This window comes from Hymenobacter miniatus, from assembly GCF_016427455.1.
Taxonomy (GTDB): Bacteria; Bacteroidota; Bacteroidia; order Cytophagales; family Hymenobacteraceae; genus Hymenobacter; species Hymenobacter armeniacus.
The window spans coordinates 115344-227512 of sequence record NZ_JAELXR010000003.1; the positions used below are offsets into that span (position 1 = coordinate 115344).

The 112169-nt window shown below is 61.2% G+C and carries 110 protein-coding genes and 4 tRNA genes; 93 read left to right on the plus strand and 21 right to left on the minus strand.

Annotated elements, in window-relative coordinates:
* Positions 1–261 precede the first annotated feature (261 nt).
* Both JAO73_RS05750 and JAO73_RS05755 read left to right on the plus strand, forming a co-directional pair.
* On the plus strand, positions 262–1044 hold the full coding sequence (locus JAO73_RS05750) for a rhamnogalacturonan acetylesterase (protein ID WP_198976188.1): 783 nt from the start codon (positions 262–264) through the stop codon (positions 1042–1044).
* Between the two features lie 111 nt (positions 1045–1155).
* Positions 1156–1602 carry a hypothetical protein gene (locus JAO73_RS05755; protein WP_198976189.1) on the plus strand — a complete coding sequence of 149 codons (447 nt, stop codon included), beginning with the start codon at positions 1156–1158 and terminating at the stop codon, positions 1600–1602.
* A gap of 9 nt (positions 1603–1611) precedes the next feature.
* On the opposite strand, the gene JAO73_RS05760 is transcribed toward JAO73_RS05755, so the two are convergent.
* Complete coding sequence (locus JAO73_RS05760) at positions 1612–2088, minus strand: carboxypeptidase-like regulatory domain-containing protein (protein WP_198976190.1); 477 nt, start codon at positions 2086–2088, stop codon at positions 1612–1614.
* 210 nt (positions 2089–2298) lie between these two features.
* Here JAO73_RS05760 and JAO73_RS05765 point away from each other — a divergent pair, with 210 nt between their 5' ends.
* Positions 2299–3879, plus strand: coding sequence for a pectate lyase (locus JAO73_RS05765; protein ID WP_198976191.1), 1581 nt, complete (start codon positions 2299–2301; stop codon positions 3877–3879).
* On the opposite strand, the gene JAO73_RS05770 is transcribed toward JAO73_RS05765, so the two are convergent.
* Entirely contained in the window at positions 3876–4244 is a 369-nt protein-coding gene (locus JAO73_RS05770; RefSeq protein ID WP_198976192.1) for a glyoxalase superfamily protein, read from the minus strand. The two genes, JAO73_RS05765 and JAO73_RS05770, sit on opposite strands and share 4 nt — an antisense overlap.
* 144 nt (positions 4245–4388) lie before the next feature.
* On the opposite strand from JAO73_RS05770, the gene JAO73_RS05775 reads away from it, so the two are divergent.
* Positions 4389–5879 carry an amidase gene (locus JAO73_RS05775; RefSeq protein ID WP_198976193.1) on the plus strand — a complete coding sequence of 497 codons (1491 nt, stop codon included), beginning with the start codon at positions 4389–4391 and terminating at the stop codon, positions 5877–5879.
* Between the two features lie 18 nt (positions 5880–5897).
* Here the strand turns inward: JAO73_RS05775 and JAO73_RS05780 are convergent, their stop codons facing one another.
* The 5 genes from JAO73_RS05780 to JAO73_RS05800 all read right to left on the minus strand — a co-directional run bounded on the left by JAO73_RS05780 (position 5898) and on the right by JAO73_RS05800 (position 13776).
* The gene (locus tag JAO73_RS05780) at positions 5898–6395 is read right to left on the minus strand and encodes a DUF421 domain-containing protein (RefSeq protein WP_198976194.1); all 498 of its coding nucleotides are present in this window, start codon (positions 6393–6395) and stop codon (positions 5898–5900) included.
* The gene (locus JAO73_RS05785) at positions 6379–6936 is read right to left on the minus strand and encodes an inorganic diphosphatase (protein WP_198976195.1); all 558 of its coding nucleotides are present in this window, start codon (positions 6934–6936) and stop codon (positions 6379–6381) included. Before JAO73_RS05785 ends, JAO73_RS05780 begins: the two co-directional genes overlap by 17 nt.
* A gap of 143 nt (positions 6937–7079) precedes the next feature.
* Positions 7080–9905 (minus strand): M36 family metallopeptidase, encoded by a 2826-nt coding sequence (locus tag JAO73_RS05790; protein WP_198976196.1) that lies wholly within the window; start codon positions 9903–9905, stop codon positions 7080–7082.
* A 43-nt stretch (positions 9906–9948) separates the two neighbouring features.
* A complete protein-coding gene (locus tag JAO73_RS05795) occupies positions 9949–12708 on the minus strand; it encodes an NIDO-like domain-containing protein (protein WP_198976197.1) in 2760 nt (919 codons plus the stop codon).
* 264 nt (positions 12709–12972) lie between these two features.
* Complete coding sequence (locus JAO73_RS05800) at positions 12973–13776, minus strand: S1/P1 nuclease (protein WP_198976198.1); 804 nt, start codon at positions 13774–13776, stop codon at positions 12973–12975.
* Positions 13777–13974: 198 nt separating this feature from the next.
* Between JAO73_RS05800 and JAO73_RS05805 the strand changes: the two genes are divergently transcribed.
* The 3 genes from JAO73_RS05805 (at position 13975) to JAO73_RS05815 (ending at position 17625) form a co-directional block, all read left to right on the plus strand.
* A complete protein-coding gene (locus JAO73_RS05805; protein ID WP_198976199.1) occupies positions 13975–14397 on the plus strand; it encodes a hypothetical protein in 423 nt (140 codons plus the stop codon).
* A 39-nt stretch (positions 14398–14436) separates the two neighbouring features.
* A complete protein-coding gene (locus JAO73_RS05810) occupies positions 14437–15414 on the plus strand; it encodes a glycoside hydrolase family 43 protein (RefSeq protein ID WP_198976200.1) in 978 nt (325 codons plus the stop codon).
* A gap of 78 nt (positions 15415–15492) precedes the next feature.
* Positions 15493–17625 carry a matrixin family metalloprotease gene (locus JAO73_RS05815; RefSeq protein WP_198976201.1) on the plus strand — a complete coding sequence of 711 codons (2133 nt, stop codon included), beginning with the start codon at positions 15493–15495 and terminating at the stop codon, positions 17623–17625.
* A 28-nt stretch (positions 17626–17653) separates the two neighbouring features.
* Here the strand turns inward: JAO73_RS05815 and JAO73_RS05820 are convergent, their stop codons facing one another.
* Together JAO73_RS05820 and JAO73_RS05825 are read right to left on the minus strand one after the other, a co-directional pair.
* A complete protein-coding gene (locus JAO73_RS05820; RefSeq protein ID WP_233168719.1) occupies positions 17654–18184 on the minus strand; it encodes a GNAT family N-acetyltransferase in 531 nt (176 codons plus the stop codon).
* A gap of 109 nt (positions 18185–18293) precedes the next feature.
* Positions 18294–18524, minus strand: a complete 231-nt coding sequence (locus JAO73_RS05825; RefSeq protein ID WP_190925624.1) for a hypothetical protein — start codon at positions 18522–18524, stop codon at positions 18294–18296.
* A gap of 115 nt (positions 18525–18639) precedes the next feature.
* On the opposite strand from JAO73_RS05825, the gene JAO73_RS05830 reads away from it, so the two are divergent.
* The 6 genes from JAO73_RS05830 to nadD all read left to right on the plus strand — a co-directional run bounded on the left by JAO73_RS05830 (position 18640) and on the right by nadD (position 22947).
* Positions 18640–19407, plus strand: a complete 768-nt coding sequence (locus JAO73_RS05830; protein WP_198976202.1) for a glycosyltransferase family 2 protein — start codon at positions 18640–18642, stop codon at positions 19405–19407.
* Positions 19404–20441, plus strand: coding sequence for a glycosyltransferase family 9 protein (locus JAO73_RS05835; RefSeq protein WP_198976203.1), 1038 nt, complete (start codon positions 19404–19406; stop codon positions 20439–20441). Before JAO73_RS05830 ends, JAO73_RS05835 begins: the two co-directional genes overlap by 4 nt.
* Before the next feature lie 290 nt (positions 20442–20731).
* Entirely contained in the window at positions 20732–21376 is a 645-nt protein-coding gene (locus tag JAO73_RS05840) for a sigma-70 family RNA polymerase sigma factor (protein ID WP_196290985.1), read from the plus strand.
* Positions 21377–21452: 76 nt separating this feature from the next.
* On the plus strand, positions 21453–21752 hold the full coding sequence (locus tag JAO73_RS05845) for a hypothetical protein (protein ID WP_198976204.1): 300 nt from the start codon (positions 21453–21455) through the stop codon (positions 21750–21752).
* Positions 21753–21781: 29 nt separating this feature from the next.
* A complete protein-coding gene (gene gmk, locus JAO73_RS05850; protein ID WP_190925634.1) occupies positions 21782–22366 on the plus strand; it encodes a guanylate kinase in 585 nt (194 codons plus the stop codon).
* An 11-nt stretch (positions 22367–22377) separates the two neighbouring features.
* Positions 22378–22947: a nicotinate (nicotinamide) nucleotide adenylyltransferase gene (gene nadD / locus JAO73_RS05855; RefSeq protein WP_198976205.1), complete on the plus strand. Its 570-nt coding sequence runs from the start codon at positions 22378–22380 to the stop codon at positions 22945–22947.
* A gap of 111 nt (positions 22948–23058) precedes the next feature.
* On the opposite strand, the gene frr is transcribed toward nadD, so the two are convergent.
* The 3 genes from frr to JAO73_RS05870 form a co-directional block, all read right to left on the minus strand.
* Positions 23059–23622 carry a ribosome recycling factor gene (gene frr, locus JAO73_RS05860; protein WP_190925638.1) on the minus strand — a complete coding sequence of 188 codons (564 nt, stop codon included), beginning with the start codon at positions 23620–23622 and terminating at the stop codon, positions 23059–23061.
* Between the two features lie 98 nt (positions 23623–23720).
* Positions 23721–24521: a UMP kinase gene (pyrH, locus tag JAO73_RS05865; protein WP_190925640.1), complete on the minus strand. Its 801-nt coding sequence runs from the start codon at positions 24519–24521 to the stop codon at positions 23721–23723.
* 37 nt (positions 24522–24558) lie between these two features.
* Positions 24559–25062, minus strand: coding sequence for an acyl-CoA carboxylase biotin carboxyl carrier protein subunit (locus tag JAO73_RS05870; protein ID WP_198976206.1), 504 nt, complete (start codon positions 25060–25062; stop codon positions 24559–24561).
* Positions 25063–25159: 97 nt separating this feature from the next.
* On the opposite strand from JAO73_RS05870, the gene JAO73_RS05875 reads away from it, so the two are divergent.
* The 53 genes from JAO73_RS05875 to JAO73_RS06135 all read left to right on the plus strand — a co-directional run bounded on the left by JAO73_RS05875 (position 25160) and on the right by JAO73_RS06135 (position 65770).
* Positions 25160–27748, plus strand: a complete 2589-nt coding sequence (locus JAO73_RS05875; RefSeq protein WP_198976207.1) for a M1 family aminopeptidase — start codon at positions 25160–25162, stop codon at positions 27746–27748.
* Between the two features lie 171 nt (positions 27749–27919).
* Positions 27920–27999, plus strand: a tRNA-Tyr gene (locus tag JAO73_RS05880).
* A 19-nt stretch (positions 28000–28018) separates the two neighbouring features.
* Positions 28019–28091 (plus strand) — tRNA-Gly (locus JAO73_RS05885).
* Positions 28092–28107: 16 nt separating this feature from the next.
* Positions 28108–28179 (plus strand) — tRNA-Thr (locus JAO73_RS05890).
* 169 nt (positions 28180–28348) lie between these two features.
* Entirely contained in the window at positions 28349–29539 is a 1191-nt protein-coding gene (gene tuf, locus JAO73_RS05895; protein ID WP_196286000.1) for an elongation factor Tu, read from the plus strand.
* 148 nt (positions 29540–29687) lie between these two features.
* Positions 29688–29758, plus strand: a tRNA-Trp gene (locus tag JAO73_RS05900).
* A 64-nt stretch (positions 29759–29822) separates the two neighbouring features.
* Complete coding sequence (gene secE / locus JAO73_RS05905; protein ID WP_190925649.1) at positions 29823–30017, plus strand: preprotein translocase subunit SecE; 195 nt, start codon at positions 29823–29825, stop codon at positions 30015–30017.
* 13 nt (positions 30018–30030) lie between these two features.
* Entirely contained in the window at positions 30031–30597 is a 567-nt protein-coding gene (nusG, locus tag JAO73_RS05910) for a transcription termination/antitermination protein NusG (protein ID WP_196290995.1), read from the plus strand.
* A 119-nt stretch (positions 30598–30716) separates the two neighbouring features.
* Positions 30717–31160, plus strand: coding sequence for a 50S ribosomal protein L11 (gene rplK / locus JAO73_RS05915; protein ID WP_190925651.1), 444 nt, complete (start codon positions 30717–30719; stop codon positions 31158–31160).
* Positions 31161–31180: 20 nt separating this feature from the next.
* Positions 31181–31879, plus strand: a complete 699-nt coding sequence (rplA, locus tag JAO73_RS05920; protein ID WP_046245264.1) for a 50S ribosomal protein L1 — start codon at positions 31181–31183, stop codon at positions 31877–31879.
* 15 nt (positions 31880–31894) lie between these two features.
* A complete protein-coding gene (gene rplJ, locus JAO73_RS05925) occupies positions 31895–32443 on the plus strand; it encodes a 50S ribosomal protein L10 (RefSeq protein ID WP_190925655.1) in 549 nt (182 codons plus the stop codon).
* A gap of 67 nt (positions 32444–32510) precedes the next feature.
* Entirely contained in the window at positions 32511–32891 is a 381-nt protein-coding gene (rplL, locus tag JAO73_RS05930; protein WP_196290998.1) for a 50S ribosomal protein L7/L12, read from the plus strand.
* 291 nt (positions 32892–33182) lie between these two features.
* Positions 33183–37028 (plus strand): DNA-directed RNA polymerase subunit beta, encoded by a 3846-nt coding sequence (gene rpoB / locus JAO73_RS05935; protein ID WP_410504962.1) that lies wholly within the window; start codon positions 33183–33185, stop codon positions 37026–37028.
* Positions 37029–37419: 391 nt separating this feature from the next.
* The gene (gene rpoC / locus JAO73_RS05940; protein WP_198976209.1) at positions 37420–41772 is read left to right on the plus strand and encodes a DNA-directed RNA polymerase subunit beta'; all 4353 of its coding nucleotides are present in this window, start codon (positions 37420–37422) and stop codon (positions 41770–41772) included.
* 109 nt (positions 41773–41881) lie between these two features.
* Positions 41882–42121: a hypothetical protein gene (locus tag JAO73_RS05945; protein WP_198976210.1), complete on the plus strand. Its 240-nt coding sequence runs from the start codon at positions 41882–41884 to the stop codon at positions 42119–42121.
* Between the two features lie 38 nt (positions 42122–42159).
* Positions 42160–42483, plus strand: coding sequence for a DUF3467 domain-containing protein (locus JAO73_RS05950; RefSeq protein ID WP_046245258.1), 324 nt, complete (start codon positions 42160–42162; stop codon positions 42481–42483).
* A gap of 183 nt (positions 42484–42666) precedes the next feature.
* A complete protein-coding gene (gene rpsL / locus JAO73_RS05955; protein ID WP_190925666.1) occupies positions 42667–43095 on the plus strand; it encodes a 30S ribosomal protein S12 in 429 nt (142 codons plus the stop codon).
* Positions 43096–43193: 98 nt separating this feature from the next.
* A complete protein-coding gene (gene rpsG / locus JAO73_RS05960) occupies positions 43194–43661 on the plus strand; it encodes a 30S ribosomal protein S7 (protein WP_190925668.1) in 468 nt (155 codons plus the stop codon).
* A gap of 103 nt (positions 43662–43764) precedes the next feature.
* Positions 43765–45903, plus strand: coding sequence for an elongation factor G (gene fusA / locus JAO73_RS05965; RefSeq protein WP_190925670.1), 2139 nt, complete (start codon positions 43765–43767; stop codon positions 45901–45903).
* 38 nt (positions 45904–45941) lie between these two features.
* On the plus strand, positions 45942–46247 hold the full coding sequence (gene rpsJ / locus JAO73_RS05970) for a 30S ribosomal protein S10 (protein WP_190925673.1): 306 nt from the start codon (positions 45942–45944) through the stop codon (positions 46245–46247).
* A 95-nt stretch (positions 46248–46342) separates the two neighbouring features.
* Positions 46343–47617, plus strand: a complete 1275-nt coding sequence (locus JAO73_RS05975) for an O-antigen ligase family protein (RefSeq protein WP_198976211.1) — start codon at positions 46343–46345, stop codon at positions 47615–47617.
* 149 nt (positions 47618–47766) lie between these two features.
* The gene (gene rplC, locus JAO73_RS05980; protein WP_190925677.1) at positions 47767–48387 is read left to right on the plus strand and encodes a 50S ribosomal protein L3; all 621 of its coding nucleotides are present in this window, start codon (positions 47767–47769) and stop codon (positions 48385–48387) included.
* Positions 48388–48396: 9 nt separating this feature from the next.
* Positions 48397–49035, plus strand: a complete 639-nt coding sequence (gene rplD / locus JAO73_RS05985) for a 50S ribosomal protein L4 (protein WP_198976212.1) — start codon at positions 48397–48399, stop codon at positions 49033–49035.
* On the plus strand, positions 49035–49322 hold the full coding sequence (rplW, locus tag JAO73_RS05990) for a 50S ribosomal protein L23 (protein ID WP_190925681.1): 288 nt from the start codon (positions 49035–49037) through the stop codon (positions 49320–49322). The genes rplD and rplW overlap by 1 nt, the downstream gene beginning before the upstream one ends.
* A gap of 51 nt (positions 49323–49373) precedes the next feature.
* Positions 49374–50201 (plus strand): 50S ribosomal protein L2, encoded by an 828-nt coding sequence (gene rplB, locus JAO73_RS05995; protein ID WP_190925683.1) that lies wholly within the window; start codon positions 49374–49376, stop codon positions 50199–50201.
* 3 nt (positions 50202–50204) lie between these two features.
* Entirely contained in the window at positions 50205–50483 is a 279-nt protein-coding gene (rpsS, locus tag JAO73_RS06000; RefSeq protein WP_190925685.1) for a 30S ribosomal protein S19, read from the plus strand.
* On the plus strand, positions 50467–50898 hold the full coding sequence (rplV, locus tag JAO73_RS06005) for a 50S ribosomal protein L22 (protein ID WP_502213694.1): 432 nt from the start codon (positions 50467–50469) through the stop codon (positions 50896–50898). The genes rpsS and rplV overlap by 17 nt, the downstream gene beginning before the upstream one ends.
* Positions 50899–50904: 6 nt before the next feature.
* Entirely contained in the window at positions 50905–51783 is an 879-nt protein-coding gene (rpsC, locus tag JAO73_RS06010) for a 30S ribosomal protein S3 (protein ID WP_198976213.1), read from the plus strand.
* A 107-nt stretch (positions 51784–51890) separates the two neighbouring features.
* Positions 51891–52316 (plus strand): 50S ribosomal protein L16, encoded by a 426-nt coding sequence (rplP, locus tag JAO73_RS06015; protein ID WP_046246580.1) that lies wholly within the window; start codon positions 51891–51893, stop codon positions 52314–52316.
* Positions 52317–52319: 3 nt separating this feature from the next.
* A complete protein-coding gene (rpmC, locus tag JAO73_RS06020) occupies positions 52320–52535 on the plus strand; it encodes a 50S ribosomal protein L29 (protein ID WP_198976214.1) in 216 nt (71 codons plus the stop codon).
* Between the two features lie 3 nt (positions 52536–52538).
* Positions 52539–52835: a 30S ribosomal protein S17 gene (rpsQ, locus tag JAO73_RS06025; RefSeq protein WP_198976215.1), complete on the plus strand. Its 297-nt coding sequence runs from the start codon at positions 52539–52541 to the stop codon at positions 52833–52835.
* Between the two features lie 9 nt (positions 52836–52844).
* A complete protein-coding gene (rplN, locus tag JAO73_RS06030) occupies positions 52845–53213 on the plus strand; it encodes a 50S ribosomal protein L14 (RefSeq protein ID WP_190925695.1) in 369 nt (122 codons plus the stop codon).
* A 3-nt stretch (positions 53214–53216) separates the two neighbouring features.
* Positions 53217–53561, plus strand: a complete 345-nt coding sequence (gene rplX / locus JAO73_RS06035) for a 50S ribosomal protein L24 (RefSeq protein ID WP_190925698.1) — start codon at positions 53217–53219, stop codon at positions 53559–53561.
* A gap of 15 nt (positions 53562–53576) precedes the next feature.
* A complete protein-coding gene (rplE, locus tag JAO73_RS06040) occupies positions 53577–54131 on the plus strand; it encodes a 50S ribosomal protein L5 (protein WP_190925700.1) in 555 nt (184 codons plus the stop codon).
* A gap of 12 nt (positions 54132–54143) precedes the next feature.
* Complete coding sequence (rpsN, locus tag JAO73_RS06045; RefSeq protein WP_035567891.1) at positions 54144–54413, plus strand: 30S ribosomal protein S14; 270 nt, start codon at positions 54144–54146, stop codon at positions 54411–54413.
* Positions 54414–54779: 366 nt separating this feature from the next.
* Positions 54780–55178 carry a 30S ribosomal protein S8 gene (rpsH, locus tag JAO73_RS06050; RefSeq protein WP_190925702.1) on the plus strand — a complete coding sequence of 133 codons (399 nt, stop codon included), beginning with the start codon at positions 54780–54782 and terminating at the stop codon, positions 55176–55178.
* Between the two features lie 27 nt (positions 55179–55205).
* Complete coding sequence (gene rplF / locus JAO73_RS06055) at positions 55206–55760, plus strand: 50S ribosomal protein L6 (RefSeq protein WP_190925704.1); 555 nt, start codon at positions 55206–55208, stop codon at positions 55758–55760.
* A gap of 9 nt (positions 55761–55769) precedes the next feature.
* Entirely contained in the window at positions 55770–56120 is a 351-nt protein-coding gene (rplR, locus tag JAO73_RS06060; protein WP_046246591.1) for a 50S ribosomal protein L18, read from the plus strand.
* A 90-nt stretch (positions 56121–56210) separates the two neighbouring features.
* Complete coding sequence (gene rpsE / locus JAO73_RS06065) at positions 56211–56702, plus strand: 30S ribosomal protein S5 (protein WP_035567955.1); 492 nt, start codon at positions 56211–56213, stop codon at positions 56700–56702.
* A gap of 5 nt (positions 56703–56707) precedes the next feature.
* Positions 56708–56887 carry a 50S ribosomal protein L30 gene (gene rpmD, locus JAO73_RS06070; RefSeq protein ID WP_190925707.1) on the plus strand — a complete coding sequence of 60 codons (180 nt, stop codon included), beginning with the start codon at positions 56708–56710 and terminating at the stop codon, positions 56885–56887.
* 13 nt (positions 56888–56900) lie between these two features.
* Entirely contained in the window at positions 56901–57353 is a 453-nt protein-coding gene (rplO, locus tag JAO73_RS06075) for a 50S ribosomal protein L15 (protein ID WP_190925709.1), read from the plus strand.
* 15 nt (positions 57354–57368) lie between these two features.
* Positions 57369–58688: a preprotein translocase subunit SecY gene (gene secY / locus JAO73_RS06080; protein ID WP_190925713.1), complete on the plus strand. Its 1320-nt coding sequence runs from the start codon at positions 57369–57371 to the stop codon at positions 58686–58688.
* 6 nt (positions 58689–58694) lie between these two features.
* Positions 58695–59474 carry a type I methionyl aminopeptidase gene (gene map, locus JAO73_RS06085; protein WP_190925717.1) on the plus strand — a complete coding sequence of 260 codons (780 nt, stop codon included), beginning with the start codon at positions 58695–58697 and terminating at the stop codon, positions 59472–59474.
* 5 nt (positions 59475–59479) lie between these two features.
* Positions 59480–59698, plus strand: coding sequence for a translation initiation factor IF-1 (infA, locus tag JAO73_RS06090; RefSeq protein WP_035567874.1), 219 nt, complete (start codon positions 59480–59482; stop codon positions 59696–59698).
* A gap of 21 nt (positions 59699–59719) precedes the next feature.
* Positions 59720–59836 carry a 50S ribosomal protein L36 gene (gene rpmJ, locus JAO73_RS06095; RefSeq protein ID WP_046246595.1) on the plus strand — a complete coding sequence of 39 codons (117 nt, stop codon included), beginning with the start codon at positions 59720–59722 and terminating at the stop codon, positions 59834–59836.
* Positions 59837–59935: 99 nt separating this feature from the next.
* Entirely contained in the window at positions 59936–60313 is a 378-nt protein-coding gene (gene rpsM, locus JAO73_RS06100; protein ID WP_190925729.1) for a 30S ribosomal protein S13, read from the plus strand.
* 87 nt (positions 60314–60400) lie between these two features.
* A complete protein-coding gene (rpsK, locus tag JAO73_RS06105) occupies positions 60401–60793 on the plus strand; it encodes a 30S ribosomal protein S11 (RefSeq protein ID WP_035567868.1) in 393 nt (130 codons plus the stop codon).
* 27 nt (positions 60794–60820) lie between these two features.
* A complete protein-coding gene (rpsD, locus tag JAO73_RS06110) occupies positions 60821–61426 on the plus strand; it encodes a 30S ribosomal protein S4 (protein WP_190925741.1) in 606 nt (201 codons plus the stop codon).
* A 171-nt stretch (positions 61427–61597) separates the two neighbouring features.
* Entirely contained in the window at positions 61598–62587 is a 990-nt protein-coding gene (locus JAO73_RS06115) for a DNA-directed RNA polymerase subunit alpha (RefSeq protein ID WP_190925743.1), read from the plus strand.
* Between the two features lie 179 nt (positions 62588–62766).
* Positions 62767–63366 (plus strand): 50S ribosomal protein L17, encoded by a 600-nt coding sequence (rplQ, locus tag JAO73_RS06120; protein ID WP_198976216.1) that lies wholly within the window; start codon positions 62767–62769, stop codon positions 63364–63366.
* 199 nt (positions 63367–63565) lie between these two features.
* On the plus strand, positions 63566–64837 hold the full coding sequence (eno, locus tag JAO73_RS06125; RefSeq protein ID WP_198976217.1) for a phosphopyruvate hydratase: 1272 nt from the start codon (positions 63566–63568) through the stop codon (positions 64835–64837).
* A gap of 74 nt (positions 64838–64911) precedes the next feature.
* Positions 64912–65226, plus strand: coding sequence for an FtsB family cell division protein (locus JAO73_RS06130; protein WP_198976218.1), 315 nt, complete (start codon positions 64912–64914; stop codon positions 65224–65226).
* Positions 65227–65308: 82 nt separating this feature from the next.
* A complete protein-coding gene (locus JAO73_RS06135; RefSeq protein WP_198976219.1) occupies positions 65309–65770 on the plus strand; it encodes a hypothetical protein in 462 nt (153 codons plus the stop codon).
* A gap of 96 nt (positions 65771–65866) precedes the next feature.
* Here JAO73_RS06135 and JAO73_RS06140 read toward each other — a convergent pair whose 3' ends face one another.
* A complete protein-coding gene (locus tag JAO73_RS06140) occupies positions 65867–67219 on the minus strand; it encodes an O-antigen ligase family protein (protein WP_198976220.1) in 1353 nt (450 codons plus the stop codon).
* A gap of 44 nt (positions 67220–67263) precedes the next feature.
* On the minus strand, positions 67264–69135 hold the full coding sequence (gene hscA / locus JAO73_RS06145; RefSeq protein ID WP_198976221.1) for a Fe-S protein assembly chaperone HscA: 1872 nt from the start codon (positions 69133–69135) through the stop codon (positions 67264–67266).
* 310 nt (positions 69136–69445) lie between these two features.
* On the opposite strand from hscA, the gene JAO73_RS06150 reads away from it, so the two are divergent.
* The 8 genes from JAO73_RS06150 to JAO73_RS06185 all read left to right on the plus strand — a co-directional run bounded on the left by JAO73_RS06150 (position 69446) and on the right by JAO73_RS06185 (position 80606).
* Positions 69446–71620, plus strand: coding sequence for a DUF4331 domain-containing protein (locus JAO73_RS06150; protein ID WP_198976222.1), 2175 nt, complete (start codon positions 69446–69448; stop codon positions 71618–71620).
* A gap of 116 nt (positions 71621–71736) precedes the next feature.
* A complete protein-coding gene (locus JAO73_RS06155; protein ID WP_198976223.1) occupies positions 71737–73065 on the plus strand; it encodes a tetratricopeptide repeat protein in 1329 nt (442 codons plus the stop codon).
* Between the two features lies 1 nt (position 73066).
* Positions 73067–73762, plus strand: a complete 696-nt coding sequence (locus tag JAO73_RS06160) for a HupE/UreJ family protein (protein WP_198976224.1) — start codon at positions 73067–73069, stop codon at positions 73760–73762.
* A gap of 51 nt (positions 73763–73813) precedes the next feature.
* Complete coding sequence (locus JAO73_RS06165; RefSeq protein WP_198976225.1) at positions 73814–74209, plus strand: hypothetical protein; 396 nt, start codon at positions 73814–73816, stop codon at positions 74207–74209.
* 150 nt (positions 74210–74359) lie between these two features.
* Complete coding sequence (locus tag JAO73_RS06170) at positions 74360–76693, plus strand: TonB-dependent receptor (protein ID WP_198976226.1); 2334 nt, start codon at positions 74360–74362, stop codon at positions 76691–76693.
* 105 nt (positions 76694–76798) lie between these two features.
* Positions 76799–77665, plus strand: a complete 867-nt coding sequence (locus tag JAO73_RS06175; protein ID WP_198976227.1) for a murein L,D-transpeptidase catalytic domain family protein — start codon at positions 76799–76801, stop codon at positions 77663–77665.
* A gap of 152 nt (positions 77666–77817) precedes the next feature.
* Positions 77818–78657 carry a murein L,D-transpeptidase catalytic domain family protein gene (locus tag JAO73_RS06180; protein ID WP_198976228.1) on the plus strand — a complete coding sequence of 280 codons (840 nt, stop codon included), beginning with the start codon at positions 77818–77820 and terminating at the stop codon, positions 78655–78657.
* A gap of 83 nt (positions 78658–78740) precedes the next feature.
* Positions 78741–80606, plus strand: coding sequence for a hypothetical protein (locus tag JAO73_RS06185; RefSeq protein ID WP_198976229.1), 1866 nt, complete (start codon positions 78741–78743; stop codon positions 80604–80606).
* 17 nt (positions 80607–80623) lie between these two features.
* Here JAO73_RS06185 and JAO73_RS06190 read toward each other — a convergent pair whose 3' ends face one another.
* From JAO73_RS06190 to JAO73_RS06200, 3 genes are all read right to left on the minus strand, one after another.
* A complete protein-coding gene (locus tag JAO73_RS06190) occupies positions 80624–81688 on the minus strand; it encodes an Ldh family oxidoreductase (RefSeq protein WP_198976230.1) in 1065 nt (354 codons plus the stop codon).
* Positions 81689–81799: 111 nt separating this feature from the next.
* Positions 81800–82753: a Ppx/GppA phosphatase family protein gene (locus JAO73_RS06195; protein WP_198976231.1), complete on the minus strand. Its 954-nt coding sequence runs from the start codon at positions 82751–82753 to the stop codon at positions 81800–81802.
* A gap of 85 nt (positions 82754–82838) precedes the next feature.
* The gene (locus JAO73_RS06200) at positions 82839–83723 is read right to left on the minus strand and encodes a class I SAM-dependent methyltransferase (RefSeq protein ID WP_198976232.1); all 885 of its coding nucleotides are present in this window, start codon (positions 83721–83723) and stop codon (positions 82839–82841) included.
* Positions 83724–83844: 121 nt separating this feature from the next.
* On the opposite strand from JAO73_RS06200, the gene JAO73_RS06205 reads away from it, so the two are divergent.
* From JAO73_RS06205 to dapF, 3 genes are all read left to right on the plus strand, one after another.
* On the plus strand, positions 83845–84333 hold the full coding sequence (locus JAO73_RS06205; protein WP_198976233.1) for a DinB family protein: 489 nt from the start codon (positions 83845–83847) through the stop codon (positions 84331–84333).
* Positions 84334–84493: 160 nt separating this feature from the next.
* Complete coding sequence (locus tag JAO73_RS06210; protein WP_198976234.1) at positions 84494–86332, plus strand: peptidoglycan D,D-transpeptidase FtsI family protein; 1839 nt, start codon at positions 84494–84496, stop codon at positions 86330–86332.
* 152 nt (positions 86333–86484) lie between these two features.
* Entirely contained in the window at positions 86485–87285 is an 801-nt protein-coding gene (dapF, locus tag JAO73_RS06215) for a diaminopimelate epimerase (RefSeq protein ID WP_198976235.1), read from the plus strand.
* A gap of 14 nt (positions 87286–87299) precedes the next feature.
* Here dapF and JAO73_RS06220 read toward each other — a convergent pair whose 3' ends face one another.
* Positions 87300–88028 carry an MOSC domain-containing protein gene (locus JAO73_RS06220; RefSeq protein WP_198976236.1) on the minus strand — a complete coding sequence of 243 codons (729 nt, stop codon included), beginning with the start codon at positions 88026–88028 and terminating at the stop codon, positions 87300–87302.
* Between the two features lie 189 nt (positions 88029–88217).
* Between JAO73_RS06220 and JAO73_RS06225 the strand changes: the two genes are divergently transcribed.
* The 16 genes from JAO73_RS06225 (at position 88218) to amaB (ending at position 109120) form a co-directional block, all read left to right on the plus strand.
* Positions 88218–88751, plus strand: a complete 534-nt coding sequence (locus JAO73_RS06225) for a GNAT family N-acetyltransferase (protein ID WP_198976237.1) — start codon at positions 88218–88220, stop codon at positions 88749–88751.
* A gap of 174 nt (positions 88752–88925) precedes the next feature.
* The gene (locus JAO73_RS06230; protein WP_198976238.1) at positions 88926–90227 is read left to right on the plus strand and encodes a glycosyltransferase family 1 protein; all 1302 of its coding nucleotides are present in this window, start codon (positions 88926–88928) and stop codon (positions 90225–90227) included.
* Between the two features lie 59 nt (positions 90228–90286).
* Positions 90287–91465: a UDP-galactopyranose mutase gene (glf, locus tag JAO73_RS06235; protein ID WP_190925792.1), complete on the plus strand. Its 1179-nt coding sequence runs from the start codon at positions 90287–90289 to the stop codon at positions 91463–91465.
* Between the two features lie 121 nt (positions 91466–91586).
* The gene (locus JAO73_RS06240; protein WP_198976239.1) at positions 91587–92969 is read left to right on the plus strand and encodes a family 1 glycosylhydrolase; all 1383 of its coding nucleotides are present in this window, start codon (positions 91587–91589) and stop codon (positions 92967–92969) included.
* Positions 92959–93858 (plus strand): SDR family oxidoreductase, encoded by a 900-nt coding sequence (locus JAO73_RS06245; RefSeq protein WP_198976240.1) that lies wholly within the window; start codon positions 92959–92961, stop codon positions 93856–93858. Before JAO73_RS06240 ends, JAO73_RS06245 begins: the two co-directional genes overlap by 11 nt.
* 190 nt (positions 93859–94048) lie before the next feature.
* The gene (gene secA / locus JAO73_RS06250; RefSeq protein WP_198976241.1) at positions 94049–97450 is read left to right on the plus strand and encodes a preprotein translocase subunit SecA; all 3402 of its coding nucleotides are present in this window, start codon (positions 94049–94051) and stop codon (positions 97448–97450) included.
* Between the two features lie 131 nt (positions 97451–97581).
* Positions 97582–99336, plus strand: a complete 1755-nt coding sequence (locus JAO73_RS06255; RefSeq protein ID WP_198976242.1) for a T9SS type A sorting domain-containing protein — start codon at positions 97582–97584, stop codon at positions 99334–99336.
* 33 nt (positions 99337–99369) lie between these two features.
* Positions 99370–100038 carry a deoxyribose-phosphate aldolase gene (gene deoC, locus JAO73_RS06260; protein ID WP_190925798.1) on the plus strand — a complete coding sequence of 223 codons (669 nt, stop codon included), beginning with the start codon at positions 99370–99372 and terminating at the stop codon, positions 100036–100038.
* On the plus strand, positions 100019–100585 hold the full coding sequence (locus tag JAO73_RS06265) for a hypothetical protein (protein ID WP_198976243.1): 567 nt from the start codon (positions 100019–100021) through the stop codon (positions 100583–100585). Before deoC ends, JAO73_RS06265 begins: the two co-directional genes overlap by 20 nt.
* Positions 100586–100733: 148 nt before the next feature.
* Positions 100734–101930, plus strand: a complete 1197-nt coding sequence (locus JAO73_RS06270; RefSeq protein ID WP_198976244.1) for a M20 metallopeptidase family protein — start codon at positions 100734–100736, stop codon at positions 101928–101930.
* Positions 101931–101966: 36 nt separating this feature from the next.
* Positions 101967–102773, plus strand: a complete 807-nt coding sequence (locus tag JAO73_RS06275; protein ID WP_198976245.1) for a hypothetical protein — start codon at positions 101967–101969, stop codon at positions 102771–102773.
* Between the two features lie 246 nt (positions 102774–103019).
* Entirely contained in the window at positions 103020–103559 is a 540-nt protein-coding gene (locus JAO73_RS06280; protein ID WP_190925807.1) for an Hsp20/alpha crystallin family protein, read from the plus strand.
* Between the two features lie 243 nt (positions 103560–103802).
* Positions 103803–105296 (plus strand): S1C family serine protease, encoded by a 1494-nt coding sequence (locus JAO73_RS06285; protein WP_233168721.1) that lies wholly within the window; start codon positions 103803–103805, stop codon positions 105294–105296.
* A 304-nt stretch (positions 105297–105600) separates the two neighbouring features.
* Positions 105601–106791, plus strand: coding sequence for an AAA family ATPase (locus tag JAO73_RS06290; RefSeq protein ID WP_198976246.1), 1191 nt, complete (start codon positions 105601–105603; stop codon positions 106789–106791).
* A gap of 157 nt (positions 106792–106948) precedes the next feature.
* On the plus strand, positions 106949–107410 hold the full coding sequence (locus JAO73_RS06295; protein ID WP_198976247.1) for a hypothetical protein: 462 nt from the start codon (positions 106949–106951) through the stop codon (positions 107408–107410).
* Between the two features lie 105 nt (positions 107411–107515).
* Positions 107516–109120: an L-piperidine-6-carboxylate dehydrogenase gene (amaB, locus tag JAO73_RS06300; RefSeq protein WP_198976248.1), complete on the plus strand. Its 1605-nt coding sequence runs from the start codon at positions 107516–107518 to the stop codon at positions 109118–109120.
* Positions 109121–109198: 78 nt separating this feature from the next.
* Here the strand turns inward: amaB and JAO73_RS06305 are convergent, their stop codons facing one another.
* Genes JAO73_RS06305 through JAO73_RS06315 form a run of 3 tightly spaced genes read right to left on the minus strand, consistent with a single transcriptional unit; the run spans position 109199 to position 112104 of the window.
* Positions 109199–109939 carry a glycosyltransferase family 2 protein gene (locus tag JAO73_RS06305; RefSeq protein WP_198976249.1) on the minus strand — a complete coding sequence of 247 codons (741 nt, stop codon included), beginning with the start codon at positions 109937–109939 and terminating at the stop codon, positions 109199–109201.
* Complete coding sequence (locus JAO73_RS06310; RefSeq protein WP_198976250.1) at positions 109936–111015, minus strand: NAD-dependent epimerase/dehydratase family protein; 1080 nt, start codon at positions 111013–111015, stop codon at positions 109936–109938. Before JAO73_RS06310 ends, JAO73_RS06305 begins: the two co-directional genes overlap by 4 nt.
* An 18-nt stretch (positions 111016–111033) precedes the next feature.
* Positions 111034–112104, minus strand: a complete 1071-nt coding sequence (locus JAO73_RS06315; RefSeq protein ID WP_198976251.1) for an NAD-dependent epimerase/dehydratase family protein — start codon at positions 112102–112104, stop codon at positions 111034–111036.
* Positions 112105–112169: the final 65 nt, after the last annotated feature.

The following is a 112169-nucleotide window of genomic DNA, read 5'->3' on the forward strand; positions in this document are numbered from 1 at the left end:
AGAGCAAGCAGCGAACAGCCGAGCCGCCGCTGTTTTTTCTTTTTAACTGCTGCGGGTGTGGGCGCCAAATGGTGACCCAACGCTTCGCCGATGGGTCGATGGCCTCATTGCTACACAGAAGTGCGAGGTTGAGGAGAATAAAGTCCTCCTTACGCAGCCGCAGTAGCAATGGCTGCCTGCCCGGGCTTAGCGCCAAGGTGCGGTAAGTGCCGAAATTTTGCCGCAACTTCCGGCCGCCCAACTGCTAACTTATTTTGCGTTATGGTCAACCGTTTGTTTGCTGGTGCCGCGGTGCTGGCGCTGTGCCTGCTGAGTGCCTTTGCGCCGGCGCCCGGCAAGATTACCGTCTACCTCATCGGCGACTCCACCATGTCGGTGAAAGAAGTGAAGAATTACCCCGAAACCGGCTGGGGCATGCCCTTCGCTACTTTTTTCGACGAAACCGTGACGGTGGACAACCGTGCCCAAAACGGCCGCAGCACCAAAAGCTTCCTGGCCGAAAACCGCTGGCAGCCCGTGGCCAGCGGTTTGAAAGAAGGCGACTACGTGTTCATCCAGTTTGGGCACAACGACGAGGTGCCCACCAAGAAATCATACACCCCCGAAGCCGATTTCAAGGCCAACCTAGTGCGTTTTGTGGCCGAAACGCGGGCCCGGAAAGCCCAGCCGGTGCTCATCACGCCGGTGGCGCGGCGCAAGTTCGACGCCGCGGGCCAGGTGGAGGGCACGCACACTGTGTACTCCGAAATTGTGCGGGCCACGGCCCGCGAGCAGCAGGTGCCCCTCATCGACCTCGACCGCGAAAGCCAGGCCTTGCTGCAGCAGTTTGGCGTGGAGAACTCGCGCCTGCTCTTCAACCAGCTGCTGCCCGGCGAGCACCCCAACTACCCCGACGGCAAAGAGGACAACACTCACTTCAACGAGCTGGGGGCCCGCAAAATGGCCCAACTCGTGCTGGCCGACATCCGGGCCCTGCGGCTGGAGTTGGCGGGGCGCATTGTGCAGCGCGCGGCGGCGAAAAACGTGGACCCGCAGGCGCGCTAGCCGGCGGCGGAGCGCTGCCCATCGCGCAGTGGGAGGCACCATTCTTATTTTGGGGGCCGAGGCGTATCTTCCAGTGTTCGGGTTCCGCTTTTGCCCAACGCTCCATGTGCCATGCTGCCTCCTGACGCCACATTGCCCGCGCTCGATTATTTGCAGTACCAATTCCGGTCCGATTTGCAGGTGCTGGTGGGGCGGTGGCTGCGCCAGCCCACCGAGGCGGAGCTGCACGCCGGCTACCACCGCTTGCTAGACGTGGCCGAAGCCGTGGGCGCCCGCCTCTGGCTGATAGATACCCGCCGTCGCGACCACGCCAGCCAGCAAAGCACCCCCTGGATGATGGAACACTTTCTGCCCCTGCTGCCGCCGCGGCTAGGCGGCCCCGTGCACTTGGCTTATCTATTTATGCCCACGCACCTGCACGAGCTCGAACACGATGCCGCCGTGCCGCCGCTCACGTACTTCGACGGTCGCCCATACCACGTGGGGCGGTTCACGGAAGAGCAGGCCGCCATGGGGTGGCTGGCGGCGTGCCAAGCGCAGCAGGCACATCTGCAGTAAGCGCGGCGCTTATTTGAGGTTGGTGCTGCGGTGGTTGAGGCGCATCACCTGGCCCGCTTTTTTGCCGTGCTTGCGGAAGCGGGCATCGGGAGCAGGCGCCAGCACCAGGCGCGGCAGGGTGCAGTCGTCGAGGGCCACGTGCTGCAGGGTGTAGCCGGCAGCTTCCACGTCCAGTATCTGGCCCTCATACACGGGGTCGGAGAGCTGGAAACGGCCCAGCGCATCGGTCACGTAGGTTTGGTGCGTGCCCTTGATGAGCAGGGTAGCGCCCACCAGGGGCTGGCCGTTGGGGTCGAACACCTGGCCGGTGATGGGCGCACACATCAGGCGGGCCGGGCGGGCGGCACTGCGGTCGGGCCGGTTCGAAAGGGCAATGCGCTCGGGAGCGTTGCCCGCGGCCGACGGCCGGGAATCGGCGCTTTGCGCAAGTGCCGGCCGCACGCCGCACACCGTAATAACCGCCCAGGCGAGGAGAAAAAGGCGCATAGAAAACGGAATGGGTGGAAAGGAAGGAAACAAAACGCCGCGTGAGCAAAGCCAACGCATGGCTCTAACACGCAACACACTACGCCGGGGTTGCCCCCGGGCACACCGAAACCGGCCCGGGCCCGCGGCGCAGGTGTATGCGGCCGCAACAGGCCGGGTTCACGGCGCGTTCACCACGACGGTATTAAGTTGCTGATTCATCGGGAAGCCATGCTGAATGTAGTCAACCTGTTTTTTGCTCGCCGGCCGTCGCGGCAGGCGGTATTTCTGCTGAGCGGCGCCCTGCTGGCGGCCGGCCCCGGGCGGGCCCAAGGTTTGGTGGCCTTTCCGGGAGCCGAAGGGGCGGGCCGCTTCACCACCGGCGGGCGAGGCACGGCTGCCGTGCCCACCACTGTGCTGGAAGTTACGAATCTTTTGGACGACGGCCAACCCGGCAGCCTGCGCTACGCCGTGCAGCTGAGTACGGCCAAGGCCCCGGCGCGCACCATCGTGTTTCGGGTATCGGGCACCATTCACCTGGTTTCGCCGCTCACCATCAGCAAGCCCAACACCACCCTGGCCGGCCAAACCGCGCCCGGCGACGGCATTTGCCTGGCCGACTACCCTGTGTCGGTGAAGGCCAACAACGTCATCGTGCGCTTTCTGCGGTTTCGGATGGGCGACAAAAACCAGAACCAGGGCTTTGTGGACGGCGCGGGGGGCGACGACGCCTTCGGCGGCACCCGCAACAGCCGCCTGATGGTGGACCATTGCTCGATGAGCTGGAGCACCGACGAGGCCCTGAGCGTGTACGAAGGCGACAGCACCACCCTGCAGTGGAACCTCATTGCCGAGCCGCTGAACTACTCTTACCACTACGAAAAGGGCGACACCGACTTCGAGCGCCACGGCTTCGGGGGCATCTGGGGCGGGCAGCATTCGTCGTTTCACCACAACTTGTTTGCCCACTGCAAAAACCGGACGCCGCGCTTCAACGGCAGCCGCTACACCCACCCGGCGGGCTTCGAGAACTGCGATTTCAGCAACAACGTCATCTACAATTGGGGCGAAAACAACGTGTACGCCGGCGAGGGCGGCAACTACAACATCGTGGGCAATTACTACAAGCCCGGCCCGAACACCAGCCCCCGCACCAAGGCCCAATTGCTGAATCCTTACAAGATTGATAAGGAGAAGGGCCGCCTGCCCTACGGCAAGTTTTACCTAGCCGGCAACTACGTGGACGGGGCCCCGGCCGTGACGGCCCACAACTGGCGCGGCGTGGTGATGAACGGCGGCACCGCCGCCGACACCGTGCAGGCCAAAGTCGAAACGCCGTTTGCGGTGGGCGGCAAGGTTGCCGTGCAGTCGGCCGGAGCGGCCTACGAGGCCGTACTGCGCGGCGCCGGCGCCGTTCGGCCCACCCGCGATACCCTCGACCAGCGCATTGTGCGCGAGGTGCGCACCCGCACCGGCACCGTCATCGACGTGCAGGGGCACTACCCGCACGGCACGCCCTACAGCGTGAGCCAGCGCGCCTGGCCCGTGCTCAAAACCGCCCCCGCGCCCGCCGACACCGACCACGACGGCATGCCCGACGCCTGGGAAAAAGCCCACGGCCTCAACCCCAACAACCCCGCCGACCGGGCCCAGCGCGCGCCCAACGGCTACCCCCAACTGGAAAACTACCTCAACAGCCTCGCGCTAGCCGTGGCCGCGCCCGCTGCCAAGCCGGCGCTGCCCAAACTTGCCGCGCCCCAAACGATAAAACCTGCCCCGAAGGTGACGCAGTCTGGCGGTGCGAAGCGTTAGATAGCGCGCAGGCCGGGGGCTTCGCAGAACACGATTCGGTTGCCGAAGGGGTCGAGCACTTCCATCTCCATCACCCGCTCGCTCCAGGCGGCGGGCTGCAGCGTGGGCGGCGTGTAGGCGTTGTTTTTGTCGAGCAGCTGGTTGTGGTAGGCCAGCAGGCCCCACGTAAGGGCCCGCACCCGGGCGCCGGGGCAGCTGTCGTCGGGGTTGGTGCTGAGGTGAATGACGACGTCGCCGCGCGACACCTGTGCGTAGGAATAGGGCTTCACGGGCTGTTGCTCCCAATCGACGCGAAAGCCCAGCCAGCCGACATAGAATTCGAGGGCTGCGGCGTAGTCCAAAATCCGAAAAACGGGCGTGAGCATGCCGCAGGAGGGAAGGAAGCGGGAGGGGCGAGTCGAAATATAAAAACTAAATATAACCTGTTATAAGTTAAACCCTATTTTACTGTAACTGTTTTGGGGCCAAGGGGCGGGCCGGTATGGCCGGCGAGCGGCTACATTTAGCGCATGATATCTTCTGCCGAATATGACCGCCTCGACGGCCTGGCCATGGCCGCGCTGGTGCGCAGCGGCCAGCTCACGGCTACCGAGCTGTGCGCCGCCGCCATTGCCCGCGCCGAGGCCGTGAATCCGCGCCTCAACGCCGTGGTGCATCCGCTCTACGAGCCCGCGCGGCAGCGGGCAGCGGCCGGGCTGCCGGCCGGGCCGTTTGGCGGCGTGCCGTTTCTGCTGAAGGATTTTGGGGCCCAGTACGCCGGGGCGCCGCACACCTCGGGCAGCCGGGCCCTGCGCGGCTTCACGCCCACCGAAGACGCCGAACTGGTGCGCCGCTGGCAGGCGGCCGGCCTCAACATGCTGGGCAAAACCAACACGCCCGAGTTTGCCCTCATGGGCGTGACCGAGCCCCAGCTCTACGGCCCCGCCCGCAACCCCTGGCACCTGGGGCACACGCCCGGCGGCAGCAGCGGCGGGGCGGCGGCGGCAGTGGCGGCGGGCGTGGTGCCGGTGGCCGGCGCCGGCGATGGCGGCGGGTCTATTCGGATTCCGGCGGCGTGCTGCGGGCTATTTGGGCTGAAACCCAGCCGGGGCCGCGTGCCCACCGGGCCGGAGCAAGGCGAAAAGTGGCAGGGCGCCGCCGTGGAGCACGTGCTCAGCCGCTCGGTGCGCGACAGCGCGGCCCTGCTCGACGCCACGCAGGGGCCCGACGCCGGCGCCCCGTACTTTCTGCCCGCGCCCGCCAGGCCTTATCTGGAAGAGTTGCGCCGCGAGCCCGGCCGCCTGCGCATCGCCTTCAGCCTGGGCCACCCGCTGGGCCGTGCTGTGCACCCGGAGTGCGCCACGGCCGTGCGCGAAGCCGCCCACCTGCTCGAAAGCCTGGGCCACGAGGTGGCCGAAGTGCCGCTGCCCTTCGACGGCCGGGCCGTGGCATCGGCGTTTCTGATGCTGTATTTCGGCGAAACCGGAGCCAGCATTGCGGCCCTGGCCAAGCACCTGGGCCGCCCCGCCCGGCCCGCCGACGTGGAGCCCACCACCTGGCTGTTGGGCTTGCTGGGCCGCACCTACACCGCCGCCGATTTTGCCGCCGCCCGCCACACCTGGAACGACAGCGCCCGCCGCATGGGCCGCTTCCATCAGACCTACGACCTGCTGCTGACGCCCACGCTGGCCACGCCGCCCGTCCGCATCGGCGAGCTGCAGCCCAAACCCGCTGAGCAAAAGCTCCTGCAGCTGGTGAACACCTTTGGGCTGGGCGGCCTCATCCGCCGCTCGGGCCTGGTGGAGAAGCTGGCCGAACAAAGCCTCGAAAAAACGCCCTATACCCAGGTGGCCAACCTCACGGGCCAGCCCGCCATGTCGGTGCCCCTGCACTGGACGGCCGAGGGGCTGCCCTGCGGCGTGCAGTTTATTGCCCCACTGGGTGCCGAAGATGTGCTGTTTCGGCTGGCCGGGCAGTTGGAGCAGGCCCGGCCGTGGTTTGAGAAGCGGCCGTCACTCTAGAAACGCGTATTTGCGTTTCTACTTCTTCACCACGCTGATGCTGCCGTTGCGCTCCAGGCGCACGGCTTCGGTTTCGGCCAATGAGGCCACGTTGCCGCTGTCGCGGATGCCTTCCAGCAGGTCGTTGTGGGTGAGGTTGTGCTGGGTGAGGGCCTCGGTGCGGGGCTGGCCGTGCTCGGCCAGCAGCACGGCATCGCCCTTCACCATGCGGCTCACGGCCTCGCTGCGGAAGGAGGCCCAGGCCAGCAGCCGGTGCAGGCCCACCAGCACCAGCCCGGCCAGCAGCGTGCCCCCAAACGGCGACGCCGCCACCACGGCCCGGCTCAGCACCGCGCCGAGCATGATTTTGACCACCATGTCGAACGCCGTATTGCCGCCGAACGTGCGCTTGCCCGAGAGCCGCAGCAGCGCCAGCGCCGCAAAAAACACCAGCACCGCCCGCACCGTCATTTGCAGCGCCGTGATGGTGTGCGAGTCGGCCTCGGGGCCAAAAAGGGTGTCAACTAGTTCTTTCATGGGGCTTGGGCCGGGGCAGGGCGGCTTCGTCCAGCAGGGCCGTGGCGCGGGCCGCGCCCACGCGGCGCCGCACGGTTAGCTGCTGGCCCTTGACGGCGTTGTAGGAAATGAAGAAGTGCTCGATTTCGTGCAGCATTTCCGGGGCCAGGTCGGCTAGCTCGCGGATGCCTTTGTGCTCGCGAGCGTCGGCGGCCACGGCCAGCAGGCGGTCGTTGCGCACGGTTTGGCCGTTGGGCTCCTCCTGCTCCACCTCCAGCGCGCCAATAAGACGCGCTTCCACCACGCAGCCCGGAAACGCGGGCGCCGAGAGTATCAGCAGCACGTCGAGCGGGTCGCCGTCGGCGGCTTGGGTGGAGGGCACGAAGCCGAAATCGAAGGGAAAGCTGTGGCCCTCGGGCAGCACGCCCTTCAGCTTGAACGCCTGCAAATCGGGCTCGAACGCAAACTTGTTGCGGTCGCCTTTGGGCGTTTCTACCACCACGTGCACGCGGCTTCGGGAGTGGGGCACGTGGGCGGGCAATTCATGCAGTGGAGAAGCCATGGGAGAGGGGCGACTGGCGGCGCCAGAATTTCCCCTAGGACGACTACTGTTACGCAGATGTTGCTACGGCGCAGCTTGTCCCGTGCGAATAAAAAAAGGCCCGGCCATGTGGCCGGGCCTTTTTCAGGTCTCTGTGGTCGGGCTTAACGCTGCACGCTCACCTTGGTGCTGAAGGTGCCTTCGGTGGTGGTCACGCGCACCACGTAGATGCCCGTGGCCAGGGTGCCGGTGTTCAGCTCCACGCCGTTTTGCTGCAGCTGCGCGGCCGGCACCGATACGGTGCGCAGCACGGTCTTGCCAAGCAGGTCGAGCAGGGTGACCTGCACGGGGGCGGTGCTGGCAAGCTGCGCGCGCACCGTGAGCTGGTTATGGGCCGGGTTGGGGTAGGCTTCTAGGGCCGAGCTGACCACGGCGCCGTTCTTGCTGGCCAGGGCCAGGGCGCGCACGCCGGGGGGGAGGTTGAAGCCCTGCACAACGCCCGTCACTTTGGGTTGGCCGTTCACCCGGTCGCCCTGCCGGGCGTCGTAGCCCATGCCGCGGCGCGCAAACACGTTCCAAATCAGGTCAGCATTGGCGGCGCGGTTGGTCAGGGAGTCGGCGCGCAGCAGGGCGTCGCGGCCGTCGAGGAAGCCGGGGTTGCACACCTGCAGCTTGCAGCCATCCAGCACCAGTTTCAGGGCCTTGTTGTTGCCGCCGTTGGTGCTCAGAAAATCGGTCTCGTAGCCGTAGCGGTAGATGAACTGCCAGTTCAAATCCCACAGCACGGTGGCCCACACTTCGCCCACGTCGTGCGTTTCCTGGTACTTGCCCGTGCCCGTGCCCAGCTGGCCGTAGGTGTAGTTGTTGGCCGAAAAATTGGTGGTGTAGGGCTTGGCGCGGAAGCCGGGGCCCACGGCGTAGGGGTTGCCGTTGTCGTAGGTGGCCATATAGCGGTTGGTCGAGCCGATGTCGCCGGGGCGGGTGGTCATCCAGAGCGCGAAAAAGTCGCTCCAGCCTTCGCCCATGGTTTGGTTGCCGGTGGCCGAGTTGAGGCAGCTGGAGTTGGCCGGGCCGCCGGTGAGGCGGTTGCTGATGCCGTGGCCGAACTCGTGCGACACCACGCCGTTGTCGAACGAGCCGTCGAAATCCGGTCCCAGCGTGGCGTTCACGTTCAGCACGTTGCCGGCCTGCAGGGCCGCGCGCAGCCGGAAGCCGTCGGCCCCGCTGATGAAGATGGCCGGAATGCGAATGCCCACCGTGTCGGTGCCGCCGAAGTTGACCAGGTTGGTGGTGGTGCCCAGCGAGTCGAACACGATGACGGCGGTGGCGCCGTTGTCCTGCGCCCGCTTCACTTTGGGCGCAAAGGTGTTGTTGGCGCGCGGGTTGAGCGTGGTGAGCTGCGGGCAGCCGCCGCGCTGAATGAAGGCCACGTTGCCGGCCACGGCCGCCGCGTTCACGAAGGGCGACGCGCAGCCGTGGGCGCCGTTGTCGGCCGACACGCCGTCGTTCACCAGCACCAGCCGGCCCGCCACGGGCTTTTTGGTGAGGCGCGGGCCAAATGCCACCGTGGCAAAGCGGTAGCCGCCGTTGGCGCTGGCCGCGCCCGTCACCGTGAGGGTGTTGGCGCCGGTGTTGTCAAACAGGTACATCTGCATGCGGCCGGGGCTGCCGTCCACGGGCGTCGAGAAGTTGGCGTTGTTGCGGCCGCTGCCGTCCTGCGACTCGGCCCGCACGAAGTCGTTGCCGAGGCCCTGGCCGGTGATGTTTTTGTATTGAAAGTTGCCCGACACTTCGTTGAACCCCTTGCTCATCATCACGTCGTGGAGCATGTTGTTCCAGTAGAACAGGTTCGTGATGCCGGCGGCCAGGTTGCCGGGGTCGCGCGGCCCCAGGGCCTGGTTGAAGGGGAAGTCGAAGTCGCGGGTAGGCCCGCCGTCGGGGGAGTTGGTGGTCGACGACACGTTGCCGTTGCCCGACGTCAGGGTCACGTTGTCGTCGTAGGCGGCCACGTTGTTGCCGCGCGTCAGCTGCTTGCCGGTCGAGAGGAAGGAATAGGTATCGGCGAAAAACCCGCTCGGGGCGCGGCTGTCGCCCACCTGCCAGCCGTAGGGCGAATACAGCGGGTTGGCGGCGCTGAAGGGCACCACCACGCGGGGCGACAGGTCGGGGCTCTCAAACGGCACCGGAATCACGGTCAGGCTATTGGCCGCGCCGGTGGTGCCTTTGGCGCCTTTCATGGCCTGCGCCGTGGCGGGGGCCGTGGCCTGGGCGGTGGGCACAAACGCGCGGCGCTTCTGCGCCTCGGCCACGTGCTGGCGGAAGGTGGCCAGCTCGCTCACCACGTAGTCGTTGCGGTCGAGCAGGCGGCCGGTGTGGGCGTCTATGCGGGCGTTCCAGTGGTGCTGCTGGTCGAGCTGGGCAATGGTCACGTTCCACACCAGCACCAGCTTGTCGCCTTCGCGCAGGTACATCAGGCGCACCGGAATGTTTTCTTCCGAGATGCCGGCCTTGTTGAACACGATGCCGTCGGCGGCGCGGCCTTCCACCACGCGGGCCAGGCCCACCGGGCGGGGCAGCTCCAGCGCCTTGGCGGCGGCGGCCACGGCCTGTTCGGCCGAGAGGCCCGGCGTAGCCGAGGGAGCCGCGGCCGCGGCGTCGGCCAGAAATTCGTGGTTGAAGAACACCACCTTGCCGCTGCGGTCGGTGTGCACGGCCCCGTTGGCGTTGAACACCGTCAGGCCGTTCACCCGCTGCTGCAAGTAGGTGTGGGTGAGGCCCGTGCCGGCATCGAAGTAAGAGCTGGTCACGGTGGGGCTGGCCACGTCGGCCGCCGTGAGGTGGCTCTTGGGCTGCGCCTGGGCTTTGGCCGAGAACGAAGCCAGGGCCTGCGCCAGCGGCGTGGCCTCCTGCGCCAGGGCCAGCCCCGGCACGGCCAGGGCAATGGCCAGCGCCAGGGCACGGTAGCCCGAATTAGTAGGAATTGCGGTCATTAGAGTAGTGGGATGAGAAAAAAGAAAGGCTTGAAAACCAGAATTATTTAACAATGCTCAGCTGGCTGGTCAGGTGCTCGTCGCCGTTGCGCACCTGCAGGTAGTAGATGCCGGGCGCGAGGCCGCTCAGGTCGAGCTTGTTGGTGTAGTTGTCGCGGGCCGAACCCGTGTACACGCGCTGGCCCAGCGTATTGGTCACCTGCACGCCGAGGCCGGCGCCGGCGTTGGCCCCGTGAATTTCGAGGTCGAACAGGCCCGTGGCCGAGGGGTTGGGAAACACGCTCACGGCGCGCAGCAGCGCTTCCGAGCTGGCGCTGATGGCCGTGGCCGTCACCGCAATGTCGTCGATGTACAGGTTGCCTTGGTTGGCCGTGCTGTTCACGTGGAAGCCCACGTACTGCGTGCCCGCGCCCAGCGGCAGCAGGGCCACCACCGGCGTGGAAGTGCCGTTGGCCAGCGCGTAGTTGGTGTTGGTGATGGCCGCGTTGCTGAACAGCAGGTTGGTTTGAGCCGCTACGGTGGGCGCCGTGCCCGATTTCACTTCCAGGCTTTCGGTGTAGTCGGAGGGACTGTTGGCAATGCCCTCGCCGCGGTAGCGGAAGGCCACCTGGTAGCGCGAAGTGCCCAGCAGCGTGAGCGGCGGCGTAAAAAACCAGTCGTCGGCCGCCACGTTGTTCAGCACCAGGCCGCGGTAGCGCATGCTGTTGGTGCCGGAGTTGGGGTTCACGTTCGACACGGCCCAGGTGGTCGCGTCGTTGTTGGCGTTGAGCACCGTGATGCCGCAGGGCAGCGTCTGGCCGGGCAGCACCGTGTCGAAGTTCTGGGCGTAGGGGAAGGCCGATACCGCCGGGTTGGGGTTACAGAGCGTGGCAAAGCTCACCACCGGCGCAAAGCTGCTGGTGCCGCCCGCCGAGCAGACGCTGCGCACGTACACCTGGTACACCGTGGCCGGGTTCAGATTGGTGAGCGCAACGGGCGAGGCCGTGACGGGCAGCGAGGTGCCCCCGGCAACGGGGTTGAAGCCCGTGGGGCCGTACACCAGCTCATAGCTGGCTGCGCCCGTGGCCGGGGGCGTAAACGTAACCGTGGCCCCCGTGGCGCCGATGTTGCTCACCGCTACCGCCGTGGGCGCCGCGCAGTTGGGCACCGTGGTGCCAAACTCAATGGCAAACCGGGCCTTGGGCGTGGCCGTGGCAAAGTCGTTCCACACCGCGCCGTCGGTGGTGAAGTAGAAGGTGGCCGGGCGGATGGGATTTTCCACCTGGTAGGCAATGGCCATGTTGGTGGCGCTGGTTTCCTTCACCCCGATGAAGAAAGAAGCCGGCACCGCCACATTCGGCACGGGGATGGTCACGGCGCCGCCCGCCGACGTCCGGTTCTGCGTGGCCGAGGTGTAGAGCACCTGCCCGGGCAGCCCGCCCGCCGCCGTGGCGTCGTAAATCACCACCTGGTAGGGGGCCGTATTCACGGCCGTGCCGGTGGTGGGATTGAACGTCACCACCACGTCGCTCAGCACCGTGGCCGCCGGCAGCGTGTATTTCGACGCGAAAATGGCGTTGCCCGCGCCCACGCCCAGCGTGAGTGGCTGGGCCGGGTCGGTATAGGAAATGCGGTTGGTGGTCACCAGCTGGCCGTACGTGGCCGAGTTGTTGGCGGTGTTGCCGTCGGCTGGCAGCGTCACGGTCACGGCGTTGGTGCCGGGCACGAGGGTGGCGGGGTAGGCGGCAAACGTGACCGTGGCCGAAGCTCCCACCGCCAGCGAGGCAATGCGTTTGGTGTCGGTGAAGGTGTTGGCGCCCGTCACGTTCAGGGCCACGTCCAGGTTGGTTTGGGCCGTGAGGCCGGAGTTGGTAATCACGGCGCGCACGGCGTGGGGCAGGGCCCCGGGGCTGGCAATCTTGCCCAGCGTATAAATGGCCGCTACCCCGGCGTCGCTGTTGGGCGTGGGGGCAAAGCGGTAGGTGCGGCCGGCGTCGGGCAGCGCGGTCTGGCGAATGTTGTGGCCGTTGCCGGTGAGGCGGTCCAGGTAGGGGCCTGGGGCAAACACCGCCGTCGACCACAACCCAGTGGAGCCCTTGGTGGCCACCAGCGAGGCCGTGGGCGTGGCGCCCTTCAGCCCCACCGCGGCGTATTTGGGATTGTCGGTGCCCGTGCCGGCCGTGGCCGCGCCGTACACAAACTCCACCGTGTTGGTGGTTTCGTAGAGCTTTACTTGGAAGGAGAAGTTGGCGTATTGCGTGGTAATCACCGTGGCAATGCTGCCGGAGGTGGCCTGCGGCTTGTCGGCCACGTTTTTCCACTGAATGGTGCACACCCGGTTGGGCGCCGTGCCGGTGGTGGCCACGCGGTATTCGGTGCCGCCCGCCGTGCCGGCAAACAGGTCGAGGTTGAACGGCGCAATCAGGTTCACGTCGGCCGCGTTGGTGCCCGAGATGGGGCCCAGCTCCGGCGTTTGGGCATAGGTTGGAAACGCGGCGGCCGACGACGGCGCGGCGCTGCCCAGCCGCAGCAGGCCGTTGGTGTTTAGCACGAATTCGGTGAAGGCCGTGCCGTTGAACGTGAACATAAAGCCGATGGGCGTCGCGGCCGAGTTGGCGTCGTCGGTGTTGGCCGTGGCAATGGCCGTGCTGCCGGCCACGGCGCTGACGTCGGCATAGGTGCCGGCCACGTTGGCCGCCGTGGTCGCGGTGTAGTTGAGAGCCTGCGCCTGGGCAGCCAGCGCGGTGCCGCCGGCCAGCAACGCTACCAGCCCGGCTTTCTGTACGCCACGAACCCAGGTGGAGTGGGGGTAGGAATTGGTCATGAAAAAGAAAGAGATGAATGAATTGGGCCAGGCCCGGCTTCCTGCATTTGGAAACTGCCTTAAAAATACGCTGCTAAGACGGCAGTATTTTCATTAAAAATTCACAATCACTAAATATTGCACGAGCAATTGCCTCGATTATTGAAAAAATAGAAATCGGGCATTATTTAGGTTGCTGGCTCTTTGCCGGCTGAGCCCGGGCATGAAAAAGTCCCGCCTGCCGGAGCAGACGGGGCTTTTTGGCCCAGTGAAACAGGACGCGGCCTATTTGCCGAACACTTCGTTGAGCATGCCCGCCAGCCGGATGCCGGCTTTCAGAATCTGGTCTTCGACGGTGGGCCCGAAAGTGGGGTAGAAGTGCCAGTCGAACTTGGGGTTGGTGATGGCCGCGGCGTACACTGGTGTACACAGCTGGTACGACTCAAACAGCCAGGCTGTGGGGTCGTCTTGCTGCCACTGCTTCACCTGGGCGGAGGTAGCATGGTCGTAAGCCGAGGCCATTTCCGTGAACGTGAAGCCGGGGTATTCCACCAAGTCGCCGTCCCAGATGCTGTGCAGGTTGGTTTCGCGCCCGCGCCAGCTCACCGGAATGCCGTTGCCGCCCTTGTCTTCGAGGTGGCCCAGGTGCAGGGGCTGGTGCACGTCGCCCACCAAGTGAATGAGAAACTTGAGGGCAATGCGCTTTTCCTCGGTCGTCTTTTTGGGGTCTTTCAGGTCCTGGCGCATCTGCAGCAGGGCGGCGTAGGCGTTGGTGGGCAGAGCCGGCGCCGGGGCCACCGTGCCCTTGAGCTGGGCAGTGAAAGCGGCGTAGTCGAGGCCGGTGGGCACGTTCACGTAGTGCCACGGGGCCGTGTCCTTGAACTGCGGGTCGTTGCGCAGCTCATCGGCCCAGGTGCTCACCAAGGGCATGGTTTCGCGGCCCAGAATGCGGGCAATTTCGCGCTTGGCTGTGGTTGATAAGTGGTTTTCGGCAATGCGCGCCACGGCCCGGTGGCCCATTGCGCCCCAGGCCAACAGGCTAAAAGGAGCACAGCACAAGGCCAGTAGCACAACACATTTTTTGAACATGAGAAAAAGGGGAGGGAATAAGTGAAACAAGCCAGTAAAAAATGCCGACGGCAGCAAACAGCCTGCAAAGCTAGCGCCTCGCTGGCGCCGCGGGCTCGTTTCCGCGGCGGCGCCCGCCCAGCCCGTGCCTGGCCGCAACCCAAATCCTGTTCAGCAGTAAATTTGATGCCCTCAATTTGTCGCGCTTTCTCCCGCCCCATGCAACTGCAATCCATCGTCGACTTGCCGCAGCTCGCCATCGGCTACGACGCGGACAACGAATGGCTGTATGTGGACTGGAAGGGCGAGCACGACCCCGACACTTCGCAGGCCTGCTGCCTGCTCATGCTCGAAAGCCTGCGGGCCTGGCCCTGCTCCAAAATCCTCAACGACAACTCCAACATCATTCGCACCACCATGCAGCTGCGTGAGTGGAGCATGTGGTGGCTGGAGCAAATGCTGGAGGCGGGCCTGCAGCACCTGGCCTGGGTGCTGCCGCGCCACCTGATTTCTCGCGAGGGAACCGAAGCCGCGGTGCGCGTCATTGCCCGCCCGCACGTGGCCACGTTCGACGACGTGGCCTCAGCCTACGTATGGCTGCAGCAGCGGCCCCCTGTGCAGCCCTGCCCCCTCGGCAGCTAAATAAGAGGGGCGCGGTCCCGTGTTCTCCTCGCCCAGCCTATGTACACCAACCCCATCCTCGACGACAATTTTCCCGACCCCACCATCATTCGCGCCGCCGATGGCTGGTACTACGCCTACGGCACCCAAACCAAGCGGGCTGGCGTCATCATCAACCTGCAGGTGGCGCGGTCGTCGGATTTGGTGAACTGGGACTACCTCGGCGAAGGCCTGCCCGAAAAACCCGTGTGGGCCCGGCACAGCCAGAAAATCTGGGCGCCCCACGTGAGCGAGCACGGCGGCCGCTTCTACCTCTACTACTCGGCCCGGCCCGACGGCGCCGACTACCTCAGCCTGGCCGTGGCCGTGGCCGACCGCCCCGCCGGCCCGTTCCGCGACAGCGGCCAGCCCTTTCTGCCCGGCCCCGGCTTCACCTGCATCGACCCCATGGCCTTCGACGACCCCGCCACCGGTCAGCGGCTGTTGTACTGGGGTTCGGGCTTTGGCCCCATCTGGGTGCGCGAGCTGGCCGAGGACCGGCTCAGCTTCCTACCCGGCAGCGAGGCCCGCGCCGTGGTGTACCCCAGCGCGAGCGACGACCCCGCCGACTACCACCGCCTGGTGGAAGCGGCCTGGGTGCACTACCGCGACGGCTGGTACTACCTCTTCTTCTCGGGCGACAACTGCTGCGGGGCCAATGCCCACTACGCCGTGCTGGTGGCCCGCGCCCGCCACGCCACCGGCCCGTTCGAAACCTACGCCGAAGCCAGCGCCGACCCCCTCACCGCCTTGCTGGCCGCCAATGCCCACTGGCACGCCCCCGGCCACAACTGCGTGGTGACCGACGCCGCCGGCCACGACTGGCTGGCCTACCACGCCATCGACCCGCGCCAGCCCACCTTCGACGCCATCGACGACTCGGAGGGCTACTCGCGCCGCGTGCTGCTCCTCGACCGCCTCACCTATGCCGATGGCTGGCCCGTGGTGGCCGGCGGTTCGCCCTCGTGGCAGCCGCAGCCGGCGCCCGTGGGGCAGTAGTTGGCATCGTTCCGGGAGGGGCCTAAGTCGCTGGCGGCCGCTTTCTCGTATCTTGGGCTGCTCGATAATTCTTCGCTTATGCTGGTTTCGTTACCGTCTTTTCGTGGAGCCGGCCTGTGCTTGGCCCTGTTGCTGACTCTGGAGTGGATGGGCGTCGGTGCGGCCCGCGCCCAGGCGCCCGCCCCGGACCTGCACTGCCTCATGCTGCCCTTGGCGCCGGAGCAGCGCGCCCGGCAGTCGGAGCTAGTGGTGGAGGCGCAGGTACTCGACGCCCAGGGCTTTTGGAATGCTGAGCACACGCGGCTGTTCACGCGCCACCGGCTGCGGGTGTTTTCGCTGCTCAAAGGCCAGGCGGCCGACACCGCCGGCCTAGTCCTTATCACCGAAGGCGGCCGCCTGGGGCTCGACCAGCAGGTGCTCACCAATACCCTGCGCCTGACGCCCGGCCAGCAGGGCATTCTGTTTTTGCAGCGGGCCCCGTGGGCCGGCCTGGGCGTGGCGGGCCGCGCCTTCACGCCCTACGGCAGCGAACAAGGCTTCATCGCCTTCAATCCCGAGGAGCAAACCGCGGCCGAGCCTTTCCGCAACTATCCGGCGCTGGACGCGGCTTTCTTCGCCGAAATGACGCGCTACACCGGGCAGAAGCGCTTGGTGCTGCAGGCCCGCCCGGCTGCGGCGCCCCGGCCAGTCCCCGCCCGGCGCACCACCGCCGCCACCATTGCCAGCTTCTCGCCCCTGAGCCTGCCGGCCGGGGCGGGGGCCGTGCTCAGCATTGTGGGCGACGGCTTCGGCAACAGCCGCGGCACGGGCTTCGTGGAGTTCCGCAACGCCGACGACGGCGGCGCCACCCGCGTGAAAGCCCGCGACGCCGACTACGTGAGCTGGAGCAATACCCTCATTCAGGTGAAAGTGCCTTCGGCCGCCAATGGGGGCTCGCCCGTGAGCAACGGCCACCCGGCGGGTTCCGGCACCATCCGCGTCACCACTTCCGACCAGTCGAGCGCGGAAAGCACGCGCACGCTCACCGTCATCTACGCCCTCAGCAACGTGGAAAGCACCGACGGCACCCTATTGCAGCGCCCCAACCACGTGATTTTGAATGCCCGCGGCGGCATCAGCTTTCGTTTCGGGCCCAATTTTGTGGCCAATGCCACGGCCTCGGCCGCCTGGCAGCGGGCACTGGCTACCTGGCGCTGCCAGACCGGCATGAACTGGGACGTAGACGCCCCCGCCACTGCCAATACCGTGGCCGAAGACGGCCAGAACGTGGTGGCCTTCGATGCCGGCGCCGAGCTGCCCACTTCGGTGCTGGGCCGCACCTCCAGCTACTACCGCGGCTGCTACGCCCCCAGCGGCGAGGTGGTGTTTTGGGTGAAGGAAATTGACATGCAGTTCGACGACGGCGCCAACTTTCAGTTTGGGCCGGCCCCGCCCATCGGCACCTTGCGCCAAATCGACTTTGAGTCGGTGGCCGTGCACGAGCTGGGCCACGCCCACCAGCTCAACCACCTCAACCTGCCCGGCGCCATCATGCACTACGCCGTGTCGTTCGGGCAATTGTCGCGCAGCCTTAATCCGGCGAGCGACGTGGCCGGCGGGCGCCAGGTGTTGCGCGTGCGCAGCTTCCGGCCCTTGGGCTGTGGCGGGCCGGCGCTGCTGCCCGCGCCGCTCACTGGCTTTGCGGCCCAATACGCCGCCGGCACGGGCGTCACCCTGACGTGGGCCACCCGCGACGAATGCTTCCTCAGCGGCTTTGTGGTGGAGCGCAGCACCTCCGGCGACACCACCGCCTGGGAGCGGCTGGGCACCGTGGCCAACCGCGCGCCCGGCGGCCCCTACCAGTTTGTGGATGCCAGCGTGCCCAGCGGCTTGCTCTACTACCGGCTGCGCCTGCAGCGGCCCGATGGCACGCTCGACAACGCGCCTGCCATTTTGCTCAGTACCGACGGCGCCAACGCCAGCGTTTCGGTTTTTCCCAACCCCGTGACCGGCGACCAGTTGCGCGTGCAATACCCCGCTGCCGCCGATGGAGTCGTGACGTTCCGCGTGTTCGACCGGGTGGGCCGGCGCGTGCGCACCTCGGTACTCGGCCTGTCGGCGGGCCTCAACGTGGTGCCGCTCACCGTTTCGGGTCTGGCGCCGGGGCTCTACGTGCTGCTTTGGCAAGACGCGCAAGGCAAAACCGGCACCAGTAAATTCGTGCGCTACTGATGCTGCCGCCGGCTTAGCCCCCTTGGTGTTAGAATCCGCGCCCCACTGGCCGTGCCGCTTCGGCCGCAGCGGGTGCCACGGCGTAGCTGGCCAGCTGGCTTTCGTCGAGATTGCCGTTGAACCAGTCCTGCTCGATGGTGGCGCCCAGCTTTTGGTAGAAGCCGATGGCGGGCTCGTTCCAGTTCAGCACTTGCCACTTCAGGCGCACGGCGCCGGTGGCGCGGGCCTCGGCCACCACGGCGTCGAATAGCAGCCGGCCCAGGCCGCCGCGCCGCGCCGATTCCGTCACCACCAAGTCTTCCAGGTATAGCATGCGGCCTTTCCAAGTCGAGTAAGCGGTGTAGAACAACGCCAGCCCAATGATTTCGGCCGCTTCGTTTTCGAGCACGAAAAACCCGAAGATGGGCGCCGGCCCGAAGCCGTCGCGCTGCATGGCCGCGAGCGTGTTGGTCACGGCCTCCGGCGCGCGCTCGTACAGGGCCAGCTCGTGAATCAGGCCCAGCACCTGGGGCAAATCGGCTTCGACGCCGCGACGGATGGTGTAGTTATCAGTGGCCAAAGCAGGAAGATTGAAAGGGTAAGAAAAAGCCGCGAACAAAAAATGAGCAATGAAAAACGCCGCAGGCGGCATCATTCATTGCTCACTGTCTCAGCAGCAAAAAGCCAGATTACATCTGGGGCTGCATCTTTTTGATGTCTTCGGTGGCATTCACCGAGTTCAGTTCGCGGTATTGCTCGGGCTGCTTGGCACCCTTGGTGGTGTCGGGCGCGGCGGGCAGGGGCGGCAGCTCGGTGGTGGCGATGTCATCGTCGCCCTCGGTGGCCGAAGGACCGCAGGACGGCAGCGTGAACGACAGCAGGGCAGCGGCCAGCAGGCCGGGGAGGAGCGTTTTTTTCATGTGTGGGGAAACGAATGCGGGCGCAAGTTACGCACGGAGTGCGGCTTGCCATACGGAAATATCATGGGCAGGGCGGTGGCATTGGCTAACAAAAACAGCGGATATTTGCCTGCCCATGCGTGTTTCTCTTTCTGTCGTTATCATCACCTTCAACGAAGAAGCCAACATTGCCCGCTGCCTGCAGGCGCTGGGCGACGTGGCCGACGACGTGCTGGTAGTCGATTCTTTTTCCACGGATACTACCGTCGACATCTGCCACCAGCACGGCGCGCGCGTCATCCAGCACGCCTTCGCCGGCTACGTGGAGCAGAAAAACTACGCCACCAGTCAGGCTCGGTTCGACCATGTGCTGCAGCTCGACGCCGACGAGGTGCTGACCGAGGAGCTGCGCCGGTCCATTCGCGCCGCCAAGGCCGACTGGCAGCACGCGGCCTACTCATTGGCCCGCCTCACCAACTACTGCGGCCACTGGGTGCGTCACGGCGGCTGGTACCCCGACCGCAAGCTGCGCCTCTACGACCGCCGCCTGGGCCGCTGGACTGGCCTGCTCCTGCACGAGCGCTACGAAGTGAACGCCGGCCAAACCAGCGGCCACCTCGCCGGCGATGCCCTGCACTACAGCTACCACAGCATTGCGCAGCACGTCAGCCAGCTCAATAAGTTCACCAGCATCACCGCTCAGGAGCTGGCCCTGCGCGGCAAAACCAGCGTTGGCTTGTATCACCTGCTGCTCAAGCCGCTTTGGAAATTCGTGCACGGCTACTTTTTCCGGCTGGGCCTGCTCGACGGGTTTGCTGGCCTGTGCATTGCCGGCATCTCGGCCTGGGGCGTGTTCCTGAAATTTGCCAAGCTCAAAACCCGCACCGAAAGCGCCGAAGCATGAGCCAGACCTTCCTCGTGTCCCGCACCGATGCCATCGGCGACGTGGTGCTCACGCTGCCGGTCTGCGGGCGGCTCAAGCAGCTGTTTCCGGGCTGTCGGGTGGTGCTCATCGGGCGCACCTACACGGCGCCCGTGGCGGCGGCCTGCCCCTGGGTCAATGATTTTCTGAACCTCGACGAGCTGCTGAAGCTGCCGGAGGCGGAGCAAATAGCGGCCTTGCAACGGCACGCGGCTGCCGCCATCGTTCACGTTTTCCCCAACAAGCTGCTGGCGCGCCTGGCCCAGAAGGCCAAGATTCCGGTTCGCATTGGCACGCGCAACCGTTGGCGCCACTGGCTCACCTGCAACCGGCTGGTGGCCCTCAGCCGTCGCCACTCGCCCCTGCACGAAGCCCAGCTCAACCTGCAGTTGCTCCAGCCCCTGGGCCTTCGGGGCACGCCGCCGCTGGCCGAAGTGGCCAAGCTGGTGCGCCTGCAGGCCCCCGAGCCACTGGCCGACCACTGGCACCAGCTGCTGCAGCAGCGCCGGCCCGGCCAGCTCAACGTCATTCTGCACCCGCGCAGCCGGGGCAGCGCCCGCGAGTGGGGCCTCGATAATTTTGGCCAATTGGCTCAGCTGCTGCATCGGGCCGGCCACCGCGTCTTTGTCACGGGCACGGCGGCCGAAGGGGAGGAGCTGGCCGATTGGCTTCGGCAAAACGATGCTTTTCTGGCCGCCGACCTCACCGGCCAGCTGGACTTGCCGCAGTTTCTGGCCTTCATTGCCGCCGCCGATGGGCTGGTGGCCGGCAGCACCGGGCCGCTGCACCTGGCCGCCGCGCTCGGCCGCCACGCGCTGGGCCTATACCCGCCCATTCGGCCCATGCATCCCGGCCGTTGGGGGCCGTTGGGCCCGCACGCCACGTTCCTCGTGTTCGACAAGCCCAATTGCGAAGACTGCCGCGCGCAGCCTGCCGCCTGCACCTGCATCCGGGCAGTGGCGGCGGCGGCCGTGGCGGCGCAGGTGGCCGCGTGGGCCCCTTTACCCAGCGGATAAATACTGCTCTTTGTCGATATTCTGCGGGCGGTTCGTCCACTTAGTTTGGCAGTTCCGGACCGGATTGCAACCTAGCGAGAGCTGCTATCCGTACATCGGGCAGGGCTTGTGCTGCCCGAGGGTGTACCTGGCAGTAGTTTCTCTGCTCCATGGTGCGGCTCAGCGGGTAGTTTTGTGTCCGTGTCGAGCAACCCGGCCACCCGCCCATCCGAGTTGCTGATTCAGCTCCATTTGTCCTAATCCTTTATTCTTTCGTAGGTTTCGGCCTACAATTTCCCCCGCCCACCTGTATGAGCGATTCTCCCGAACGGGTCAAACTGAGCAAAGAGGAAAAAGACCGGCGCTTCCAGGCCGAGCTCATGCCCGTGCTCGACCCGCTCTACAACTTTGCCTACCGGCTCACCCTCGACGAGGACGATGCCAACGACCTCGTGCAGGAAACCTACCTCAAGGCGTACCGCTTTTTTGAGTACTTCGAACCCGGCACCAACGCCAAGGCGTGGCTTTTTCGCATTCTCAAGAATTCGTTCATCAACGACTTCCGCAAGAAGAGCAAGCAGCCCGCCAAAGTCGATTACAGCGAGATTGAGGGCTATTACAACCCCGACGACGTCGAGGCCGAGGGCGAAGTGGGCGCTTCGTCGTCCGACATGCGCCAGCAGTCGGCCCGCGACCTGATTGGCGATGAAGTAGCCAGCGCCCTAAATTCTTTGCCGGTTGATTTTCGCACCGTCATCATCCTCTGCGACCTCGAAGGCTTTACCTATGAGGAGATGGCCAAAGTGCTTGATATTCCGATTGGTACCGTGCGCTCGCGCCTACACCGGGCCCGCAATTTCCTCAAGGATAAGCTGGAGAAATACGCCCAATCAATGGGATATGGCAATGACGCAATTGACGACGAAACGGAACTAACCGACTCCGAAAATAATTAACCCTCCCAGCAAGAGCACATACACGGTAGCTCGACTGCATTTCGTTGTCTTTCACCTTCTTTCGCGTATTCTCGTTATGAACCCATCTGCTACTACACAAACCAAAATGTCGGCCCCCGTTGCGGCTACCCCTGACAACGGCCCCGACTGCGAACGCGTGAATACTGTACTCGACCAACTCATCGAAGGCCAGCCCGTGACCGCGGAAGACGAGGATTACCTCTACGACCACGCGACCGACTGCTCGCCCTGCTTCGACGACATCGAGAAGCAACGCATCTTCATCTCCTTTCTGAAGCAACGCGTGCCTTCTCCCGCTACCCCCGCCACCTTGCACGAGTCCATTTTGGCGCGCGTAGGGGCCGTGGTGGCCTAATACCGGCGCCAACGGCTTAGCTTTGCGTGATGCAAGGCAAAATCATTGTGTTTTCGGCGCCCTCGGGCGCGGGCAAAACCACCATTGTGCACCGGCTCATGGAGCGCGTGCCGGAGCTGAGTTTTTCCATTTCGGCCTGCACCCGCGACCGCCGCGGCCGGGCCGAAGAAAACGGCAAGGACTACTACTTCATCACGGCAGAAGAATTCCAGGACAAGATTCGTCACGACGAATTTGTGGAATGGGAGGAAGTCTACGAGGGCGCCTTCTACGGCACCCTCAAGTCGGAAATCGAACGCATCTGGGACAGCGGCAAGCACGCCATCCTGGACGTGGACGTGAAGGGTGGTTTGAGCATCAAGGACTTCTATAAGGACCGGGCGCTGGCCATTTTTGTGCGCCCGCCGTCCATCGAAGTCCTGGAGCAGCGCCTGCAGGCCCGCGCCACCGATTCGCAATCCAGCATTTCCTCGCGGGTGTACAAGGCCAAGTTCGAGCTGGCGTTTGAAGACCGGTTCGACGTGACCGTGGTCAACGACGACCTCGACGCCGCCACCGACCACGCCGAAAAGCTCGTCCGCCAGTTCATCAGCGCCGAGCCGGCCGTCGTCTAACCGCGGGCAGGATGACGGATTCGCCTCGCATCGGCTTGCTGTTCGGCTCCTTCAACCCCGTGCACATCGGCCACCTCATCCTGGCCGAGCACTTCGCCACGCGCACCGACCTGGCCGAAGTGTGGCTGGTAGTCACGCCCCACAACCCTTTTAAGGAAGCCAAGGACCTACTGCCCGACACCGAGCGCCTTCGCCTCGTAGAACTGGCCCTGGCCGGTAATCCCCGCCTGCGCGCCGAAGCCATCGAGTTCGGTTTGCCGCGCCCCAGCTACACCATTTCCACACTCGACGCCCTGCGCCAGCGGCACCCTGGCCACGATTTTGTGCTCCTCATGGGTTCCGACAACGTGCCCGGCCTTCCACGCTGGCAAGAGTCGGCTCGCCTGTTGGCCGAAGTCGACATCTACGTCTACCCGCGCCCCGGCTACGAGCTGCCCGACCTGGACGCCTTCCCGCGCCTACATGTGCTGGCCGCCCCTCTGCTCGACATCTCGGCCACCTACATCCGCGAAAGTCTGCGCGCCGGCCGTAGTATCCGCTACTTAGTGCCCGCCGCCGTGGAAGCCGAATTGCTGAAATAGCATAGCACTGCGAGCCACTGCATTTTCCACTGCGAATACTGCAGGAAATAGCATCCATCAAAAAAGCCCGGCGATTTCTCGCCGGGCTTTTTCATGTGTCGATTGGCCAAATCAGATGGTCATAATTTCAGATTCCTTCTTGCTGAGCGCCTTTTCAACCTCGGCAATGTAGGTGTCGGTGGTTTTCTGGACCTTTTCCTCGGCTACTTTGATAGCGTCTTCCGAAGCGCCTTCCTTCAGCAGTTTGCGCAGCGCTTCGTTCACATCCTTGCGGATGCCGCGGACGCGAACCTTGCCGGCTTCCGATTCATTTTTGGCTTGTTTCACGAGGTCGCGGCGGCGCTCTTCGGTCATGGCCGGGATGTTGAGGCGCACACCTTCCGCGTCCGACACCGGGCTCAGGCCCAGGTCGCTGTTGCGAATGGCCTTGGTCACCTCGGCAATCATGTTTTTCTCCCAGGGCTTGATGAACAGCGAGCGGGCGTCGGGCGTCGAGATGTTCGCAATCTGGCCAATGGGCGTGGGGGTACCGTAATAGTCCACCCGGATGCCGTCGAGCATGGCCGGCGAGGCCTTGCCAGCCCGGATGCGGCTCATTTCCACGTTGACGTGGGCCAGGGCCTTGCCCATCGATTCAACCAGGTCGTCCAGGTAAAACTGAATTTCTTCGTCCATTTTGTTTAGTTGTCAGTTATTGGTTGTCAGTTGTCAGGCCGGCCACCAGTTTGTCAGTACAAACTAACAACTGACAGCAAGCAACTGACAACTAAAAATTAGGCTTGCTCCGGCTGGTTGCCCACCAGCGGCTGCAGCAGGCTATTGATGGGGTCCAGCGCAGCCTTGCGGCCGGCGTGGGTGTTGGCGTTGCCGTCGCTCACCAGCGTGCCCATGGCTTCGCCGTCCAGCAGGCGCTGCAGGTTGCCCTGCGTATTCATGTCGAACACGATGATGGGCAGGTTATTCTCTTTGCACAGCGTGAAAGCGGTCATGTCCATCACGTTCAGCTTTTTGCTCAATACCTCATCAAAAGTGATTTCGGTGAAGCGCGTGGCCGACGGGTCTTTTTCTGGGTCGGCCGTGTAGATACCGTCCACACGGGTGCCTTTCAGCACCACGTCGGCCTCAATCTCAATGGCCCGCAATGAAGCCGCCGAGTCGGTGGTGAAATAAGGAGAACCGATGCCGGCCCCAAAAATCACCACGCGGCCCTTTTCCAGGTGCCGCACGGCGCGGCGGCGGATGTACGGCTCGCACACCCGCTGAATGGTGAGGCCCGACAGCAGGCGCGTGCTCACTTCCAGCTTCTCCAGGGCACTTTGCAGGGCCATGGAGTTGATGACCGTGGCCAGCATGCCCATGTAGTCGCCCTGCACGCGGTCGAGGCCGAAGGCTTCGGCTTCCACGCCGCGGTAAATGTTGCCGCCACCAATCACGACGGCCACTTGCACGCCCGTGGCGGCCACGGCCTTGATTTCGGAAGCATATTGCATCAGCCGCTCGGCGTCGATGCCGTACTGCTGCTGGCCCATCAGCGCTTCGCCGCTGAGCTTGAGGAGGATGCGGTTGTATTTCAAGTCGAAATGAATGAGGATGTCGAAATAATAACGAAGGCTACGAAAACTGCACCAGCACCTGGCCTTTCTGCACGTTGTCGCGCAGGGTCACCTTGATGGTGCTCACCGTGCCATCGGCCGGAGCCTTGAGGATGTTTTCCATCTTCATGGCTTCCAGCACCAGCAGCGGGTCGCCCTTTTGCACAGCCTGGCCGGGCGCCACCCGAATGTCTACGATAAGCCCGGGCATGGGGGCTTTAAGTTCGTTCACTTTCGCGGCGGCGGCGTTGCTCATGCCCAGGCGCTCGAGCAGCAGGTCGAACCGGTCTTTGGCGTTGAGCTCCACGCGCTGGCCGTTGAGCTTCAATACGATGTTTTTGGCGGCGAAGTCGACCGATACAACTTCCGCGTTGTAGGAACGACCTTCGTGCAGCACGTGAAAGCGGCCTTCGCCCAAATCCGCCAGGTCCCAGGCAAAAGGTTGGCCGTTGAGCGTGACGGTGTCGGCGGTGCGGTAGTCAACTTCCCAAAGTTGACCGGAGCCGGTGCTGATTTGAAGCATCTGAAGCGAATAGGGTGGGAGGAAAGCTGGGGTTAAAGGTAGCCCAAATCTCAAATTAATTCAGAAATTGAGGCGTTTTTCGCCCGTTCTTGTTGGCATGAAGTATCTGGTTCCGGGCCTCACCAGCCTGATGTTGTTTGTGCACCTGCTGGCCGCGGCCCAAGGAGCGAAGCCCGGCACGGGAAAGCCCGCTGCCAAGGCGCCGGTGCATAAAAAGGCGGCTCCTGCTCCGGCGCCGGCCCCCGCGCCGGCCGGGCTGGTGGTGCCGTCCTGGTTGCCGGCCGAGGCGCCGTTGCAGCCCGCGGCCACCATCCTGACGGATGTACTCGACACCAAACTCGACGTTCGGTTCGATTATAAGAAGCAGTACCTGCTCGGTACGGCCATCCTTACCCTGCGCTCGCATTTCTATCCGCAGTCAGAATTGGTGCTGGACGCCAAAGGATTCGACGTGCAGAAAATTGAGCTGGTGGGCGAGAAAAAGAACAAGAGCCTCAACTACAATTACAACCGGCGCAAGCTCGTCATTGCCCTCGACCACCCGTACCCGCGCAGCATGCCCTACCAAGTGCGCATCGTGTACGTGGCCAAGCCCAACGAGCTGCCGCAGGGCGGCTCGGCGGCCATTACCTCCGACAAAGGGCTTTATTTCATCAATCCGCTGGGCACCGACAAAAACAAGCCCCGCCAAATCTGGACGCAAGGCGAGACGGAAAGCAGTTCCTGCTGGTTTCCCACCATCGACAAGCCCAACCAGCGGATGACCCAGGAAATCAGCATGACGGTGGAGAAGCAGTTCAAGACGCTTTCCAACGGCAGCCTGATTTCCTCGCACGCCAACGCCGACGGCACCCGCACCGACACTTGGAAGCTGAGCCAGCCGCACGCACCCTACCTCGCCACCCTGGTGGTCGGCGACTTTGCCGTGGTGAATGACTCCTGGCACGGCAAGCCCGTCGACTATTACGTGGAGCCGCAGTACGCCGGCACTGCCCGCGCCATCTTCGGCCACACCCCCGAAATGCTGGATTTCTTCTCCAAGAAACTGGGCGTGGAATACCCGTGGGAGAAATACGCCCAGGTGGCCGTGCGCGACTACGTGAGCGGCGCCATGGAAAACACCACTGCCACCACCCACGGCAGCAGCATCCAAGCCACCAAGCGCGAATTGCTCGACGCCAATTACCAGACCGGCGAGACAGTCATCGCTCACGAACTTTTCCATCATTGGTTCGGCGACTACGTCACCTGCGAGTCGTGGGCCAACCTGCCGCTCAACGAGTCCTTCGCCGACTATTCCGAATACCTCTGGGCCGAGTATAAGTACGGCGCCGATGAGGCCAGCTTGGTCCAGGAAATCAAGCTCAACAACTACCTCGAAGAAGCCACGGCCAAGCGCGAGCCCCTCATCCGCTACCGCTATGTAAACCGTGAGGACATGTTCGACCGCCACTCCTACGATAAGGGCGGCCGCGTGCTGCACATGCTGCGCAAGTACGTGGGCGACGAAGCCTTCTTCGCTTCCCTCAACCGCTACCTGACCCAGAACAAGCAAAGCGCCGTCGAAATCTCGAAGCTGCGGACTGCGTTCGAGGAAACCACCGGCGAAGACCTGACCTGGTTTTTCAACCAGTGGTTCATGCAGCGCGGCCACCCGGAGCTCCGCATCACGCATACCTACGCCAATGGCCAGGTGGCCCTGCGCGTGCAGCAGGTGCAGGATACCCTGTTTCAGCCCATCTACCGCCTGCCCGTGTCCGTGGCCGTGTGGACCAACGGCAACCAGCCCACCGAGCACCGCATCACCGTCACCAAAGCCGACCAGACGTTTACCCTACCCAGCGGCCAGAAACCCACGCTGGTCAAATTCGACAGCGAAAACCAACTCTTGGCCCAAATCGACGAAGAGCGCAGCCAAGACGAATTGGTTTTTCAGTTCTACCACGCCCGCACCTACCAGCAGAAAGCCGAAGTGCTGGAACTGCTCCAAAATAAAACCTCGGAGATGTCGGTGAGCAGCCTGCTTCGCAACGCCCTCAACGACAAGTTCTGGAACGTGCGCCGTCTCGCCCTCGACCACCTGCGCCGCTATCGCGGCCCCGAGCCCGAAGGCATGCGCAAAGACATCCAGCGCGTCGCCACCACCGACCGGAGCTCCCGTGTCCGGGCCCAGGCCATCACCACCCTGGCTACCTTCCCCGACGGTAATTACGTCAACATTTACAACGCTGCCCTCAACGACAGCTCGGCTTTGGTGGCTGCTGCAGCCCTGCGGGTGCTGGCCAAAAAGCCCGAGCCCACCACCCGCCAACAGGTGGCCGCCATTGAGTACACCAGCGGAGCATCACTCATTCCTGCCATTGCCGACTACTACGCCCTCAACGGCGGCCTCGACCAGTACCAGTGGTTCCTGCGCCGGCTGCCCGATGTTGGGGAGAATGACCTCTACGCCTATTTCCAGTCCTTCGGCACGCTCATGACCCACATCCCTCCCGTGGAGCGCGACAAAGGCATCAAAATTCTGGAAGACTACGCTCGCAACGGCTCCCGTTACGACGTTCGTCTCGGCGCTTATAAAGGCCTCGCCTTGCTCATGCCGACCAACCCAAACCTGAAAGCCGTGCTGCAAAACATCCGGGAGAAAGAAACGGACGACCGGCTCAAAGCATTCTATAACCTTATGTAGGAGCGCCTAAGCGAATTTTTGCGAAAAAAGTGACGCCTTTTTTTTCGCAATCCCTTGCCCGGTGTCAGAAAAGCCTTAATTTTGCGACTCCTTACGAAACACTACTGCTTCGGCACTAGCCAAAACGCAAGGGTCTCGCCTCTCAGCAATCGGCCGGGGAGCACCAAAACTGGGGGTATCGCATAGCGGCAATTGCGGGTGACTGTAACTCACCTCCTTCGGGTTCATAGGTTCGAGTCCTGTTACCCCCACTTTTTTTACATGCCATCTGCGGGAGTAGCTCAGTTGGTAGAGCGGCAGCCTTCCAAGCTGCAGGTCGCGGGTTCGAACCTCGTCTCCCGCTCACGTTTTCAGAATAAGCCGTTTTAGCTCAGTGGTAGAGCACTTCCTTGGTAAGGAAGAGGTCATGGGTTCAAATCCCATAAATGGCTCAGATTAGTTCAAGTCCAGCGGTCGGAGATATTCCGGCCGCCGGCACGGTTCTCTCAGGCAAGCGACGCACAGTTTTCTATTACAGTAGGGGCTGAGTCTCGCTTTCTTCGTGTAGGTCCGGTTTTTACCTTCAAATTCACTTCACCACCTCTTTTTTTACTCTTTACAATGGCTAAAGAAAATTTCGACCGGTCCAAGCCGCACGTTAACATCGGCACCATCGGCCACGTTGACCACGGCAAAACGACCCTGACCGCTGCTATCACCATGGTGCTGGCAAACCAGGGCCTGGCCGAAAAGCGTGACTTCTCTTCGATTGACAATGCTCCCGAAGAAAAAGAGCGTGGTATCACCATCAACACCGCTCACGTAGAGTATTCCACCAAGAACCGTCACTACGCCCACGTTGACTGCCCCGGTCACGCCGACTACGTGAAGAACATGGTAACGGGTGCTGCCCAGATGGACGGCGCTATCCTCGTGGTAGCTGCTACCGACGGCCCGATGCCCCAGACCCGTGAGCACATCCTGCTCGCCCGTCAGGTAGGTGTTCCCCAGCTGGTGGTGTTCATGAACAAAGTGGACATGGTGGATGACCCCGAGCTCCTCGAGCTGGTGGAAATGGAAATCCGCGAACTCCTCTCGTTCTACGACTTCGACGGCGACAACATTCCGGTTATCCAGGGTTCGGCCCTCGGCGGCCTGAACGGCGATGCCAACTGGGTTCCCAAAATCAACGAGCTGATGGACGCGGTTGACTCGTTCATTCCGATTCCCGCTCGTCTGACCGACCTGCCCTTCCTGATGCCGGTTGAAGACGTGTTCTCGATTACCGGCCGCGGCACCGTGGCTACCGGTCGTATCGAGCGCGGCGTTATCAACTCGGGCGACCAGGTTGACATCCTCGGCATGGGCGCTGCTGCCGGCCTGAAGTCGACGGTTACGGGTGTGGAAATGTTCCGCAAAATCCTCGACCGTGGCGAAGCTGGTGACAACGTAGGTCTGTTGCTCCGCGGGATTGAAAAAGAAGCCATCCGTCGCGGCATGGTTATCTGCAAGCCCGGCTCGGTAACCCCCCACCAGAAGTTCAAGGCTGAGGTGTACGTTCTCTCGAAAGAGGAAGGCGGCCGCCACACCCCGTTCTTCAACAACTACCGTCCGCAGTTCTACCTGCGTACCACCGACGTTACCGGCATCATCACCCTCCCCGAGGGCGTTGAAATGGTAATGCCCGGCGACAACATCACCATCACCGTTGAGCTCATCAACAAGGTGGCCATGGAGAAAGGCCTCCGTTTCGCTATCCGTGAGGGTGGCCGTACGGTAGGTGCCGGTCAGGTAACCGAAGTTCTCGACTAAGCTCCGGCTTATCAGTAAAAAAAGCCGCTCTCGAACCTTCGGGAGCGGCTTTTTTACGCTGAAACAGAAGGGCATATTTGTTTTGTCCGCTGTTTCTCTTACCTTTGCACTCCCTTTGGCGAAATGCGCTTTGCGGGAATGTTTAAAAACGAGTGTAGTTCAAGGGTAGAATAGAGGTCTCCAAAACCTTTGATGGGAGTTCGAATCTCTCCACTCGTGCAATCTGGGCCAGTTGGCCCGCTCCATGTCGTTATCAGCGGCAACGCTGTTTTTTTCTCAACCAATGGACAAACTGAGCAATTATTTCCGCGCCACCATCGAGGAAATGCGCTACAACGTGACGTGGCCCTCGACGACCGAGCTGCAAAAAAGCGCCGGTCTCGTGCTGGTTGGTTCGCTTGTGTTTGCCATTGTGGTCGGCATCATGGACGTAAGCTTTGAGTCGGTGCTTAAAGCATTTTACAACTCGTTTCGCTAGTCGGTAAAGTAAGATGGGCGAATTGAAATGGTACGTGGTTCGCTCAGTGAGCGGCCAGGAAAAGAAAGCCAAAAACTACCTCGAAACAGAGCTCGGCCGGCATAACCTGACCGAGCTTGTGCCGCAGGTATTGATTCCGGTAGAAAAGGTGTTCGAGATGCGCAACGGTAAGAAGCGCGTCCGTGAGCGCAACCTCTACCCCGGTTACATCATCATCCACGCCGACCTCGGCCATGGGGAAGTTGACCACATCATCACCAGCACGCCTGGCGTGATTGGTTTCCTAGGCGACAAAGACAAGAAGGACGCAACGAACAATAAACCAGTTCCGCTGCACATTTCGGAAGTGAATCGCATCCTCGGCATCGTGGATGAAGCCGAGCAGCAAGCCGACGCTACCCTCGACAAGCCCTACGTAGTGGGCGAACTCGTGAAAGTGGTGGACGGTCCGTTCAACGGCTTCTCGGGCAACGTGGACGAAGTATTTGAAGAGCGCAAGAAGCTCAATGTAGTCGTAAAGATTTTCGGCCGTTCGCAGCCGGTAGAACTCAGCTATACCCAAGTAGAAAAAGAGGTTTGACCTCGTCAATTATACCACGCCAGTTATTCACTCCGAACTAGCGGGGCTTCCAAACAGGAGTTTATACCAACTGAGGCAAGCGCGAGTTACGACGCAGGAGCCGCAGCCTAATCAATCAAATGGCCAAAGAAATCAGAGGTTATCTGCGTCTGCAGATAAAGGGAGGCGCCGCGAACCCTTCGCCGCCGGTAGGACCTGCACTTGGTAGCAAAGGCTTGAACATCATGGAGTTTTGCAAGCAGTTCAATGCTCGCACCCAAGATAAAGCCGGCCAAGTTTGTCCTGTACTCATCACCATGTACACCGACAAGTCGTTCGACTTCGTGGTGAAGACGGCCCCGGCTCCGGTGCTGCTCATGGAAGCTGCCAAGTTGCAGAGCGGTTCGAAAGAGCCGAACCGTAACAAGGTGGGCTCTGTGACGTGGGACCAAATCCGCACCATCGCCGAGACGAAAATGCCCGACTTGAACGCCTTCAAGGTAGAGTCGGCCATGAAGCAGGTAGCTGGTACGGCCCGCAGCATGGGCATTACCATCAAGGGCGACTCTCCTTTTGCTGAATAATTAAACGGAGAAACGAACAGATGGCACAAGTAAGCAAAAAGCGCAAGGAAGCCCTTGCCAAACACGACCTGACGCAAGTGCGCAGCCTCGTGGAAGCCGCCAAAGTGGTGAAGGACATTACCTACACCAAATTTGACGCCTCGGTAGATATCGACGTTCGCCTCGGCGTGGACCCCCGCAAAGCGGACCAAATGGTTCGTGGCGTGGCCACCCTGCCCCACGGCACTGGCAAAACCGTTCGTGTACTGGCCCTCGTGACTCCCGACAAGGAGGCCGAAGCCACTGCTGCCGGCGCCGACTTCGTGGGCTTGGACGACTATATCTCGAAAATCGAGAAAGGCTGGACCGACATCGACGTCATCATCACCATGCCGGCCGTAATGGCTAAGGTAGGTCGCCTGGGCCGTGTGCTCGGTCCCCGTGGTCTGATGCCGAACCCGAAGTCGGGCACCGTAACGACCGACGTAGCCAAGGCTGTGCAAGAAGTGAAAGCTGGTAAAATCGACTTCAAAGTTGACAAAACCGGTATCATCCACTGCTCGGTTGGTAAAGTATCGTTCGATGAGAAGATGCTGGCCGAAAACGCCCTGGAGGTAATCCAGACGCTGGGTCGCCTGAAGCCTTCTTCGTCGAAAGGCACCTACATCAAGAGCATCACGCTCTCGAGCACGATGTCGCCCGCCGTTCCGGTAGACAGCCAAGTAAATTCCGCTAGCTAATTAAACCAACCAAACATGACCCGGGAAGAAAAACAAGCCCTCGTGGATGAGTTGAGCGGAAAAATGCAATCGCACAACTCGTTCTACATTGTCGATGCTTCGGTAATGTCGGTAGCGAAAATCAACGACTTCCGTCGCCTGGCGTTCAACCGCGGCCTGGAGTACAAGGTGTACAAAAACACCTTCATCCGGAAAGCCCTCGACACCCTCGGCCACGACACGTCGGAAATGGATGCCGCGCTGAAAGGCCAGTCGGGCGTGCTGTTCTCCACGGAGAGCGGTTCGGCTCCCGCCAAGCTGTTGCGCGACTTCTACAAAGCCCAAGCTTACCCCCGCGGTGTTGAGCCCAAGCCCGTGCTGAAAGGTGCTTACGTGGATGCCAGCATCTACATCGGCTCGAACCAGCTTGAGACCTTGACCACCATCAAAGGCAAGCAGGAACTGCTCGGTGAACTCATCGGTCTGCTCCAATCGCCCGCCAAGAACGTTATCTCCGCTCTGTCGAGCGGTGGCAACAAATTGGCCGGTATTCTCAAAACGCTTTCCGAAAAAGAGGCCGCCTAAGCACCACTTCTCTTTTTCGACTTCAATAACAAATTTTCAACAACACTTTTTTTAACAATCTACAGAAATGGCAGATTTGAAAGCATTCGCTGAGCAGCTCGTAAACCTGACGGTGAAAGAAGTAAACGAATTGGCAGGCATCCTGAAGGACGAGTACGGCATCGAGCCTGCTGCTGCTGCTCCTGTAATGATGCAAGGTGGTGGCGGCGCTGCTGCTGCTGAAGCTCCCGAGGAGAAGACCGCCTTCGACGTAATCCTGAAAGCTGCCGGTGGCCAGAAACTGGCTGTTGTGAAGCTGGTGAAAGACCTGACCGGTCTGGGCCTGAAAGAGGCTAAAGAACTGGTTGACGGTGCTCCCAAGCCGGTGAAAGAAGGCGTAGCCAAAGACGAGGCTGAGTCGCTGAAGAAGCAACTCGAGGAAGCCGGTGCTGAAGTAGAAGTTAAGTAGTTTCTGCTCCTGAAGCATCTCCGGACCCGCTTCAAATAAGGATTAGACCTGGCAACTTAGCCAGGTCTTTTCCTGTTTGTAGCGTGTCAACCGCGCGAGCTACCCGGTTCGCGCTTTTGCTATGTCAGCTAACTTCCTTGTTGCACAGGTGGTTAGGGAGTGCGCTGCACCGCTGATGAGCCGCCACCCCGGCTTCCCACTTTACGCTTCTGTGTCCATCTTATAATCCCCATCGCATTGGCTACACCGAAAGCACAGACGGCCGCCCTCAAGAAAACGGCCGCCGAGCGAATCAATTTCGCCAAGATTAAGAAGGTTATTGAGTACCCGGACTTCTTGGACGTGCAAGTGCGCTCGTTCCAGGAATTCTTTCAGTTGGAAACCGCTGCTGAGCGTCGTTCTAACGAAGGATTGTTCAAAGTGTTCGCCGAGAACTTTCCGATTTCGGACTCGCGCGAAAATTTCGTGCTCAACTTTATCGATTACCACGTCGACCCGCCGAAATATTCGGTCGACGAGTGCATCGACCGTGGTTTGACTTATTCGGTTCCGCTGAAAGCCAAACTGCGTCTGATTTGCAATGATAAGGACAACGAGGACTTCGAAACGATTGAGCAGGAGGTGTTCCTTGGGAACATCCCGTACATGACCGTGAAAGGCTCGTTCGTTATCAACGGCGCCGAGCGTGTTATCGTATCGCAGCTGCACCGCTCGCCGGGCGTGTTCTTCGCCCAGAGCAAGCACACGAACGGCACTAAGCTGTATTCGGCCCGTATTATTCCGTTCAAAGGCTCGTGGATTGAATTTGCCACGGATGTGAACAACGTGATGTATGCGTACATCGACCGGAAGAAGAAATTCCCGGTGACGACGCTGCTTCGCGCCATCGGCTACGGCACCGACAAAGACATTCTCGACCTGTTCGGTTTGTCGGAAGAGGTGAAGGCCGACAAGAAAAACCTCAAGAAAGTGGTGGGCCGCAAGCTGGCTGCCCGGGTGCTGCGCACCTGGACGGAAGACTTCGTGGACGAGGACACCGGCGAAGTGGTATCCATCGACCGCAACGAAGTGTTGCTGGAGCGCGATGCCACGATTGAGGACGCTGACATCGACGTGATTCTGGAGGCCGGCGCCAAGTCGGTCATCCTGCACCGTGAGAACGTGAACATTGCGGACTTCGCAATCATCTACAACACGCTCCAGAAAGACAATTCCAACTCGGAGAAAGAGGCTGTTGAGCAGATTTACCGCCAGCTCCGTAACACGGAGGCTCCTGACGAAGAAACCGCCCGTGACATCATCCAGAAGCTGTTTTTCTCGGATAAGCGCTACGACCTCGGCGAGGTGGGCCGCTACCGGATTAACAAGAAGCTGCAGATTGACATGGCGCAGGAGTCGCGGGTGCTGACCAATGAGGACATCGTTCTCATCGTGAAGTACCTGATTGGCTTGATTAACTCGAAGGCCATTGTCGATGACATTGACCATTTGAGCAACCGTCGTGTGCGCACCGTGGGTGAGCAGCTTTACGCCCAGTTTGGCGTGGGTTTGGCTCGTATGGCGCGTACCATCAAGGAGCGCATGAACGTGCGTGACAACGAGGACTTCAAGCCAGTCGACCTGATTAACGCCCGCACCCTGTCGAGCGTGATTAATTCGTTCTTCGGTACGAACCAGCTGTCGCAGTTCATGGACCAGACCAACCCGCTGGCTGAGGTGACGCACAAGCGTCGCGTATCGGCACTCGGGCCGGGAGGTCTGTCGCGTGAGCGCGCTGGTTTCGAAGTACGTGACGTGCACTACACGCACTACGGTCGTCTTTGCACCATCGAGACTCCTGAAGGCCCGAACATCGGTCTGATTTCGTCGCTGTGCGTGCACGCTCGCGTGAACTCGATGGGCTTCATCGAGACGCCTTACCGTGACGTGAAGTCGGGCAAGGTAGACATGAGCGAGAACGTGAAGTTCCTGACCGCCGAGGAAGAGGACACCCACCACATCGCGCAGGCCAACTCGCTGCTGGACGACAACGGCAAGCTTACGCAAGAGCTGGTGAAAGGCCGTTTCGAAGGTGACTTCCCCGTGGTTAGCCCTGAGGAGTACTCCTACATGGACGTGGCCCCGAACCAGATTGTATCGGTAGCTGCTTCGCTGATTCCGTTCCTGGAGCACGATGACGCCAACCGTGCGCTCATGGGCTCGAACATGCAACGTCAAGCCGTGCCGCTGCTCCGCCCCGAGGCTCCCATCGTGGGTACGGGTCTGGAAGGCCGCATTGCTACTGATTCGCGCGTGCTGGTGGTGTCGGAAGGTGAAGGCGTGATTGACTTCGTAGATGCTAACAAGATTATCGTGAAGTACGACCTCTCCGAGGACGACATCATGGTGAGCTTCGACGCTGAGCGCATTACTTACGACCTCATCAAATTCCGTCGCACCAACCAGGACACCTGCCTCAACCTGACGCCGCTCGTGAAGCGCGGCGAGCGGGTGACCAAAGGCCAGCCCCTGTGCGAAGGCTACGGCACTAATCAAGGCGAACTCGCCTTGGGCCGTAACATGCAGGTGGCATTCATGCCGTGGCAGGGCTACAACTTCGAAGATGCCATCGTCATCTCGGAGCGCGTGGTACGCGACGACATCTTCACCTCGATTCACATTGAGGAGTTTGAGCTGGAAGTGCGCGAGACCAAGCGCGGCGAAGAAGAGTTGACTTCGGAAATTCCGAACGTTAGCGAAGAAGCCGTGCGCAACCTCGACGACAACGGTATCATCCGCCTCGGCGCCGAGGTGAAAGAAGGCGACATTCTGATTGGTAAAATCACGCCGAAAGGTGAGACGGACCCGACTCCGGAAGAGAAGCTGCTCCGCGCCATCTTCGGCGACAAGGCCGGCGATGTGAAGGATGCTTCGCTTAAGGCACCGCCCTCCTTGAACGGTGTGGTAATTGGCACTAAGTTGTTCTCGCGTCCTAAGAAAGACAAAAACCTCCGGGCCAAGTCAAAGAAGGAAGTAGAAGACTTGAAGTCGACCTACGCGCAGGAGTTGCGTGGCGTAAAGGCTGTCATGATTGATAAGCTGGTGCAATTGCTGGAAGGCAAAACGTCGCAGGGCATCAAGCACCGCTTCGGCGAGGAGATGATTGCCAAGGGCGTGAAGTTTAACCGCAAGAACATCACTGAGGGCATGTTCCCTGAGAAGAACCCTTACAAGGACGAGAGCAATTACGCTGTTCCGGAAGAAGTGAACCTGTTCAAGGACCTGATTCTGGAAGGCTGGACGGCTGATGCCCGCGTGAATGGCCTAGTGCTGGAGCTGGTGCGTAACTACGCCAAGCGCCGCAACACCATCACTGCGAAATTCAAGCGTCAGCGCTTCACCTTGGAAGTGGGCGACGAATTGCCCGCCGGTATCGTGCAGTTGGCTAAGGTTTACATCGCCAAAAAGCGCAAGCTGAAGGTGGGTGATAAAATGGCTGGCCGCCACGGTAACAAGGGTGTGGTAGCCCGCATCGTGCGCGATGAGGACATGCCCTTCCTGCCCGACGGCACGCCGATGGACATCGTGCTGAACCCGCTGGGTGTACCAAGCCGCATGAACATCGGTCAGATTTACGAGACCGTACTTGGCTGGGCTGGTTTGAAAATGGGTCGTACTTATTCGACTCCGATTTTCGACGGCGCTACCGAGGACGAAGTTGCTCGCGAACTGACCGAGGCTGGCCTGCCCGACTGGGGCCGTGCTTACCTGCACGATGGTCTGACGGGCGACCGTTTCGACCAGCCGGTAACCGTGGGCGTGATTTACATGCTCAAACTGGGTCACCTGGTTGACGACAAGATGCACGCTCGTTCTATCGGGCCGTACTCGCTCATCACGCAGCAGCCGCTGGGTGGTAAGGCGCAGTTCGGTGGCCAGCGCTTCGGCGAGATGGAGGTGTGGGCACTGGAGGCCTTCGGTGCTTCCAACGTCCTCCAGGAAATCCTGACCGTGAAATCGGACGACGTGGTGGGCCGCGCGAAGGCGTACGAAGCCATTGTAAAAGGCGACGTTCTGCCCAAGCCGAACATCCCCGAGTCGTTCAACGTGTTGCTCCACGAACTCCGTGGTTTGGCACTCGAAATCACGATGGAATAGTGAGAAACGCTGGTTGCGACCGGGACGGAAGTCTCAGCCGCAACCAGCAAGCTTGCTTTCCGGCAGACAAGACGAGCGGCTGATTGAGCCGCTTTGGTAAAAGAAGATGAGAAAACGCTTCGGTGAAAGAGGAGCGGGGGCTGTTCCGAGATATGGTCAGTGCAGCATCAAAACCCCAGCGAATCTTAATTGAAGGCCTTCTTGTCGGTCTGTTCTGCCGGTTAGATTTTAATTTTTCGACCTTGTTAAAGTGCCTTTGCTCAACATACCTATCTGTTTCGCAAAGGCACTTTTCTAAGTGTCAAACTGTTTGAAAAACTTGCGCCCTTCTGGCGAATGGCGAAGATTCAAGCAGCTCAAAGCCAACAGCTACTAGCTTAACCCCAATCAAATGGCTTTCGCAAAAAACAAGAAAGTAGTTCAGGACTTTTCCAAAGTCACTATCTCGCTGGCCTCGCCCGAAGCAATTCTGGAGCGCAGCACCGGCGAAGTGGTGAAGCCTGAAACCATCAACTACCGCACCTACAAGCCCGAAATGGGTGGCTTGTTCTGCGAGCGGATTTTCGGTCCGGTGAAGGACTGGGAATGCCACTGCGGTAAGTACAAGCGCATTCGCTATAAGGGCATCATCTGCGACCGTTGCGGCGTGGAGGTGACCGAGAAAAAGGTGCGCCGTGAGCGCATGGGCCACATCGAATTGGTGGTGCCTGTTGCCCACATCTGGTACTTCAAGTCGCTCCCCAACAAAATCGGCTACCTGCTGGGCCTGCCCACCAAGAAGCTCGACCAGATTATCTATTACGAGCGGTACGTCGTTGTTCAGCCCGGTTCGCTGGCTGAAGAAGGCGTGCAAGTGCTCGACTTCCTCACCGAGGATGAATACCTGGACATCATCGACAAACTCCCCCGGGAGAACCAGATGCTGCCCAACGAGGACCCCAACAAGTTCATCGCCCGTATGGGTGCCGATGCCCTGCACATGCTGCTGGAGCGCATCAACCTTGACGAGTTGAGCTACTCGTTGCGTGACTCTGCTGCCCACGAAACTTCGCAGCAGCGTAAGGCGGAAGCCCTGAAGCGTCTGCGCGTAGTAGAAGCTTTCCGCGACGCCGCCACCCGCATCGAGAACAAGCCCGAGTGGATGGTAATCCGCATGGTGCCGGTGATTCCGCCGGAACTGCGCCCCCTCGTGCCGTTGGACGGTGGCCGTTTCGCCACGTCCGACTTGAACGACCTGTACCGTCGTGTTATCATCCGCAACAACCGCCTCAAGCGTCTGATTGAAATCAAGGCTCCTGAAGTGATTCTGCGGAACGAGAAGCGCATGCTGCAGGAAGCCGTTGACTCGCTGTTCGACAACTCGCGCAAGGTGAACGCCGTGCGCGCCGAAGGCAACCGTGCCCTGAAGTCACTGTCCGATATGCTGAAAGGCAAGCAGGGCCGCTTCCGTCAGAACCTGCTCGGTAAGCGTGTCGACTACTCGGGTCGTTCGGTTATCGTGGTAGGCCCTGAGTTGAAGCTGCACGAGTGCGGTCTGCCCAAAAACATGGCGGCCGAACTTTTCAAGCCGTTCATTATCCGCAAGCTCATCGAGCGCGGCATTGTGAAGACGGTGAAGTCGGCCAAGAAAATTGTGGACCGCAAGGACGCTGTGGTGTGGGACATCCTGGAAAACGTGCTGAAAGGCCACCCAGTGCTCCTCAACCGTGCTCCTACGCTGCACCGCTTGGGTATCCAGGCATTCCAGCCGCGCCTCATCGAGGGCAAGGCTATCCAGCTGCACCCCCTCGTTTGTACGGCTTTCAACGCTGACTTTGACGGTGACCAGATGGCTGTGCACGTGCCCTTGGGCCCGGCCGCTATCCTGGAAGCTTCGATGCTCATGCTGGCGTCGCACAACATCCTGAACCCGGCCAACGGCGCGCCCATCGCGGTACCGTCGCAGGACATGGTTCTGGGCCTGTACTACGTGACCAAAGGCAAGCGCAGCACCGACAATGAGAAAATCGCCGGCGAAGGCCGTGTGTTCTACTCCGATGAGGAAGTAGTCATTGCCATCAACGAAGGCCAGCTCTCGAAGCACGCCTTCATCAAGGTGCGGACGCAAGTACGCGACGAGAACGACGACCTCGTGACGAAAGTCATCGAGACCGTAGCTGGCCGCGTGCTGTTCAACCAACTGGTGCCGACGGAAGTGGGCTTCGTGGATGAACTGCTGACCAAGAAAAAGCTCCAGCAAATCATCTCGCTAGTGTTCAAGCGCACGGGCATGGCTCGCACCGCGCAATTCCTCGATGACATCAAGACCCTGGGCTTCCAGTCGGCTTACAAAGGCGGCCTGAGCATGGGTCTGGGCGACATCAACATTCCGATGGAAAAAGACGTGCTGGTGAAGCAAGCCCAGGCCGACGTGGCCGCGGTGACGCAGAACTACCAGATGGGTCTGATTACCGACAACGAGCGTTACAACCAGGTTATCGACATCTGGACGCGCATCAACAACCAGATTACGGAAACGTTGATGGGCCGTCTGGAGAAGGAAAACCAGGGCTTCAACTCCATCTACATGATGATGCACTCGGGAGCCCGTGGCTCGCGCGAGCAGATTCGTCAGCTGGGCGGGATGCGTGGCCTGATGGCCAAGCCCCAGAAGTCGCTGCAAGGCTCGATTGGCGAGATTATCGAAAACCCGATTCTGTCGAACTTCAAAGAAGGCCTCGATGTAATCGAGTACTTCATCTCGACGCACGGCGCCCGGAAAGGTCTGGCCGACACGGCTCTGAAGACGGCTGACGCCGGCTACCTGACCCGTCGTCTGGTAGACGTGTCGCAGGACGTGATTGTGAACGAGCAGGACTGCGGTACCCTCCGCGGCATCGAGACCTTCGCGTTGAAAGACAACGAGGACATCGTGGAGCCGCTGTCGGAGCGCATCCTCGGCCGCGTGACGGTACACGACATCGTGGACCCGAACACCAGCGAAGTACTGCTGACTTCCGGCTCGGAAATCAAGGAAGACATGACCCGCCGCATCGACCAGGCTGGTATCGAATCGGTGGAAATCCGTTCGGTGCTGACCTGCGAAAGCAAGCGCGGCATCTGCGCCAAGTGCTACGGCCGCAACCTGGCTTCGGGCCGCATGGTGCAGCGTGGCGAGGCCGTGGGTGTTATCGCCGCTCAGTCGATTGGTGAGCCCGGCACGCAGCTGACCCTGCGTACCTTCCACGTAGGTGGTACGGCTTCGAACATCGCCGTTGAATCGAGCATCAAAGCCAAATTCGCCGGTGTGGTTGAGTTCGAAGACGTTCGCACCGTGGCGAGCACCGACGCCGAAGGCCGTAAGGCTGACGTAGTGATGGGCCGCTCGGGCGAAATCCGCATTGTGGAGAAAGGTACCGGCCGCGTCTTCACCACCAACCACGTGCCCTACGGCTCGTTCATGTTGGTGAAAGAAGGCCAGGAAGTGGAGAAAGGCGCCGAGCTGAATACCTGGGACCCTTACAACGCCGTAATTCTGGCCGAGTTCGACGGTACCGTGGTGTTCGACGCCATCACCGAAGGCATTACCTACCGCGAGGAGTCGGACGAACAGACCGGTCACCGCGAGAAGGTAATTATCGAATCGAAGGCCAAGGACCAGAACCCGTCCATCATCGTGCGCCCCGGCAAAAAAGGCGATGTGGAAGGCCAGAAAGGCTACAGCATCCCGGTGGGCTCGCACTTGAACGTGGAAAACGGTGACAAAATCACCGCCGGTCACATTCTGGCCAAGATTCCGCGCTCGGTGGGCAAAACCCGCGACATCACCGGCGGTCTGCCGCGTGTGACCGAACTCTTCGAAGCCCGCAACCCGTCGAACCCGGCCGTGGTGTCGGAAATCGACGGTGTGGTAACCTATGGCTCGGTGAAGCGTGGCAACCGCGAAATCTTCGTGGAGTCGAAAGACGGCGTGAAGAAGAAGTACATGGTGCCGCTGTCGAAGCACATTCTGGTGCAGGACAATGACTTCGTGCGCGCTGGCGCGCCGCTGTCAGATGGCGCCATCACGCCGACCGATATCCTGAACATTCAGGGCCCCGGTGCCGTGCAGGAGTACCTCGTGAACGAGATTCAGGAAGTGTACCGCTTGCAGGGTGTGAAAATCAACGACAAGCACATCGAGGTGGTAGTGCGCCAGATGATGCAGAAAGTGGTGATTCTGGATGCCGGTGACACGTCGTTCCTCGAAAATCAGGTGATTGACAAAATCATCTTCATGGCCGAGAACGACATGATTATTGACATGAAAGTCGTGACCGAAGCCGGTGACTCGACCAACCTGAAGCCCGGCCAGATTGTGACGGCCCGTCGCCTCCGCGACGAGAACAGCAGCCTGAAGCGCCGCGACCTTGCCCTCGTGCAAGTGCGCGATGCCCAGCCCGCCGTTTCGCGCCCCACGCTGCAAGGCATCACGCAGGCGTCGCTGGGTACGGCCTCGTTCATCTCGGCCGCCTCCTTCCAGGAAACGACCAAGGTGCTGAGCGAAGCCGCCATCCGTGGCAAGGCCGACCAGTTGCTGGGCCTGAAGGAGAACGTAATCGTTGGTCACCTCATCCCGGCCGGTACTGGCTTGCGCGAGTACACGCGTCAGGTAGTAGGCTCGAAAGAGGAGATGGAAGCTGCCCAAGCCGCCCAGGCGGCCGAAGCGGCCGTTCCCGCCAAGCGCCCCAGCCGTGCTGGCAAGCGCGAGGTGTCGGCTGAGTAATCTGCCGTAGGTTTGTAATGGAAAAGCCGACTGGGGTATCCCGGTCGGCTTTTTCTATTTTACTTTACGCCAGACCTCATTACGTACTGCCACCTAACACTCCAAATTGATGTCTTGGATTCTTTGGATTGTAATTGGCTTGCTGTTCATCATAGCACTAGTAATGGTGTTGAACAGACAGTCATCTTCTACAAGAAAAAAAGGCGCTTTGGTAGCATTAGTATTGGCTATTGCAGGTCCTCCAATAATTGGTGACGCAATGGGATGGTTTATCCTCCTCATTACTGTTCCAATGCTGATTGGGATTTACACATTGATTTTCTTCCCAAAAAACCAAGCGAGCGAATAGCGGCATCATTATTCGTGCTTTCTTAATAACTCAGAATCATGCAACCAACCGACCAAAACCCAGACCCCAACGCCATCAACATCGAGCTTTCCGAAGCCATGGCCGAAGGCGAATACGCCAACCTCGCCATGATTGCGCACAGCAACAGCGAGTTCGTGATTGACTTCATCCGCATGATGCCCGGCCTGCCTAAGGCCAAGGTAAAGGCGCGCATCGTCGTCACGCCCGAGCACGCCAAGCGCCTCCTGCAAGCCCTCACCGAGAACATCGAGCGGTTTGAAGCCGCTTTCGGCACCATCAAGATGCAGAGCGAAGCCCCCAGCTACCCGATGAACTTCGGCGGCGCAGTAGGGGAGGCCTAAGCTGAACCAATTGCTCTAGCTGCGAAAGCGCCTTCATTTTCCAGTGGAGGCGCTTTTGATTTCGGCCCAAAACCGAGAAGCTAAAAATTAACATCCTCAGTCTGTTTGCTATTGCGGCAGAATACTCTTACCTTTGCAAGCCAAATTTTAGGGGCAAACGGCTCCAAACAAACCATTCGCTAAATGCCAACCATCAATCAGTTAGTACGGAAAGGCCGTGAGGCTTTGACTACCAAGTCGAAGTCGCCCGCCCTTGATTCGTGCCCGCAGCGTCGGGGCGTGTGCACCCGTGTGTACACCACCACGCCTAAGAAGCCGAACTCGGCTATGCGCAAAGTGGCCCGTGTGCGCCTTACCAACGGTAAGGAAGTAAACGCATACATCCCCGGTGAAGGCCACAACCTCCAGGAACACAGCATCGTGCTGATTCGTGGCGGCCGGGTTAAAGACTTGCCAGGCGTACGTTACCACATCATCCGTGGCGCCCTGGACACCGCCGGTGTAAACGGCCGCACGCAGCGCCGCTCGAAGTACGGCGCCAAGCGTCCGAAGCCGGGCCAGCCCGCCGCAACGGGCAAAGGTGGCAAACCAGCACCCGGTAAAAAGAAATAAATGATTTAGTTGTTGGTTGTTAGTTGTCAGTTGTTAGGTCGTTCAATCGGCTGACCAACTGACAACTGACAACAAACAACTGACAACTATACCATATCATGAGAAAGTCAAAACCGAAGAAGCGCGTTCTGCTGCCGGACCCTAAGTATAAGGAGACGCTGGTAACCCGTTTTGTGAACTACATGATGTACGATGGGAAGAAAAACCTGGCGTACACCATCTTCTATGACGCCTGCGACCTCGTGGAGCAGCGCACCAAGGAGAACGGCCTCGAAATGTGGCGCAAAGCGTTGAACAACGTGATGCCCACCGTGGAAGTGAAAAGCCGCCGCGTAGGTGGTGCCACCTTCCAAGTGCCGATTGAAGTGCGTGCCGACCGCCGCATTTCGGTAGGTGCCAAGTGGATGATTCAATACGCTCGTCGTCGTGGTGAGAAGACCATGAAGGACAAGCTGGCCGGCGAAATCATCGCTGCGGCCAAAGGCGAAGGGGCTGCCGTCAAGAAAAAAGACGACACCCACCGCATGGCCGAGGCTAACAAAGCCTTCTCGCACTTCCGCTTCTAATACAAGTGCGAATGACTGAATGGGTGAATGAGTGAATGATTCTAAGCGGAACCATTTACCTCATTCACCCATTCAGCCATTCACTCATTCACTCATTGTAACAATGGCCGTTAACAAAGACCTTCAATACCTCCGCAACATCGGGATTATGGCGCACATCGACGCCGGTAAAACCACGACGTCGGAGCGTATTCTGTACTACACGGGTAAAACCCACAAAATCGGGGAAGTGCACGACGGTGCCGCCACGATGGACTGGATGGAGCAGGAGCAGGAGCGTGGCATCACCATTACTTCGGCTGCTACGACCACCTTCTGGAACTACCCCACCGATGCCAAAGGCAACACGACGGGCGAAACCAAACAGTACAAAATCAACCTGATTGACACCCCCGGCCACGTTGACTTCACGGTAGAAGTAGAACGTTCGCTGCGCGTGCTCGACGGTGCCGTGGCGCTGTTCTGCGCCGTATCGGGCGTGGAGCCCCAGTCGGAAACCGTGTGGCGTCAGGCCGACAAGTACAAAGTGCCCCGCATCTGCTTCGTCAACAAGATGGACCGTGCCGGCGCTGACTTCTTCAAAGCCGTCAACGAAATCAAGGAGAAGCTCGGCGCTAACCCCGTGCCGCTGCAAATCCCGATTGGTGCCGAAGACACCTTCAAAGGCGTAGTTGACCTGCTCACCGGCAAAGCCATTGTGTGGGACGACAAAACCGAAGGCAAGTCGTACGACGAAATCCCCGTGCCCGAGGACTTGGTGGACACCGTGGCCGAATGGCGCGAGAAGCTCGTGGAGAGCGTAGCCGAGTACGACGATACGTTGATGGAGAAGTTCTTCGACGACCCGGACAGCATCACCCGCGAGGAAATGATGACGGTAATCCGCAAAGCGGTTATCGACATGAAGTTCTCGCCCGTGTTGTGCGGCTCGGCCTTCAAGAACAAAGGCGTGCAGACCATGCTGGACGCTGTGATGGCTTACCTGCCTTCGCCCCTCGACATGCCCGCCATCGTGGGCGTGAACCCCGAGACGGAAGAGGAAGTGGAGCGTCACCCCGACAACTCCGAGCCTTTCACCGCGCTGGCGTTTAAAATTGCCACCGACCCCTTCGTGGGCCGTCTGTGCTTCTTCCGCTGCTACAGCGGCGTGCTGGAGTCGGGCTCTTACGTGCTCAACAACCGCACCGGCAAGAAGGAGCGCATCTCGCGTCTCATGCAGATGCACTCCAACAAGCAGAACCCGATTGACAAAATCCAGGCGGGTGACATTGCCGCAGGTGTGGGCTTCAAAGACATCAAGACCGGCGACACGCTGACCGCCGAAGGCCAGCCCCTGGTACTGGAGTCGATGAGCTTCCCCGAGCCGGTAATTGGCTACGCCATCGAGCCGAAGACGCAAGCCGACGTGGACAAAATGGGCATGGCCATCGCCAAGCTCATTGAGGAAGACCCCACCCTGCGTGTGAACACCGACGAGGAAACCGGCCAGACCATCCTGCGTGGTATGGGCGAACTCCACCTTGAAATCATCATCGACCGCATGCGTCGGGAATTCAAGGTTGAAATCAACCAGGGTGCTCCCCAGGTTGCTTACAAGGAGATTCTCACCAAGAAGGTCGACCACCGCGAAACCTACAAAAAGCAAACCGGTGGCCGCGGTAAATTCGGCGACATCGTGTTTGAGCTGGGCCCGAAAGAAACCGAGCCGGAGAAACCCGGCATGGAGTTCGACAACGCCATCGTCGGCGGTGTGATTCCCCGCGAATTCATCCAGCCCATCCAAAAGGGTTTCGAAGAAGCCATGAAGCGTGGTCCGCTGGCTGGCTTCCCGCTCGAAACCATGAAGGTGCGCCTGTACCACGGCTCGTTCCACGACGTTGACTCGGACGCTCTGTCGTTCGAACTCGCCGCTCGCGACGGCTTCCGTGAGGCAGCTCGCAAGGCTGGTCCGAAGTTGCTCGAGCCCATCATGGCCGTAGAAGTGGTGTGCCCCGACGAGTACACGGGTCCCGTAACCGGCGACTTGAACCGTCGTCGTGGTCTGATGAAAGGCATGGACACGAAGGCCGGCGCTCAGGTAATCAAAGCCGACGTGCCGCTGTCCGAATTGTTCGGTTACGTAACCGACCTGCGCACCATCTCTTCGGGGCGTGCTTCGGCTTCGCTCACCTTCTCGCACTACGAGCAGGTGCCCACCAACCTAGCCGATGCCATCGTTGCCAAAGTAAAAGGAGGTAAATAAGCTTTTCTAATTGGGGCAATCGGCCCCTGCCCAATACCATGAACCAGAAAATTCGCATCAAGCTGAAAAGCTACGACCACAACTTGGTCGACAAATCCTCCGAGAAAATCGTGAAGGCCGTGAAGGCTACCGGTGCCATCGTGAGCGGCCCCATTCCGTTGCCCACGCAAAAGGAGAAGTTCACCGTGTTGCGCTCGCCCCACGTGAACAAAAAGAGCCGGGAGCAATTCCAGCTCTGCACCTACAAGCGCCTCGTGGACATCTTCTCGACCTCGTCGAAAACTGTTGACGCACTGATGAAGCTGGAACTGCCCAGCGGCGTCGACGTAGAAATCAAAGTCTGAGGATTCGATTTCAGCGTGAATTGAAAGAAAGCCCCTCCGTACTTTGTTGCGGTGGGGCTTTTTCTTTGGAACTTGCGGCGTACTACTTTGCCCACATGCAATCTGTTTTCACGCTTGCCCGCTTGCACCTGGCTGCTTTGTTCTTCTGTGGCTGTGTCATCGTCGGCATTTTTGTTGCGGAATGGTTTCGCGTGTTGCCTAGCATCGGCATCGCGGGGGTAGCGGCCACCGGCCTAATGTATGCAGTTTCCCACCGCCGAATAGCCCATAAGCAACTTTGGCCAGTATTTGGGAGCTTGTTTTTGCTGTTTCTGGTGCACGCCTCGGCAGGCTTCCATACCACCCCTGCCAATACCGGTGCCTACTATCAAGACTTGGTTTTGCAATTACCTATCCTGGGGCTGGGGCTGGGGTTTTGGTTGCTGCCAGCGTTGCCAAGTCGCTATCTGCGGTGGCTTTGGTTGCTGTTGATAGGGGTAACGGTGCTCGCGGCCTTGGGGGCTACCACTAATTACCTGCTACACGCCGCCGAAATCAATGAGAGCTACTACCGCTCCAAGGTGATGCCTACGGAGCCCGACCACATCCGCTTCAGCCTCATCGTCACGTTGGCTATTGCAGCAGGCATCCTGCTGCTCGAGCATCGAGCTGTGAAGCATGCCTGGCGAATCTGGCTGGGTGGCGTCGTGGTCGCGTTGGCTCTGTTTCTGCACATGCTGGCCGTACGCAGTGGCGAAATGACATTTTATGCGCTTGGAGGACTTGCCATCCTATGGCTGGTGCTCCGCAAGCAACAATGGAAACGAGCCGCCGCGCTGGCAACTTGCTTGCTTGCGCTGCCAGTTATAAGCTACGTGGCTTTTCCTACGTTTCGGAATAAAATTGCCAATACGAAGGAAGACGTTAGCAAGGCCAAACAGAAGACTAGTTCAGAAGGCAAGAAATTCTCCATCTCAGGACGGTTGTACTCGTATAAAGCAGCGCTGGAAGTGTGGCGCGATAATCCTACACTGGGCGTGGGCAAGCCCGACTTGGAAGATGAGATGGCCGTCAGGTATGCCGAAGAGTATCCCGAGATGACTAGCGAGTATTACATCTTGCCGCACAATCAATTCTTATACAACCTGGCTGCCTTTGGCGCCTTAGGCCTGTTAGTAGGCATGGTTGGTTTGTTCTATCCTGCGTGGTGGGCGCGCCGGAAACAGGCCCCACTGCTTCTGGCCCAATACGTGAGCATTGCGCTTTCTTTTCTGGTAGAGTACACCCTAGAAACGCAAATAGGACTGGCATTTGTTGTGTTTTTCCTATTGCTGGCCCTGCAAGGATTGCTGCCCTGCAACGACCGTGACCCAGTTTGGCGTCCGGCTTAGATTACCACCTTTTCGGGAGCTAACAGCCTCACCTAGAAAATATTTCTAGGTGTCATTGTGATTCCCGAGCCTTTTTTCCTATCTTTGCACTCCCTTAGCGAAAACGGCACTCGGTCGTTTTCTTTTTGTGTCATTTAATCATTAACAGAATGCCTGGCATTATCGGTAAGAAAATCGGTATGACAAGCCTCTTCACTCCGGACGGGAAAAATATTCCCTGCACGCTCATCGAGGCGGGTCCGTGCGTAGTGACGCAGGTTAAGACTATCGCGAATGACGGTTACACCGCCATTCAAATTGGGTACGGCGAGAAAAAAGCCAAGAACACCACTAAAGCATTGGCTGGTCACTTCGCGAAAGCCGGTACGACCCCCAAGAAAAAATTGGTTGAATTCCGCCTCGACGCCGAATCGACCTACGCCGCTGGCGCTACCATCGACGCGACTCTCTTCGAAGAGGGCGAGTTTGTGGACGTAGTAGGCACCTCCAAAGGCAAGGGTTTCCAGGGCGTTGTAAAGCGTTACAACTTCCAGGGTGTTGGTGGCCAGACCCACGGCCAGCACAACCGCCTGCGTCACCCCGGTTCTATCGGTGCGTGCTCGTGGCCTTCGCGCGTATTCAAAGGAATGCGCATGGGTGGCCGAATGGGCAATGACCGCGTGAAAGTGCAGAACTTGAAGGTAATGCGCGTAGTAGGCGACAAGAACCTGATTCTGGTGAGCGGCTCGATTCCCGGCGCGAAGAACTCTTACGTGGTAATCGAGAAATAGACTAGTACGATGGAACTCGCAGTATATAACCTCAAAGGCGAAGACACCGGCCGCAAAGTGACCCTGTCTGACGCCATCTTCGGTCTCGAAGTAAACGAGCATGTGATGTACCTGGACGTGAAGCAGTACCTGGCCAACCAGCGCCAGGGCACGCACAAGTCCAAGCAGCGGAACGAGGTGCACGGCACCACGAAGAAGCTCAAGAAACAAAAAGGCACGGGCGGTGCCCGCGCCGGCAGCATGAAGTCGGGTGTGTTCGTTGGTGGTGGCCGCATGTTTGGTCCCCAGCCCCGCGACTACGGTTTTAAGCTGAACAAGAAGACCAAGCGCGTAGCTCGCCTCTCGGCTCTGTCGAGCCTGGCGAAGGATGGCAAAATCTCCGTTGTGGAGAACATTGCCATGTCAGCTCCCCGCACCAAGGACTTCGTTGCCATCTTGGACGGCCTCAAGCTGAACAACGGCAAAAAGACCATGCTCCTCACCGGCGAGGCTAACAAGAATGTTCTCCTCAGCGCCCGCAACCTGCAGAAAGTGAAAGTGGCTACCCCGGTAGGCATCAACACGCACGACCTGCTGAACACGGACACCCTGTTGATTTCGGAAGACGGCATGGCTTCATTGGTTGAACTCTATAGCACCGCCGAATAATGAGCACCCTGAAACGCCCCATCGTTACCGAAAAGGCCACCGGCCTGAACGAGAAAGGTCGCTACACATTCGAAGTGGAGCGCACCGCCAACAAAGTGCAAATCAAAAAGGACATCGAAGCCCTCTACGGCGTGACGGTGACCGAAATCAACACGATGCGCACCATTGGCAAAATGAAGACCAAAGGCACCAAAGGCGGTCAGGTGACCGGCCGTCGGGCCCACGGCAAGAAAGCCATTGTAACCGTGAAAGAAGGCGACGTTATCGACTTCTACGGCAACCTCTAGGCCTAGGCTCCGCCTCCATATTTTTCGCCGCAAAAGCACAACTAGCTAGTAATGGCACTTAAAAAACTCAGACCAACCAGCCCTGGGCAGCGCTTCCGCGTTGCGCCGGCGTTCGACGAGATTACGACGTCGACCCCGGAGAAGTCGCTCTTGACTTCCCTCAACAAGACGGGTGGCCGGAACTCCTCCGGTAAAATGTCCAACCGCTACATCGGCGGTGGTCACAAAACCCAATACCGCATCGTGGACTTCAAGCGCGACAAAGCCGGTGTTCCGGCCGTCGTGAAGTCCATCGAGTACGACCCCAACCGCACGGCGCGCATCGCCCTCGTCAACTATGCCGATGGTGAGAAGCGTTACATCATCGCTCCCGCCGGCATGACGGTAGGCGCGAAGATTGTGTCGGGCCCCGGCGTCGCTCCCGAAGTAGGCAACACCCTGCCGCTGCGCGAGATTCCCCTCGGTACCATCCTCCACAACATCGAACTGCAGCCCGGCCAGGGCGCCGCAATGGCTCGCTCGGCTGGTACCTACGCCCAAATCGTAGCCCGCGAAGAGAAGTACGCCACGCTGAAATTGCCTTCGGGCGAGATGCGTATGGTGCTCGTGACCTGCATGGCCACCGTTGGTACCGTATCGAACGGTGACCACATGAACACTGTGATGGGCAAAGCCGGCCGTAACCGCTGGGCTGGTCGTCGTCCCCGCGTTCGTGGTGTGGTAATGAACCCTGTCGACCACCCCATGGGTGGTGGCGAAGGCAAATCGTCGGGTGGTCACCCGCGTAGCCGCAACGGCATTCTGGCTAAAGGTCAGAAGACCCGCAACAAGAACAAGTATTCGGAGAACCTGATTGTGAGCCGCAAAGGCAAGAAGTAATATATGGCACGTTCACTAAAAAAAGGGCCGTACATTGACTTCCGGCTGGAAAAGAAAGTCACGGCACTCGATACGGCTGGTAAGAAATCGGTGGTGAAGACTTGGTCGCGCCGCTCGATGATTTCTCCGGATTTCGTGGGCCACACGTTCGCTGTTCACAACGGCAATAAGTTCATCCCGGTGTATGTGACCGAGAACATGGTAGGGCACAAGCTGGGCGAATTCGCCCCGACGCGCAACTTCCGCGGTCACATCGCCAAAAAAGATAAAGGCAAGCGCTAAGATGGAAGCAGTAGCAAAACTCCGCAATGTGCCGACCTCGCCTCGCAAGATGCGTTTGGTGGCCGACCTCGTGCGCGGCAAGAAAGTGACCCAGGCCCTCGGCCTGTTACGCTTCGAAGCCAACATCGGCGCCGAGAAGATTGAGAAACTGCTCCTGTCGGCCTTGGCCAACTGGCAGCAGCACAACGAAGAAGAGCGGATTGAGGACGCAAACCTCTACATCAGCGAAATCTTCGTGGACGAAGGACGCCAGCTGAAGCGCCTGCGCCCCGCCCCCCAGGGCCGTGGCCACCGCATCCGCAAGCGCAGCAACCACGTGACGCTGAAAATCGACACGAAGGTTGAGAAGCTTGGCTCCAAGCACGCCAAAGAAGTTGGCACTACCGAAAACCCCAAGGCCGACGCCAAATCCTAATTTAACATGGGACAGAAAGTAAATCCAACTGGCTTCCGCCTCGGCGTAATCAAAGGCTGGGACTCTAACTGGTACGGCGGCAAGGACTTCGCCGAGAAACTGGTGGAGGACGAGAAAATCCGCAAGTACATCAACGCGCGCATTCAGAAAGGTGGCATCAGCCGCATTGTGATTGAGCGCACCCTGAAGCGCATCACCATCACCATCAACACGGCCCGTCCGGGTGTGGTGATTGGCAAAGGCGGCCAGGAAGTAGACAAAATTAAGGACGAGCTGAAGCAAATCACCAGCAAAGACGTTCAAATCAACATCTTCGAAATCAAGCGTCCGGAGTTGGATGCCAAGCTGGTAGGCGAGAGCATCGCCCAGCAGTTGGCCGCTCGTATCTCTTTCCGTCGCGCCATGAAGATGTCGATTCAGGCTGCCATGCGTGTTGGTGCCGAAGGCATCAAGATTCAGTGCGGTGGCCGTCTCGGCGGTGCGGAGATTGCCCGTTCGGAGCAGTACAAAGAAGGTCGTACGCCGCTGCACACGCTGCGCGCTGATATTGACTACGCTTTGTCGGAAGCTCAGACCGTGTATGGCAAAATCGGCATCAAGGTGTGGGTAATGCGCGGTGAGGTGTTCGGCAAGCCCGACCTCTCGCCGAACCAGCAACTCACCAACCCCGGTGGTGGCGAAGGTGGCGGTGGTCGTCGTGACGACCGCGGCCCCCGCGGCGAGCGTCGCGAAGGCGACCGTGGCCCCCGTCGTGACGGTGGTGCCGGTGGCCGTGGCGGCAACGACCGTGGCCCCCGCGGTGGTGCCGGCGACAACGCTGGCCCCCGTCGCAACGGCCCCGCCCAAGGTGGTGGTGCCGGTGCAGCCCGCGGCCCGCGTCGCTAGAACTAAGCTCAATCATTTCGCTTCGTTTGCCGCGTTTGGTGAACGAAGCGAAATGTTCGGCTGTTCGCCCCTCTCTCTTTAGAACACTCTCTTTACAATAAATTAAAATGTTACAACCGAAAAGGACCAAGTATCGCAAGATGCAAAAGGGTCGCGTAACAGGCCTCGCCTACCGCGGCAGCTCCATAGACTTCGGTTCGTTCGCTATCAAGTCGCTGGAAGTGTCTTGGATTACGGCTCGCCAAATTGAGGCTGCACGTATCGCCATGACCCGCGCCATGAAACGCGAAGGGCAAGTATGGATTCGCATTTTCCCCGACAAGCCGATTACCAAGAAGCCCGCTGAGGTGCGCATGGGTAAGGGCAAAGGCTCGCCCGAGTATTGGGTAGCCTGCGTGAAGCCCGGCCAAATCATGTTCGAGTCGGACGGGGTTTCGCTGGAAGTAGCTAAAGAATCGCTGCGTCTGGCGGCTCAGAAGCTTCCCGTAAAAACTTCATTCGTGGTTCGCCGCGACTATACGGACGCTGCTTAAGTCATGAAGAACAAGACCGACCTCAAAGGCCTTTCCGCTGACCAGCTGAAAGAGCAAATCAAAACCGAGCAGGCTCAGGGCCAGCAGCTGCGTTTCGCCCACGCGATTTCGCCCCTGGAAAACCCCGCCCGCCTGAAGGCTAACCGTAAGACTGTCGCCCGCTTGCTCACCGAGCAAAACCGTCGCAAAAGCGAGCAGTCCACTAACTCCGCTCAATAACCGATGGCAACCGACGTAACAACCCAAGACCAAGCCGTAGCTGAAGACTCGCGCAATATGCGCAAGGAAATCACCGGCACGGTAACGAGCTCCAAGATGGACAAGTCCATCACCGTGGCTGTGGTGCAGAAACATAAGCACCCTATCTACGGTAAGTTCGTGACCAAAACCACGAAATTCCACGCCCACGACGAGAAAAACGAGTGCGGCGAAGGCGACACGGTGCGCATCATGAGCACCCGCCCGCTGAGCAAAACCAAGCGGTGGCGCCTGGTGGAAATTATTGAACGCGCTAAGTAATCCAGAGCAATGATACAGCAAGAATCCCGCCTGACGGTGGCCGACAACAGCGGCGCCAAGGAAGTCCTCTGCATCCGTGTCCTGGGTGGCACGGGCAAGAAATACGCCAGCGTTGGCGACAAGATTGTGGTAGCCATCAAGTCGGCGCTGCCCTCGGGCAACGCCAAGAAGGGCACCGTGAGCAAGGCCGTAGTGGTGCGCACGAAGAAGGAAGTACGCCGCAAAGACGGTTCGTACATCCGCTTCGATGACAACGCTGCTGTGTTGCTCAACAACAACGACGAGCCCCGCGGCACGCGCATCTTCGGCCCAGTGGCCCGTGAGCTCCGTGAGCGTCAGTTCATGAAAATTGTATCCTTAGCCCCCGAAGTACTCTAAGCTATGGCTATCAAGAAAGCAGCTCCCGTACAACTGCACGTGAAAACGGGCGACACCGTGAAGGTGATTGCCGGTGACGAGCGTGGCAAAACCGGCGTTATCAAGTCGGTGAACCGGGTGACCCAGCGCGTAACCGTTGAAGGTCTGAACCTGGTGACGAAACACAACAAGCCGAGCGCCAAATCGCCCCAGGGCGGCATCACCAAGATGGAGGCGCCCATGCACGTGAGCAACGTGCAGGCTATCAACCCCACCACCGGTGAGCGGGTGCGCAAAGGCGCCGCAGCTGCCGCAGCTCCGGCTGCTGCCCCTGCCAAAGCCAAGCGTGCCTCTGCCAAAACGGCTTAAGCAGCCCCCACCATCATGGCCCGTCTCAAAGACATTTATAAAAAAGACGTAGTACCGGCGCTCCAGGAGAAATTCCAGTTCAAGAGCATCATGCAGGTACCGCGCATCACCAAAATCTGCATCAACCGCGGCATTGGCGCGGCGGTAGCAGATAAGAAGCTGGTGGACAACGGCGTGGAAGAGCTGACCCAAATTACGGGCCAGAAAGCCGTTCCGACCATCGCCAAGCGTTCGGTGTCGAACTTCAAGCTCCGCGAAGGCATGCCCATCGGCGCGAAAGTGACCCTGCGCGGCGAGCGCATGTACGAGTTCATGGACCGTCTGCTGACGGTGGCCCTGCCCCGCGTGCGTGACTTCAAAGGCATCAACGACAAAGGTTTCGATGGTCGTGGCAACTACACGCTCGGCGTGAAAGAGCAAATCATCTTCCCCGAAATCTCGATTGACAAAATCAAAGGCATCTCGGGCATGGACATCACGTTCGTGACCACCGCCGAGAACGACGAGCAGAGCTACGAGCTGCTCAAGGCGTTCGGTATGCCTTTCGCCAACGCTAAAAAAGACGCTTAATCTTCCGAACTCATGGCTAAAGAATCCATCAAAGCACGGGAGCGCAAGCGCATTGCCACCGTGGCCCGCTACGCTGAGAAGCGTAAGGCGCTGAAAGCTGCCGGCGACTACGAAGGTCTCGACAAGCTGCCCAAAAACGCTTCGCCCGTGCGCCTGCACAACCGCGACATGATTGACGGCCGCCCCCGCGGCTACATGCGCAAGTTTGGCATCAGCCGCGTGCGTTTCCGCGAAATGGCACTGGCTGGGAAGATTCCCGGTGTGACCAAGTCGAGCTGGTAGTCCAGTACGGCTTTTCGCAAGCAATCGAATAGGCGCTCATGCTTCGGCTGGAGCGCCTATTTTGCTTTCAGCTCACTTGTTCGCTCGGAAGTGTCAAACGGCAATGTATCGGAAAGAATCATTGCAAACAGTCATATTGATTTTCGCCGTGCACTTGCATAAGTGCTTCGCTTTCCGCTACCTTTGCACTCCCAAAACCTGAGGCTTGCCTCAAAACCATTTGGCAGGTTGCCAAAAGAAACCATTGGCCGGACCGTCGCCGGACGTGCCAAGTAGTCTTAACCGAAATTTCGTTGGTCCCGTTGGGCACCCGGCGAAATTTTCTTATCTTTGCGCTCCGAAAAAAGCGGACGTATTTACTTATCAATGAACACTGACCCCATTGCCGACTACCTGACCCGGGTGCGCAACGCCATTAAGGCGAACCACCGGGTGGTAGAAATCCCGGCCAGCAACATCAAAAAGGAAATCACGAAGGTGCTCTACCAAAAGGGCTACATTCAGTCGTACCGTTTTGATGATTCGTCGGTTCAGGGCACCATCAAAATCGCTCTGAAGTACAACCCGACCACCAAGGCTCCCGCCATCACCAAGCTGCAGCGCGTTTCGACGCCTGGCTTGCGTCAGTACGTGGCTGCCGACAACTTGCCGCGGGTACTCAGCGGCTTGGGCGTCGCAATCATCTCGACCTCGAAGGGCGTGATGACGGAGAAAGAGGCCAAAACCGAGAACGTGGGCGGCGAGGTGCTGTGCTACGTGTACTAATCCGGAACCGCTTTAGCTAACTCATATATGTCACGTATTGGTAAACTCCCGATTTCCGTCCCCACCGGGGTCGCTATTTCGGTTGAGAAAGACAACGTGGTAACGGTGAAAGGCCCGAAGGGCACGCTCTCTACGCAAGTAGACCGCGACATCAACGTTGCCATCGAAGACGGTACCCTCACCGTAACTCGCCCCACCGAGCAGAAGCGCCACAAAGCCATGCACGGCCTGTACCGCTCGCTCATCAACAACATGGTGGAAGGCGTGAGCAACGGCTTCACCAAGCAGCTCGAACTCGTGGGCGTGGGCTACAAGGCCTCGCTCGTGGGCAGCACGCTGGAGCTGGCCCTCGGCTACTCGCACAACGTCTACATCGCCCTGCCGAAAGAAGTAACCGCCACGGCCGTTACCGAAAAAGGCAAGAACCCGATTGTGACGCTGAACAGCATCGACAACCAGCTGCTGGGCCAAGTGGCCGCCAAAATACGTTCGCTGCGCAAAGTTGAGCCTTACAAAGGCAAGGGTGTGCGCTTCGTGGGCGAGATTATCCGTCGCAAAGCTGGTAAAACGGCTTCTAAATAAATTCGCATCATGGCATTTGATAAAGCAACTCGCCGCAAGCGGATTCAGCGCATCATCCGCACGAAAGTGTCCGGCACCTCGGAGCGTCCGCGCCTGTCGGTGTTCCGCAGCAACACGGGCATCTACGCCCAGATTATCGACGACACGGCTGGCCGCACGCTGGCTGCTGCTTCCTCGAAAAAAGTAACCGCCGAAGGTGGCAACGGTGTGGCTTTGGCCGCTGCCGTAGGCCGGCAGATTGCCGCGGTAGCTCAGGAGAAAGGCATCACGAAAGTGGTGTTCGACCGCTCGGGTTACCTATACCACGGTCGCGTAAAATCATTGGCTGAAGGTGCTCGCGAAGGCGGCCTCAATTTCTAAACTATCATGGCGCAAGAACGCGACAACAATCGTCCTGGCGGAGACCGTCAGCGCAGCAACGACCGCGACCGGAATAAGGACAACTCCCGCATGGGTGCTGACTCCGACTTCAAAGAAAAAGTAGTAGCCATCAACCGCGTAGCGAAGGTGGTGAAAGGCGGTCGCCGCTTTAGCTTCTCTGCCATCGTGGTAGTGGGCGACGGCAACGGCAACGTAGGCTACGGCCTCGGCAAAGCCAACGAAGTAACCGACGCCATTGCCAAAGGCATTGACGACGCCAAGAAGAACGTGGTGAAAGTGCCCATGTACAAGCACACCGTTCCTCACCTCATGGAAGGCCGCTACGGCGGTGGTTTCGTGCTCATCCAGCCGGCAGCGGCTGGTACGGGTGTAATCGCCGGCGGTGCTATGCGCGCCGTGTTCGAGAGCGCCGGTATCAAGGATGTGCTGGCGAAGTCGAAAGGCTCGTCAAACCCTCACAACGTGGTTAAAGCGACGTTTGCAGCCCTCGCCAAAATGCGCGACCCGTTGCAAATCGCTCAAGCCCGTGGTATTTCTTTGGCCCGCGTTTTTAACGGTTAATTGACATGGCACAAATTCAAGTAAAGCTCGTGCGCAGCGCCATTGACCGCCCCGAGCGTCAGAAGCGCACCGTTCAGTCCCTCGGCCTGAATAAACTCAACAGCACCGCTACCCACGAATCGAACCCGTCCATCCTGGGCATGGTGAAGAGCGTGCAGCACCTGCTTCAAGTAACCGAACTGTAAGACTATTATCGTCATGCTCAATCTCAGCAATCTATCGCCCGCCTACGGCTCGACTAAAAACGAGAAGCGGATTGGCCGGGGCGAAGGCTCCACGCGCGGTGGCACGTCGACCCGTGGTCACAAAGGCGCCAAGTCGCGTTCGGGCTACAAGCGCAAGTCCGGCTTTGAAGGTGGCCAGATGCCCCTGCAGCGCCGTGTGCCTAAGTTCGGCTTCAAGAGCCTGAACCGTGTCGAGTACAAAGCCATCAACCTCGATGTGTTGACCTCGCTGCTCGAAAAGGACGCTTCGGCTACGACCATGGATGCCTCGTTCTTCGTGGCTAAAGGTCTGGCGTCGAAAAACGCTAAAATCAAAGTTCTGGGCCGTGGCGAAATCGCTACGGCGGTAGAAGTTCATGCTCATGCATTCTCGAAGTCGGCCGTTGAGGCCATCGAGAAGGCTGGCGGCAAAGCGGTAACGCTCTAATAGCTACCTTCGGCAATGAATAAGTTTATCGAGTCGATAAAGAACATTTTTGCGATTGAGGATTTGCGTACGCGAATCCTCAATACGCTTTTCTTCATTGCCATCTATCGCCTAGGCGTTTACGTGGTGCTGCCGGGCGTTGACCCCACGCAGCTCAAGACCGGCGCCCAAGGCTTGTTTGGCATTCTGGATACGCTGCTCGGCGGCGCATTCAGCCACGCGTCGATTTTCGCGCTGGGCATCATGCCGTACATCTCGGCGTCGATTGTGTTGCAGTTGCTCACCATCGCCGTGCCCTACTTCCAGAAGCTCCAGAAGGAAGGCGAGTCGGGACGTAAGAAAATCAACCAGTACACCCGGATTCTCACGATTCCGATTGTGTTGGCCCAATCGGTTGGCTTCATCGCCACGATTAACGCCGAAGCCATCATCAACCCTGGCACGTTCTTCACCGTCTCGACCATGATTATCATCACGGCCGGCACGTTGTTCTGCATGTGGCTGGGCGAGAAAATCACGGACAAAGGCATCGGCAACGGTATCTCCATGATTATCATGATTGGCATCGTGTCGCGTCTCCCCGGTGCCATCATCGGTGAAGCTGCTGCTAAAGGCGTTAACAAATCCCTCATCTTCCTGCTGGAAATGGTGGTGCTGTTCCTCGTGGTAATGGCGGTTATCGTGCTCACGCAGGCGGTTCGCCGCATCGCGGTGCAGTACGCCAAGCAAGTTGGTGGCACTACGCAGTTGGATGCACAGCGTCAGTTCATTCCCCTTAAGGTGAATGCTGCTGGTGTGATGCCCATCATCTTCGCCCAGTCGTTGATGTTTGTGCCTGCCATCGTGGCATCTGTCTGGCAGAACCAGAGCGATACCGCCAGCTACATCGGTGTGAAGTTTTCGGATTACACTTCGTGGCAGTATAACTTAACCTTCGGCCTACTGATTATCATCTTTACCTACTTCTACACCGCCATCAGCGTCAATCCTAATCAGATTGCCGACGACCTGAAGCGGAGCGGTGGTTTCGTACCCGGCGTGAAGCCTGGCCGTGATACCTCGGAATTCATTGATGAAATCCTGACCCGTGTAACCCTCCCTGGTGCCGTTGCTCTAGCGCTAATTGCCATTTTCCCGGCTATCGCCCTATTGCTTGGGGTAACTCGTCCGTTCTCGGCTTTCTATGGCGGCACGTCGCTCATCATCATGGTGGGTGTGGTGCTTGACACGGTGAACCAAGTACAGAGCTACCTGCTCATGCAGCACTACGATGGCATGATGAAGTCTGGCAAGCTGCGCGGTCGCACGGCGCAGCCGATTTCAATAGCGTCGTAAGCAGCCATGAGCGGCAGCATTCAATATAAAACCGAAGAAGAGATTGACCTCATCCGAGCCAGCGCCCAATTGCTGGCCAGGGCCCACGGCGAAGTCGCGGGCATGGTGAAGGAAGGAGTGACGACGCGGCAGCTCGATAAGCGCGCGGAGGAGTTCATCCGGGACCATGGTGGGGTGCCGTCCTTTAAAGGGTATAATCAGTTTCCCTTCAGCTTGTGTCTTTCGCCTAATTCGGTGGTGGTGCACGGGTTTGCTACCGACGAGCCGCTGAAGAGCGGCGACATTCTGACGGTAGACTGCGGGGTTTTCCTGAATGGTTTTCATTCAGACAGTGCTTACACTTACCCAATCGGGGAGGTGGCGCCTGAAGTACTGGCTTTGCTGCGGGAAACCAAGGCAGCCCTCTACAAAGGCATCGAACAAGCCGTGAGCGGCAACCGCGTGGGCGACATCAGCTACGCTATCCAGAACCACGTAGCTCCGATGGGCTACGGGGTGGTGCGCGAGTTGGTTGGCCACGGAGTTGGGGCCAAGCTGCACGAGAAGCCCGAAGTGCCGAACTACGGCAAGCGGGGTTCGGGGCCGCTTTTGCAGACGGGTTTGGTGTTGGCCATTGAGCCGATGGTGAACCTGGGCAAGAAGGATGTGGTGCAGGAGGCGGATGGCTGGACGATTCGCACCAAGGACCGCAAACCCTCGGCGCACTTTGAGCACACCGTTGTTGTTAGAAAAGAGAAGGCAGAAATTCTGACCTCCTTTGAATTCATAGAAAAAGCATTGCAGTAGCCCTTATGGCAAAACAAGCCTCGATTGAGCAGGACGGTACCATCCTCGAAGCCCTCTCCAACGCCATGTTCCGCGTGGAGCTGGAGAACGGCCACCAGCTGATTGCCCACATTTCGGGCAAGATGCGGATGCACTACATCAAGATTCTGCCCGGCGACAAGGTGAAACTGGAAATGTCTCCCTACGACTTGTCGAAGGGCCGAATCAAGTATCGTTATAAATAAACTCGTTTCTCTTCACAGGTCATGAAAGTAAAAACCTCGGTGAAAAAGCGTAGCGTGGACTGCAAACTGGTCCGCCGTAATGGCAAGCTCTACGTCATCAACAAGAAAAACCCCCGCTTCAAGCAGCGTCAGGGCTAATTCCATTTTAGAATCCCGGAGCCTTGGGTACTGGTAAGGTTACTTACCGCCTTCCAAGCCGCTGCCGGGGTTCTGTCCGCAAACACATAACCACACACAATGGCTCGTATCGCAGGGGTTGATATCCCGGACAACAAGCGCGGCGAAATCGCCCTGACTTACATTTTCGGCATTGGCCGGAGCAACTCCAGCAAAATCCTCACGCAGGCTGGCGTTGACGTGAACAAAAAGGTGAAGGACTGGACCGACGAGGAGTCGGGTGCCATCCGCGCCATCATCGCCGCCGAGCACAAGACCGAAGGCGTGCTGCGCTCGGAAGTGACCACGAACATCAAGCGTTTGATGGACATCGGTTGCTACCGTGGCTTGCGTCATCGCAAAGGTTTGCCGGTTCGTGGTCAGCGCACCAAGAACAACTCGCGTACCCGCAAGGGCAAGCGCAAGACGGTGGCCGGCAAGAAGAAGGCAACGAAATAATCTCACACGGGAATCGGCGCTGGCTTTGGCGAGTAGTGTACTCGCGTCGCCAGCGCCAACACCTCCCGCATTTTTTGCGATAACCAAATGGCACAAAAAAGAAAAGACAAAGCCAAGAAGCGCGTTGTCGTGGTGGAGCAGGTGGGCCAGGTACACATCCGTGCCTCGTTCAACAACATCATCATCTCCATCACCAACAACAACGGTCAAGTTATTTCGTGGGCTTCGGCCGGCAAAATGGGCTTCCGTGGCTCGAAGAAAAATACGCCCTACGCCGCTCAGATGGCGATGAGCGACTGCGGCAAAGTGGCCCACGACTTGGGCATGCGCAAAGCCGAAGTATTCGTGAAAGGCCCGGGTTCGGGCCGTGAGTCGGCCATCCGCGCCCTCGGCAACGTGGGCATCGAGGTGACCACCATCCGCGACGTAACGCCGCTGCCCCACAACGGCTGCCGCCCCCCCAAGCGTCGTCGCGTTTAGTTTTTCACTTCAGTTAGGATAATTAAGATGGCACGTTATACCGGCCCTACCTCAAAAATTGCCCGTCGCTTCAACGAGCCGATTTTCGGCCCCGACAAAGCGCTCAATAAAAAAGCTTATCCTCCGGGCCAGCACGGCCGCGGCCGCCGCAAAAAGCAGTCGGAATACGCCGTGCAGCTGATGGAGAAGCAGAAGGTGAAGTACATGTACGGCATGTTGGAGAAGCAATTCGAAAACCTGTTCCACAAGGCTGCCACCATGCCCGGCATCACCGGCGACAACCTGCTCGCTCTGCTGGAAGCCCGTCTGGACAACACCGTGTACCGTTTGGGCATTGCCTCGACGCGTCGCGCGGCTCGTCAGCTGGTGGGCCACAAGCACATCACCGTGAACGGCGAAGTGGTGAACATTCCTTCGTACCACCTGCGTCCCGGCGACATCGTGGCCGTGCGTGAGAAGTCGAAGTCGCTCGAAGCCATCACCACGAGCCTGTCGGTTCGCAACTCGCGCCAGTTCTCCTGGTTGGAGTGGGACGGCAAAGAGCTGGCTGGTAAGTTTACCACCGCCCCCAGCCGTGAGCTGATTCCGGAGAAAATCACGGAGCAGCTCATCGTCGAATTGTATTCGAAATAATTAGCGCTACTGGTAGCGGCCCGGCAATTTGCCGGGCCGCACTTGTGCTTATTCGGCTATATAGCGCATGCGTTGAGCTTGCGCTTACTGCGTTTAAGCTGTCAGCGTGCAAGATTTTATTTAACTGGCGTAAGCTACCGCGTGCGCTACAACTTTTTTAACGCCCCACATATGTCAATCTTAGCTTTTCAGATGCCGGAGAAAGTGGTGATGGAGAAATCCGACGACTTCACCGGGACGTTTGAATTTAAGCCGCTCGAGAAGGGCTACGGCGTCACCATCGGCAATGCGCTGCGTCGCATTCTGTTGTCGTCGCTGGAGGGTTTCGCTATCACGTCGGTGCGCACCAGCAGCGTGCTGCACGAGTTTTCGACCATCGAAGGGGTGATTGAGGACATGTCCGAAATCATCCTGAACCTGAAGATGGTCCGCTTCAAGAAAGTGAGCGATGCCATCTCGGATAAAATTACGGTGCGCGTGAAAGGCCAGGATACCTTTTCGGGTGCCGACATTGCCAAGTTCGCCAGCGGTTTCGAGGTGCTGAACCCCGACCACGTGATTGCGCACCTGGACCCCAGCGTTGAGCTGGAGCTGGAGCTGACGATTGCCCGTGGCCGCGGCTACGTGCCCGCCGACGAGAACAAGCCGGCCGACCAGGTATTTGGTCAGATTGCCATCGACGCTATCTACACGCCTATCAAGAACGTGAAGTACAGCATCGAGAACACCCGTGTGGAGCAGAAAACCGATTATGAGAAGCTCATCATTGAGATTCAGACCGACGGTTCGATTCACCCGGAGGAGGCGCTGAAAGGCGCTGCCAATATCCTCATCCAGCATTTCATGCTGTTCTCGGACAACACGATGACCCTCGAAGGTCCGCGCGTAACCGAAGACGAGCCGATTGATGAGGAAACCATGCAGATGCGCAAGATGCTCAAGACTCCGTTAGAGGACATGGAGCTCAGCGTACGCGCTAAGAACTGCCTCAAGGCCGCCGACATCAAGACGATGGGCGAACTGGTGCAGTTGGAGATTGCCGACATGATGAAATTCCGCAACTTCGGCAAGAAGAGCCTGACCGAACTCGAAAACCTCGTGGAAGAGCGTGGCCTGGAGTTCGGCATGGACCTGAGCAAGTATCGTCTCGACGAAGAATAGTAGTGATGGCTGAACCGTTGAAGAGTTGACTGCGTTGCAGTCGGCCGACAAAGGTTCAGCCATTCTCTTTATCCCTTTTTTAATTTTTAACCAGTGCGCCCAAGGGGCAGCGGTTCTAATGAGGCCTTGGAGGCCCGCCGTGGTCGCCGCCCGCAAGTGCACACATTTTCAAACGTCCAATGCGACACGGAAGAAAAGTTAACCAACTGGGCCGTACCACCGCCCACCGCCACGCGATGCTGTCGAACATGGCTTCGTCGCTCATCCTGCACAAGCGTCTGACGACGACCGTGGCCAAAGCCAAAGCCCTGCGCAAGTACGTGGAGCCGATGCTGACCAAGTCGAAAGAAGACACGACGCACTCGCGTCGTATGGTGTTTGCTGCCTTGCAGGACAAAGAGTCGATTAAGGAGCTGTTTGGCAATATTTCGGGCAAAATCGCGAACCGTCCCGGCGGCTATACCCGCATTCTGAAGCTGAGCGACGTGCGTCTGGGCGATAACGCCGACATGTGCGTAATTGAGCTGGTGGACTTTAACGAGACCCTGCTCGAGTCGAAGCAGGCTGCTGCTGATAAAGCTGCTGGCACTACCCGTCGTTCGCGTCGTGGTGGCAAGAAGGCTGCTGGCGATGCCGCTACTTCGGCTACCGAAGTGAAAGGCGAAGCTGTTGCTCCGAATGCTGTAGTTGAGCAATCGGCTCCGGCCGACACGGCTACCGAAACTGTGAAAGATGGCGAGAGCCGCGAAGAGGCTAAGGCTGACGAGGCTGGTGCTTAATTCGTAGCCATTGCTGCAAAGTTGAAAGGGACGCTCCGCACGGGGTGTCCCTTTTTTGTTTTGAGAAAGCACCCTTGTTCAGTCCTGCGTAACTCTCCTAAACGCGTGGCGGGCGGTGGTTTTACTTAGCCAAAGGTGCATATCCCAGCCGATTCCCGTACGTTTGCAGCAACTTTAACTGTTTACCAAACGCCCTGCTATGAGCTTCATTTCGCAAATTCATGCCCGCCAAATTTTTGACTCCCGTGGTAATCCGACGGTAGAAGTGGACGTCACGCTCGACTCGGGCGTGGTGGGCCGCGCCGCGGTGCCCTCGGGCGCCAGCACCGGCAAACACGAAGCCGTAGAGCTACGCGACGACGACAAGTCGATGTACATGGGCAAAGGCGTGCTCAAAGCCGTAGACAATGTCAATTCCCGCATTGCGGAGGAGTTGGTGGGCTTCTCGGTATATGAGCAAGCCCTGCTCGACAAAATTATGCTGGAGATGGACGGCACGCCTAACAAGGCCAACTTGGGCGCCAACGCCATTCTGGGCGTGAGCCTGGCCGCGGCCCGCGCAGCTGCGCAAGACGCTGGCATGCCGCTGTACCGCTACGTAGGGGGCGTGGGTGCCGCCACGCTGCCCGTGCCCATGATGAATATCCTGAACGGCGGCTCGCACGCCGACAACTCCATCGACTTCCAGGAATTCATGATTATGCCCACGGGCGCTTCGTCGTTCTCGGAAGCCCTGCGTTGGGGCACCGAAATTTTTCATCACCTGAAGAACGTGCTCAAGAAGCAAGGCTTCAGCACGAACGTGGGCGATGAAGGTGGCTTCGCGCCCAATATCAAGTCGAACGAGGACGCCATCAAGATTGTGTTGCAGGCCATTGAAACGGCTGGCTACCGCCCCGGCGAGGACGTGTTCATTGCCATGGACGCGGCCGTGTCGGAGTTTTACGAGGACGGCGTGTACCACTTCAAAAAGAGTACCGGCGACAAGCTGACCAGCAGCCAGATGGTAGACTACTGGGCCGACTGGATGAAGAAGTACCCCATCATCAGCTTGGAAGACGGCATGGACGAGGACGACTGGACCGGCTGGAAGGCCCTCACGGAGCGTGTGGGCAAGCAAACCCAACTGGTGGGCGACGACTTGTTTGTGACCAACGTGAACCGTCTGCAGCGCGGCATCGACGAAGGCATCGCCAACGCCATTCTCATCAAAGTAAACCAGATTGGCACGCTCACCGAAACGATTGATGCCATCAACCTGGGCCGCCGCAACGGCTACAAGAGCATCATGAGCCACCGCTCGGGCGAGACGGAGGACAACACCATTGCCGACCTAGCCGTGGCCCTGAACACCGGCCAGATTAAGACCGGTTCGGCCTCGCGCTCCGACCGGATGGCCAAGTACAACCAGCTGCTCCGCATTGAGGAGGAACTGGGCGAAGTGGCCTACTTCCCCGGCAAGAAAATGTAGGGAATCCTCTCGGGTAACAACAGAACGGCCGGTTTTGCGTGAGCGAAGCCGGCCGTTCTGTTATCTTTACCCTGATGCAACTACCCTCGTTTATCGGTCCGGTGCTGCGCGTGTTCCGCAGCTTTTATTTCCTCACTGGGATGGGCTTTCTGGTGTGGATGTTGGTGTTTGACGCCAACGACCTGGGCAAGCAGTTCGATATCTACCGCAAGTGGCAGGAGCTGCGCAACGAGAAGCAATACTACCTCGACAACATTGAGGTGGTAAAAAAGGAGCGGGCCGAATTGATGAGCTCGCCGGCGCTACTGGAGAAATTTGCGCGGGAGAAATACCTCATGAAGCGGCCCGGCGAGGACGTATTCGTGCTGGTACCTGCTACCGAGGAGTAGGCGGCCAGCGGACTCGCTACGGCGCGTATGCGCCGAAATGGCCGTACTTTAGGCCATGCAAGCACACAAAAAAGCGCTGTTGATGGCGGGGCTGCTGGCGGCGGCCTGCGGGTGGGCAGGCGCCCAAGAAAACCCGAAATCCGCTGCAGCGCCGCGTCAGAGCCAAGCCCAGGCAGCTCACCAATTTTTGCGGGCCGTGCTGCGGGCTGACTATTCGGTGGCCTACCGGCGGCTGGCACCGGAAGTGCAGCATACCATCAGCCTGGCCCGGTTTGAGGCATCGGCCCGGCCGCTGTGGCGCAGCGGGCAGAAACACCGGCAGGCTATTGAGCTCTACAAGCTGGGCGTGCGGCTGGGCGATGGCGGGGCCTCGCGACTTTTTTACGCGTTTTCCTTCGCCGCTGACTCCGCTATTAAACCACCGCCGGTGCTATTGGAAGTAACGTTTCGGGACACTACCTCGCGGGCGGTGCTGGGGTTTGGTCTGCGGCCCAACATACCGTCAAAGCCGGCCAAACCATCAATGACACCTCGGAAACGTTGAATAAGCGCCCAGCAGCGTTGGTTCCAAGATGGGCGGCTTAGAACTGCGCTAGCGGCACAAAACATTTTTTGTGCTCGATTGTGCTGAATGCCTTAGTTAAGAGGCTGGGTTGGGCGCAGGCAATAGCGTAGGAACAGCAGCAGGCTTTGCTCCGGCCGGCATGGCCGCGCGGCCGTAGTAGCGTTGCAGGCCCACCGCCAGCCAGAACAGCACAATCACGCGGGGCTCCTGCCAGAAATCTTGCGTGAAGGAATGCAGCAGGAAAAACACTAAGTACACCGTGAAGCCCACCTGGGCCGGTGTCTGCCGCCAGCGAAACACCCACTTTAGCTGCCGTAACACGAGGTAGCCCAGTAGCAGCACGCCGGTGAGGAAGCCCAGCGCGCCCGACTCGGCCAGCCAGTCGAGGTAGAGGTTGTGCGCGTTCATGCGGCGCAGGGTGGGGGTGTAGTTGGGATGCTCGGGGTCGTGGCGCACGAAGTCGAGGTATTGGTCGGGGAACGTGCCCGGGCCCACGCCCACCACGGGCTCTTGTTGAAAGAGCGAGAGGCTGTAGACCCAGCGGCTCATGCGTTCGGCATTCGACTCATTGGTGGAGGAAAAGTCGCTCACCGAACCCAACTCGTGCAGCAAGTCGGTTTTGGTGCGCGTAGGCGGATGCGGGTGCACGATGTTGATAACCTGCCACGCGCCGAGCACCAGCCCGCCCGCCACGGCCCAGGGCAGCAACAGCCGGATGCCCGCCTCGCGCCCCGAAAAGGCCAGCAGCAGCAACGCCTGCGCCAGCAGGGAGATGTAGGAAGCCCGCGAATACGAAAACGCCACCACCATGAGCACGCAGGCCAGCGCAGCGGTGAGGGAAAAACGCCCCCGCTGGCTTTGGGCACGCGGATGAAACAGCAACACCATGTTCAGGAGCAGCACCAGGGGCTCGAGCAGCACCGTGAGGTTGGTGTGGCCGTGCTCCAGAAACGGCTGGGCGATGAAATACGACACCGTGTAAGAAATGCCAATGGTGGCGTGGCGCACCAACGTATAGGCCGCCAGCGCGCAGGTGCCCAGCGCCAGCGCCCCCAGCGCCCGGAACCATTCCGTGCGCTCAAGGCGCAGCACGCGTTGCACGCCGTAGCCAAACAGGGCGTATAGGAGCACGGCCGCGAAGTACTTGGCCGACACCAGCGGCGCGCTGGAAAACACGGTGGACAAAAACAGCGCGCCAAAATGCAGCCCGATAAGCTTATCGAGCCGGCGCGTGGTGCGCGGCCAGGCCACCCAACCCGCGAGTAGCCCCAGTACCAGCACGCCCACCGTGAGGGCCATCAGCGGCTCCGAAGCCACCATCAGCCCGAAGTGCCAGCGCCTCGAAAACCAGTCGACCGAGAGCGGCAGGCTGGCCAGCGAAACGTAGAACAGGCCCAGCAACAGCGAACGAAAACGCGAAGAATCCATGCGGAAAAAATAGTGCACCACCCGGGTGCAACGAGGCGCCGGGGCTAGCCGATTTTCTTGCCCGCCATGGCCTGCTGAATGGAAATGTTCATCACCCGCTCGGCGTAAGGACGGGTCAGCTCGTCGAGTTCGTCCATGGCCTTGAGGATGGGGTCGCGCTCGGTGCCGGCCAGGGCCATGCGTACGGTGGCGACCTGCGCCGCAGTGGCCGTCAGCTCTTCGTCGGTGAGGTGCTGGCGGTTTTTGCGGGTGAAGTTGTCGACTTGGTACAGCAGCTGCTCGGCGGCAGTGCGCGCTTCAATGAGCAGGCGGGTGGCCACGTCCTCCTTGGCGTTCACCAGCGAGTCCATCAGCATTTGCTCTACCTGCTCGTCGGTGAGCCCGTACTGGGGCTTGATTTCGACTTGTTGGCGCGTGTTCGAGCGCAACTCAATGGCTTCTACTTTCAGGATGCCGTCGGCGTTGAGCAAAAAATTTACGTCGACTTTGGGCAAGCCCGCCGGCATGGCCGGAATGCCCGTCAGCACAAACTCGCCCAGCTTGCGGTTCTGGCTCACGAGGTCGCGCTCGCCCTGGTACACGGCGATTTTCAGGTTGACCTGGCCGTCGACGCTGGTGGTGTACTGGCGGCCGGCTTTGGTCGGAATCTTGGAGTTGCGCGGAATGATGGGGTCGAGCAGCCCGCCCAACGTCTCGATGCCCAGCGTGAGCGGCGTCACGTCGAGCAGTAGCACATCGCGGCGGTTGCCGGCCAGAATATCGGCCTGAATGGCGGCGCCGAGGGCCACCACTTCGTCGGGATTGAGCGAGTTGTTGGCCGGCTGGCCGAAGAACTCCGACACCGCCTCGTACACCAGCGGCACCCGGGTGGAGCCGCCCACCAGCAGCACGGCGTCGAGCTTGGTTTCGAGCTTTGCATCGGCCAGGGCCTGGCGGCAGGCCGCAATGGTGCGGTCCACGAGCGGGCGGATGAGGCCGTTGAACTGGGCGCGGGTGAGCGTGACGGGGACGTTTTGGCCGGCTTCATCGGTGAGATGCGTCGTGAAGTCGTCGTGCTGGCTGAGGTACTTTTTGGCTATTTCGGCCGCTAGGCGCAGCTGCTGTTGCAGGTGCGGATTGGTGTGGAACGCCTCCGATAGGTCGAAGGTGCGGGTCCAGTGGTCCACCACGGCGCGGTCGAGGTCGTCGCCGCCGAGGTAGGTGTCGCCGTTGGTGCTCAACACCTCAAAAATGCCCTGTTGAATGCGCAGGATGCTGATGTCGAAGGTGCCGCCGCCGAGGTCGTACACGGCCACGGTTTTCTCTTCGTCGGGGTCGAGGCCGATGCCGTAGGCCAGCGCGGCGGCTGTGGGCTCGTTCACGATGCGCAGCACTTCAAGGCCGGCCAGGCGCCCGGCGTCGCGGGTAGCCTGGCGCTGCGAGTCGTTGAAATACGCTGGCACGGTGATGACGGCGCGATTCACGGGCGTTTTGAGGGCGTGCTCAGCGCGGGCGCGCAATTCGCGGAGAATGTCGGCCGACAACTCGATGGGGGAGAAAAACCGGTCGTCGACCCGGATTTTCACCAGGCCCTCCGAATTGTCGTCAATTACTTTGTAGCCGAGTTGGCGGGCGTGCTCGCCGAGGTCGCGGTAGCTTTTGCCCAGCAGGCGCTTCACCGAATAAATGGTGCGCTGCGGGTCGGTGAGCAGGAACTCGCGGGCTTCGGTGCCCACCACGGGGTCGGCGCCGTCGGCCGGAAAATGCACCACCGAAGGCACGATGGTGCCCCGGCCGAGGTCGTTGATGGCCACGGGCTGGCGGGTTTCGGGGTGCACGTAGGCCACCAAGCTGTTGGTAGTGCCCAAGTCGATGCCCACGATGATTTCTTCTTGCTGGAGGCTGCCGGTGGCAAGGTTGATAGCGACTGTAGCCATAAGGAGAGGGGCCTGCGACGAGGCAGGCCCTGATGTAATAAAAAAATAACGCCGGCTGGCGCAGTACAAAAGTAGCCTTTAAACCCGCGCGGGCTTGAAATGATGCGTTCGGCAGAACGAGCCCCAATACAACGCCAGAATTTTATTCAAGGATTTTAATATGCTTTCAAACCGAAACGATTGTTGGGCTCGTAAGGTGAGAACAAGTGCGCATAACCATTTGGGAATCTAAAATATCTGGCTGCTACGGTTGCTAGTGTTCGGGCTCCGCTTTGCCGTTTTCTTTTCACCTTATTCACACTTCTTTTACATGAAAAACTTGCTTACTCGTCCCCTTTTCCACGTTGCTCTGCTCGCAACATCGGTGGGAGGGATGTTGGCCTGGAGTGGCCAACACAACACGCTGGAGGCTTCGAGCCACCGCGAAGCCCCGCTCATCGCCGACGACCCGCTGGCCGACAACACCGACCTCTACGCCTTCCGCAGCCCCGACGCGCCGAACAACGACGCTAACGCCAGCGTCACGATTATTGCCAACTACATTCCGTTGGAATTGCCCCAGGGCGGCCCGAACTACAACACGTTCGGCGAGAACGTGCGCTACGAAATCCACATCAAGAACGGTACCGCCGGCAACACCGGCGACGACATTACCTACCGCTTCACCTTCACGCGCACCAACCAGGACCCCAGCACGTTCTTCAACATCCGCCTGGGCCAGCAGAACCTGAAAACCACGTACATCTGCGAGAAAAGCGTGGGCGGTGGCGCCTTCAGCACCATCGTGAGCAACGGCGTGGTGCCCCCGCCGAACGTGGGCCCGCGCTCCATCACCAGCGCGGCTGGTTTGAACACGACCTACACCGCCTTGATGACCAACGCCATCCAAACCTTGGCCGATGGCACCAAAATTTTCTGCGGCCCCACCGATGACCCGTTCTTCGTGGACCTGGGCGGCATTTTTGACCTGGGCGGTGTGCGCGCTCCCGGCTCGGCCCGCGACGGCGTGGCCCGGAAAAACACCCACGCCATTGCGATGCAGATTCCGGTGTCGGTGCTGAAAAAAGCCAGTGCCCCGGCCCTGACGGCCAGCACTAACATTCTCGATTCCAACTACATCATCGGCGTGTGGGCATCGGCCAGCCGGCCTTCTACCCGCGTGCTCTCGGCCACGGGCGGTGCGCCCACCACGTCGGGCAGCTACGTGCAGGTATCGCGCCTGGGCATGCCGCTGCTGAACGAAGTCATCAACCCCATCGGGGCCAAAGACGCCTGGAACGCCATTACGCCCTATAACGAGGCCCTGGCCACCGACGACTACCTCTCGAACCCCGAATTGGGCCTGTACATGGCCGATAACGTGCCCGTGGCCCCCACGGCGCCCAAGCCCGCTGGCCAGACCTACTACGGCGAAGCCGTGCCCGGCCTGGGCCCGCTGCGCATTCAATCGAAGTCGCTGGCCGGGCAGGCCCTGTTGGGCGGCGCGTCTTTCACCGGCTTCGACTTCCGCAACGGCGCGGCCGGCGTGAGCGGCCTGGCCGGCAGCCCGCTGCTGGCCGGCACGGCCCTGGCTCCCTTGGCCAGCGGTGGCTACGGCGAGTACCTGCTGCGCCCGGGCAAGCCGCGCTCGGTTGATATTCTGCCCATCTTCCACACCGGCGTGCCGAACGCCATTCCGTACCAGCTGGCCACGGGCAAGGCCGGCAACCCGCTGGCCGCTGGCAAGCCGTTCATCAACAACTTCCTGCTGGTGGGCACCGCGGCCAACAACCCCGGCGGCGACATGCTGCGCCTGAACATGGCCGTGCCCCCCACGCCCCGCAACTCGGCCGACTTTAGCTCGGAAGGCCTGCTGGCCGCCGCTGTGCTGGGCCTCACGGACTCGCGCTTCAACGCCAGCACCGCCGTGCAGAACATCCCAAACATGGACGGCTTCCCCAACGGCCGCCGCCTCGAAGACGACGTGACCCGCATCGAGCTGCAAGCCGCCGGTGGCGTGGTATTGGCCGCCATTGGCCTGTGGTACGATGACTACACGCCCGCCTCGACCACGCCCGTGACCCCGCAGTTGGGCCGCGTGCTGACCTTCAACGCCGGCATCACGGCCAACGACACCACCTTCCGCGCCGCCTTCCCCTACGTGCAGACGCCGTGGAGCGGTACCAACGCCCAGCGCGTGGCCCTGGCCCAGCGCTCGGCCGGCCTCGGCCTGGCGCCCAACCTGACGGTGGCTCAGGCCTTCCCGAACCCCTTCGTGGACCGCACCACCTTGCACTTCGAGCTGCCCACCCGCGGCACCATGAGCCTGGTGATTAGCGACGCCGCCGGCCGCCGCGTGGCCACCGTGGCCAAGGACAAAGCCTTTGCCCAGGGCGTGAACGAACTGACCTGGACGCCCGGCCGCGACGTGGCCCCCGGCCAGTACATTGCCACCCTCTACAACGGCCAGACGGTAGTGCAATCGGTGCGCATCGAGCGCCAATAGCTTTCCCGGATTGCTGAACAAAGAGCCGTCGTTGGGCCCGTACGGGGCTGGCGGCGGCTCTTTTTCGGGAACGGTTTTGGGGGCGTTACCTTGTTGTCAATTGATTTTCTGCGCTTGTGAAAAAGTATCTATACCCAAGTTTGCTGGTGGTGTTCGGGCTCATGGCCCTCGCCATCTTCGTGTTTAAAAAACCGGCGGTGCGCACGCCCGAGCTGAAAGAGCGGCGCGGCGACCTGGCCGCCGGTGGCGAGTGGCTGAACACCAAAGCCGCCATCGAAGGCCTGCGGGCCAAGCTGCGCCAAAACCCCAACGACCACAAAAGCCGTCTGCTGCTGGCCCAAGCTTACATGCAGGAAGCCCGCGTGACCGGCGACCACCCGTACTACGACGGCGCCGCCATGGAGCTGCTGGAGGAAGTGCTGCAGGCCGAGCCCGACAACTTCGAGGCGCTGTGCTGCAAGGCTTCGCTCAGCCTCACACAGCACCACTTTGCCCAGGGCCTGGGCCTTGCCGAGCAGGCCCGCCAGCTGAATCCCAACAGCGGGTTCGTGTACGGCCTGCTGACGGATGCCAACGTGGAAATGGGCCATTACGAGGAAGCCATTAAGATGGCCGACAAAATGAACGAGCTGCGGCCCGACCTGCCGGCGTATGCCCGGGTGAGCTACCTGCGCGAGATTTATGGCGACGTGCCGGGCGCCATTCAGGCCATGGACATGGCCGTGAAAGCCGGCTACATCGGCCTGGAGCAAACCGAGTGGACCCGCGTGGCCCTGGGCCACCTCCACGAGATAAGCGGCGACACGGCCCGGGCCCGCGGCTACTACCTCATGGCGCTGGCGGCCCGCCCCGGCTATGCCTACGCCCTGGCCGGCATGGGGCGCATGGCCGCGGCGCGGCGCGACTATGCCACCGCCATCAGGCATTACCAGCAGGCCCGCGGCCTGGTGAAAGACTACGCTTTTGCCGATGAGCTGACCGACCTGTACCGACTGAACGGCCAGCCCAGCGAAGCCCAAAAAATGGCCAAAGAGTCGATTGCCATGCTGGCCAGCGCCGCCCAGGAGGCCGACGACAACGAGCAGATGGGCCATTACGCTGACCGCGAGCTGGCCTACGCCTACCTCAAAACCAACGAACTTGACAAAGCCCTGGAGCACGCCAAAATTGAATACACGCGCCGCCCCGACAACATCGACGTGAACGAAACCATGGCCTGGGTGCTCTACAAGCGCGGCCAGTACGCCGAGGCCCAGAAATACATGCAGGTGGCCCGCCGCACCGGCTCCAAAAACCCGGTGCTGCTGGCCCGCGCCGGCCTCATCCTCACCAAGCTGGGCAAAACGGCGGAAGGCCAGGCCCTGATTGAAAACTCCCTGAAAACCGCCCCCTACCTCAACCCCGACGTGGAAGCCGAGGGCAAAAAACTGTTGGCCGTCCGCTGATATGAAGCTTAATGCAGGACCGTTTGGGGGCAGTAAGCGGGCGCGGCGCGCCGCGCTGGTGCTGCCTGCGCTCCTGTGGCTGGCGCTGCCCGCGGCCGCACACGTCCTGAACACGGACCTCTCGAAACTGTCGCGCACCGAGATTCTGTGGACTTACCTGCAGCTGGGCTTCACGCACATCATTCCGCTGGGGTTCGACCACATTCTGTTCATCGTCAGCCTCTACATCCTCGAGCCGCGGCTCAAGCCGGTGCTGCTGCAGGCCACGGCGTTTACGGTGGCGCACTCCATCACGCTGGGATTGGCCATGTACGGGCTCATTCAGCCGCTGCCGGCCATCATCGAGCCCATTATTGCGCTGTCCATTCTGTTTGTGGCCATCGAAAACATCATCACCGACCGGCTCAACCCGTGGCGCGTGGCGGTGGTGTTTGGCTTTGGGCTGGTGCACGGCATGGGCTTCGCCAGCGCCCTCACCGGGCTGGGGCTGCCGCCAAAGGACTATTTCGGCTCGCTCATTTCCTTCAACGTGGGCGTGGAGGCCGGGCAGGTGGCCGTGATTCTGCTCTGCTGGGCGCTGGTGGGGCGCTGGGCGGCCAATAAAAGCTGGTACAAGCAGCGGGTGGTGGTGCCGGTGTCGGTGGTCATCGGCCTGGTGGCGGCCTACTGGACCGTGGAGCGCGTGTTTTTTTCCTGATTTCCGGGCCTGCGTCCCGGGTTTGCCCTATTCATTTTTTCGCCGTCGTCGATGCTGCGCTCGTTGCTCGCTTTGCTGTTGCTTGCCAACTACCTGCTGGTAGTGGGAGCCGGCCTGGCGGTGCGCCGGCCTGAAGCACCGGCGTTTTCCGCCGCCCGGCCGTACGTGCACAGCCGGCACTGCCAGCAGCAGAACTACCTGCGCCTCGACTGCTTTGAGCAGTGCAACGGCGCGCAGCACGTGGCAAAAGTGAAACTGCCCACCGGCACGGGCCTGCATTACCTGGCCCAACTCAAGGCGCTGGACGTGCACTGCGAGCTAGCCGGCCAGGTGAGCTGCGTGCAGCTATGTGAAGCGCTGGTTTCTGCCGGGAATGTGCCCGCTGGCCCAGTTGCCGAAGCGGCTGGCTTCGGGGGGTGCCATTCGCCACCACCCCGCCGGGCATAAGTTGATGAGGAGCGTTGCGACCGGGCCAAGCCCGGTTCAGCACCGCCCCGGTGTGCTGCCCCACGGGCAAGCGCGCCACTTCACCTTATCCTCGCGTTGAGGCTGTGCAGGGGCCCAAAAGTGCCCCGCCGGCATCGCATTCCCGGCGTTATGAACGTTACTTTTTTACTGAAACGAGCCCGCCGCAAGTGGGCCCGGCGCGGTGCGTGCGCGCTGCTGATTGGGCTGGCTGCCCCGTCGGCCCATGCCCAAAACACCGCCACGCTGCGCGGCACGGTGGCCGATTCTGCCTCCGGCCAGCCGCTGGCGGGCGTGAGCGTGGGCCTGCAGGGCCAGCCCGGCGGCACGGTCACCGACGAGCGGGGGGCTTTTCGATTGGGTGGGCTGGCCGCCGGCCGCTACTCGCTGCGGGTGGGCGCGCTCGGCTACCGGGCCAAGACGGTTGGCGGCTCGGTAGCGCCCGGTGGCACTGAGAAAGTGGCGGTGGCCATAGCGCCCGCCGCGCTGAACCTCTCGGAAGTGACCGTGAGCCAGCCCCGCGACCCCAACCAGAGCCTGGCTGCCATCTCGCACATCGACCAGGCACTGCGGCCCATCAACTCGGCCCAGGACCTGCTGCGGCTGGTGCCGGGCCTGTTCATTGCGCAGCATGCGGGGGGCGGCAAGGCCGAGCAGATTTTCCTGCGCGGCTTCGACTGCGACCACGGTACCGACTTCGCGGTGAGCATCGATGGGCTGCCCGTGAACATGGTGAGCCACGCCCACGGCCAGGGCTACGCCGATTTTCACTTCGTGATACCCGAAACGGTGGAGCAGCTGAAAGTGTACAAAGGACCCTACACGGCGCGCTTCGGCGATTTTGCCACGGCCGGCGCGGGCGAATTCACCACCAAAACCCGGCTGGAGCGCAGCCAGGCAAAGCTGGAGGTGGGCCAGTTTGACACGTACCGGGCGCTGGTGCTGCTGGACCTGCTGGGTGCCGGCCGCCACCTTATCAGCAAGCGTCCGGAAAGTGCCTACGTGGCGGCCGAGTACAACTTCACCAATTCGTATTTCGACGCGCCGCAGCACTTCAAGCGCTTCAACGGCTTGGCCAAGTACACCGGGCAGCTGTCGGAGCGCACCTCGCTCACGCTGCTGGGCTCGCACTTCGCCTCGCGCTGGGACGCCAGCGGACAGATTCCGGAGCGCGCCGTGAACGACGGCCGCATCTCGCGCTACGGCAGCATCGACCCCACCGAAGGCGGCCGCACCGGCCGCACCAACGCCAGCGTTATCCTCAGCACGGCGCTGCCGCACGATGCCGTGCTGCGCCAGCAGGCCTACTACTCGAAATACGATTTCGGCTTGTTTTCCAACTTTACCTTCTTCTTGCGCGACTCCGTGAACGGCGACGAAATCGAGCAGACCGACGACCGGCACCTGTTCGGCTACTCGGCCACCTATGAGCGCGCCGACCAGTTCGGGGCCCGTTCGCTGCACAGTACCTTGGGCGTGGGCACGCGCAACGACTTTTCCACCCTGGGCCTGTTTCGGGCCACCCGGCGCCAGATTACTGCGACTACCACCACGGGCCGCCTCTTCGAGCAAAACCTCAACGCCTACCTCGACGAAACCCTTGACCTGACGGACCGCCTCACGGTGAACGCCGCCCTGCGCGCCGATTTCTTCACGTTTGATTTTCGCGGGCAGCTGGCCGACGAGGCCACCGGGCAGCTGGAGCCGCTACGGGGCCGGGTGCGCCACGCCCGCGTGTCGCCCAAGCTGAACCTGTACTACCAGCTCACGCCCGCGGTGCAGCTGTTTGCCCGCTCGGGCCTGGGCTTCCATTCCAACGATGCCCGCGGCGTTATCCACGACGCCACGGCCAACGTGTTGCCGCGCGCCTTGGGCTACGAGCTGGGCAGCACATTTAAGCCCCTGCCCAGCCTGGTGGTGAACGCGGCCCTCTGGAGCCTGCACCTGCAGGACGAGCTGGTGTACGTGGGCGACGAAGGCATCACCGAAAGCACCGGCCCCACCCAGCGCTACGGCCTCGACCTGGCCCTGCGCTACCAGCTCGGCCGCCGGTTGTTTCTGGACGGCGACTTCAATTACAACCACGGCCGCCAGCTGCAGGCCGAAGCCGGGGCCAACTACATTCCGCTGGCGCCCACGTTCACCAGCACCGGCGGGCTCACCTACAAGGCCCCGCGCGGCCTGAGCGGCAGCCTGCGCTACCGCCACATCGACTCGCGCCCGGCCAACGACGACGGCAGCATTCGGGCCCGCGGCTACTTCCTGCTCGACGCCGTGCTGAGCTACACTACGCCCCGCTTTCAGCTTGGTGCCTCTGCGGAGAACCTGCTCAATGTGGCTTGGAACCAAGCCCAGTTTGCCACCCAAAGCCGCCTGCCCGGCGAAGCGGCCGAGGGAGTGGACGAGCTGCATTTTACCCCCGGCACGCCTTTCTATGCCAAGCTGAATGCCAGCGTATTCTTCTAGCTAAGCAGGGGCGAGCCGAATCCCACCGTCGAGCAAAATTCGCGGTAAGAGCCTCCCGGCGTTGTCGCAGGAATCTGATGGCAGTACTTTCAGGGAATATTTAGCGTGAAAGTGTTGCGAATGGCGGCGAAAAAGAAGTGGAGAAATACGGTTGCGGTGGGCGCCATGGCGCTGTGGGCGCTGGCTGGCTGCCAAGTGCGCGCCGACGAAACCAGCAGCGCGGTGGCCACCGCGTCTCGGGTTGCGCCTCTGGCTACGCCTTCGGAAACCGAACCCACCGGCCCCGTGCCCGACTCGTTGGCCCTGACGCCGCTGCCTGTGCTGCCCAGCGTGCCCGATACCCTGCGCCAGGCCATTCGGCAGCTGCACGCTGCCCTGGGCCCCCGCGCCGCCGAGCTGCGCCCGGCAGTGCTGGAGCAGGCCTGCGTGGGCTACCTCACGCTGCACCCCACCGGCCGCATCGAGCGGGCCGGCTTGCTGGCTGTGGCCGACATGGACCTGCCCAACACCGTGGAGCGCCTCTGGGTCATCGACCTGAAGAACGCGCAGGTGCTGCACCGCAGCCTCGTGGCCCACGGCGAAGGCTCGGGTCACCTGCGTGCCCGCCGCTTTTCCAACGAAGAGAAATCAGCCTGCACCTCGCTGGGCTTCTACCGCACGGCCGACACCTACGACGGCATCCACGGCTACTCGCGCCGCATCGAAGGGCTCGACAAAGGCCAGAACGCCAACGCCTACGACCGGTACGTGGTGCTGCACGCCGCCGACTACGCCAGCCCGAAGTATGTGCAGCAGCACGGCCACCTGGGCTACAGCCGCGGCTGCCCGGCCCTGCCGCCCGAACAATTCAAAGACATCATTGCCACGCTGCGGGTGGGCAGCCTGCTGCTGGTGAGCGGCCCCGGACTGGCTTCGCGCTGGCTCGACGGGCCGGCCGCTGGGCGGCGCTTTCTCAAGCGCGGCTGGCTGTAGCCGCCCCCCCCCGGAAAATAGCAGTTTGGAATTATTTGGAGGTTCTTGTCGTTGATAACTCGTCCTTAATGGGCGAAGCTTTCGTATAAGGTTATGGGTCAGCCGTCTTTTGGGCGGTGGGCTGCCTTTCCATCAGCTATTCTTTCCCCATCATGCACCAGACCAGCATAGTTCAGCGCAAACGGAAGGTATTGCGGCGCCAGCGCATCGCGCGGCGGGTGCTGCCGTTCCTGGCTTCTTTGTTCTTGGCCACGCCCATGGCCGGCCCCGTCACGAAGTCGATGGCCGGCGGTGCGCGCAGCGAATTGCGCCTGCCCAAAGTCGATTTCTCGCCCCAGGCCGTGTTCGACCAGAAGCTGCGGGCCACCTACACGGCCCTCGGCGCCGAGCAGGAAGGCTTGCGCTTCGAAACGTTTGCCAAGGCCATGACCGGCTACCTCAACCTGCGCCAGGCCGGCAAGCTGGACGAAAACAAGCAGCTGCTGACGGTGGTCGATTTCGACTTGCCCAGCACCGAAAAGCGCTTGTGGGTGCTCGACCTGGCCAAAAACGAAATCCTGTTTCACACGCTCGTGGCCCACGGCCACAACTCCGGCGAGAACGAAGCCACCAACTTCTCCAACACCGACCAGAGCAATATGAGCAGCCTCGGCTTCTACGCCACCAGCGGCGAGTACGTGGGCAAGCACGGCCGCTCGCTGAAGCTGGAAGGCTTGGACGAAGGCTTCAACACCAACGCCGAAGCGCGCTCGGTGGTGATGCACGGCGCCGACTACGTGAGCGAGGAGTTCATCAAGCAAAACGGCCGCTTGGGCCGCAGCCTCGGCTGTCCCGCGCTGCCCATGGAGCTGAAGGACCAAATCATCGAAACCGTAACGGGCGGCACCTGCCTGTTCGTGAACCGTTCCGACGCCGGTTACTCGTCGCAGTACCTCAACGAGCAGGTGGCCATCGCCGCGCTGGTGCCGGTCGCCGCTCACGGGCTGTCGTAAGCACGGCCCGCAACATGCAGTTTTAGAACGCGAACGGCGCGCTAACTTTGGTTGGCGCGCCGTTCGCGTTGTTGCATGAGCCTATGCTGAAAAACTACCCGCTTCTGTTTGTGCTAGCCGGTTTGCTGGCGGCCGGCTGTGGCCGTGAGCGCAAAAACCAAGAGGCCGCCGCCGGTGCCCAGCCGCCGGTGGCCGCCGATACCGCCAGCCACGCCAGGGTGCCGCCCACGGCCGCCCCCGATTCGCGGGCCGCCGGCGCGGCTGCGCGCGCGCAACCGGCCGGTGCGACGGCCCCCGAACCTTCGCCGCCTGTGCGCATCAAGCGGGGCGCCACGGTGCTGGCCGATGCCCCGAACGAGGCACCCGCTGAAGAGGAACTTGCAACTACCCCGGATTCGGCCGCCACGGGCGAATTGCGGCGCTTTCTGCTGACGGGGCTGCCGGCGGCGCAGCCGTTCGCCATCCGGCCTGGCCGCGACACGATGGTGACCGGCGCGCAAGGCACCCAGCTGCTGCTTCCGGCGGGCATTTGGGCGCTGCCCGCGGCCGACAGCAACGCCGTGGTGACGCTGGAACTCCGGGAGTTTTACAGCCCGGCCGACATGGTTTTGGCTGGGCTCAGCACCACTGCGGGGCCGCAACTGCTGGAAACCGGCGGCATGTTGCACCTCACGGCCACCGCCAACGGCCAGCCGGTGCAGCTGCGGCCGGGCGCCTTTGTGCACCTGCGCATGCCCGCCAAAGAGAAAAAGCCAGGCATGCAACTGTTTGCGGGGGTAGAGAAAGGGCCGGGGCGCATTGACTGGCAGGTGCCCGCCCCGCAACCGCCCGCCGCGCCGGCGCCGGCCGCCGTGGCAACACGGAAGCCCGCCAAGGAGTTGCCCGCCCGCCGAGGCTTTCGGGCCCGAAAGCCCAACAAGAAAAAGAAGCACATAAGAGGGTCCAACGGCTGGATGGAAACCGAGGAGCCGGAGTTCGCAACCGGCGAAAAAGGGTTTCGCAAGGCCTTGGCCGCCAGCATTGAGTATCCCGACGCGACGCGGGCCCGGCTGCGGCGCGGCCGGCGCATGAGTAAGACCGAGCACACGGCGCTGCGCCGTGCTTCGGAAGAGTACAAGGAGCGCATCCTGCGCATCGTGGGGGTCGATATGGCCCTGGATTCTACCGGCACCCCGCACGTGACCATTCCTGCCAGCACCGATGCCGAACTGGCCAAGGCCATCAGCGGCGCCTTTCAGCAGCTGCCGCCGTGGGAGCCGGCGTTGTTTTCGACCGCGGGCGTGTCCGATTCGCTCACGCCGGGCGAAGCCTCGCGCACCGTGGCCATTTATTTCGGCGAATCGGGCCGCGTGCTGGTGGCGCCCAAAGACTGGAACCTCGCCAAGACGGCCCACCGCCGCAACAACGCCTTCTATTCGAATCGGATTAAGCAGATACGCGCCCGGTACATCGCCGCCCGGGGCTACACCGATTCCATGTACGCCGCCCGGCCGCGCTACTACGACTCGCTGCAGCGGGTGGGGGCCCTTGCGGAGCTGGTGCGGCTGCGCACCCAGTTCACCGACACGTCCAAAGCGGCCATTACCCAGGAGGGCGTGTACAACGAGCTGAGTGCGCAGGGCTTGCGCTGGATAAACTGCGACCGGTACCTGGGGCCCGGTCCGCTCGTTTCCTTCGGCGTCAACACCGGCCGGACGGGCGCCGTGGCCACGCTCTTGTTTCGGGGATATCAGAGCATCATGGGCGGCGAACAGCTCACGTCGGCCAAAACTGTGTTTAAGAACGTGCCCCTGGGCAAAATCGTGACCGTGCTGGCCCTGCGCCGCGAAAACGGCATCACCTACCTGTCGACGCGGCGTAGCGTGGTGGGCCTTTCCGCGCTGAGTGGGTTCAGTTTTCGGCCGGTGACGATGGCCGAACTGCGGGCCGAAATCGCGCGCCTGAACTAAGCCCGCCAAGCGCCGCTTTAGAGCTTCACGCCAAACTTTGCGCCCACGCCTTCCAGGTCTTTCACCACGGCTTCCAGCAGCGGAATGCCGTCGAGCAGGCGGTGGGCGGCCGTTTCGCGCTCCGGGTCGCCGGGAATGAGCACTTTTTTTCCTTCCACGGCCTGCGCGTTGCGGAAGGTCGAAATCCAGTTGTCCATATGAGCTTTGAACTCATCGGCGGGCCGAAAGGCATCGACGCGCATGGCCCCGAAAAAGTGGCCCAGGCCCTGCCCCACGGGGTTGGCCGAGGGCTGCAGGAAAGCCACGAAGGGCGGCACCCAGGGGCCGTAGTTGGCGCCGGAAAGCACGGCCGAAAAGATGTCGACGATGCTGCCCAGCGCGTAGCCTTTGTGCGAGCCGGTGGCGCCGCCCAGCGGCAGCAGCGCGCCGCCGTTCTTCACGGCGTTGGCATCGGTGCTGGGCTGGCCGTCGGCGGTTTGGGCCCAGCCTTCGGGCAGGGGAGTGCCCTTGCGCTGGGCAATTTCGAGCTTGCCGTTGGCGGCGGTGGTGGTGGCCATGTCGGCCACGAAATCGGGTTGTTCGCCGGCGGGCACGGCCACGGCAATGGGATTGGTGCCGAGAAGTCTATCCAAGGAATAGGTGGGTGCCACCAGCGGCGAGGCGTTGGTCATGGCCACGCCTATCATGTCGTGGGCCAGGGCCAGCATGGCGTGGTAGCCGGCAATGCCGAAGTGGTTGGAATTCTTCACCGACACCCAGCCCGAGCCCACTTGCTGAGCCTTTTCGATGGCCACGCGCATGGCTTTGGGACCCACCACCAGGCCCAGGCCGCCGTCGCCGTCCACCACGGCAGTGCTGGGCGTTTCGTAGGTCACGCCCACCCGGGGCGTGGCGTTGATGCGGCCGGCCTCCCAGAGGCGCACGTAGCCCACCAGCCGGGCCACGCCGTGCGAGTCGATGCCGCGCAGGTCCGCCGACAGCAGGGTTTCGGTGGCCAGCGTGGCATCGGCCTCGGGGCAGCCCATGCTGCGGAAGACGCTTTCGGTGAACGTGAAAAGCTGGTTGTAGGAGAAGGTTGGCATAGGGCATCATGCAGAGCGCAGCGAAGCATCTCGCGTGCTCTAACTGATTCAATCAATTATTTGCTTGGGCACGCGAGATGCTTCGCTGCGCTCTGCATAACCGACTGTGAATTATGCGCTTAGCATTTCGGCCAGCAGGCCTTCCTTCAGGGCATAGGCTGAGGTCTGAATGCGGGTGATGCCCGAAATGCCCAGCACGTAATCAATCAACACGGCGGCCACCACCAGCATGTCGGCCCGCATGGGCAGGATGCCGGGGATGGCCAAGCGCTGCTCGTGGTTGCCGCTCAGCAGGTGGCGGTAGCTTTCCTGGAAGCTGCTCAGGGCCAGCTCGGTGTGCGGCGGCAATTGGCTTTCGGTGCGTAGCTGGCCCAGCTGCATGTCGGCGAGGCTGTCGAAGCTGCCCGAGGCGCCCACCAGGCTCACGGGTTTGTAGCGTTGCAGGGCTTCAATGAGCGGCTCCAGCACGGTGCCGAGGTATCGTTGCTCGGCTTCGACGGCGGCCGCGGGAAACACGCCGCTGGGGTCCGGAAAGAACTTGTCGAGCAGGCGCTGCGCGCCGATTTCAAAGCTTTGCTTCCAGTAAATGGTGGTTTGGTTGGCGATGATGAACTCCACCGAGCCCCCGCCGATGTCCATCACCAGGTGCGGCTCGGTGCCCAGGTCCACGGCCTGGCGCACGCCTTGGCAGATGAGTTCGGCCTCGCGCTCGCCGGGAATGACGTCGACGCGGATGCCGGTTTGCTCGAAGATGTCGCGCACCAAATCGGGGCCGTTTTTGGTGACGCGCATGGCGCTGGTGGCCGTGGCGCGCACTTCCTCCACCTCGTGCAGCTCAATTTCCTCCTTGAAGCCGGCCAGCGTGTGCAGGGCCCGCGCATACGGTTCCGGCGCGATAACGCCCCGGCTGATGCCGCCTTCGCCAAGGCGCACGCCGGCTTTGGTGCGCAGCAGCACCAGCGGTTTTTCGCCGGGCGTTTTGGAGATTTCCACAATGAGCAGGTGGAACGTATTGGTGCCCAAATCAATGAGCGCGAGGCGGCGATGGGCGTGCGGCGTGTGCATGAAGTAGCGCGGACTTTTAGTCCGCGAGTTTAGCGAAGAAGAAGTGCCATACGGCGGATAGTTGGGTGCGGACTAAAAGCCCAGGCTACGTGGCAAACCGGCAGAACGTGCCCAGCGGCAATTTGCGCTGCCCGGCGTCGTGCAGGTAAATTTCGCCCAGCTCGCGCACGGCTTTCGGGCCGGGGAAAATGGCCGTGGTGAGGTTGTCGAGAATCAGGGCCGAGAAGCCGAGCGAGTACAGGTTCACCACAAAAAAATGGTCTTCGGGGTCGAGCAGCTGCTGGCTGAGCTTGAGCATTTCGTTGAGTTCGTCTTCGAGCTGCCACTTCTCGCCGTTGGGGCCGCGGCCGTAGGCGGGCGGGTCGAGGATGAGGCCCTGGTACTTGCTGCCGCGCTTCACTTCGCGCCGCACGTACTTCATGGCGTCTTCCACCAGCCAGCGCACGCCGTCGAGCTGGCTGGCTTCCATGTTGTCGCGGGCCCAGAAGTTGACCTGCTTCACCGAGTCGAGGTGCGTCACGTCGGCGCCGGCGGCGCGGGCGGCCAGCGTGGCCGCGCCGGTGTAGGCAAACAGGTTGAGCACGCGCGGCAGCTTGGCGCGGCGCTGGCGGGTTTGGTTGTAGATGAACTGCCAGTTGGGGTCTTGCTCCGGAAACAGGCCCACGTGCTTGAACGACGACAGGCCGAGGCGGAATTTCAGCTTCAGGCCGTCGGGGCGCTCGTAGGCAATGACCCACTGCTCGGGCATGCTGGGCTTGAGGCGCCATTGGCCTTTTTCGGTGGAGCCGGGGGCGCGGGCGAAGGCGGCGTCGGCCTTTTCCCACTCCTTGAGCGGCAGGTGCGGGTCCCAGATGGCCTGCGGCTCGGGCCGGGCCAGCACGTACTTGCCAAAGCGCTCCAGCTTCTGAAAGTTGCCGCTGTCGATGAGCTCGTAATCGGGCCAGGGCGAGGTGGTCAGGAAATCGTACATAGAGCGCGCAAAGGTAGGGGCGGGGCGATTGGGGCTAAACGGGCAGTCGAGCCTTTCCTCGAGCGCAGCCGTACGCATGCCTGTTCCACTCTTTCTTCCGTCGCTAGCTTCGCTTTTCCTCATGCCCGAAATTCCACGTTTGCTCGACCAGCTCCGCCGCGCTTTCGACGGGGAGCCGTGGTGCGGCCCGTCGCTGCTCACCAATCTGGAAGGCGTAACGGCCGCCCAGGCTGCCCACTATCCCATCAGCAATGCCCACAGCATCTGGGAAATTGTGCTTCACCTGGCAAGCTGGACGGCCATTGTGCGCCGCCGAATTGCCGACAACAAGCCCCTGCAACCAGGCGAGGCTGATGACTGGCCAGCCGCGCCCGCCAACCAAACCGAGGCCAGCTGGCAATCAGCCCTAGCGGGGTTGCGCACGGCTCACGAGCACCTGCTGGCGTTGGCAGAAGCCTTGCCCGAAGCTGACTTGGACCGCACCATCGGGGCCACGTTTGAGCCACCCCAGGGCGGCTCGTACACGGCCTACCAAATGCTGCACGGCGTGGCGCAGCACTACCTCTACCACGCCGGGCAAATAGTGCTTCTGCGTAAGCTCCTGACTTAGGCAGCGCGGGCACCACGGCCAACGCCCGGTGCCATCGTGGCTTTGGCTGCCGCCGCAATGCTCATTTCGGCCAATCTTCCCCTTTTGTGCGGTGGCGTGCCCTGTTCATCGAAGAACACCGACCGCGTCCCCGGCCATCATTTAGCTTTACCGAATGCTTATGGCCCTTGCTTACTGGAAATCCTGCTTCCTGGCGTTGTTGCTCTTGCTGCTGGCGGCCTGCTCGTCGCCCGCGCAGCAGCCCGAAGAAGCCGTGGTGCAGGACTCTACGTTTGGTCCGCTCACGCCGCGCCGCGATGTATCGGAAGCGCCCCGCCGTGGCCGAGTGCTCGACCGCAACGACTCGGTGCTGGTGGCCACCCGGCCCGTGACGCTGCTCACGCTGCCGGCCCGCCCGCCGCTCGACTCGGCCGGGCTCAGCAAGCTGCTGGGCTGGCGCGACAGCACCCTGTGGTACCGTATTGCCGCCGCCCTGCCCTACGAAGGCGCCCGCCCCAAAGGCGGCGTGAAGCTCATGCTCACCAACGCCGAGGCCGAAAAAATCCGCAAGCACCCGGAAGAGTGGCCCATGCTCAAGCTCACGCAGCAAACCATGCGCACCTACACCGCCAGCGCGGGCGCACCGGTGCTGGGCTACACCGCCGACAACGCCCAAGCGTTTCTGCGCGCGGCCCAGCGCTACCGCCGCGGCCGCTTCTACCGCCTGCGCAACGGCGGCGTCGAAACCTACTACAACGGCCTGCTCAACGGCCACCGCGGCTACCGCCACCCGCTGCTCGACTCTACCGGGCAGGAGCGCGGCACCTGGGCCGCCGACACGGCTTTTCAGCAGGGTCAGGACATTCACCTCAGCCTCGACACCAAGCTGCAGGCCTATGCCGAGAGCCTGCTCGGCGGCCGCAAGGGCTACCTCGTGGCGCTGGACCCGCGCACCGGCGAGGTGCTGTGCGCCGTGTCGGCGCCCACCTACACGCCGAGCACCATCACCGCGCCGGACCGGGCCGGCACGCGCAACCTGCTGCTCTACAACGAAGACATGCCCCTGCTTAACCGCCCCGCCACCCTGGCCAACCCGCCGGGCTCGGTGTTCAAGCTGGTGAACGCGGCTGTGGCCCTGCAGCTAGGCGCTACGCGGCCTGGCACTGCTTATAAATGCGACCAGTCGCTCATCAGTTGCGTGCACCACCATCCTAAGGCCCGCAACCTGACCATGGCGCTGCAATACAGCTGCAACCCGTATTTCTACCAGGTGATGCGCGCCCTCATCGAGCACGTGCCCGACAGCTTGGTGGCCGACACCGCGCGCGCCCGGCACCTGAACCTGGCCGCCTGGCAGCGCTACGCCAAGTCGTTTGGGCTCGACACGCTGCTGGGCGTGGACCTGCCGCGCGAGCAGGCCGGTTTCCTGCCAACGCCGGCGTACTACGACAAGCTGCGCCGCACCCGCAACTGGAAGTTTCGCTCCATCTACTCGCTGAGCGTGGGGCAGGGCGAAATCAACCTCACCGGGCTGCAAATGGCCAACATGATGGCCATCATTGCCAACCGCGGCTGGTACTACACGCCGCATTTTGTGCGCAGCATCGGCGACAAAGGTCCGCTGGCGCGCTTCACCGAAAAACACCACACCCTCATCGACAGTGTGCATTTTGAAGCCCTGATACCCGGCATGAAAGCCGTGATGCAGCGCGGCGGAACCGCCGAATTCTCCAGCCTCGCCGATGTGGGAATTACCATTGCCGGCAAGACGGGTACCGTGCAAAACGACGAAGGCGACGACCACGCCACGTTCGTGGGTTTTGCGCCGGCCGATGAACCACAAATTGCCGTGGCTGTGTACCTGGAAAACGCGGGTTTCGGAGCCACGGCGGCCGCCCCGGCCGCCGCATTGGTTATCGAGAAATACCTAAAAGGCAGCATTGCGCCGAAACGCAAGCGGTGGGAACGGCGCATGCAGTACCGCAGTTACCAGTACCAGCGCGAGCACCGCAAAGGTTGATTCCAGGCGTGGCCGGCCGGGCCAGGGCGCAATGATGTTGCCGTCGCCGGCTCCCGGATGCCATCTTCACGGCGGCATATGCCGACCTTTGCAGGCTCATCCAACACCGGCTGCTTGCGGCTTGGTGGCAGTAATATTCCAGAGAGAGGACGATGACTTTTTACAAATACCAAGGCACCGGCAACGACTTCGTCATCATCGACGACCGTGCCCGCCAATTCGACGAAACCGACCAGGCCCGCATTGCCCACCTTTGCCACCGCCGCTTCGGCATCGGGGCCGACGGGCTGATGCTGCTGCGCGAAAAGGAGGGCTACGATTTCGAGATGGTGTATTTCAACGCCGACGGCCGCCCCAGTTCCATGTGCGGCAACGGCGGCCGCTGCCTGGTGGCCTTTGCCAAATTTGTGGGCGTGATTGATGACCAGGCCCATTTCCTGGCCGTAGACGGCCCCCACGATGCCCGCGTGGAGGCCGATGGCACCGTGCGCCTCCACATGATTGACGTGGCCGCGCCCCAAGAAGCCGAGATAGGGGAGGAGGGCGACGTGTTTCTGCACACCGGCTCGCCCCACCACGTCCACTTCCTTGACCCCAGCGAACATCCCACCCTGGCCGATTTCAACGTCTTCGCCGCTGGCCACGACATCCGCTACGACCAGGCCTACGACCCCGCCGGTACCAACGTCAACTTCGTGGAGGTGCCCGCCGACCCCGCCCACCCCTGGCCCGTGCGCACCTACGAGCGCGGCGTGGAAGACGAAACTTTCTCCTGCGGCACGGGCGTGACGGCCGTGGCCCTGGCGGCCTCGCAGCGCGGCGCCACTTCGCCGGTGCGGCTGCGCACGCCGGGCGGCGAGCTAGAAGTGTCGTTTGAGCAGCGTCCCGACGGTGGCTTTACCAACGTGTGGCTGAGCGGGCCGGCCGTGCAGGTGTTTTCGGGGCAGTTGTAAACTAAAGCTGGGAGTTACCCGGCGTTGGGGCCCTGCAGCCGGTTGGCGTCATCGTTCAGCGGCAGGGCACCGGACAGGCGGCCCTGCATCTTGCGCAGCCAGCGCTGGCCCAGCGCGGGGCAGGCGGCCAGCGCGGCTACCAGGGCACGGTCGTGGCGTTGCTCGTACTTGGCGGAGTTGGCCCGCGCCACGGTCCATTCGGGATAAGGGCGGTCCAGCAGGGCTAGGCCGCTGCCCGGCTGGATGCGGCCGGGCCGCAGCACGCGCATGTACCAGCCGGTGAAGCCGGTTTCCTGCAGCCACTGCGGCAGCAGCGGTTCTTGCCAGCGGCGGGCAATTTTCCAGCAGGGCGAACGGGGCTGCGAAACCTGCACCGTGGCTTCGCCAAATTGAAAAATGTCGCCGATGCACACGTCTTTTTCTGCCCACGGGCCCGCCAGGGTTAGGTTTTCGCCGAAGCTGCCCGCGGCCATTCGCTGACCCAACTGCGCACTCCAGTGGGCGTAGTGCACGCCCGGGTACACGCACAGGGCTTGGTCGGGGCCGCCGTGGTTGTGCAGGTCGGCCTGCTCATCGCCGTCGATGTTCAGCTCCGACAGCCAGTGCGCTTCGATGACGGGCGCTTTCAGCAGGGCCGTGGTCCAGGCGCGCTGCAGAGGGTTCGCGGCTCCTGGCTCGCCCAGCGTACCGGGGCGGCCCACTTGCAGCGAAGCCACGGGGAGGGAAAGGAGGGGAGTGGGCATGCTGGGCGAGAACGTTGGGTAAGTCCAACGCTAAAACATGCTCCCAAAGTACGCCCGCGAAATGCTGCTGAGCTGCCCGGGCGAGCGGTTTCGGCGTTCTATGGTTAATTCGTGCAGTCGGGCACGCTGCCTGCACCAGCACGCTTGTTACCGTACCGGGCCCGCTCACGTCAATTCCTTTGCCAACCCATGCCGGCTCCTTGTTCCATCCGCCTCCGCGCCCTCGAACCCGATGACCTTGATTTCCTCTATGCGCTGGAGAATGACCGCGACATCTGGGGCGTGTCGGATACCCTGGCGCCGCTGTCGCGCCAGGCTCTACGTGAATACCTCGCGCATGCCACTACGGATATATACGTAGTGCGCCAATTGCGGCAGGTGGTTACTACTGAAATTAGCGGCGCTGCGGTGGGCGTGGTCGACTTGTTTGAGTACGACCCGCTGCACCAACGGGCCAGTGTGGGCATCACCATTCGGGCCAGCGAGCGGCGCCACGGCTACGCCCGGCAGGCCCTCGAATTGCTCAAGGAATACGCCCGCGAGGTGCTGCGCTTGCACCAGGTTTATGCCACCGTCGGGGTGAGTAATGGGCCCAGTATGAGGCTGTTTCGCACGGCTGGGTTTCGGCGGGTGGGCACGCGGCGGCAGTGGCTGCGCACGGCCAGCGGTTGGGAAGATGCCGCGGAGTGGCAGTGCCTGCTGGCCGAAGAAACGGGCGCTTAACAACGTATTTTCTTGGATATATGCCAAATTATATGCTTGGCTAAGGCGGATATGGCCCGGTAAGCTGAACCATATCCTTCCGCCGGGTGGTCCCGTATACGTGGACAAGCGCCCCGGCCGTTCTATCCTGTTGTTATTCCGGAGCGGCGCGAAACTCATCTTCCTGCCCTTTTCATGCCACCTTCATCGACGGTGGAAGTGCCCTTGCGTGCCTCCACCACCGCTGCCCGGCCCAGCGCATCAGCCGCCGAAACTTCTGCTCCTTACACCCTGCCCGACCTGGTTTGCTTTGCGCATTTGCATTGGGACTTTGTGTGGCAGCGGCCCCAGCATTTGCTTTCCCGCTTTGCGGAGCACGGCCGGGTGTTTTACGTGGAGGATGCCTTTTACCATGCCGATGACCTCATCGAGCCGCACATCGAAATAAAAGAGCGGCAGAACGGATTGAAAGTGGTGGTGGCCCACCTGCCCCAGCGCCTCCGCCACGACGAAGATGCGGCCGACCAGTCCCAATTTGAACTTCTAAGCCAGTTTTTTAACGAGCAAGGTCTTACTAACTACGTTTTTTGGTACTACACGCCCATGGCGTTGGGCAAGTCGCGCCATTTCCAGCCCGTGCTCACCGTCTACGATTGCATGGACGAATTGGCTGCGTTCAAATTTGCCCCGCCGGAGCTGAAAAAACGCGAACAGGAGCTATTCCAGAAAGCAGACCTCGTGTTTACGGGCGGCCAAACGCTCTACGAGGCCAAGCGCGAGCAGCACAACGACGCCCACGCCTTCCCCAGCAGCATCGACAAGGCCCACTTCGGCCAGGCCCGCGGCCCGCTGGCCGAGCCCGCCGACCAGGCTGGCATTGCGCATCCGCGCATCGGCTTCTTCGGCGTGGTGGATGAGCGCCTCGACATTGAATTGCTGCGCGCATTGTCGCAGCAGCATCCGGAGTGGCAATTCGTCATTATTGGCCCCGTGGTGAAGATTGACCCGGCCATTTTGCCCCGCACGCCCAACGTGCATTACCTCGGCGGTAAGGACTATAAGGAACTGCCTTCCTATTTGAAGGGTTGGGATGTAGCAACGCTTTTGTTTGCTGATAACGAAAGCACCAAGTTCATCTCGCCGACCAAAACCCCAGAATACCTGGCCGCCGGCAACCCCGTGGTAAGCACCCCAATTCGCGACGTGGTGCGCCCCTACGGCGACCTGAACCTGGTGCAGATTGCCGACAACGCCGCCGATTTCGGCAAGGCCATCGAGAAGGCCCTCACCCAGCGCGACGACGCCGACTGGCGCCAGCGCACCGACGCGTACCTCGCCACCATCTCCTGGGACCAAACCTGGCAGGCCATGGTGGACCTCATGCAGCAGCGCCTGGCGGCCAAAACGCCCGACGCCGCCACCACGACCCAGGCCGGCGCGCCGCGGGTCGAAACCAAAGTGTCGGAGGTGTCGCTGCCGCCGGCTTCGGCCAACTAACTCGCCTGTCTTCTATTCAAGTAGTCCCTTCCTAAACAAACTTCCATACCCTACGCACCATGTTCGATTACCTCATCGTTGGGGCCGGTTTTGCCGGCAGCGTGCTCGCCGAACGGCTGGCCACCCGCAGCAATAAGAAGGTCCTCATCATCGACAAGCGCAGCCACATTGCGGGCAACGCCTACGACCATTACAACGAGGACGGCATTCTGGTGCACAAGTACGGGCCGCACATTTTCCACACCAACTCAAAGGACGTATTCGACTACCTCGGCAATTTCACCGAGTGGCGCCCCTACGAGCACCGCGTGCTGGCTTCCGTGGATGGCCAGATGGTGCCCATGCCCATCAACCTCGACACCATCAACAAGCTCTACGGCCTGAACCTGACCAGTTTCGAAGTGGAACAGTTCTTCGAGTCGATGGCCGAGAAGGTGGACGTCATCAAAACGAGCGAAGACGTGGTGGTGAGCAAAGTCGGCCGCGAGCTGTACAACAAATTCTTCAAGAACTACACCAACAAGCAGTGGGGCCTCGACCCCTCGCAGCTTGACAAGTCGGTGACCAGCCGCGTACCCACCCGCACCAACCGCGACGACCGGTACTTCACCGACACCTACCAGGCCATGCCCCTGCACGGCTACACCCGGATGTTTGAGAAAATGCTCGACCACCCCAACATCAAGGTGATGCTGAATACCGATTACCACGAGGTAATCGACTTCATTCCCTACAAGGAAATCATCTTCACCGGCCCGGTAGACGAGTATTTCGACTACAAGTTCGGCAAGCTGCCCTACCGCTCGCTCGAGTTCAAGCACGAGACGCTGAACAAGGAAAAGCACTTGGCCGCGCCCGTGGTGAACTACCCCAACGAGCACCCCTACACCCGCATCACGGAGTTCAAAGCCCTCACCGGCCAGGACCACCCCAAAACGGCCATCGTGTACGAGTACCCGCAGGCCGAGGGCGACCCGTACTACCCCATTCCGATGCCGGAAAACGCCGAGCTCTACAACAAGTACAAGAAGCTGGCCGATGAAACGCCCAACGTGCACTTCGTGGGCCGCCTCGCCACCTACAAATACTACAACATGGACCAGGTGGTGGCCCAGGCCCTGACGCTTTACAAGAAGCTGACGGAAAAAGAAAACGCCGCCAAACCCGCCCGCCCGGCCATTTCGGGCAGCACTTCGCTGGTAGAAAAACTAGTGAGCCGCTCGCCGAAGCAAGAATAATCCTTTCCGCTTTCCAAGCCCAGCTGCCACCCCGCACGCATGTGTCGGGGTGGCAGTTTGATTTAAGCCCGAACCAAGCTCAACGCTGTTTCGGGCCATTGTTCTACTTATTCCTGCAGCTATGAACCAATCAGAACCAGAACTTTGGGGCGGCGTTGAATGCAGCCACTGCCGCGTGGGCGACCATTATTCGGACCAAATGACGCGCAGCGGCCACCGCCACCGCGTTTCCGACCTGGATGCCCTGGCCGAGCTGGGGCTGAAAACCCTGCGCTACCCCGTGCTCTGGGAGCACACCTGTCCCGACAACCCCGACACCTGCGACTGGACCTGGGCCGATGAGCGCCTGCCCCGCCTGCGCGAGCTCGGCATCAACCCCGTCATCGGGCTGGTGCACCACGGCAGCGGGCCCCGTTACACCGCCCTGCACGAGGATAGTTTTGCCGCCGGCCTGGCTCGCCACGCCGGCAACGTGGCCCAGCGCTACCCCTGGCTCACGCACTTCACGCCCGTGAATGAGCCGCTGACCACTGCCCGCTTCAGCGCCCTCTACGGTCACTGGTACCCCCACACCGCCGACGACCGCACCTTCGTGCGCGCCCTGCTCAACCAACTGGAGGCCACGCGCCAGGCCATGCGCGCCATTCGGCAATTCATCCCGCACGCCCAGTTGGTGCAAACCGAGGACCTGGCCCAGATTCATAGCACGCCGGGCATGCGCTACCAGGCCGACTTCGAGAACCACCGGCGCTGGCTCAGCTTCGATATTTTGTGCGGCAACGTCACGCCCACGCATTTTTTCTGGAATTACCTCACCGAGCACGGCGCCAGCGAGGAAGAACTGCAAAGCTGGCTCGATAACCCCTGCCCGCCCAATGTGCTGGGCCTGAACCACTACCTCACCAGCGAGCGGTTTCTGGACGAGGCCACCGACCATTACTGGCCCTGCCACGTGGCCGACAACGGCCGCCAGCGCTATGCCGACATTGAGGCCGTGCGCGTGGGCGGTGGCGTGCGGCTGGCCGGCGTCACCAGCCTGCTGCTGCAGGCCTGGCAGCGCTACGGCATCCCCGTGGCCATCACCGAGGCCCACCTCAACTGCACCCGCGAGGAGCAGGTGCGCTGGCTGCAATACGTGTGGGAGTCGGCCCGGGCCGCCCGCGAGCAGGGCGCCGACGTGCGCGCCGTCACGGTTTGGTCGGTGTTCGGCGCTTACGACTGGGTGAACCTGCTCACCCGCGACACCGGGCACTACGAAACCGGCGTGTTCGACGTGCGCAGCGGGCAGCTACGGCCCACGCTGCTGGCGAAGCAGGTGCGGGCCCTCGCCCACGGCGAAACGTTCAGCCACCCCGCGTTGCAAAGCCTGGGCTGGTGGCAGCGCCCAGGCCGCGTGCACTTCCAGCCCAGCACCACCCCCGACAAATCCATCGAGCCCCGCCGGATGAGAGCCCCCAAAGCGGCACGCTCCACAACCAAAGAAAAACTGCAGCATGCGGCCTGATTTCATTCCCGCCCACATCGCCGACCAGGAAATTCGGCCCCTGCTCATTGCGGGGGCGCACGGCACCTTGGGCCGGGCTTTCGGCCGCATCTGCCACACCCGGGGGCTTGTCATTGCCGCGCTGGGCCGACACGAACTCGACGTCACCAGCCCCGTCATGGTGGAACAAGCGCTGGACTCGCTGCGCCCCTGGGCGGTGGTGAACGCCGCCGGCTACGTGCGCGTGGACGAAGCCGAAAGCAATGCCGGCGACTGCTTCCGCGAAAACGCCACCGGCCCCTCGGTGCTGGCCACGGCCTGCGCCGCGCGTCACCTGCCTTTCCTCACCTTCTCATCGGATTTGGTGTTCGACGGCCAGCAGGCCGAACCCTACACGGAATCCGCGAAGCCCAACCCCCTGAACGTGTACGGCCGCAGCAAGCTGGCCGCCGAGCAGCGCGTGCTGGCCGTACACCCACAGGCGCTGGTGGTGCGCACCAGTGCGTTTTTCAGCGGGTGGGACGAGTACAATTTCGTGCATTTTGCCTTGCAGGCCGCCCGTGCCCAACGAACGTTTGAGGCAGCCGACGACGTACGCATTTCGCCCACCTACGTGCCCGATTTGGTGAATGCCTCGCTCGATTTGCTGCTCGATGAAGCCCACGGCCTCTGGCACGTCACAAATCAGGGGGCCTGCACCTGGGCCGAGCTGGCCCGCCTGGCTGCCCGGCACGCTGGGCTCTCGCCCGACTTCGTGGTGCCGCGCCCCATGGCCGACTTTGGTTGGCCCGCCGCCCGGCCGGCACAAAGCGTATTGGTGAGCGAAAAAGGCATGGTGCTGCCATCCTTGGAAGATGCGTTGGGCCGTTGTGTGGGGGAAATGGAACGGCATTTTGCGCATCCGGCTTGAGCGTGGCGTGCACGCTGCGAGCCCGCGCCGGGGCGGCCCGGAAAAGACGGGAATGCCAGGCGGGGCGCGGACTCGCAGCGGCCACGCTACAATCTGCCAGCCTGGCACAATTTCCTTTTTGGGACGGTTTTAGCGGAAGGCTCCGTAAATTTGGGGTGCGCCCCGGCGCTATTCGCTAAAAAACTACCTGATGTTTGAATTCCTAGGCAAGACCGTCGCCAAAATATTTGGCTCCAAGTCGGAGCGCGATTTAAAGGAAATCGTGCCCTACGTGGCGCTGATTAATGCCGAATATGCCAAACTGGCCGGCTTGACCGATGACCAACTGCGCGAGCAGACCGATGCGGTGCGGGCTCGCATTGCCGAGCGCCTCGCCGGGCTAGACGGCCAGATTGCCGGTTTGCACCAGCAAATCGACACCCAGCCGCAGCTGGACGTGGCCCAGAAAGAAGTGCTGTTCGAGCAGATTGACGCGCTGGAAAAGCAGCGCAACAAAGACCTCGAAGCCGTGCTGCTGGAAGTGCTGCCGCAGGCGTTCGCCATCGTGAAGGACACGGCCCGCCGCTACAAGGAAAACGGCCAGCTGGTGGTGACCGCCAACGCCCGCGACCGCGAATACGCCGCCACCCACCCCAACTGCGTGATTGAGGGCGACAAGGCCATTTGGTACAACAAGTGGCTGGCGGCCGGTGCCGAAATCGTGTGGGACATGGTGCACTACGACGTGCAGCTCATCGGCGGCGTGGTGCTACACCAGGGCAAAATTGCCGAAATGGCCACGGGCGAAGGCAAGACGCTGGTGTCGACGTTGCCGTCGTTCCTGAACGCGCTGTCGAAGCGCGGCGTGCACTTGGTAACCGTGAACGACTACCTGGCCAAGCGCGACTCCGAATGGAACGCGCCGCTGTTCGAGTTCCACGGCATCACGGTGGACTGCATCGACAAGCACCAGCCCAACACGCCGGAGCGCCGCGCCGCTTACCAGGCCGACATCACCTACGGCACCAACAACGAATTCGGCTTCGACTACCTGCGCGACAACATGGCGCGCGACCCCGAGGAGCTGGTGCAACGCAAGCACCACTATGCCATGGTGGACGAAGTGGACTCCGTGCTGATTGACGACGCGCGGACGCCGCTCATCATCTCGGGCCCGGTGCCGCGCGGCGACGTGCACGAGTTCTACCAGCTCAAGCCGCGCATTCAGCGCCTGGTGGATGAGCAGAAGAAGCTGGTGCAGTCCTACCTGGTGGAGGCCCGCAAGCAGATTGCCGCCGGCAAAACCGGCGTGGAAGAAGCCGATAAAAACGGCACCGGCGGCCTGCTGCTGTTCCGCGCCTACCGCGGCCTGCCCAAGAGCAAGCCCCTCATCAAGTTCTTGTCGGAAACCGGCATCCGGCAGGTGCTGCAAGCCACCGAAAACCACTACCTGGCCGACAACTCGCGCCAGATGCCCAAGGCCGACGAGCCGCTGTTCTTCACCATCGACGAGAAGAACAACCAGATTGAGCTGACCGAAAAAGGCATCGACCTCATCACGGCCCAGGGCGAAGACCCCAAGCTGTTCATCATGCCCGACATCGGCGCCGCCATTGCCGACATCGAGAAAAACACCGCTCTTTCGGCCGAAGAGAAGCTGACGCAGAAAGAGAAGCTGATGAGCGACTACCAGGAAAAGAGCGAGCGGGTGCACACCGTGAACCAGCTCCTGAAAGCCTACACGCTCTTCGAAAAAGACGACCAGTACATCCTGACCGAGGACGGCAAGGTAAAAATCGTGGACGAGCAGACCGGCCGCGTCATGGAAGGCCGCCGCTACTCCGACGGCCTACACCAGGCCATTGAGGCGAAGGAAAACGTGCGCGTGGAAGACGCCACGCAGACCTACGCCACCGTGACGCTGCAGAACTACTTCCGCATGTACCACAAGCTGGGCGGCATGACCGGCACGGCCGAAACCGAGGCCGGCGAGTTCTGGGAAATCTACAAGCTCGACGTGGTGGTGATTCCGACCAACCGCCCCATCTCGCGCAAAGATTCCGACGACCAGGTGTACAAGACGGTGCGCGAGAAATACAACGCCGTGGCCCTGGAAATCCAGAAGCTGGTGGAAGCCGGCCGCCCCGTGCTGGTGGGCACCACGAGCGTGGAAATTTCCGAGCTGGTGTCGCGCATGCTGAAGCTGCGCGGCATCAACCACCAAGTGCTGAACGCCAAGCAGAACCAGCGCGAGGCCGAGATTGTGGCCGCCGCCGGCTACCCCGGCACCGTGACCATTGCCACCAACATGGCCGGCCGCGGTACCGATATTAAGCTGCGCGAAACCTCGCGTGAGGCAGGTGGCCTGGCCATCATCGGCACGGAGCGCCACGAAAGCCGCCGCGTCGACCGCCAGCTGCGCGGCCGTGCCGGCCGCCAGGGCGACCCCGGCACCTCGCAGTTCTTCGTGAGCCTGGAAGACAACCTGATGCGCCTGTTCGGCTCCGACCGGATTGCGAAGCTGATGGACCGCATGGGCATGGAAGAGGGCGAAGTCATTCAGCACTCGATGATTACCAACTCCATTGAGCGCGCTCAGAAGAAGGTGGAGGAAAACAACTTCGGCACCCGCAAGCGCCTGCTGGAGTACGACGACGTGATGAACGCCCAGCGCGAAGTAGTGTACAAGCGCCGCCGCAACGCCCTGTTCGGCGACCGCATGGAGGTGGATATCTTGAACATGATTTACGACGTGAGCGAGGACATCGCCGCGGGCCACAAAATCACGGGGGATTTCGAAGATTTCAAGCTGGCCATCATTCGGGTGTTCGGCTACGACACGTTCCTGACCCAACAGGACCTCACCGGCCTGCAGCTGCCGGCGCTCACCCAGAAGCTCTACGAAGAAGCCCTCGGCTACTTCCAGAGCAAGAACGAGCACATTGCCTCGAATGCGCTGCCGCTGGTGAACGACTTGCTGAGCCAGAACGCGCCCTACGAGAACATTGCCGTGCCCTTCACCGACGGCAAGAAGCAGGTGCAGGCCATTGCCAACCTGAAGCGCGCCCAGGCCACCGGCGGCCACGACATTCTGCGTCAGATGGAGAAAGTGGTGGTGCTGTCGGTAATCGACACGGCCTGGACCCAGCACCTGCGCCAGATGGACGACCTGAAGCAGGTGGTGCAAAACGCGGTGTACGAGCAGAAGGACCCGCTGCTGGTGTACAAGTTTGAAAGCTTCGAGCTCTTCAAGCGCATGATTGGCAAGGTGAACGAGGAAACGACCAGCTTCCTTTTCCACGCCGACGTGCCGGTGCAGCAAAGCATGGTGGGCACCAACGAGGAGCCCGACTACTACCTCGAAGACGAAGAGCAGCACACCAACTTCACCGTGGAGCACGAGTCCAGCCTCGACTCGCTCGGCGCCGGCCCCGAAGACATGGGCCCCGCCGACGTGCCCGCCGTGAAGCAAACCCCCGTGCGCAGCCAGAAAGTAGCCAACCGCAACGACAAGGTGAACGTGCAGTACATGGACGGCACCATCAAGCGCGACGTGAAGTACAAAGCCGTGGAGCAGGACGTGGAAAGCGGCCGCGCCGTGCTAGTGGACTAGCGTCCTTCTAGTTGATTAACAATGCAAAACGCCCCGGCAACCAGCCGGGGCGTTTTGCATTGTTAATCAACTAGTTTAGGACAAGTTTAATTTAAGTGATATCTTTATAATACATCCTTGATACTAAGTTCATGCTGAAAATCGACCATGTTTTCAAAGAGACTTCGCTTCTGCGGGCCACGCTCGTTTTGCTGCTGTTTATTTCGTATAGTAGTTGGGCCGAGGTTCCTGCTTGGCAAGGAGCGATAGGGGCCACCGACGGGTCCCTCAGCGTCAATGGAAGCGCCGTGGATGCCGCCGGCAATATATTACTGGTGGGTACCTTCGAGGGCGCCAACGTGCATTTTGGCAGCATTTACCTAGACGGCGGGGCTAATTCGACTGGCCTCAAAGAAGAAATGTTTGTAGCCAAGTGGAGCCCCGTAACCAACGATTTCGTGTGGGCCAAAGTGAGCCGAAGCTCAGGCGGGAACACCCGTGGGTATGGAATAGCCGTGAGCGGAAATAGCGTGTACGTAACGGGCTACTTAAGAGGCAGTGCTGGTTTTGAAACTGTTTTTGCCAGTAGTTTTTATCCAAGCACATATGTTGTAAAGCTCACCGATGCAGGCGCCAGTGCCAACTTCAAGTGGGTACAGACAGTAGAGGCCAAGGTTCTAAACATGCCAATGGTTGTGGCCGCGAGCGGCTCGAACGTGTATGTAGCTGGTAACATGTACCAATTCTTCTCATCGGTGGGTTTTCCAGCGCCTACGCCTATACGGTTTGGCGCCATCAGCATACCGGGACCGACTACAGCTTCGGAGAGTTTTGTGGCCAAACTAATGGACGCGGGCACAACGGGAGCCTTTACGTGGGTACAACGCGTGCAAGTAGGCAACACCGATGCCGCTGTGGCCCTGGCTGCCAATGGTCCCAATGTTTACCTAGCGGGCACTGCCAGCGGCTCAGCTATCTTCGGCAGCCTTGCAATGCCGAGCACCAGCACGTTGAGCGGGTACCTGGCCAAGCTTGTGGACGCAGGCGCGAGCGGCGACTTTGTGTGGGCCCAACCCGTTGGGGAAACTGGTAGTGCGCAGGCAAACGCCGTGGCGGTGAATGGGAACAACGTCTACGTAGCGGGAAGTTTTACGGGTACAGTTGGTTTTGGCAACAGTCAACTGACCAGTGCTGGCGGCAGCGATGCGTACGTAGCCAAGGTTGCGGACGGGGGCACGAACGCAACAGTGGCGTGGACGCAACGCGGCGGGGGTGTTGGCAATGATGGCATTGCCGCATTGGCAACGAATAACCAGGGAGTATATGGGAGTGGCAGATTTAGCGGAACCGCCGGGTTTGGCGCGACCAACCTCACCAGCGGGGGCGGCACTGATGTGCTGGTGGCTAAGTTGACTGACGCGGGCAGCACCGGCAGTTTTGACTGGGCGTTGCGCGGGGGTGGACCCATCAATGATGGCGCTTATACAGTAGCAGTCAACAGTAACATTGTTTATGTAGGGGGTAGTGGAAATGCAGGAGTAGGATTTGGGGCAATGGATTTTGGCGGCCACGTATTGACTGCTAGGAGCGGCGGCTTTTTTGCTTCGCTCCTTGACAATACCATGATAACTGCTACGCAGGCAACGCGGCCAGACGCTACAATAGCGCTTGTTCCAAATCCCGCCAAAGCATATGCCACTCTTCTACTACCCCCCGTCTTCGGCGCCACCACGGCCACGCTCACATTGCTCGATGCCTTGGGCCGTATAGCGCGCGCGGCTACGGTGGCCCTGCCCGCCGCTGGCCTGCGCCACGAGTTCGATTTGACCGGTCTGCCCCCCGGCATCTACGCCCTGCGCGTCACCGTCGGCGCTACATCGGCCACCCGCCGCTTGGTGGTGGAGTAGGGGAGGGGCGACCTTACCCGCTACCTTTGCCCCATGAACCTCGCCGCCCGTATCGACCACACCCTGCTGCGCCCCGACTGCACCGAAGCACAAATCCTCCAGCTGTGCGAGGAGGCCGCTGCGCACGGCTTTGCCAGCGTGTGCGTGCCGCCCTGCTACGTGGCCTTGGCCGCCGCCCGGCTGGAAGGCACCACCGTGCCCGTGTGCACGGTAATCGGCTTTCCGCTGGGCTATGCTTCCTCCAGTGTCAAGTTTAAGGAGGCGGAAGTGGCCTTGTATGACGGCGCCCACGAGCTGGACATGGTCATCAACATTTCGGCGCTGAAGTCGGGCAAGACGGCCGCCATTCAGGCCGAAATCCTGGACTTGGCCGACCTCTGTCACGTGCACCAGGCCCTGCTCAAGGTCATTATCGAAACCGCCCTGCTCACGGAGGAAGAAATAGAACTGGCTTGCCAGCTCTGCGTGGCCGGCGAGGCCGATTTTGTGAAAACGTCCACCGGCTTTGCCAGCCGCGGCGCCAGCGTGGCCGACATCGAACTGATGCGCCGTGTGCTGCCCGAAAACGTGCGCATTAAAGCCGCCGGCGGCATCCGTACCCGCGCCGCCGCCGAGGCGCTGGTGGCGGCCGGCGCCGACCGCATCGGCTCGTCCAATAGCCTGGCCCTGATTGCTGAAACCGATGATTCGACCCTTGCTTAAGGCCCTGCTGCTGCCCTCGTTGCTTTCGTTGGTGGCCTGCGCCAGCACGGCCCAGCAGGCCCCCCAAACCAGCACCTCGCCCGACACCACCCGCAAGCCCGCCGCCACGGCCGCGCCCGCATCCATGCCGGCCGAGGACGTGAGCAAGTACCGGCCGGTGTTCACGGTGCCCAAACCGGCCCCCGTGGCAGCCGCTACGCCCGCGCCCAAAACGGTGGTGCCGCCCACCAGCCACGTGAACCCCCAGGTGGAGCAGCGCCTGCGCGACCAAGCCTACACCAACCAAAACGTGAAGTATGCCCAGGGCTACCGCATTCTGGTGTACCTCGGCCTGGAGCGCGACCAGGTGATGGCCATCCGGCGCAGCATCATCAGCCGCTACCCCGACGAAACCGATTACATCGTCTTCAAATCGCCCGTCTACCGCCTCTACATCGGCGACTACCTCACCAAGCTGGAAGCGGCGCGGGGCCTGGCCCGGCTGCGCGGCCTCACGCCCAAACTGGAGCTGGAACCTACGCAGGTGCTGCTGAACAAGAACCCGTAAGGCAGCAGAGCGGTGAAAGAACGTCATGCAGAGCGCAGCGAAGCATCGCGCTGGTGGCCGTGACCGAATCGTAAGAATTAGTTGAGTAGGCGAGATGCTTCGCTGCGCTCTGCATGACGGGCCGTCGCGGCCCCTTGTCCCTCTTTTCATGCCCCTCGACCTCCTTCCGCGCATCCAACAACTCGCCGCCCAGCACGCGGCCGACACCGTGGCCATTCGCCGTCACCTGCACGCCCACCCCGAGCTGTCGTTTGAGGAAACCAACACGGCTGCCTACGTCACGCAGGAGCTGCTGAAGCTGGGCCTCACGCCCCAGCCCATTGCCAACACCGGCGTGGTGGCCCTAATAGAAGGCCAGCCCGGTGGTCCCACCATTGCCCTGCGCGCCGACATGGACGCGCTGCCCATCACGGAGGCCAACGACGTGCCCTACCGGTCCACCAACCCCGGCGTGATGCACGCCTGCGGCCACGACGTGCACACGGCCTCGCTGCTGGGCGCGGCCCGCATTCTCACGGAGCTGAAAAGCGAATTCAAGGGCACTGTGAAGCTGATGTTTCAGCCGGGGGAGGAGCGGCTGCCCGGCGGCGCCTCGCTCATGATAAAGGAAGGCGTGCTGGAAAACCCGGCCGTGGCCAACGTGCTGGGCCAGCACGTGTTTCCGCACCTGCCGGCCGGCAAAATTGGCCTGCGCCCCGGCCGCTACATGGCCAGCACTGACGAGCTGTACCTCACCATCAAGGGCAAGGGCGGCCACGGCGCCATGCCCGAAATGAACCTCGACCCCGTGCTGGTGGCCGCCCACCTTATTGTGGCCGCCCAGCAGATTGTGAGCCGCCGCTCCAGCCCCAAAATTCCGTCGGTGCTCAGCTTTGGCAAGGTCATCGCCAACGGCGCCACCAACGTCATCCCCAACGAGGTCTACATCGAGGGCACCTTCCGCACCCTCAACGAGGAGTGGCGCGCCGAAGCCCACCAGCACCTGCGCCGCCTCTGCGAGGGCCTGGCCGAAAGCATGGGCGCGGTGTGCGAGCTTGAAATCCGGCACGGCTACCCGTACCTGGAAAACGAGCCCCAACTCACGGCCCGCGTGCGCGCCGCCGCCGAAGCCTACCTCGGCCCCGAAAACGTGGTGGAGCTCGACCAGTGGATGGCCGCCGAGGACTTCGCCTACTTTTCGCAGGCCGCCCCGGCGTGCTTCTACCGCCTCGGCACGCGCCACGAAGACGGCCGCTTCGCCTCCTCCGTGCACACGCCTACCTTCGACATCGACGAAAAGGCCCTTGCCACCGGACCGGGCCTGATGGCCTGGCTGGCCGTGCAGGAGCTGGCGGGGCAGTCCTAGGCCGCGCCCGGTTTCATTTCCTTTGCTCATTGCCCTATGAAACAGTTTTTGCTTGCGGCCCTGTGGGGCATGGTGCTGGCCCTGCCGGCAGCAGGCCAAACCCGCCGCACCGTTTTTGGCTGGCAGCTATGGCCCGAAGTGCAGGCTGAAGTGGCCCTGCCCACCACCAACGACTACCTCTTGGTGGCCGTGCGCGGCCAGCACCTCACCGACAACAACGGCTTCAGCGACCCCAACCGCGTGTTGGGCTTGGATGAGCGCCGCCTTACGCTGGGCTACGAGCATTTCTGGAACGAGCACTGGAGCATTGGCGCCACGGCGGCCTACGTTTCGGCCTACAACAGCTACGCCCTGCTGCCCGAGGTGCTGCTACGCCACCGCAGCCCCGTGGGCCCGCTCACCTTCGGCCAGCGCCTGAGCGTAGAGCGCGTCATTCCGGGGGCCAGCGGTGCCACGGGCCGCACCAATGCTCGTCTGCGCGTCGATTTGGAGAAAATAGTGCCGGTGAGCAGCTTCAGCATTCGCCCACGCCTGAGCTACGAAGCCACTACCCGCGTGCGCCTGCTGCGCTCCAACGACGACCCCAAGGAGCGCACCATCGACTTCACCAGCCTGCGCGGCGAAGTGGGCGTGCGCTTGTCCCCTTTGCTCGACGTGACGCCCTGGGTGGCTTACCAAACGCAGTACAGCTTCGGGCTGGCGCGGTACGACAAGGATGGCAACGAGATAGAGCCGGCCGGGCGGGCCAACGCCGTGTCGCCGGTGGTGGGGATTGATGTGCGGTTTACCTTCCTCAACGGGCAAGATGCCGCCGCTCGCAAGCAACTACCAACCCAGCACTAAGCCGCGCGCAGCAGGCGGAGTGACAAAATTGCAGGCTGATAATTTTTCTGTTTTTGCCACCTGCGAAGGGTATGTCAAGTTTTACTCGAGTGGCGGTGACAAATGCAAAAAGGTATTTTTATAAAACAGGACAATTTGTCTTAAAAATGTGACGCAAATTGGTTTGGTACGAATTTGAATGAAAGACAAGTGTGCCGCCAAACGGCGCTTGTTCTTTCACTTCCACATTCAACTTCTATACAAACCATGGCCACGTTGCTGTATAACACCCGTCCTTCCCTGCGTCCGAGCCGTGCGTTGAGCACCATGCTTGCCGACATGTTGCGCGACCCGCAAACCACCCCCACCACGCAGCCTACGCCCACGTTCATCCCGGCCGCCGACATTCTCGAAACGGCCGAAGGCTTTGAGCTGCACCTGGCCCTGCCGGGCCTGAAGAAGGAGGCCGTGCACATCGAATTCCACGACGGCCAGCTGGTGATTTCCGGCGAGCGCGCCAATCCCGCCGCAGCCGCCAAAGAAGCCGCTGCCACCGCCACCGAGGCCCACGCCACCGACGAAGCCAAAGCCGACGACAACAAGCCCGCTGTGGTGACGCCCGACGCGCCGGCCGCGCCCAAGTTCCGCCGCCTCGAAACCAATTACGGCACCTTTACTCGCAGCTTCCGCCTGCCCGACACGGTGAACGTAAAGGCTATTGGCGCCGAGCTGACCGACGGCATCCTCCGCGTCACGCTGCCCTTTGACACTGAAAAAGTGACCAAGCAGCACATCGAAATTCGCTAAGGGCGAGTGAGCATTTGCAAAAAAGGCACCCGCTCGGGTGCCTTTTTTGCAGTCGTGCTTGTTGCGTACGTATACAGCTCGATTTGGCCTGTTTTCTGCTAAAAGCAACCCTGAGGCGCTAAACTGAATCCTTCTCGCGTTGATAGAAACATCACCGGGCCGGCTCATCCGGTTTTCATGCCCGGAATGATAAATTAGGCTCTTCATTCACTGGTTTCACCTTTTTCAAATTTCCCTTACCCCATGCAAGCAAAACAAATGATGCTCGGCCTGCTCGGTTCCGCCATTTTGGGCGGCGGCGTGGCCGTGGGGGGGTACAAGCTGCTGGAGCCCGCCCCCGTGGCGCCCCAGGCTGTAGCCGCCAACCCCCAGGTGCGTTACACGTCCGAGATGCGGAGCACGCCCTACGTCGTGCCCGAAGGCTTGAACTTCGTAGCCGCCGCCGCCGCCGTGACCCCGGCCGTGGTGCACGTGATGACCGAATATGCCGCGGAGCCCGCCCAGCGCCAGCAGCAGATGGACCCCTTCCTGCGCCAGTTCTTTGGCGACCAGTTTGACCAGTTTCAGCAGCAGCCGCGCGGCGGCGGCCAGGGCTCGGGCTCGGGCGTCATCATTGCCGCCAACGGCTACATCGTGACCAACAACCACGTCATCGACAAAGCCTCCAAGATTGAAGTGGTGCTCGACGACAAGCGCAAGTTCGACGCCGAGCTGGTGGGCGCCGACCCGAACACCGACCTCGCCGTGCTGAAGGTGAAGGCCGACAACCTGCCTTTTGTGAAGTATGGCAACTCCGACGACGTGAAAGTGGGCCAGTGGGTGCTCGCCGTGGGCAACCCCTTCAACCTGAACTCGACCGTGACGGCCGGCATTATTTCCGCCAAGGGCCGCAACATCGGCATCCTGAACCGCAAGGACAACATGGGCCTGGAGTCGTTCATCCAGACCGACGCCGTGGTGAACCCTGGCAACTCGGGCGGCGCCCTCGTCAACCTCAACGGCGACCTCATCGGCATCAACTCGGCCATTGCCTCGCACACCGGCAGCTACGAAGGCTATTCGTTCGCCATCCCCAGCTCGCTGGCCAGCAAGGTGGTCGACGACCTGCTGAAGTACAAAGTGGTGCAGCGCGCCTTGCTGGGCGTGCAAATCCAGGAAGTGGACGCCAAACTGGCTTCGGAGAAAAAGCTGAACACCCTGAACGGCGTATATGTGCAGGGCCTGAGCGAAAACAGCGCGGCTGCTGCCGCCGGGTTGAAAACGGGCGACATCATCACCCAAATCAACGGCGTGAACGTGAATACCTCTTCGCAGCTGCAAGAGCAGGTGGCCCGCTTCCGCCCCGGCGACAAGATTAAAGTAAGCTACCTGCGCGGCGGCAGCACCGGCACCACCGAGGCCATCCTGCGCAACTCGACCGGTACCACCGGCGTGGTGCGCGAAAACACCGTGGCATCTATCAAGTATGAGGGCGCCACCATCTCGGCCGTTCCTGCCCGCGACCTGGCCAAGCTCGGTTTGGAAGGCGGCGCCAAAATCACCGGTATCAAGGGCAGCAATCTGCGCGAGACGGGCATGGCCGACGGCTTCATCATCACCCGCATCGACAAGAGCCAAGTGACCAAGCCCTCGGATGTGAAAAACATTCTCGACCAGGCCCGTAACGGCGGCGGCGTGTTGGTGGAGGGCGTATATCCGGATGGCCGCAAGGCATATTATCCCATCGGTGCCGAATAACATCTTTTTGCGTTAAAAAAGCCCCTGCCGCATTGGCAGGGGCTTTTTTTTGTACTGAGGCAGGACGAGATTTTGGGGTGAAGCAAAGGCAATACCAAACCGAAAAATTTATTTGGTAAGCCTGGTAGAAAAGATTGAATTATGGGCATAACTTCGGCCAAAATAGCCCCGAAAAAGCTGGCAATTGTGCTTCCTCAACAAGTCCTTTTGCCTGGCTCGCACGTAAGTAGGAAGTCCCACTGTGGGAATTATTGCTTAGGGTTTTGAACGGTAAACAGTCCGGCTTGTTTGCCACTACATGTGCATGGAAAACGTCATTAACACCCTCTACATCCAGAATTTTAAGTCGATTCGGAGCGCCGTGCTGCACCCGCGGCGCGTCAACCTCATCATTGGTCAGCCCAATGTGGGAAAGTCGACGGTCCTGGAAGCCATGAGCTTGCTGGGTGGTTTTCCGTACAGTAAAAAGAAAAAATTCATGGGCAGTTTCGTGCGCTACGAGAAGTCGGCGCACCTGTTCCACGACGGCGTGATGACGCAGCCGCTTCGGGTAGAAACCGACCGCGACATCTGCCTGCTGGGCCACGACGCCAAAAGCAAACGATTCCGGTACGGCGTATTCAGTCAGCCTGCTTACCGCTTGCTGCGCGCCCAGATGGGCCTGCCCCTGCTGGAAGGCCGCAATAAAGCCCGGTCCGGCGACGACGCTTTGCTGCTGGAGCGCCTCTACCCGCACCTGACCACGGCTTCGCCGCTGCCCGAGCCGGGCTTTCTCTACACCGAGTTTGACCGCCACGGTGCCATGGACCGGCCCGGCGAACCCGGCCATTACGTGGCCTCGGCGCCCGCTTGGCAGCCCCGCGCCGTGAAGTCGTACCGCTACAAGTCCGGCGGCCGCATCGACCGCCGGCACTTGGAAGCTTCTTTGCGCCCGCCCTACGGCAATAACTTGGTGCAGGTGCTGGAGCAGCACGCCGACCTGCGCCAGGAGTTTGCCGGGCTGTTTGCGGAGCGTGGCCTGCGCCTGCGGGTGCGCCCCGACGCCGGCCGCTTCGAGGTGATGAAGGAGATTGATGGGCTGAGCTTTGCCTACCCGTATTCGAGCAGCGGCGACACGCTGCAGCGCTACGGCTTCTACCTCGCGGCCATGGAGTCGAACCGCGACACCGTGATTCTGCTGGAAGAGCCGGAGGCCCATTCCTATCCGCAGTACGTGTCGCAGCTGGCCGAACGCATTGCCACGCAGCAGGAAAACCAGTTTTTTGTGACCACCCACAATCCGCACTTCTTCAGCGAAGTGTTGGAAAACATGGTGCCCTACGAAAACCGCGTGCCCGAGCTGGCCGTGTTTGTGGCGTACTACAAAGATTTTCAAACCAAAGTCCGGCAGCTGTCGGACGAAGAAGTGCGCGGCCTGCGGCGCGACAGCCTCGAAGTGTTCAACAACCTTGGCGACCTGGAGCAGGAGCGGATGGCGTTGCGCAAGGTGGGCTAGCCCCAATCGGCTCAATGCTGAAAAAGCCCCTTGTAGCTTGCTGCAAGGGGCTTTTTGTTGGGTTGTTTGTGCCCAAAAATGCCTCTAAAGGTCATTTTAGCCTAACCGCACTTTGGGACTGACGTATAAGCAGATGTCCGCAATTATTCTTCTGCCTATGCCAGCATTTCCCACCGATGCTTTCTCGCTAGAATACCGCTCCGATTTGGGCGTGCTCATTGGCCGTTGGCTGCAGGCCATGCCACCGCCCGAAGTGCAGGGCACCTACCAAGCCATGCTGGCGGCGGCAAAGGAGCACGGTAACTGCCGGTTTTGGCTGCTGGACCTGCGTCGGCGCCCGCTCGACGGCCCGGACCTGAACGAGTGGTTTCGGGACCAGTTTTCGCCGCAGGTAGCGGCGGCCTTGGGCGGGCCGCTGTTCACGGCCTACCTCTCGGGCCCGCACCAGCGTCAGGCCGCCGAAAGCGCCGAGATGGAAGCCCACCTGCGCCAGGCGGCGAGCATCGATTCTTACCCGCTGTTTTACGACAACGAAGCCGATGCCATGGAATGGCTGCGCGACCAGCAGGAGCGCGCCGGCATGCTGCCCGAGCCGCAAGAAGACAAGCGGCCGCGGTAAGGGGCGCGTCCGCCACGCCCGCGGGCCGGTGGCTGGGGCGCGCCATGCATCGTTCGGTGCCAAACCGTAGCTTTGCCGGCGCAACATCCCACCCCGAATATCTTTATGAAGCAAGCCCTCGAAGAAGCCACCGCGCCCGACGTGACCGTGGCCCATCCGCACGAAGACCCCCACGGCATTCAGGACGTGCTGCGCCAGTTGGGCGTGGCTTCCGACAACGCCGCCTACAGCACCGGCCGCGCCTGGGGCGGCCAAGGCAATGCCACCCGCCACACCGTGCAGGCGCCCGCCGACGGCCGCCGCATTGCCAGCGTGGCCTTCGCCACGCTCGACGACTACGACACCGTCATCAAAACCGCACAAGAAGCTTTCCAGACCTGGCGCCTCATGCCCGCCCCCAAACGCGGCGAAATCGTGCGCCAGATTGGCAACAAGCTGCGCGAATACAAGGAGCCCCTGGGCAAGCTGGTGAGCGCCGAAATGGGCAAAATCCTGCAGGAAGGCCTCGGCGAAGTGCAGGAAATGATTGACATCTGCGACTTTGCGGTGGGCCTTTCGCGCCAGTTGCACGGCTTCACCATGCACTCGGAGCGCCCGGCGCACCGCATGTACGAGCAGTACCACCCGCTGGGCCTGGTGGGCATCATTTCGGCCTTCAACTTCCCGGTGGCCGTGTGGAGCTGGAACGCCATGCTGGCCGCCGTGTGCGGCGACGTGAGCATCTGGAAGCCCTCGGAGAAAACGCCGCTCACGGCCGTGGCCGTGCAGCACATCATCCGCGAGGTGCTGGAAGAAAACGACATTCCCGAAGGCGTGTTCAGCCTGATTGTGGGCGGGGCCGACATTGGCGCCGCCATGGCCGCTGATAAACGCGTGCCGCTGGTGTCGGCCACGGGCAGCACCCGCATGGGCCGCAAAGTAGGCGAAGTGGTGGGCGCCCGCCTGGGCCGCGCCCTGTTGGAACTGGGCGGCAACAACGCCATCATCGTCACCAAAAACGCCGACCTTGACATTGCCATCCGGGCCATTGTATTCGGGGCGGTGGGCACGGCCGGGCAGCGCTGCACCAGCACCCGCCGCGTCATCATCGAAGACAGCGTGTTTGAGGAAGTGAAAAGCCGCTTGCTGGCCGTGTATCCCAAACTCCCCATTGGCCACCCGCTGCAGGAAGGCACCCTGGTGGGCCCGCTCATCGACGGCGACGCGGTGCGCATGTTCAGCGAAGCCCTGGCCAACGTGCAGGCCGAAGGCGGCAAGCTGCTCACCGGCGGCCAGGTGCTGAGCGGCGCCGAACTGCACGGCGGCCACTACGTGCAGCCCGCGCTGGTGGAGGTGGAAAACCACTACCACACGGTGCAAGAAGAGACCTTTGCGCCCATTCTCTACCTCATCAAGTACAGCGGCGGGGTCGAGAAAGCCATTGAGCTGCAAAACGACGTGCGCCAAGGCTTGAGCAGCAGCATCTTCACCCTGAACATGCGCGAAGCCGAAGCCTTCCTGGCCGCCACCGGTTCCGACTGCGGCATTGCCAACGTGAACATCGGCACGAGCGGGGCCGAAATCGGCGGCGCCTTCGGCGGCGAGAAGGAAACCGGCGGCGGCCGCGAGTCCGGCTCCGACGCCTGGAAAGTGTACATGCGCCGCCAGACCAACACCATCAACTACAGCACCGAACTGCCCTTGGCGCAGGGCATCAAGTTCGATATTTAATCGACCTGACTAAGGCGTACGCAACAAAAAGCCGCTCAGGTCCCTGAGCGGCTTTTTGCATCTAGGCCAAGCTGACCCTTACGCATCCTTCTTCCGAAAATCGCCCTGGGAAAAGTATTTTTCGATGAGGCAGTACATCATGATGAAAAAGTAGCGCGAGCCCATCTCCTTGATTTTGAGCTTGCTCTCGCCGTATTTGCGGTTGGTCCAGGAATTGGGCACCACGGCGTAGGAGTAGCCCCGCACGATGGCCTTCAGGGGCAGCTCCAGGGTGAGGTTGAAGTGGGGGGAGAGGAAGGGCTTGAGCCCGTCCATGGTGCGGCGGCGGTACAGCTTGAAGGCGTTGGTGCAATCGTTGTACTTGAGGCGGAAGGCGGTTTTGACGATGGCGTTGGCCACGCGGTTGAGGACTTTTTTATGGGGCGGGTAGTCCACCACGCGCCCGCCTTTGCCCCAGCGGGAGCCAAACACGCAGTCGTAGCCGCCCGCCACCATCGTGCGGTAGTAGCGCACCAGGTCAGCCGGGTCGTCGCTGAGGTCGGCCATCATCACGGCCACGCAGTCGCCGCTGTATCGCTCGAGGCCGTAGCGCACGGCGTAGCCGAAGCCATTGGGGCCCGCGTTAGTGTAGTAGGTCAGCGTCGGGATTTCGGCGGCCAGCGCCCGCAGGGCGCCGAGCGTGTCGTCTTTGCTGTTGTCGTTGGTGACGACAATTTCGTGGTCGATGCCCTCGGCCAGCAGCGTGGCGTACAGCGTGCGCAGGGTTTCGCCGATGCTTTCTTCTTCGTTATAAGCCGGGATGACGACGCTCAGCTTCATGCCGTTGGGGCAGGCTGGCGCCGGCGTAACTCGGTAAATATCTGGGTCAGGGTGGCGGTGAGGCCGTATTCGAACTGCCAGCCCGGGTAATGCTGCTGGAAGCGGCGCACGTCGGACACGTACCAGATGTGGTCGCCCACGCGGTTTTGCTCGGAGTAAGAGTACGACATCTTGTTGCCGGTAATCTCTTCGCACAGGGCAATGGCCTCCTGCATCGAGCAGTTGGCGAAGCGCCCGCCGCCGGCGTTGTACACTTCGCCGCCCGGGCGCGGGGCCTGGTAGAAATGCCAGAACATGTTCACCAGGTCGTGGGAGTGAATGTTGTCGCGCACCTGCTTGCCCTTGTAGCCGAATACCGTGTAGTGGTCGCCGGTGATGGCGCACTTCATCAGGTACGACAGGAAGCCGTGCAGCTGCGCCCCTGAGTGGCGCGGCCCCGTGAGGCAGCCCCCGCGGAAAACGGCCGTCTTCATGCCGAAGTAGCGCCCGTACTCCTGCACCAGCACGTCGGCCGCCACCTTGCTGGCCCCGAAGAGCGAGTGCGTGGTGTGGTCGATGCTCATGCGCTCGTCGATGCCGTGGGCGAAGTAGGGGTGGCTTTCGTCAATTTCCCACCGGGTTTCCAATTCCACCAGGGGCAGGGCGTTGGGCGTGTCGCCATATACCTTGTTGGTGCTCGTGAAGATGAACACGGCCTCGGGGCAATGGCGGCGCGTCATTTCCAAGAGGTTGAGGGTGCCGTTGGCGTTCACGGTGAAATCGGTGAAGGGCTCGCGCGCGGCCCAGTCGTGGCTGGGCTGGGCGGCCGCGTGCACCACCAGCGCAATGTCGCCGCCGAATTCCTGAAAGATACCTTCCACGGCCTGCTGGTCACGAATGTCGACGTTGTAGTGGCGGTAGTTGGCGAAGGCCGTCTGCAGGCGCACCCGGTTCCAATCGGTCGAAGCCTGCTCGCCGAAGAAGTAGGCGCGCAGGTTGTTGTCCAGGCCCACCACCACGTCGAATTTATCGGCGAAGAATTCCACCGCTTCGGAACCTATAAGCCCTCCGGCCCCCGTGATTACTGCAATTCTCATACTAATCAGGACCGGGCCCTAGCCCAGAATCGGTTTCAACGTTGCCTCGTTTTCGCGCAGCCAGTGATACACGTCGGTCACAATCTGCTCGGCCGAGCGGGTGGGCGTCCAGCCGGTGAGCGCGGTCACGCGGGCATTATCGGTGAGGTAGAGCGCGATGTCGGCCTGCCGGTTTTCGGCCTGCGAGCTGATGGGTACCGTATTGCCGGTCACGCGTTGGCAGATGGCCGTCAGCTCCTGCAGGCTCACGCTGATGTCGCGCCCACCGCCCACGTTCAGGGTCTTGCCGCTCACCTGCTCCAGGTTTTCGAGTTGGTACTTCACTAAGTCGAACAAATCGTCGACGTGCAGAATGTCGCGCACCTGCTTGCCGGTGCCGCCGAAGCCGAAGTAGCCCAGCGGTTGCTTCCAGAGGTGGCGGGCCACCCACAGCACAACCACGCCCTGGTCGACCTTGCCCATCTGCCAAGGGCCGGTGAGCACGCCGCAGCGGTTTATCACCGTGCGCATGTTGTAGAAGTGGTGGTATTCCTGAATCAGGTACTCCGAGCACAGCTTGGTGGCACCGTAGAGCGAGCGGTAGCCCTCCAGGGGGAAGCCTTCGGCCAGGCCGCGGGGCGAGACGCCGGCAATGGGCTGCTCGGGGCTCACCTCGAAGCGCGTCTCGGCCTCGACGGTCCGGATTTTCTCAATTTGATTAATCGGATAAATCCGGCTCGTGGACAAGAACACAAACGCCGCGTTGTGCTGACGGGCGAAGTTCAGGCAGTTCACCGTGCCCGCCAGGTTGGTGTTAATCAAGTAGTCCGGGGCCGAGGTGAGGCCGGCCAGCACCGAGGGCTCGGCCGAGGCTTCGATGACGGCGTTCACGGCGGGCAAGGCGTCGAAATCCTCTTTGTTGCGAATGTCACCGTGGACAAACTCAATGCCGGCCTCGCGTAGGCGGGGCAGGTTCAGCTCCGAGCCGCGGCGTTTGAGGTTGTCGAGGGCGAAGATGCGGCACGCGGGATAGGCTTCGCGGAATCGCAGGGCCAGGGCCGAACCCACAAAGCCAGCGCCACCGGTAATAAGGAGGGATTTTACAGACATTGAAGCACGTTGGACTGTAAAATTATGGGTATTGTGTGGAAAGGATGGGGACTATCTTATAACTA

What these genes read in the sequence shown, in the direction of transcription:
- JAO73_RS06195 (WP_198976231.1), bottom strand. Translation starts at nt 82,753, where the DNA reads ATGCACACGCCGCACGCCCATCGCCGCCTCGCGCTCATTGATTTGGGC.
- map (WP_190925717.1), top strand. Translation starts at nt 58,695, where the DNA reads ATGAGCGGCAGCATTCAATATAAAACCGAAGAAGAGATTGACCTCATC.
- JAO73_RS06190 (WP_198976230.1), bottom strand. Translation starts at nt 81,688, where the DNA reads ATGCCAACCTTCTCCTACAACCAGCTTTTCACGTTCACCGAAAGCGTC.
- rpsM (WP_190925729.1), top strand. Translation starts at nt 59,936, where the DNA reads ATGGCTCGTATCGCAGGGGTTGATATCCCGGACAACAAGCGCGGCGAA.
- rplK (WP_190925651.1), top strand. Translation starts at nt 30,717, where the DNA reads ATGGCCAAAGAAATCAGAGGTTATCTGCGTCTGCAGATAAAGGGAGGC.
- glf (WP_190925792.1), top strand. Translation starts at nt 90,287, where the DNA reads ATGTTCGATTACCTCATCGTTGGGGCCGGTTTTGCCGGCAGCGTGCTC.
- JAO73_RS06315 (WP_198976251.1), bottom strand. Translation starts at nt 112,104, where the DNA reads ATGTCTGTAAAATCCCTCCTTATTACCGGTGGCGCTGGCTTTGTGGGT.
- rplQ (WP_198976216.1), top strand. Translation starts at nt 62,767, where the DNA reads ATGCGACACGGAAGAAAAGTTAACCAACTGGGCCGTACCACCGCCCAC.
- JAO73_RS05945 (WP_198976210.1), top strand. Translation starts at nt 41,882, where the DNA reads ATGTCTTGGATTCTTTGGATTGTAATTGGCTTGCTGTTCATCATAGCA.
- eno (WP_198976217.1), top strand. Translation starts at nt 63,566, where the DNA reads ATGAGCTTCATTTCGCAAATTCATGCCCGCCAAATTTTTGACTCCCGT.
- JAO73_RS05875 (WP_198976207.1), top strand. Translation starts at nt 25,160, where the DNA reads ATGAAGTATCTGGTTCCGGGCCTCACCAGCCTGATGTTGTTTGTGCAC.
- JAO73_RS06225 (WP_198976237.1), top strand. Translation starts at nt 88,218, where the DNA reads ATGCCGGCTCCTTGTTCCATCCGCCTCCGCGCCCTCGAACCCGATGAC.
- JAO73_RS06280 (WP_190925807.1), top strand. Translation starts at nt 103,020, where the DNA reads ATGGCCACGTTGCTGTATAACACCCGTCCTTCCCTGCGTCCGAGCCGT.
- nadD (WP_198976205.1), top strand. Translation starts at nt 22,378, where the DNA reads ATGACGGATTCGCCTCGCATCGGCTTGCTGTTCGGCTCCTTCAACCCC.
- JAO73_RS06165 (WP_198976225.1), top strand. Translation starts at nt 73,814, where the DNA reads ATGCTGCGCTCGTTGCTCGCTTTGCTGTTGCTTGCCAACTACCTGCTG.
- rpoC (WP_198976209.1), top strand. Translation starts at nt 37,420, where the DNA reads ATGGCTTTCGCAAAAAACAAGAAAGTAGTTCAGGACTTTTCCAAAGTC.
- tuf (WP_196286000.1), top strand. Translation starts at nt 28,349, where the DNA reads ATGGCTAAAGAAAATTTCGACCGGTCCAAGCCGCACGTTAACATCGGC.
- rplX (WP_190925698.1), top strand. Translation starts at nt 53,217, where the DNA reads ATGGCTATCAAGAAAGCAGCTCCCGTACAACTGCACGTGAAAACGGGC.
- JAO73_RS06185 (WP_198976229.1), top strand. Translation starts at nt 78,741, where the DNA reads ATGCTGAAAAACTACCCGCTTCTGTTTGTGCTAGCCGGTTTGCTGGCG.
- nusG (WP_196290995.1), top strand. Translation starts at nt 30,031, where the DNA reads ATGGGCGAATTGAAATGGTACGTGGTTCGCTCAGTGAGCGGCCAGGAA.
- rplF (WP_190925704.1), top strand. Translation starts at nt 55,206, where the DNA reads ATGTCACGTATTGGTAAACTCCCGATTTCCGTCCCCACCGGGGTCGCT.
- JAO73_RS05845 (WP_198976204.1), top strand. Translation starts at nt 21,453, where the DNA reads ATGAACCCATCTGCTACTACACAAACCAAAATGTCGGCCCCCGTTGCG.
- rpsG (WP_190925668.1), top strand. Translation starts at nt 43,194, where the DNA reads ATGAGAAAGTCAAAACCGAAGAAGCGCGTTCTGCTGCCGGACCCTAAG.
- JAO73_RS05785 (WP_198976195.1), bottom strand. Translation starts at nt 6,936, where the DNA reads ATGGCTTCTCCACTGCATGAATTGCCCGCCCACGTGCCCCACTCCCGA.
- rpmC (WP_198976214.1), top strand. Translation starts at nt 52,320, where the DNA reads ATGAAGAACAAGACCGACCTCAAAGGCCTTTCCGCTGACCAGCTGAAA.
- amaB (WP_198976248.1), top strand. Translation starts at nt 107,516, where the DNA reads ATGAAGCAAGCCCTCGAAGAAGCCACCGCGCCCGACGTGACCGTGGCC.
- JAO73_RS06290 (WP_198976246.1), top strand. Translation starts at nt 105,601, where the DNA reads ATGGAAAACGTCATTAACACCCTCTACATCCAGAATTTTAAGTCGATT.
- rpsS (WP_190925685.1), top strand. Translation starts at nt 50,205, where the DNA reads ATGGCACGTTCACTAAAAAAAGGGCCGTACATTGACTTCCGGCTGGAA.
- JAO73_RS05780 (WP_198976194.1), bottom strand. Translation starts at nt 6,395, where the DNA reads ATGAAAGAACTAGTTGACACCCTTTTTGGCCCCGAGGCCGACTCGCAC.
- rpsH (WP_190925702.1), top strand. Translation starts at nt 54,780, where the DNA reads ATGAACACTGACCCCATTGCCGACTACCTGACCCGGGTGCGCAACGCC.
- JAO73_RS05870 (WP_198976206.1), bottom strand. Translation starts at nt 25,062, where the DNA reads ATGCTTCAAATCAGCACCGGCTCCGGTCAACTTTGGGAAGTTGACTAC.
- rplL (WP_196290998.1), top strand. Translation starts at nt 32,511, where the DNA reads ATGGCAGATTTGAAAGCATTCGCTGAGCAGCTCGTAAACCTGACGGTG.
- gmk (WP_190925634.1), top strand. Translation starts at nt 21,782, where the DNA reads ATGCAAGGCAAAATCATTGTGTTTTCGGCGCCCTCGGGCGCGGGCAAA.
- hscA (WP_198976221.1), bottom strand. Translation starts at nt 69,135, where the DNA reads ATGGCTACAGTCGCTATCAACCTTGCCACCGGCAGCCTCCAGCAAGAA.
- JAO73_RS05770 (WP_198976192.1), bottom strand. Translation starts at nt 4,244, where the DNA reads ATGCTCACGCCCGTTTTTCGGATTTTGGACTACGCCGCAGCCCTCGAA.
- JAO73_RS06305 (WP_198976249.1), bottom strand. Translation starts at nt 109,939, where the DNA reads ATGAAGCTGAGCGTCGTCATCCCGGCTTATAACGAAGAAGAAAGCATC.
- JAO73_RS06170 (WP_198976226.1), top strand. Translation starts at nt 74,360, where the DNA reads ATGAACGTTACTTTTTTACTGAAACGAGCCCGCCGCAAGTGGGCCCGG.
- JAO73_RS05975 (WP_198976211.1), top strand. Translation starts at nt 46,343, where the DNA reads ATGCAATCTGTTTTCACGCTTGCCCGCTTGCACCTGGCTGCTTTGTTC.
- rpsJ (WP_190925673.1), top strand. Translation starts at nt 45,942, where the DNA reads ATGAACCAGAAAATTCGCATCAAGCTGAAAAGCTACGACCACAACTTG.
- secE (WP_190925649.1), top strand. Translation starts at nt 29,823, where the DNA reads ATGGACAAACTGAGCAATTATTTCCGCGCCACCATCGAGGAAATGCGC.
- rpmJ (WP_046246595.1), top strand. Translation starts at nt 59,720, where the DNA reads ATGAAAGTAAAAACCTCGGTGAAAAAGCGTAGCGTGGACTGCAAACTG.
- JAO73_RS05775 (WP_198976193.1), top strand. Translation starts at nt 4,389, where the DNA reads ATGATATCTTCTGCCGAATATGACCGCCTCGACGGCCTGGCCATGGCC.
- JAO73_RS05760 (WP_198976190.1), bottom strand. Translation starts at nt 2,088, where the DNA reads ATGCGCCTTTTTCTCCTCGCCTGGGCGGTTATTACGGTGTGCGGCGTG.
- rplC (WP_190925677.1), top strand. Translation starts at nt 47,767, where the DNA reads ATGCCTGGCATTATCGGTAAGAAAATCGGTATGACAAGCCTCTTCACT.
- JAO73_RS06245 (WP_198976240.1), top strand. Translation starts at nt 92,959, where the DNA reads ATGCGGCCTGATTTCATTCCCGCCCACATCGCCGACCAGGAAATTCGG.
- JAO73_RS05815 (WP_198976201.1), top strand. Translation starts at nt 15,493, where the DNA reads ATGCTGGTTTCGTTACCGTCTTTTCGTGGAGCCGGCCTGTGCTTGGCC.
- dapF (WP_198976235.1), top strand. Translation starts at nt 86,485, where the DNA reads ATGACTTTTTACAAATACCAAGGCACCGGCAACGACTTCGTCATCATC.
- JAO73_RS06160 (WP_198976224.1), top strand. Translation starts at nt 73,067, where the DNA reads ATGAAGCTTAATGCAGGACCGTTTGGGGGCAGTAAGCGGGCGCGGCGC.
- JAO73_RS06150 (WP_198976222.1), top strand. Translation starts at nt 69,446, where the DNA reads ATGAAAAACTTGCTTACTCGTCCCCTTTTCCACGTTGCTCTGCTCGCA.
- JAO73_RS05755 (WP_198976189.1), top strand. Translation starts at nt 1,156, where the DNA reads ATGCTGCCTCCTGACGCCACATTGCCCGCGCTCGATTATTTGCAGTAC.
- JAO73_RS05765 (WP_198976191.1), top strand. Translation starts at nt 2,299, where the DNA reads ATGCTGAATGTAGTCAACCTGTTTTTTGCTCGCCGGCCGTCGCGGCAG.
- rpsL (WP_190925666.1), top strand. Translation starts at nt 42,667, where the DNA reads ATGCCAACCATCAATCAGTTAGTACGGAAAGGCCGTGAGGCTTTGACT.
- rplO (WP_190925709.1), top strand. Translation starts at nt 56,901, where the DNA reads ATGCTCAATCTCAGCAATCTATCGCCCGCCTACGGCTCGACTAAAAAC.
- rpmD (WP_190925707.1), top strand. Translation starts at nt 56,708, where the DNA reads ATGGCACAAATTCAAGTAAAGCTCGTGCGCAGCGCCATTGACCGCCCC.
- JAO73_RS06210 (WP_198976234.1), top strand. Translation starts at nt 84,494, where the DNA reads ATGGCCCTTGCTTACTGGAAATCCTGCTTCCTGGCGTTGTTGCTCTTG.
- JAO73_RS06270 (WP_198976244.1), top strand. Translation starts at nt 100,734, where the DNA reads ATGCCCCTCGACCTCCTTCCGCGCATCCAACAACTCGCCGCCCAGCAC.
- JAO73_RS06240 (WP_198976239.1), top strand. Translation starts at nt 91,587, where the DNA reads ATGAACCAATCAGAACCAGAACTTTGGGGCGGCGTTGAATGCAGCCAC.
- JAO73_RS05825 (WP_190925624.1), bottom strand. Translation starts at nt 18,524, where the DNA reads ATGAAAAAAACGCTCCTCCCCGGCCTGCTGGCCGCTGCCCTGCTGTCG.
- JAO73_RS05805 (WP_198976199.1), top strand. Translation starts at nt 13,975, where the DNA reads ATGCAACTGCAATCCATCGTCGACTTGCCGCAGCTCGCCATCGGCTAC.
- JAO73_RS05795 (WP_198976197.1), bottom strand. Translation starts at nt 12,708, where the DNA reads ATGACCAATTCCTACCCCCACTCCACCTGGGTTCGTGGCGTACAGAAA.
- frr (WP_190925638.1), bottom strand. Translation starts at nt 23,622, where the DNA reads ATGGACGAAGAAATTCAGTTTTACCTGGACGACCTGGTTGAATCGATG.
- deoC (WP_190925798.1), top strand. Translation starts at nt 99,370, where the DNA reads ATGAACCTCGCCGCCCGTATCGACCACACCCTGCTGCGCCCCGACTGC.
- rplD (WP_198976212.1), top strand. Translation starts at nt 48,397, where the DNA reads ATGGAACTCGCAGTATATAACCTCAAAGGCGAAGACACCGGCCGCAAA.
- rplB (WP_190925683.1), top strand. Translation starts at nt 49,374, where the DNA reads ATGGCACTTAAAAAACTCAGACCAACCAGCCCTGGGCAGCGCTTCCGC.
- rplN (WP_190925695.1), top strand. Translation starts at nt 52,845, where the DNA reads ATGATACAGCAAGAATCCCGCCTGACGGTGGCCGACAACAGCGGCGCC.
- secY (WP_190925713.1), top strand. Translation starts at nt 57,369, where the DNA reads ATGAATAAGTTTATCGAGTCGATAAAGAACATTTTTGCGATTGAGGAT.
- rplR (WP_046246591.1), top strand. Translation starts at nt 55,770, where the DNA reads ATGGCATTTGATAAAGCAACTCGCCGCAAGCGGATTCAGCGCATCATC.
- JAO73_RS06285 (WP_233168721.1), top strand. Translation starts at nt 103,803, where the DNA reads ATGCAAGCAAAACAAATGATGCTCGGCCTGCTCGGTTCCGCCATTTTG.
- rpsK (WP_035567868.1), top strand. Translation starts at nt 60,401, where the DNA reads ATGGCACAAAAAAGAAAAGACAAAGCCAAGAAGCGCGTTGTCGTGGTG.
- JAO73_RS06140 (WP_198976220.1), bottom strand. Translation starts at nt 67,219, where the DNA reads ATGGATTCTTCGCGTTTTCGTTCGCTGTTGCTGGGCCTGTTCTACGTT.
- rplW (WP_190925681.1), top strand. Translation starts at nt 49,035, where the DNA reads ATGAGCACCCTGAAACGCCCCATCGTTACCGAAAAGGCCACCGGCCTG.
- rplA (WP_046245264.1), top strand. Translation starts at nt 31,181, where the DNA reads ATGGCACAAGTAAGCAAAAAGCGCAAGGAAGCCCTTGCCAAACACGAC.
- fusA (WP_190925670.1), top strand. Translation starts at nt 43,765, where the DNA reads ATGGCCGTTAACAAAGACCTTCAATACCTCCGCAACATCGGGATTATG.
- JAO73_RS06230 (WP_198976238.1), top strand. Translation starts at nt 88,926, where the DNA reads ATGCCACCTTCATCGACGGTGGAAGTGCCCTTGCGTGCCTCCACCACC.
- rpsE (WP_035567955.1), top strand. Translation starts at nt 56,211, where the DNA reads ATGGGTGCTGACTCCGACTTCAAAGAAAAAGTAGTAGCCATCAACCGC.
- rpsN (WP_035567891.1), top strand. Translation starts at nt 54,144, where the DNA reads ATGGCTAAAGAATCCATCAAAGCACGGGAGCGCAAGCGCATTGCCACC.
- JAO73_RS05830 (WP_198976202.1), top strand. Translation starts at nt 18,640, where the DNA reads ATGCGTGTTTCTCTTTCTGTCGTTATCATCACCTTCAACGAAGAAGCC.
- JAO73_RS06265 (WP_198976243.1), top strand. Translation starts at nt 100,019, where the DNA reads ATGATTCGACCCTTGCTTAAGGCCCTGCTGCTGCCCTCGTTGCTTTCG.
- secA (WP_198976241.1), top strand. Translation starts at nt 94,049, where the DNA reads ATGTTTGAATTCCTAGGCAAGACCGTCGCCAAAATATTTGGCTCCAAG.
- JAO73_RS06130 (WP_198976218.1), top strand. Translation starts at nt 64,912, where the DNA reads ATGCAACTACCCTCGTTTATCGGTCCGGTGCTGCGCGTGTTCCGCAGC.
- JAO73_RS06310 (WP_198976250.1), bottom strand. Translation starts at nt 111,015, where the DNA reads ATGAGAATTGCAGTAATCACGGGGGCCGGAGGGCTTATAGGTTCCGAA.
- JAO73_RS05810 (WP_198976200.1), top strand. Translation starts at nt 14,437, where the DNA reads ATGTACACCAACCCCATCCTCGACGACAATTTTCCCGACCCCACCATC.
- JAO73_RS05800 (WP_198976198.1), bottom strand. Translation starts at nt 13,776, where the DNA reads ATGTTCAAAAAATGTGTTGTGCTACTGGCCTTGTGCTGTGCTCCTTTT.
- rpsC (WP_198976213.1), top strand. Translation starts at nt 50,905, where the DNA reads ATGGGACAGAAAGTAAATCCAACTGGCTTCCGCCTCGGCGTAATCAAA.
- JAO73_RS06115 (WP_190925743.1), top strand. Translation starts at nt 61,598, where the DNA reads ATGTCAATCTTAGCTTTTCAGATGCCGGAGAAAGTGGTGATGGAGAAA.
- rplP (WP_046246580.1), top strand. Translation starts at nt 51,891, where the DNA reads ATGTTACAACCGAAAAGGACCAAGTATCGCAAGATGCAAAAGGGTCGC.
- rpsD (WP_190925741.1), top strand. Translation starts at nt 60,821, where the DNA reads ATGGCACGTTATACCGGCCCTACCTCAAAAATTGCCCGTCGCTTCAAC.
- rplE (WP_190925700.1), top strand. Translation starts at nt 53,577, where the DNA reads ATGGCCCGTCTCAAAGACATTTATAAAAAAGACGTAGTACCGGCGCTC.
- JAO73_RS06255 (WP_198976242.1), top strand. Translation starts at nt 97,582, where the DNA reads ATGCTGAAAATCGACCATGTTTTCAAAGAGACTTCGCTTCTGCGGGCC.
- rplJ (WP_190925655.1), top strand. Translation starts at nt 31,895, where the DNA reads ATGACCCGGGAAGAAAAACAAGCCCTCGTGGATGAGTTGAGCGGAAAA.
- JAO73_RS06295 (WP_198976247.1), top strand. Translation starts at nt 106,949, where the DNA reads ATGCCAGCATTTCCCACCGATGCTTTCTCGCTAGAATACCGCTCCGAT.
- infA (WP_035567874.1), top strand. Translation starts at nt 59,480, where the DNA reads ATGGCAAAACAAGCCTCGATTGAGCAGGACGGTACCATCCTCGAAGCC.
- JAO73_RS06180 (WP_198976228.1), top strand. Translation starts at nt 77,818, where the DNA reads ATGCACCAGACCAGCATAGTTCAGCGCAAACGGAAGGTATTGCGGCGC.
- JAO73_RS06135 (WP_198976219.1), top strand. Translation starts at nt 65,309, where the DNA reads ATGGCGGGGCTGCTGGCGGCGGCCTGCGGGTGGGCAGGCGCCCAAGAA.
- JAO73_RS05750 (WP_198976188.1), top strand. Translation starts at nt 262, where the DNA reads ATGGTCAACCGTTTGTTTGCTGGTGCCGCGGTGCTGGCGCTGTGCCTG.
- JAO73_RS06220 (WP_198976236.1), bottom strand. Translation starts at nt 88,028, where the DNA reads ATGCCCACTCCCCTCCTTTCCCTCCCCGTGGCTTCGCTGCAAGTGGGC.
- JAO73_RS06200 (WP_198976232.1), bottom strand. Translation starts at nt 83,723, where the DNA reads ATGTACGATTTCCTGACCACCTCGCCCTGGCCCGATTACGAGCTCATC.
- rpsQ (WP_198976215.1), top strand. Translation starts at nt 52,539, where the DNA reads ATGGCAACCGACGTAACAACCCAAGACCAAGCCGTAGCTGAAGACTCG.
- JAO73_RS05950 (WP_046245258.1), top strand. Translation starts at nt 42,160, where the DNA reads ATGCAACCAACCGACCAAAACCCAGACCCCAACGCCATCAACATCGAG.
- JAO73_RS05835 (WP_198976203.1), top strand. Translation starts at nt 19,404, where the DNA reads ATGAGCCAGACCTTCCTCGTGTCCCGCACCGATGCCATCGGCGACGTG.
- JAO73_RS06205 (WP_198976233.1), top strand. Translation starts at nt 83,845, where the DNA reads ATGCCCGAAATTCCACGTTTGCTCGACCAGCTCCGCCGCGCTTTCGAC.
- JAO73_RS05840 (WP_196290985.1), top strand. Translation starts at nt 20,732, where the DNA reads ATGAGCGATTCTCCCGAACGGGTCAAACTGAGCAAAGAGGAAAAAGAC.
- JAO73_RS06275 (WP_198976245.1), top strand. Translation starts at nt 101,967, where the DNA reads ATGAAACAGTTTTTGCTTGCGGCCCTGTGGGGCATGGTGCTGGCCCTG.
- JAO73_RS05790 (WP_198976196.1), bottom strand. Translation starts at nt 9,905, where the DNA reads ATGACCGCAATTCCTACTAATTCGGGCTACCGTGCCCTGGCGCTGGCC.